This window comes from Collinsella sp. OM08-14AT (assembly GCF_003438115.1).
GTDB lineage: Bacteria > Actinomycetota > Coriobacteriia > Coriobacteriales > Coriobacteriaceae > Collinsella.
Map to the genome: position 1 here is coordinate 1 of NZ_QSTE01000005.1, position 115,343 is coordinate 115,343.

General features: G+C 61.0%; 113 protein-coding genes, 2 pseudogenes and 1 riboswitch (1 of these 116 running past the window's edge). Of the genes and pseudogenes, 21 read left to right on the forward strand and 94 right to left on the reverse strand.

Annotation, left to right across the window (positions count from 1 at the left end):
* Positions 1-353: 353 nt before the first annotated feature.
* Positions 354-1,565, reverse strand: coding sequence for a tyrosine--tRNA ligase (gene tyrS / locus DXC18_RS04005; RefSeq protein WP_199412194.1), 1,212 nt, complete (start codon positions 1,563-1,565; stop codon positions 354-356).
* A gap of 97 nt (positions 1,566-1,662) precedes the next feature.
* Positions 1,663-3,621: a U32 family peptidase gene (locus DXC18_RS04010; protein ID WP_158551960.1), complete on the reverse strand. Its 1,959-nt coding sequence runs from the start codon at positions 3,619-3,621 to the stop codon at positions 1,663-1,665.
* 162 nt (positions 3,622-3,783) lie between these two features.
* On the opposite strand from DXC18_RS04010, the gene DXC18_RS04015 reads away from it, so the two are divergent.
* The gene (locus tag DXC18_RS04015; protein ID WP_117716412.1) at positions 3,784-6,000 is read left to right on the forward strand and encodes a transglycosylase domain-containing protein; all 2,217 of its coding nucleotides are present in this window, start codon (positions 3,784-3,786) and stop codon (positions 5,998-6,000) included.
* Positions 6,001-6,184: 184 nt separating this feature from the next.
* Here the strand turns inward: DXC18_RS04015 and DXC18_RS04020 are convergent, their stop codons facing one another.
* The 23 genes from DXC18_RS04020 to yqeB all read right to left on the reverse strand — a co-directional run bounded on the left by DXC18_RS04020 (position 6,185) and on the right by yqeB (position 20,771).
* A complete protein-coding gene (locus tag DXC18_RS04020) occupies positions 6,185-6,622 on the reverse strand; it encodes an arginine repressor (RefSeq protein WP_006235280.1) in 438 nt (145 codons plus the stop codon).
* Between the two features lie 132 nt (positions 6,623-6,754).
* Entirely contained in the window at positions 6,755-7,753 is a 999-nt protein-coding gene (locus DXC18_RS04025; RefSeq protein ID WP_158549267.1) for a glycosyltransferase, read from the reverse strand.
* A 203-nt stretch (positions 7,754-7,956) separates the two neighbouring features.
* Positions 7,957-8,781: a tRNA pseudouridine(38-40) synthase TruA gene (gene truA / locus DXC18_RS04030; RefSeq protein ID WP_117629206.1), complete on the reverse strand. Its 825-nt coding sequence runs from the start codon at positions 8,779-8,781 to the stop codon at positions 7,957-7,959.
* A 92-nt stretch (positions 8,782-8,873) separates the two neighbouring features.
* Positions 8,874-9,341, reverse strand: a complete 468-nt coding sequence (rplQ, locus tag DXC18_RS04035; protein WP_006235277.1) for a 50S ribosomal protein L17 — start codon at positions 9,339-9,341, stop codon at positions 8,874-8,876.
* Positions 9,342-9,371: 30 nt separating this feature from the next.
* On the reverse strand, positions 9,372-10,313 hold the full coding sequence (locus DXC18_RS04040; RefSeq protein ID WP_117716413.1) for a DNA-directed RNA polymerase subunit alpha: 942 nt from the start codon (positions 10,311-10,313) through the stop codon (positions 9,372-9,374).
* A gap of 32 nt (positions 10,314-10,345) precedes the next feature.
* Positions 10,346-10,942, reverse strand: a complete 597-nt coding sequence (rpsD, locus tag DXC18_RS04045; protein WP_006235275.1) for a 30S ribosomal protein S4 — start codon at positions 10,940-10,942, stop codon at positions 10,346-10,348.
* A 19-nt stretch (positions 10,943-10,961) separates the two neighbouring features.
* Positions 10,962-11,366, reverse strand: a complete 405-nt coding sequence (gene rpsK, locus DXC18_RS04050) for a 30S ribosomal protein S11 (RefSeq protein WP_006235274.1) — start codon at positions 11,364-11,366, stop codon at positions 10,962-10,964.
* Between the two features lie 14 nt (positions 11,367-11,380).
* Entirely contained in the window at positions 11,381-11,755 is a 375-nt protein-coding gene (gene rpsM / locus DXC18_RS04055; protein WP_022094275.1) for a 30S ribosomal protein S13, read from the reverse strand.
* A gap of 14 nt (positions 11,756-11,769) precedes the next feature.
* A complete protein-coding gene (rpmJ, locus tag DXC18_RS04060; protein ID WP_006363204.1) occupies positions 11,770-11,883 on the reverse strand; it encodes a 50S ribosomal protein L36 in 114 nt (37 codons plus the stop codon).
* A gap of 150 nt (positions 11,884-12,033) precedes the next feature.
* Complete coding sequence (gene infA / locus DXC18_RS04065) at positions 12,034-12,252, reverse strand: translation initiation factor IF-1 (protein ID WP_035137443.1); 219 nt, start codon at positions 12,250-12,252, stop codon at positions 12,034-12,036.
* 104 nt (positions 12,253-12,356) lie between these two features.
* Complete coding sequence (gene map, locus DXC18_RS04070; RefSeq protein ID WP_117716414.1) at positions 12,357-13,145, reverse strand: type I methionyl aminopeptidase; 789 nt, start codon at positions 13,143-13,145, stop codon at positions 12,357-12,359.
* Complete coding sequence (locus DXC18_RS04075) at positions 13,142-13,768, reverse strand: adenylate kinase (protein WP_006235269.1); 627 nt, start codon at positions 13,766-13,768, stop codon at positions 13,142-13,144. The genes map and DXC18_RS04075 overlap by 4 nt, the downstream gene beginning before the upstream one ends.
* Before the next feature lie 18 nt (positions 13,769-13,786).
* The gene (gene secY / locus DXC18_RS04080) at positions 13,787-15,073 is read right to left on the reverse strand and encodes a preprotein translocase subunit SecY (RefSeq protein WP_035137447.1); all 1,287 of its coding nucleotides are present in this window, start codon (positions 15,071-15,073) and stop codon (positions 13,787-13,789) included.
* The gene (gene rplO / locus DXC18_RS04085) at positions 15,067-15,516 is read right to left on the reverse strand and encodes a 50S ribosomal protein L15 (RefSeq protein ID WP_117716415.1); all 450 of its coding nucleotides are present in this window, start codon (positions 15,514-15,516) and stop codon (positions 15,067-15,069) included. The genes secY and rplO overlap by 7 nt, the downstream gene beginning before the upstream one ends.
* Positions 15,517-15,519: 3 nt before the next feature.
* Positions 15,520-15,702, reverse strand: a complete 183-nt coding sequence (rpmD, locus tag DXC18_RS04090) for a 50S ribosomal protein L30 (protein ID WP_006235266.1) — start codon at positions 15,700-15,702, stop codon at positions 15,520-15,522.
* A 2-nt stretch (positions 15,703-15,704) separates the two neighbouring features.
* Positions 15,705-16,229 carry a 30S ribosomal protein S5 gene (gene rpsE, locus DXC18_RS04095; RefSeq protein ID WP_055252236.1) on the reverse strand — a complete coding sequence of 175 codons (525 nt, stop codon included), beginning with the start codon at positions 16,227-16,229 and terminating at the stop codon, positions 15,705-15,707.
* Between the two features lie 14 nt (positions 16,230-16,243).
* A complete protein-coding gene (gene rplR / locus DXC18_RS04100; protein ID WP_006235264.1) occupies positions 16,244-16,612 on the reverse strand; it encodes a 50S ribosomal protein L18 in 369 nt (122 codons plus the stop codon).
* A 75-nt stretch (positions 16,613-16,687) separates the two neighbouring features.
* Positions 16,688-17,224, reverse strand: coding sequence for a 50S ribosomal protein L6 (gene rplF / locus DXC18_RS04105; protein ID WP_006235263.1), 537 nt, complete (start codon positions 17,222-17,224; stop codon positions 16,688-16,690).
* 33 nt (positions 17,225-17,257) lie between these two features.
* A complete protein-coding gene (gene rpsH / locus DXC18_RS04110) occupies positions 17,258-17,656 on the reverse strand; it encodes a 30S ribosomal protein S8 (protein ID WP_006235262.1) in 399 nt (132 codons plus the stop codon).
* A 119-nt stretch (positions 17,657-17,775) separates the two neighbouring features.
* Positions 17,776-17,961, reverse strand: coding sequence for a type Z 30S ribosomal protein S14 (locus DXC18_RS04115; RefSeq protein ID WP_022094280.1), 186 nt, complete (start codon positions 17,959-17,961; stop codon positions 17,776-17,778).
* A 79-nt stretch (positions 17,962-18,040) separates the two neighbouring features.
* Complete coding sequence (gene rplE / locus DXC18_RS04120; protein ID WP_006235260.1) at positions 18,041-18,598, reverse strand: 50S ribosomal protein L5; 558 nt, start codon at positions 18,596-18,598, stop codon at positions 18,041-18,043.
* Positions 18,599-18,923: 325 nt separating this feature from the next.
* The gene (locus DXC18_RS04125; RefSeq protein WP_117716416.1) at positions 18,924-19,967 is read right to left on the reverse strand and encodes an XdhC family protein; all 1,044 of its coding nucleotides are present in this window, start codon (positions 19,965-19,967) and stop codon (positions 18,924-18,926) included.
* A gap of 9 nt (positions 19,968-19,976) precedes the next feature.
* On the reverse strand, positions 19,977-20,771 hold the full coding sequence (gene yqeB, locus DXC18_RS04130; RefSeq protein ID WP_117716417.1) for a selenium-dependent molybdenum cofactor biosynthesis protein YqeB: 795 nt from the start codon (positions 20,769-20,771) through the stop codon (positions 19,977-19,979).
* A 102-nt stretch (positions 20,772-20,873) separates the two neighbouring features.
* Between yqeB and yqeC the strand changes: the two genes are divergently transcribed.
* The gene (gene yqeC, locus DXC18_RS04135; RefSeq protein ID WP_117716418.1) at positions 20,874-21,608 is read left to right on the forward strand and encodes a selenium cofactor biosynthesis protein YqeC; all 735 of its coding nucleotides are present in this window, start codon (positions 20,874-20,876) and stop codon (positions 21,606-21,608) included.
* A gap of 110 nt (positions 21,609-21,718) precedes the next feature.
* On the opposite strand, the gene hydA is transcribed toward yqeC, so the two are convergent.
* The 5 genes from hydA to dpaL form a co-directional block, all read right to left on the reverse strand.
* Entirely contained in the window at positions 21,719-23,086 is a 1,368-nt protein-coding gene (gene hydA / locus DXC18_RS04140; protein WP_117716419.1) for a dihydropyrimidinase, read from the reverse strand.
* 9 nt (positions 23,087-23,095) lie between these two features.
* Positions 23,096-23,710 carry a nucleotidyltransferase family protein gene (locus DXC18_RS04145; RefSeq protein WP_158549265.1) on the reverse strand — a complete coding sequence of 205 codons (615 nt, stop codon included), beginning with the start codon at positions 23,708-23,710 and terminating at the stop codon, positions 23,096-23,098.
* Between the two features lie 152 nt (positions 23,711-23,862).
* On the reverse strand, positions 23,863-25,065 hold the full coding sequence (gene ygeW / locus DXC18_RS04150) for a knotted carbamoyltransferase YgeW (protein ID WP_055252229.1): 1,203 nt from the start codon (positions 25,063-25,065) through the stop codon (positions 23,863-23,865).
* Positions 25,066-25,266: 201 nt separating this feature from the next.
* Positions 25,267-26,652, reverse strand: a complete 1,386-nt coding sequence (locus tag DXC18_RS04155) for a YgeY family selenium metabolism-linked hydrolase (RefSeq protein ID WP_117564174.1) — start codon at positions 26,650-26,652, stop codon at positions 25,267-25,269.
* Between the two features lie 237 nt (positions 26,653-26,889).
* Positions 26,890-28,104: a diaminopropionate ammonia-lyase gene (gene dpaL / locus DXC18_RS04160; protein WP_117583046.1), complete on the reverse strand. Its 1,215-nt coding sequence runs from the start codon at positions 28,102-28,104 to the stop codon at positions 26,890-26,892.
* 277 nt (positions 28,105-28,381) lie between these two features.
* On the opposite strand from dpaL, the gene DXC18_RS04165 reads away from it, so the two are divergent.
* The 4 genes from DXC18_RS04165 to DXC18_RS04180 all read left to right on the forward strand — a co-directional run bounded on the left by DXC18_RS04165 (position 28,382) and on the right by DXC18_RS04180 (position 30,876).
* The gene (locus DXC18_RS04165) at positions 28,382-29,035 is read left to right on the forward strand and encodes a transcriptional regulator (RefSeq protein WP_117583047.1); all 654 of its coding nucleotides are present in this window, start codon (positions 28,382-28,384) and stop codon (positions 29,033-29,035) included.
* A gap of 123 nt (positions 29,036-29,158) precedes the next feature.
* Complete coding sequence (locus DXC18_RS10420) at positions 29,159-30,145, forward strand: hypothetical protein (RefSeq protein ID WP_158551962.1); 987 nt, start codon at positions 29,159-29,161, stop codon at positions 30,143-30,145.
* Positions 30,146-30,411: 266 nt separating this feature from the next.
* A riboswitch (SAM riboswitch) is annotated at positions 30,412-30,502 on the forward strand.
* Between the two features lie 8 nt (positions 30,503-30,510).
* Positions 30,511-30,666, forward strand: coding sequence for a hypothetical protein (locus DXC18_RS10425; RefSeq protein ID WP_158549261.1), 156 nt, complete (start codon positions 30,511-30,513; stop codon positions 30,664-30,666).
* Positions 30,667-30,696: 30 nt separating this feature from the next.
* Positions 30,697-30,876, forward strand: a complete 180-nt coding sequence (locus tag DXC18_RS04180) for a hypothetical protein (protein ID WP_117639623.1) — start codon at positions 30,697-30,699, stop codon at positions 30,874-30,876.
* Positions 30,877-30,954: 78 nt separating this feature from the next.
* Here the strand turns inward: DXC18_RS04180 and DXC18_RS04185 are convergent, their stop codons facing one another.
* Complete coding sequence (locus tag DXC18_RS04185) at positions 30,955-31,776, reverse strand: 3'-5' exonuclease (protein WP_158549259.1); 822 nt, start codon at positions 31,774-31,776, stop codon at positions 30,955-30,957.
* Between the two features lie 258 nt (positions 31,777-32,034).
* Between DXC18_RS04185 and DXC18_RS10775 the strand changes: the two genes are divergently transcribed.
* A complete protein-coding gene (locus DXC18_RS10775; protein ID WP_255413174.1) occupies positions 32,035-32,160 on the forward strand; it encodes a hypothetical protein in 126 nt (41 codons plus the stop codon).
* A 139-nt stretch (positions 32,161-32,299) separates the two neighbouring features.
* Here the strand turns inward: DXC18_RS10775 and DXC18_RS10780 are convergent, their stop codons facing one another.
* The 3 genes from DXC18_RS10780 to DXC18_RS10555 form a co-directional block, all read right to left on the reverse strand.
* Entirely contained in the window at positions 32,300-32,428 is a 129-nt protein-coding gene (locus DXC18_RS10780) for a hypothetical protein (protein WP_255413455.1), read from the reverse strand.
* Between the two features lie 75 nt (positions 32,429-32,503).
* Positions 32,504-32,911, reverse strand: coding sequence for a DUF4143 domain-containing protein (locus DXC18_RS10665; RefSeq protein ID WP_233508999.1), 408 nt, complete (start codon positions 32,909-32,911; stop codon positions 32,504-32,506).
* A gap of 79 nt (positions 32,912-32,990) precedes the next feature.
* A complete protein-coding gene (locus DXC18_RS10555) occupies positions 32,991-33,167 on the reverse strand; it encodes a hypothetical protein (protein ID WP_199412195.1) in 177 nt (58 codons plus the stop codon).
* Between the two features lie 562 nt (positions 33,168-33,729).
* Between DXC18_RS10555 and DXC18_RS04195 the strand changes: the two genes are divergently transcribed.
* A complete protein-coding gene (locus DXC18_RS04195; protein ID WP_117639617.1) occupies positions 33,730-34,728 on the forward strand; it encodes a hypothetical protein in 999 nt (332 codons plus the stop codon).
* Positions 34,729-35,338: 610 nt separating this feature from the next.
* Here DXC18_RS04195 and xdh read toward each other — a convergent pair.
* The 5 genes from xdh to DXC18_RS04220 all read right to left on the reverse strand — a co-directional run bounded on the left by xdh (position 35,339) and on the right by DXC18_RS04220 (position 44,714).
* Positions 35,339-38,116: a selenium-dependent xanthine dehydrogenase gene (gene xdh, locus DXC18_RS04200; RefSeq protein ID WP_117716421.1), complete on the reverse strand. Its 2,778-nt coding sequence runs from the start codon at positions 38,114-38,116 to the stop codon at positions 35,339-35,341.
* Positions 38,117-38,128: 12 nt separating this feature from the next.
* Positions 38,129-38,608 (reverse strand): 4Fe-4S binding protein, encoded by a 480-nt coding sequence (locus DXC18_RS04205; RefSeq protein ID WP_117716422.1) that lies wholly within the window; start codon positions 38,606-38,608, stop codon positions 38,129-38,131.
* Between the two features lie 11 nt (positions 38,609-38,619).
* A complete protein-coding gene (gene ygfK / locus DXC18_RS04210; RefSeq protein WP_117716423.1) occupies positions 38,620-41,619 on the reverse strand; it encodes a putative selenate reductase subunit YgfK in 3,000 nt (999 codons plus the stop codon).
* A 149-nt stretch (positions 41,620-41,768) separates the two neighbouring features.
* A complete protein-coding gene (gene ssnA, locus DXC18_RS04215; RefSeq protein ID WP_117716424.1) occupies positions 41,769-43,124 on the reverse strand; it encodes a putative aminohydrolase SsnA in 1,356 nt (451 codons plus the stop codon).
* Between the two features lie 195 nt (positions 43,125-43,319).
* Complete coding sequence (locus tag DXC18_RS04220; protein ID WP_055285183.1) at positions 43,320-44,714, reverse strand: uracil-xanthine permease family protein; 1,395 nt, start codon at positions 44,712-44,714, stop codon at positions 43,320-43,322.
* 352 nt (positions 44,715-45,066) lie between these two features.
* On the opposite strand from DXC18_RS04220, the gene DXC18_RS04225 reads away from it, so the two are divergent.
* On the forward strand, positions 45,067-45,723 hold the full coding sequence (locus DXC18_RS04225) for a transcriptional regulator (RefSeq protein WP_233509000.1): 657 nt from the start codon (positions 45,067-45,069) through the stop codon (positions 45,721-45,723).
* A gap of 122 nt (positions 45,724-45,845) precedes the next feature.
* Here the strand turns inward: DXC18_RS04225 and DXC18_RS04230 are convergent, their stop codons facing one another.
* Positions 45,846-46,223: a RidA family protein gene (locus tag DXC18_RS04230; protein ID WP_089572469.1), complete on the reverse strand. Its 378-nt coding sequence runs from the start codon at positions 46,221-46,223 to the stop codon at positions 45,846-45,848.
* A 298-nt stretch (positions 46,224-46,521) separates the two neighbouring features.
* Here DXC18_RS04230 and DXC18_RS04235 point away from each other — a divergent pair, with 298 nt between their 5' ends.
* Positions 46,522-49,017 (forward strand): U32 family peptidase, encoded by a 2,496-nt coding sequence (locus tag DXC18_RS04235; RefSeq protein ID WP_117716425.1) that lies wholly within the window; start codon positions 46,522-46,524, stop codon positions 49,015-49,017.
* A gap of 15 nt (positions 49,018-49,032) precedes the next feature.
* Positions 49,033-49,692, forward strand: coding sequence for an RluA family pseudouridine synthase (locus DXC18_RS04240; protein WP_233509001.1), 660 nt, complete (start codon positions 49,033-49,035; stop codon positions 49,690-49,692).
* Positions 49,693-50,123: 431 nt separating this feature from the next.
* Here DXC18_RS04240 and DXC18_RS04245 read toward each other — a convergent pair whose 3' ends face one another.
* On the reverse strand, positions 50,124-50,870 hold the full coding sequence (locus DXC18_RS04245; RefSeq protein WP_117639605.1) for a DeoR/GlpR family DNA-binding transcription regulator: 747 nt from the start codon (positions 50,868-50,870) through the stop codon (positions 50,124-50,126).
* 3 nt (positions 50,871-50,873) lie between these two features.
* Positions 50,874-51,953, reverse strand: a complete 1,080-nt coding sequence (locus DXC18_RS04250) for a Gfo/Idh/MocA family protein (RefSeq protein ID WP_117716426.1) — start codon at positions 51,951-51,953, stop codon at positions 50,874-50,876.
* Positions 51,954-52,602: 649 nt separating this feature from the next.
* Here DXC18_RS04250 and DXC18_RS04255 point away from each other — a divergent pair.
* Positions 52,603-52,845 carry a hypothetical protein gene (locus DXC18_RS04255; RefSeq protein ID WP_117639601.1) on the forward strand — a complete coding sequence of 81 codons (243 nt, stop codon included), beginning with the start codon at positions 52,603-52,605 and terminating at the stop codon, positions 52,843-52,845.
* A 116-nt stretch (positions 52,846-52,961) separates the two neighbouring features.
* Here the strand turns inward: DXC18_RS04255 and DXC18_RS04260 are convergent, their stop codons facing one another.
* The 8 genes from DXC18_RS04260 to DXC18_RS04295 all read right to left on the reverse strand — a co-directional run bounded on the left by DXC18_RS04260 (position 52,962) and on the right by DXC18_RS04295 (position 61,000).
* Positions 52,962-53,846 carry an ROK family protein gene (locus DXC18_RS04260; protein WP_199412196.1) on the reverse strand — a complete coding sequence of 295 codons (885 nt, stop codon included), beginning with the start codon at positions 53,844-53,846 and terminating at the stop codon, positions 52,962-52,964.
* A 79-nt stretch (positions 53,847-53,925) separates the two neighbouring features.
* Positions 53,926-55,050, reverse strand: a complete 1,125-nt coding sequence (locus DXC18_RS04265; protein WP_172676343.1) for a glycoside hydrolase family 172 protein — start codon at positions 55,048-55,050, stop codon at positions 53,926-53,928.
* Positions 55,051-55,062: 12 nt separating this feature from the next.
* Positions 55,063-55,461: a PTS sugar transporter subunit IIA gene (locus DXC18_RS04270; protein WP_117716427.1), complete on the reverse strand. Its 399-nt coding sequence runs from the start codon at positions 55,459-55,461 to the stop codon at positions 55,063-55,065.
* A 26-nt stretch (positions 55,462-55,487) separates the two neighbouring features.
* The gene (locus tag DXC18_RS04275) at positions 55,488-56,321 is read right to left on the reverse strand and encodes a PTS system mannose/fructose/sorbose family transporter subunit IID (RefSeq protein ID WP_089572476.1); all 834 of its coding nucleotides are present in this window, start codon (positions 56,319-56,321) and stop codon (positions 55,488-55,490) included.
* A gap of 2 nt (positions 56,322-56,323) precedes the next feature.
* Positions 56,324-57,109 carry a PTS sugar transporter subunit IIC gene (locus tag DXC18_RS04280; protein WP_089572477.1) on the reverse strand — a complete coding sequence of 262 codons (786 nt, stop codon included), beginning with the start codon at positions 57,107-57,109 and terminating at the stop codon, positions 56,324-56,326.
* A gap of 9 nt (positions 57,110-57,118) precedes the next feature.
* Positions 57,119-57,592, reverse strand: a complete 474-nt coding sequence (locus DXC18_RS04285) for a PTS sugar transporter subunit IIB (RefSeq protein WP_117716428.1) — start codon at positions 57,590-57,592, stop codon at positions 57,119-57,121.
* A 123-nt stretch (positions 57,593-57,715) separates the two neighbouring features.
* On the reverse strand, positions 57,716-60,457 hold the full coding sequence (locus DXC18_RS04290; RefSeq protein WP_117716429.1) for a PRD domain-containing protein: 2,742 nt from the start codon (positions 60,455-60,457) through the stop codon (positions 57,716-57,718).
* Positions 60,458-60,598: 141 nt separating this feature from the next.
* Positions 60,599-61,000, reverse strand: a complete 402-nt coding sequence (locus DXC18_RS04295) for a hypothetical protein (protein WP_199412197.1) — start codon at positions 60,998-61,000, stop codon at positions 60,599-60,601.
* Between DXC18_RS04295 and DXC18_RS10670 the strand changes: the two are divergent.
* Positions 60,957-61,064 (forward strand): annotated as a pseudogene (locus DXC18_RS10670) (hypothetical protein); the annotation flags it as partial. The gene DXC18_RS04295 and the pseudogene DXC18_RS10670 sit on opposite strands and share 44 nt — an antisense overlap.
* Before the next feature lie 292 nt (positions 61,065-61,356).
* A complete protein-coding gene (locus DXC18_RS10675) occupies positions 61,357-61,458 on the forward strand; it encodes an IS3 family transposase (RefSeq protein ID WP_231501554.1) in 102 nt (33 codons plus the stop codon).
* 767 nt (positions 61,459-62,225) lie between these two features.
* Here DXC18_RS10675 and rplX read toward each other — a convergent pair.
* The 25 genes and pseudogenes from rplX to DXC18_RS04425 form a co-directional block, all read right to left on the reverse strand.
* Positions 62,226-62,531, reverse strand: a complete 306-nt coding sequence (rplX, locus tag DXC18_RS04305) for a 50S ribosomal protein L24 (RefSeq protein ID WP_006235043.1) — start codon at positions 62,529-62,531, stop codon at positions 62,226-62,228.
* Between the two features lie 13 nt (positions 62,532-62,544).
* Complete coding sequence (gene rplN / locus DXC18_RS04310; protein WP_006235041.1) at positions 62,545-62,913, reverse strand: 50S ribosomal protein L14; 369 nt, start codon at positions 62,911-62,913, stop codon at positions 62,545-62,547.
* Positions 62,914-63,031: 118 nt separating this feature from the next.
* Complete coding sequence (gene rpsQ, locus DXC18_RS04315; RefSeq protein ID WP_006235040.1) at positions 63,032-63,292, reverse strand: 30S ribosomal protein S17; 261 nt, start codon at positions 63,290-63,292, stop codon at positions 63,032-63,034.
* Positions 63,293-63,308: 16 nt separating this feature from the next.
* Positions 63,309-63,524 (reverse strand): 50S ribosomal protein L29, encoded by a 216-nt coding sequence (rpmC, locus tag DXC18_RS04320; RefSeq protein WP_006235039.1) that lies wholly within the window; start codon positions 63,522-63,524, stop codon positions 63,309-63,311.
* A gap of 107 nt (positions 63,525-63,631) precedes the next feature.
* Positions 63,632-64,027 (reverse strand): annotated as a pseudogene (gene rplP, locus DXC18_RS04325) (50S ribosomal protein L16); the annotation flags it as partial.
* Positions 64,027-64,737, reverse strand: coding sequence for a 30S ribosomal protein S3 (rpsC, locus tag DXC18_RS04330; protein WP_006235037.1), 711 nt, complete (start codon positions 64,735-64,737; stop codon positions 64,027-64,029). The gene rpsC and the pseudogene rplP, both read right to left, overlap by 1 nt.
* Before the next feature lie 6 nt (positions 64,738-64,743).
* Positions 64,744-65,115, reverse strand: a complete 372-nt coding sequence (gene rplV, locus DXC18_RS04335; RefSeq protein WP_006235036.1) for a 50S ribosomal protein L22 — start codon at positions 65,113-65,115, stop codon at positions 64,744-64,746.
* A 14-nt stretch (positions 65,116-65,129) separates the two neighbouring features.
* Positions 65,130-65,390 carry a 30S ribosomal protein S19 gene (rpsS, locus tag DXC18_RS04340; protein WP_006235035.1) on the reverse strand — a complete coding sequence of 87 codons (261 nt, stop codon included), beginning with the start codon at positions 65,388-65,390 and terminating at the stop codon, positions 65,130-65,132.
* Between the two features lie 32 nt (positions 65,391-65,422).
* Positions 65,423-66,253 (reverse strand): 50S ribosomal protein L2, encoded by an 831-nt coding sequence (gene rplB, locus DXC18_RS04345; RefSeq protein WP_055250219.1) that lies wholly within the window; start codon positions 66,251-66,253, stop codon positions 65,423-65,425.
* Between the two features lie 179 nt (positions 66,254-66,432).
* Positions 66,433-66,720, reverse strand: coding sequence for a 50S ribosomal protein L23 (gene rplW, locus DXC18_RS04350; RefSeq protein WP_022094197.1), 288 nt, complete (start codon positions 66,718-66,720; stop codon positions 66,433-66,435).
* Positions 66,721-67,347 carry a 50S ribosomal protein L4 gene (gene rplD, locus DXC18_RS04355; protein ID WP_006235032.1) on the reverse strand — a complete coding sequence of 209 codons (627 nt, stop codon included), beginning with the start codon at positions 67,345-67,347 and terminating at the stop codon, positions 66,721-66,723. It lies immediately after the preceding gene.
* Between the two features lie 46 nt (positions 67,348-67,393).
* Positions 67,394-68,014, reverse strand: coding sequence for a 50S ribosomal protein L3 (gene rplC / locus DXC18_RS04360; protein ID WP_035137484.1), 621 nt, complete (start codon positions 68,012-68,014; stop codon positions 67,394-67,396).
* Between the two features lie 450 nt (positions 68,015-68,464).
* Entirely contained in the window at positions 68,465-69,091 is a 627-nt protein-coding gene (locus tag DXC18_RS04365) for a histidine phosphatase family protein (RefSeq protein WP_117716430.1), read from the reverse strand.
* A gap of 39 nt (positions 69,092-69,130) precedes the next feature.
* Positions 69,131-70,285, reverse strand: coding sequence for a cation diffusion facilitator family transporter (locus DXC18_RS04370; protein ID WP_233505655.1), 1,155 nt, complete (start codon positions 70,283-70,285; stop codon positions 69,131-69,133).
* Positions 70,286-70,435: 150 nt separating this feature from the next.
* Positions 70,436-71,650: a PTS transporter subunit EIIC gene (locus DXC18_RS04375; protein WP_117716431.1), complete on the reverse strand. Its 1,215-nt coding sequence runs from the start codon at positions 71,648-71,650 to the stop codon at positions 70,436-70,438.
* 40 nt (positions 71,651-71,690) lie between these two features.
* Positions 71,691-73,409: an acetyl-CoA carboxylase, carboxyltransferase subunit beta gene (accD, locus tag DXC18_RS04380; protein WP_233509002.1), complete on the reverse strand. Its 1,719-nt coding sequence runs from the start codon at positions 73,407-73,409 to the stop codon at positions 71,691-71,693.
* Positions 73,402-74,745 (reverse strand): acetyl/propionyl/methylcrotonyl-CoA carboxylase subunit alpha, encoded by a 1,344-nt coding sequence (locus DXC18_RS04385; RefSeq protein WP_117716433.1) that lies wholly within the window; start codon positions 74,743-74,745, stop codon positions 73,402-73,404. The genes accD and DXC18_RS04385 overlap by 8 nt, the downstream gene beginning before the upstream one ends.
* 9 nt (positions 74,746-74,754) lie before the next feature.
* On the reverse strand, positions 74,755-75,177 hold the full coding sequence (gene fabZ / locus DXC18_RS04390; protein WP_117716456.1) for a 3-hydroxyacyl-ACP dehydratase FabZ: 423 nt from the start codon (positions 75,175-75,177) through the stop codon (positions 74,755-74,757).
* Between the two features lie 9 nt (positions 75,178-75,186).
* Positions 75,187-75,663, reverse strand: coding sequence for an acetyl-CoA carboxylase biotin carboxyl carrier protein (gene accB, locus DXC18_RS04395; protein ID WP_117716434.1), 477 nt, complete (start codon positions 75,661-75,663; stop codon positions 75,187-75,189).
* A gap of 3 nt (positions 75,664-75,666) precedes the next feature.
* The gene (gene fabF, locus DXC18_RS04400; RefSeq protein ID WP_117716435.1) at positions 75,667-76,914 is read right to left on the reverse strand and encodes a beta-ketoacyl-ACP synthase II; all 1,248 of its coding nucleotides are present in this window, start codon (positions 76,912-76,914) and stop codon (positions 75,667-75,669) included.
* A 39-nt stretch (positions 76,915-76,953) separates the two neighbouring features.
* Entirely contained in the window at positions 76,954-77,727 is a 774-nt protein-coding gene (gene fabG / locus DXC18_RS04405; RefSeq protein ID WP_117716436.1) for a 3-oxoacyl-[acyl-carrier-protein] reductase, read from the reverse strand.
* A gap of 30 nt (positions 77,728-77,757) precedes the next feature.
* Positions 77,758-78,684 (reverse strand): ACP S-malonyltransferase, encoded by a 927-nt coding sequence (locus DXC18_RS04410; protein WP_117716437.1) that lies wholly within the window; start codon positions 78,682-78,684, stop codon positions 77,758-77,760.
* Positions 78,672-79,616, reverse strand: coding sequence for an enoyl-[acyl-carrier-protein] reductase FabK (fabK, locus tag DXC18_RS04415; RefSeq protein WP_117716438.1), 945 nt, complete (start codon positions 79,614-79,616; stop codon positions 78,672-78,674). Before fabK ends, DXC18_RS04410 begins: the two co-directional genes overlap by 13 nt.
* 2 nt (positions 79,617-79,618) lie before the next feature.
* A complete protein-coding gene (locus DXC18_RS04420; protein ID WP_006235019.1) occupies positions 79,619-79,855 on the reverse strand; it encodes an acyl carrier protein in 237 nt (78 codons plus the stop codon).
* A 52-nt stretch (positions 79,856-79,907) separates the two neighbouring features.
* On the reverse strand, positions 79,908-80,867 hold the full coding sequence (locus tag DXC18_RS04425; protein WP_117646091.1) for a 3-oxoacyl-ACP synthase III family protein: 960 nt from the start codon (positions 80,865-80,867) through the stop codon (positions 79,908-79,910).
* A gap of 174 nt (positions 80,868-81,041) precedes the next feature.
* On the opposite strand from DXC18_RS04425, the gene DXC18_RS04430 reads away from it, so the two are divergent.
* Positions 81,042-81,818 (forward strand): biotin--[acetyl-CoA-carboxylase] ligase, encoded by a 777-nt coding sequence (locus DXC18_RS04430; protein WP_117716439.1) that lies wholly within the window; start codon positions 81,042-81,044, stop codon positions 81,816-81,818.
* Between the two features lie 116 nt (positions 81,819-81,934).
* Here DXC18_RS04430 and rpsJ read toward each other — a convergent pair whose 3' ends face one another.
* From rpsJ to DXC18_RS04460, 6 genes are all read right to left on the reverse strand, one after another.
* Positions 81,935-82,243, reverse strand: a complete 309-nt coding sequence (gene rpsJ, locus DXC18_RS04435) for a 30S ribosomal protein S10 (RefSeq protein ID WP_022094184.1) — start codon at positions 82,241-82,243, stop codon at positions 81,935-81,937.
* A gap of 60 nt (positions 82,244-82,303) precedes the next feature.
* Entirely contained in the window at positions 82,304-84,403 is a 2,100-nt protein-coding gene (gene fusA, locus DXC18_RS04440; protein WP_022094183.1) for an elongation factor G, read from the reverse strand.
* Between the two features lie 19 nt (positions 84,404-84,422).
* Entirely contained in the window at positions 84,423-84,896 is a 474-nt protein-coding gene (gene rpsG / locus DXC18_RS04445; protein ID WP_006235013.1) for a 30S ribosomal protein S7, read from the reverse strand.
* Between the two features lie 73 nt (positions 84,897-84,969).
* On the reverse strand, positions 84,970-85,347 hold the full coding sequence (gene rpsL, locus DXC18_RS04450; RefSeq protein ID WP_006235012.1) for a 30S ribosomal protein S12: 378 nt from the start codon (positions 85,345-85,347) through the stop codon (positions 84,970-84,972).
* 682 nt (positions 85,348-86,029) lie between these two features.
* On the reverse strand, positions 86,030-87,106 hold the full coding sequence (locus tag DXC18_RS04455; protein ID WP_117716440.1) for a DUF4179 domain-containing protein: 1,077 nt from the start codon (positions 87,104-87,106) through the stop codon (positions 86,030-86,032).
* Positions 87,057-87,575: an RNA polymerase sigma factor gene (locus tag DXC18_RS04460; protein ID WP_187364957.1), complete on the reverse strand. Its 519-nt coding sequence runs from the start codon at positions 87,573-87,575 to the stop codon at positions 87,057-87,059. Before DXC18_RS04460 ends, DXC18_RS04455 begins: the two co-directional genes overlap by 50 nt.
* Here DXC18_RS04460 and DXC18_RS10560 point away from each other — a divergent pair.
* Positions 87,468-87,803: a hypothetical protein gene (locus DXC18_RS10560; protein WP_199412201.1), complete on the forward strand. Its 336-nt coding sequence runs from the start codon at positions 87,468-87,470 to the stop codon at positions 87,801-87,803. The genes DXC18_RS04460 and DXC18_RS10560 overlap by 108 nt on opposite strands.
* Positions 87,804-87,961: 158 nt before the next feature.
* Here DXC18_RS10560 and DXC18_RS04465 read toward each other — a convergent pair whose 3' ends face one another.
* The 6 genes from DXC18_RS04465 to DXC18_RS04490 form a co-directional block, all read right to left on the reverse strand.
* Entirely contained in the window at positions 87,962-92,437 is a 4,476-nt protein-coding gene (locus DXC18_RS04465) for a DNA-directed RNA polymerase subunit beta' (protein WP_199412198.1), read from the reverse strand.
* 6 nt (positions 92,438-92,443) lie between these two features.
* Positions 92,444-95,872, reverse strand: coding sequence for a DNA-directed RNA polymerase subunit beta (locus tag DXC18_RS04470; RefSeq protein ID WP_006235007.1), 3,429 nt, complete (start codon positions 95,870-95,872; stop codon positions 92,444-92,446).
* Positions 95,873-96,443: 571 nt separating this feature from the next.
* Positions 96,444-97,352 (reverse strand): UTP--glucose-1-phosphate uridylyltransferase, encoded by a 909-nt coding sequence (locus DXC18_RS04475; protein WP_117716442.1) that lies wholly within the window; start codon positions 97,350-97,352, stop codon positions 96,444-96,446.
* Positions 97,353-97,665: 313 nt separating this feature from the next.
* Positions 97,666-98,043, reverse strand: a complete 378-nt coding sequence (rplL, locus tag DXC18_RS04480) for a 50S ribosomal protein L7/L12 (protein WP_006235005.1) — start codon at positions 98,041-98,043, stop codon at positions 97,666-97,668.
* A 102-nt stretch (positions 98,044-98,145) separates the two neighbouring features.
* On the reverse strand, positions 98,146-98,667 hold the full coding sequence (rplJ, locus tag DXC18_RS04485) for a 50S ribosomal protein L10 (protein ID WP_089572500.1): 522 nt from the start codon (positions 98,665-98,667) through the stop codon (positions 98,146-98,148).
* A 504-nt stretch (positions 98,668-99,171) separates the two neighbouring features.
* Positions 99,172-100,296 (reverse strand): pyridoxal phosphate-dependent aminotransferase, encoded by a 1,125-nt coding sequence (locus tag DXC18_RS04490; protein ID WP_233509003.1) that lies wholly within the window; start codon positions 100,294-100,296, stop codon positions 99,172-99,174.
* Between the two features lie 105 nt (positions 100,297-100,401).
* Between DXC18_RS04490 and DXC18_RS04495 the strand changes: the two genes are divergently transcribed.
* Positions 100,402-101,061, forward strand: a complete 660-nt coding sequence (locus DXC18_RS04495) for a hypothetical protein (protein WP_117716444.1) — start codon at positions 100,402-100,404, stop codon at positions 101,059-101,061.
* Position 101,062: 1 nt separating this feature from the next.
* Here the strand turns inward: DXC18_RS04495 and DXC18_RS04500 are convergent, their stop codons facing one another.
* The 6 genes from DXC18_RS04500 to DXC18_RS04525 all read right to left on the reverse strand — a co-directional run bounded on the left by DXC18_RS04500 (position 101,063) and on the right by DXC18_RS04525 (position 110,021).
* Positions 101,063-101,626, reverse strand: coding sequence for a DNA-deoxyinosine glycosylase (locus DXC18_RS04500; protein WP_117716445.1), 564 nt, complete (start codon positions 101,624-101,626; stop codon positions 101,063-101,065).
* 3 nt (positions 101,627-101,629) lie between these two features.
* Entirely contained in the window at positions 101,630-103,006 is a 1,377-nt protein-coding gene (locus tag DXC18_RS04505) for an alpha-amylase family glycosyl hydrolase (protein WP_117716446.1), read from the reverse strand.
* Between the two features lie 347 nt (positions 103,007-103,353).
* On the reverse strand, positions 103,354-104,574 hold the full coding sequence (locus DXC18_RS04510; protein ID WP_233509004.1) for an MFS transporter: 1,221 nt from the start codon (positions 104,572-104,574) through the stop codon (positions 103,354-103,356).
* A gap of 99 nt (positions 104,575-104,673) precedes the next feature.
* Positions 104,674-107,085 (reverse strand): ferrous iron transport protein B, encoded by a 2,412-nt coding sequence (gene feoB, locus DXC18_RS04515; RefSeq protein ID WP_117716448.1) that lies wholly within the window; start codon positions 107,083-107,085, stop codon positions 104,674-104,676.
* A gap of 586 nt (positions 107,086-107,671) precedes the next feature.
* On the reverse strand, positions 107,672-109,135 hold the full coding sequence (locus tag DXC18_RS04520) for a basic amino acid/polyamine antiporter (RefSeq protein ID WP_117583088.1): 1,464 nt from the start codon (positions 109,133-109,135) through the stop codon (positions 107,672-107,674).
* A 109-nt stretch (positions 109,136-109,244) separates the two neighbouring features.
* Entirely contained in the window at positions 109,245-110,021 is a 777-nt protein-coding gene (locus DXC18_RS04525; protein ID WP_117583089.1) for a dimethylarginine dimethylaminohydrolase family protein, read from the reverse strand.
* 255 nt (positions 110,022-110,276) lie between these two features.
* Between DXC18_RS04525 and DXC18_RS04530 the strand changes: the two genes are divergently transcribed.
* Positions 110,277-110,927, forward strand: a complete 651-nt coding sequence (locus tag DXC18_RS04530) for a GntR family transcriptional regulator (protein ID WP_117583090.1) — start codon at positions 110,277-110,279, stop codon at positions 110,925-110,927.
* Positions 110,928-111,040: 113 nt separating this feature from the next.
* Here DXC18_RS04530 and DXC18_RS04535 read toward each other — a convergent pair whose 3' ends face one another.
* Positions 111,041-111,943, reverse strand: a complete 903-nt coding sequence (locus DXC18_RS04535) for an alpha/beta hydrolase (RefSeq protein ID WP_117716449.1) — start codon at positions 111,941-111,943, stop codon at positions 111,041-111,043.
* Between the two features lie 217 nt (positions 111,944-112,160).
* On the opposite strand from DXC18_RS04535, the gene DXC18_RS04540 reads away from it, so the two are divergent.
* The 3 genes from DXC18_RS04540 to DXC18_RS04550 all read left to right on the forward strand — a co-directional run.
* Complete coding sequence (locus DXC18_RS04540; protein ID WP_117716450.1) at positions 112,161-112,751, forward strand: PTS glucose transporter subunit IIA; 591 nt, start codon at positions 112,161-112,163, stop codon at positions 112,749-112,751.
* Positions 112,752-112,932: 181 nt separating this feature from the next.
* Positions 112,933-114,336, forward strand: coding sequence for an asparagine--tRNA ligase (gene asnS / locus DXC18_RS04545; protein ID WP_117716457.1), 1,404 nt, complete (start codon positions 112,933-112,935; stop codon positions 114,334-114,336).
* 257 nt (positions 114,337-114,593) lie between these two features.
* On the forward strand, positions 114,594-115,343 hold the 5' portion of the coding sequence (locus DXC18_RS04550; RefSeq protein ID WP_118372631.1) for a hypothetical protein. It continues 36 nt past the right edge of the window; only the first 750 of its 786 coding nucleotides appear in the window; its start codon is at positions 114,594-114,596; the stop codon falls past the right edge of the window.

Sequence of the window (115,343 nt, forward strand, 5' to 3'; positions counted from 1 at the left end):
TCTTGACAATGTCCTGCTCATATTAAAAGGAACGTCCCCAAGTGCCGCAAAATGATGAGAGTGGATAATCTCCCACTTTGAACCCCCAAGCAGGCCAAAAACGGAAGATTATCCACTCTCATTCTGTGGGCACTCATTTAAGTCTGTCCCCAATGAGTGCACCTAACTGCCACCTACAACAACGGAAGCGCCGATGTCTTGGCAACGACAGCGAAAACCCGCCAGAGCGAGCAAGGTGCCTTGAAACAAGGCGGCATTGACCTTCTGGTCATGCCGACGAAGTTGAAAGGCAGATTGCCGCGCTGGCGGGTTTGCAGCGTCGACCGGTTACGCGGTTTGGTAAAACCGCGTAACTAAATAAGCTTGAAGCCCTTGCGCTTGCCTACGGAAAGGGTGTCGCCCAGCTTGAGGGCACTCGGGTCGATGTTGTAGCTCTTGGGAGCCACGGCCTTGCCGTTGATCTTGACACCGCCGCCGTCGATATCGCGACGAGCCTGGCCGGCGCTCGCCGAAAGACCCAAGTCCTTGAGCAGGCCGGCGAGGTAGATCTGGCCCTCGTCGTTAACAGTCAGCTCAACGTGCTTCTCGGGGAAGTCGGCGAGCTGGCCTTCCTTGAACACGCGGTCGAACTCGGCCTGAGCCTCGTCGCCGGCACCGGCGCCGTGGTAGGTGTCGCACAGGTCGCGGCCCAGAGCGCGCTTGAGATCGTAGGGGTCGGCAGAACCATCGGCCAGGGCGGCGTCGATCTTGTCGACCTCGGCCGGGGTGAGCGAGCTGGCCAGACGATAGTACTTGCCGATCATCTCGTCGGGGATGGACATGGTCTTGCCGAACATATCCTTGGGGGCGTCGGTCAGGCCGATGTAGTTGCCATAGGACTTGGACATCTTACGAACGCCATCGGTGCCCTCGAGCAGCGGCATGGTGAGCGCGATCTGGGGCTCCATGCCCATCTTCTCCATAAGCTCGCGGCCGGCGAGCAGGTTGAAGAGCTGATCGGTACCGCCCATCTCCACGTCGGCCTTGATCTGCACAGAGTCGAAGGCCTGCATCACGGGATACAGGAACTCATGCAGGGCGATCGGCGTCTGAGACTGGTAGCGCTTGGTAAAGTCGTCGCGCTCAAGGATGCGGGCAACGGTGAACTTGGAGCACACCTGCAGCAGGCCGGCCAGATCCATCGAAAGGATCCAATCGCCGTTGTGCACGATGGTGGTCTTCTCGGGGTCCAGGATCTTCATGGCCTGGCTCACGTAGGTCTCGGCGTTGGCCTCGATCTGCTCCTGCGAAAGCTGCGGACGCGTGGAGTTCTTGCCCGAGGGATCGCCGATCAGCGCGGTGCCGTTGCCGATGATAAGGGTGACGTTGTGGCCCAAGTCCTGGAACTGGCGCATCTTGCGCAGCGGCACGGCATGGCCCAGGTGCAGGTCGGGGCTAGTGGGGTCGACGCCGAGCTTGATGTTGAGGGGCTCGCCCTTCTCAAGCTTCTTGCGAAGGTCGGTCTCGGGGACGATCTTCGCGGCGCCCGAGGTGATGATACGCATTTGCTCGTCAACAGACAGCATTGGGTATCCTCCTTTTGCCATAGCACCCTCACCGGATACGGCGGTGCTGGAAGTTCATAAACTCTCTTATGATAACCAAAACGGCGCGGCCGAACACCTACGACAGGAAAATCCTCGTCCTGCCGCACGCATCAACGGCGACCGGCAGGCGCATGCCGTCGCGCTCGACCAAATATCGTGTTTGCTGACGGCGCGAGCAGTCACGGCAACGAACCTGCCCTGTTGCATCCTTGGCGCAGGCACCCTCGGCGGTCAGCAGGCAGTGCTCGCACACCATAAGCTCGGGACGGTCGGCGTCGACCAGACCCAAGACGCCGGGTTCAGCAGCCAGTTCGGCAATACGCTCCGCATCATTGCCGAGCAACTCGGCCGGCAAGCACACCCGCCCCGCACCGAGTCCGCGCAGCCAGGTAAGCGTGGCCCGATTCGCGCAGAACACCGGCGCCGCCACGTCAAACGCCACACCCAGCTCGCGAGCGATCACCACCTGTCCTAGGTTGCGGCAGACGACGCGCCCGGCACGCTGCATCAGTGAGCGGGTCCGGTCAGCGTCACCCGTGCGGCACACCTCGTCCAGCACCACAACGGCGTCGGACAAATCGAGCTCTCCGCGCGGGTCGGCATCCATCAGCTGCCAAGCAAAAACCATGCGAGCGGAAACCGCGCACTCCACCAACTCCGTCGACGCACCGCCATCCACCACAACATCCTCAAAGGGCAGTACCTCAACGGCACGTGCAACGGGCGCAATCGCATCCGTCTCGGCCCGCATGCGCTCCAACACCGCCGCCGTCTGATCCAGCACGCCGGCGCTGCGAATCAGGTATACCTCACAGCCCGTGTCCACCTTACGCTTGCAATGCACGACGACGCGCTTCCCCGCTGCGGCATCCACCGGGCAGGGCACCTGCGGCCAGCGCTTGGGCACATCGGGACGCGCGTCGACACCCGGATAAAACCGGATCTCGAGCGTGTCACCCGCCGCCACGGCGGCGTCGAGCTCAACGGTCGCCTCTTCGTGGCCCACAGCGACCAAGCGTCCCACGCGCACGCCCTGGTTAATTGCGCGCTCAAAGCTCATCAGCTCGGCACCCGAACGCCCTCGCAGATACGCATCGGTAAACCCACGGTTAAACGACCTTCCCAGCTCGCGTTCAAGCTCTTCCACGGCACCGGGGTCCCACGCGCCGTCGCGCAGCATATCGAGCGCCCGGCGCCACACCCGCACCACATTGAATACGTAATCGGGGTTCTTCATGCGCCCCTCGATCTTGAGCGACGCCACGCCGGCATCTACAAACTCGGTCAGATGCGCAATACCCAGATGGTCGCGCGGGCACAGCAGGCGATCTCCCTCGACGGCGACAACGCTCTGTCCCGCCTCGTCCACTAGGTCGTACGCCAGACGGCACGGCTGCGTGCAGTCGCCGCGCATCGCCGAGCGCCCACGCCGCAGGGCCGAGAACTCGCACGCCCCCGAATAGCCGATGCAAATCGCACCGTGGCAGAATACCTCGATGGGCACGCCCGTGGCACAGAGCGCCGCAATCTCGTCGACCGTCAGCTCGCGTGCCGTCGTCACGCGCTCGACCCCCAGCTCATCGGCGGCAAGCCGCACGGCGCCTTCGCTATGAACGCCCGCCTGCGTAGACAGGTGAATCTCGACCCCGGGAATCGCCGCGCTCAGCGCGCGGGCCAACCCGGCATCGGCCACAATCAGAGCATCGGCGCCCAGCTCCAGTGCATGAGCTCCCAACGCCACCGCGTCGGACAACTCATCGTCAAACACGAACACGTTGAGCGTTACGTACACACGCACGCCATGGGCATGCGCCACGGCGCAGCCGCGCGCAAACTCGTTATCCGTAAAGCCATGGGCGCTCACACGGGCGTTAAAGCCGCCCAACCCCGCATAGATGGCATCGGCACCCGCGGCGATGGCCGCAAGCATCTGGTCGAGTCCGCCCGCCGGCGCCAGCAGCTCGGGCAGCGCCGCACCGGCAGCATCCAATCCAGTCTCGTATTGTCCGCTCGGCCCCATCGTCCGAATCGCCATCGACAAACTCCTTACCAAGGTATGCATTCACTCTGAAAAATGCCGTCTTCCAGCATACACGAGGCCTCGCGCGCCCCGTTTGGTTTATCGTGTAATAACTTATGTCCATCCTGCCCCGACGGCACATCCACCGTCCGGCACGACATACCTGGAGGTCAATATATGGGTCCTCGCCAACGACAGGGACGCAGCCGTTCAAAGACGCATGCTCTGCCCATAATCCTGCTCTCGTTTTTGGGCTTTCTGCTGATTGCGGGCGTGGCATTTGGCATCGGCATGGTCGGCAACGTCAACCGCTGGCTGTCCGATCTGCCCGACTACACCGACGCCAACGCGTATCTGGTGAGCGAGCCCACCGAGATCGTCGACTGCAACGGCAACAAGATCGCGAGCTTCTACACGCAAAACCGCAAGTCCATCACCAAGGACGAGGTCTCCCCCTACGTGCTGCAGGGCACCGTTGACGTCGAGGACGAGCGCTTCTACGAGCACGGCGGTATCGACCTGTGGGGTATCGCGCGTGCTGCGGTGGCAACCCTCGGCGGCGGGCACGAAGGCGCCTCGACGATCACCCAGCAGCTTGTGCGCAACACCATCCTGCAGGAGGAGCAGTTCGACTCGACCATTGAGCGTAAGGTGCGCGAGGCCTACATCGCCATCAAGATGGAGGACATGTACTCCAAAGACGAGATCCTCATGATGTACCTCAACACCATCTATTACGGCCACGGCGCCTACGGCATCGAGGCCGCAGCCGAGACCTATCTGTCCAAGAGCGCCGCCGACCTCACCCTGAGCGAGGCCGCGCTGCTCATCGGCCTTCCCAACTCGCCCTCGCAGTACGACCCCACGGTCAACCCCGACCTGGCGCTGTCCCGCCGCAACAAGGTTCTCGACAACATGCTGCGCCTGGGCCACATCACCCAGGAGGAGCACGATGCCGCACAGGCCGAGCCCATCACCCTCAACGTGACCGAAATCTCGGGCAGCGGCGTCGACGTATACTCGCAGCCCTACTTTGTCTCCTACGTCAAGCAGCTACTGGAGCAGGAGTTCTCGACCGACGTGCTCTTTAAGGGCGGCCTGACCGTCAAGACCACCATCGACCCCACGATGCAGCAGGTGGCAGAGAATGCCGTCCGCGAGCAGCTCGACACGCTCTCGCTTGACGGCCTGGACATGGGCATGGTCGTCGTCGACCCCAAGACCGGCTACATCAAGTGCATGGTGGGCGGCTACGACTACAACGCCGACGAGAACCACGTAAACCATGCCACGGCCAAGCGTCCCGTCGGCTCCACCTTTAAGGCCTTTACGCTGGCAACTGCCATCCAAAACGGCATGAACCCCAACGTCACCCTCAACTGCAACTCGCCGCTCAAGGCCAAGGGCACCACAACCGAGGTACAAAACTACGCCAACCAGAGCTATGGCAACATCACGCTTAAGCAGGCGACGGCATACTCCTCCAACACCGGCTACATCCAGGTGGCGGAAGCCGTCGGCAACAGCAAGATCATCTCGCTCGTCAAAAAGCTCGGCATCGACCCCGCCAAGGACAACATCGAGGACGTTCCCGTCATGACCCTCGGCACCGGCTCGATCTCGCCGCTCGAGATGGCCGCCGCCTACGCGACGTTTGCCAACGGCGGCTACTATCGCCAGCCGATCGCCATCACCGAGATTGATTCTCGTACCGGTTCGGTGCTGTACCAGCACACCGACAATCCCTCACAGGTGCTTACCGAGGGCGAGGCCGCCGCGGTCACCGATGTTCTGTCCGGCGTCATGAAGGGCAGCGGTACGGGTGCTGCCGGCGCCCTGAGTGTCAACCAGCCCTATGCCGGCAAGACGGGCACCACCGACAACACCACCAACCTGTGGTTCTGCGGCTATACCCCGCAGCTGGCATGCGCCCTGTGGACCGGCTATTCCGCGGGTGAGATTCCCATCCAAAAATACGGCACGGACCTGCTGGGCGACAGCACCAACCTACCTGTCTTTAAGCGGTTTATGAACACCGTTCTGACCGGTACCGAGCGCGAGGAGTTTGCGACCGGAACGGCGCCCACCTACAAGAACAACAGCGTCTGGAAGTTCTACGGCACCAACAACACCAAGAAGTCGGAGAACGACGACAAGGACGAGGACGAAGAGGAAGAGGAAACCACCACAACAACTACCACGACGACCACGACCACCGAGACCACGGGCGGCGACACCACCGGCGGCACCGGTACGACCGGTGGCTCGACGGGCGGCTCCACTGGTGGCTCGACGGGCGGCTCCACTGGTGGCTCGACCGGCGGCGATGGCGGCACGCCTACGCCTACGCCCACTCCCGACCCCTCGCCCACGCCTGACGATACGGTCGGCTAAGAAGTACGCGACTAAAGCCAACAAGGCCCCGAGCAGCTTATTGAACTGCTCGGGGCCTTTTAGTTTGAAGCGACCTGGTGGGCGGTCTTTATACCGGCAAACAAAAAGGGGTACCGACCAACGTCGATGCCCCTTACAAGCCACTATGTCAGCGCACGCAATGCCGAGCGCGCGGCCCGCACACCTACTTGCGAGAATTGCTCAGCTTATTGATCAGCGCCTCGAGGCGCTCGCCGTCCTCGGCCGTCTGGGCAATAACCAAAATCGTATCGTTGCCGGCAAGCGAGCCAAGCACATCGGGCAACTCTGCCGCATCAACGGCGGCGGCGATGCCGGAAGCCGTGCCAGGCTGAGCCTTGATCATAACCAGATTATCGGTACGCAGAACGCCCGTTACGAGCTCGGAAACCATACGCTGCAGGTGCAGGTCCTCTGCCAGAACATAGATGCCCTCAGGGAGCTTACGCAGCCCCATATCGGCAATATCGCGAGAGACAGTCGCCTGCGTGCAATCAAAGCCCATAGCACGGAGCTCATCGACCAGCACGCGCTGCGTGCGGACATCCTTATTGCGCACAATATCTCTAATGGCATCCTGGCGCCCATTGCGTTTTTTAGCCATACAAACCCTCTCTCCAAAAGATGGCGGAGACAATCAATCAGTGATTGAATAGTTTAACGCTATTTGAAGGCTTTTGTGTATAAGAACGCATTTCGAAACAATTCTATGCAAGTTTGTTTCGTAATGAGCCGTTTAGGCGGTTTTTGCGCCCGTCCGGTTAAGAAAAGCTGCCAGATGCGTACACATCACGCAGCGCGCGGGCTTGGCGCTGGCGATCGGCCCAAACAACAGACCGAGTCCCCGATGGTTATCCTTGAGCGCGGCGACCATCTGACGGGTTCGAGGCGCCTCGAGCATATCACGCATGCGGGCGGAACGCTCGATTGACGACACTCCATGCGGGCTCAGACACAAATTCTCGATGCAGGCGACCAGTCCGGCAAAGTAGAACTTTTGGCTTGCCAGCTTGAGCCGACCACCGCTATCTGCTTCCGAGAGTGAGTCCGCAAGCTCGTCGAGCGCCCGGGCGTCATCGGATACCTTGGCATACATGGTGGGATCAAAGGCATCTGTAAGCTTAGGCGCCGCCGCGTGGAAACAAGCGTCGCCGCATCCGGAGACGCGCTGTGCCTGCGAGAGCGCGCACGCCATAAACCCAACCGTGCGAAACGTCTTATCGCACAAAAGACATGCCTCAAACAGTGGACGGCTGTACATCACGCCAGAGACTTGAGCAACCAAGCCGCCTAAAATCAACTGGGGCAGCCCAGTCACCATAGAAGACTCGTCTTCTATGGCAATAGAGGCAGCATCCAAGACGCGCGAATGACGCTCGCGATGCGCATCGTATCGATCGAGCGACACCGAGGGGAGCACAATGTCTGCCGCAGTATCGCACGCGATATCGACCATCTTGGAAAGGGCCTGCGGAGCAAACCACTCATCGGCGTTCATGGCGATGATTTGAGAGCCGCGCGAGGCATCAAAACCGGCACGAAGACAAGCGCCGCGCTTCGCGTCCTCGACGTCAATCAAATCAATATGGATGTCCCTGTCGGCAGCAACTTGAAGCGAATGGCGCACACCGGGCACAGCATCGCGGCAGACAACGACAATCTGCAAATCATAGAGGTCTTGGTTCTGGATACTCTCGAGCGCACGCATCGCATAGCTGGGCGAACCTTCTACCACAAGGATCACCGAAAGTCGCGGATGCGAACAACGTCGAACCAAGTTTTCCATCCTCTCGATAGCACCAAATCAAACTGTCGTTCATGGTACACCCGAGCTATAAAAGCAACGAGCCGCCTAACATGTTGCACGCCAAGAACAGATGTTGCACACGCGCAGCTCACACATAGTATGTGCAAGGCACAGACGCGCCGAGCACTCCCCTAGTCGAGAACGACAAGCTCGTCGGGGCCGTAATCCACACCCATAAACGTAAGGCCGCAGGCAGGCGCCGTGGGACCCGCAGCGGTTCGGTCACGGGCGTCAATAACCTCGCGCATCCACTGGGGATCGCGACGATGCATGCCAATCTCCACGAGCGTTCCTACAATGGTACGCACCATCGAGTGCAAAAACGCATTGCCCTCGATAGTGAAGGTCAGGATATCCTCGCCAAAAGCGACCTCGTGGCCAAACTCCGCACGCATCACGCAGCGGTGCGTGGGCTTGCCCACAGCAGAGGCAACCTTGCAAAAGCTCTTAAAGTCCTGCTCGCCCAAAAGCGCAGGGCAGGCGGCCGCCATCGCATCGACGTCGAGGGGATAGCGATGCCACCACACCGCACCGCGCGAGAGCACGGGGCGCGCATCGCGATCGGCAATACGGTACGTATACGTACGGGACCGCGCGTCAAAGCGGGCAGAAAAGCCCCTACGGGCCTTGTAGACCTCGTTTATGGCGATATCTTTGGGCAGGAGGGCATCCATAGCCCTCAGCCACCTACGGCGCGTCAGAGCAAGCTCAGCGTCCGTTACGGGCACGCTAATGTACTGGGCCACCGCATGCACGCCGGCATCGGTACGACCCGCACACGTCAGATCGATCGGGCGGCGCAGCAGCGTCTCGATAGCGCGGCGCAACTCGCCCGCAACGGTCGTCTGGCCCGGCTGCTCGGCAAATCCGCTATAGGACGAGCCATCATAGGCAACACAGAATACAAGCGTGGCATCGAGCTCAGGAATCGAATTGAAATCAGACGGCGCGGTCATGGGCGCTCCCAACAAACAATCAACGGTATCGCGACAAAAAAAGAGGGGTACGCGAACGTACCCCTCGAATATAGCCTATGCAGACGGATTGTCTACTCAGCGGTCTCCTCAGCAGGAGCCTCCTCGACGGCCTCGACCTTCTTGGGAGCAGCGGCCTTCTTGGGGGCCGGAGCAGCCTTCTTGGCCTTAGGCGTGCAAGGCTCGGTGACGAGCTCCATGATAACGATAGGAGCGTTGTCGCCCTTACGGTTGCCGAGCTTCATGATGCGGGTATAACCGCCGTTGCGGTCCTGCCACATGCCCTGGGCAGCCTTGTCGAAGATCTCGGCAACGAGCTGCTTATCGCCGAGCTTGGCGATAGCCAGACGACGAGAGTGCAGGTCGCCCTTCTTGGCCCAAGTGATGATCGGATCGACGACCGAACGCAGCGCCTTAGCGCGGGTCTCGGTGGTCTTGATGCGGTCGTTCTCGAAGAGGGCCTTAGCAAGGCTCTTCTTCATGGCCTTGGTGTGGCTCGCATCGGTGCCGAGCTTCAGGCCCTTCTTAACGTTGTGACGCATGGTCTAGTTTCTCCTCAAATATGCGAAGCATTAAGCCTTCAGGCTCAGGCCCATGGACTCAAGCTTGTCCTTCACTTCCTCGATCGACTTAACACCGAAGTTACGGATGTTGAGCAGATCGTTCTCCGAGAACTCAACGAGTTGACGGACCGAGTGAATGCTGGCGCGCTTAAGGCAGTTGTAAGAACGGACGGAAAGGTCCAGATCCTCGATCTGCTTGTCCAGCTCGGCGTTGTCGTTGGTGACATCGGGAGCGAAGATCGAAGCCTCCTCCTCAACCTCGGGGGTCTCGGCAAGGTTCATAAAGGCGGCCATATGCTGATTGATGATATTGGCAGCCTGGACCACGGCGTCGCGCGGGGCGATGGAGCCGTTGGTCTCGATCTCGAGGACAAGGCGGTCGTAGTCGGTGTGCTGACCGACACGGCAAGCCTCAACGAGCTTGGCGCAACGGGAAACCGGCGAGTACAGCGAGTCGACGTGGATCACACCGATGGGATCGTTGTCGCGCTTGTTGGCCTCGCCAGAGACATAGCCGCGGCCATAGCCGATGCGCATGCTCATGGTGAGATGGCCACCCTCGGTGAGCGTAGCGATGTGCTGCTCGGGGTTGACCAGCTCAAACTCGGACGGAATAAAGAAGTCCGCACCGGTGACCTCGCAGGGGCCGTCAACCGAGATGGTGGCGGTCGCCTCGTCGGTCGTGCCGAGAGCCCTGAAGACAAGACCCTTGACATTCAGGACGATGTCGGTGACATCCTCGACCATGTTAGGGATGGTCATGAACTCGTGCTGCGCACCATCGATCTGAATAGCCTCGACGGCGGCACCCTCGAGCGAGGACAGAAGAACGCGACGAAGGGAGTTACCCAGCGTATCGCCGTAACCACGCTCGAGCGGCTCGACGGAGACACGAGCAGACGTCTCGTTGATCTCTTCGACCTGAACCTGAGGCCTAATGAATTCTGACATGTATTACCTCCAGCCTCAGCAGCCCGGATGGACTACTTAGAGTAGAGCTCGACGATGAGCTGCTCGTTGATATCACCGCTGATCTGCTCACGCGTCGGCAGAGCGAGCACGTTACCAGACAGCTTCTCGATATCGACCTCGAGCCAGCCAGGGACCTCAAAGCGCTCGGAGGAAATCAGGGCCTCCTTGATGGGGAGGAGGTCACGGAACTTCTCGCCGACAGCGACGACGTCGCCGGCCTTGACGCGGTAGGACGGGATGTCCACACGCTTGCCGTTCACGGTGAAGTGACCGTGACGGACGGACTGACGAGCCTCTTTGCGGGTGCGGGCGAAGCCAAGACGGAAGACGACGTTGTCGAGGCGAGACTCAAGGATGATCATGAGGTTCTCACCGGTGACGCCGTTCATCTTGCGGGCCTTGTTGAAGTAGCCGTGGAACTGCTTCTCCAGAACGCCATAGATGAACTTGACCTTCTGCTTCTCGCGCAGCTGCATGCCGTACTCAGATTCCTTGCGACGGCGCTTGGGCTGACGGATAGATTCCTTCTTGCTGCTGTAACCGAGCTCAGCGGGATCGATCCCGAGCTGACGGCAGCGCTTAAGAACAGGAGTCCTGTCGATTGCCATATTGATACGATCCTTTCAGTTACACGCGGCGACGCTTCTTGGGGCGGCAGCCGTTGTGCGGAATGGGGGTCTTGTCCTGGATGCTCGAGACCTCGAGGCCAGCAGCCTGGAGGGAGCGGATGGCGGTCTCACGACCGGAGCCGGGGCCCTTGACGAAGACGGAAACCTTCTTCATACCGTGCTCCATGGCCTGCTTGGCAGCAGCCTCGGCAGCCATCTGGGCAGCGAACGGCGTGGACTTACGGGAGCCCTTGAAGCCCACCTGGCCAGCCGACTTCCAGGAAATGACGTTGCCCTGGGGATCGGTGATCGAAACGATCGTGTTGTTGAACGTAGAACGAATGTGAGCCTGGCCCACGGAAATGTTCTTACGGTCCGCGCGCTTCAGACGGGCAGCGCGAACGTTCTTCTTAGCAGTAGCCATCTATCTAGCGCTCCTTATTTCTTCTTCTTAGCACCGATCTGACGCTTCGGGCCCTTGCGGGTACGAGCGTTAGTGTGGGTGCGCTGGCCGCGGACCGGGAGGCCCTTGCGGTGACGAAGGCCGCGGTTGCAGCCGATGTCCATAAGGCGCTTGACGTTCTGGTTGCGCTCACGGCGGAGGTCGCCCTCAACCATGATCTGGTTCTTATCGATATAATCGCGGATGGCGTTAACCTCATCCTCGGTGAGGTCCTTAACGCGCGTATCCACGTTAACGTTGCACTCGACGCAGATCTTCGTCGCAGTGGTGCGGCCGATGCCGTAAATGTAGGTCAGACCGATCTCAACGCGCTTCTCACGCGGGAGGTCGACACCATTAATACGGGCCAACGTAGTCTCCTCTCTTAACCCTGACGCTGCTTATGACGGGGGTTCTCGCAAATGACGAGGACCTTGCCATGGCGCCTAATGATTTTGCACTTATCGCACATCTTCTTGACCGAAGGACGTACCTTCATCGTTCTTCCTTTCGGTAGCGCTCAAACTACTTCCCTACTATCTACTCGCCCAGCCGCAGGCGTTTAAAACTATGGCTGGTCTTCACACACAATCCGACCGTAGGTTGAGCTAAGCCTGCAGTCGGAAATGGAGTGCGTGTATGCGTGCCGCTATTTGTAGCGATAGGTGATGCGGCCGCGGGTCAGGTCGTACGGGGAAAGCTCCACGACAACCCTGTCACCGGGGAGAATACGGATGTAATTCATTCGGATCTTGCCAGAAATGTTGCACAGAACCGAATGACCGTTCTCGAGCTCAACCTTAAACATGGCATTGGGCAACGGTTCCTTTACCGTACCCTCGAGCTCAATTGCGTCTTCCTTCTTCACAAGCAATCATCTTTCTCTAGAAAACGACAGCGATTGAGTATTCTACAACACGTATGCACGCATCGTAATAACTTCGTAATGGCTCCACAACTAAGCGGAACTTGTTACATTTCTCCGCCTTGGAGCGAACACCAAGCACCTTGCGCGTCGGTGGTGAGGATCACCGGACCGTCATTGGTAATGGCGACGGTGTTCTCATAGTGCGCGGCGGGCAGGTGGTCGTTGGTCGTAACAATCCAACCGTCGGAGCCCGTGCTCACATGGTTGGAACCCATCGTAACCATCGGCTCGATGGCAATGACCATGCCGGCCTGGAGGCGAACGCCCCTCCCCTTCTTTCCATAGTTAGGAACGTTGGGGTCCTCATGCATCACGCGGCCAATGCCATGACCCACATAATCACGAAGCACGCCGTAACCGTGAGACTCGGCGAGGGACTGAACGGCATAACCGACGTCCCCGATATGGTTACCGGGAACAGTCTGCTCGATGGCAGCCTTAAGGCAATCGCGCGTGACCTCGCACAAAGCCTTGGCTTCGGGCGTGGGGGTGCCGACGAAAAACGTCCATGCGTTATCGCCGACCCAACCGTCGACAACGGCTCCCGTATCGATGGAGATGATATCGCCATCGCGCAGGATCATGTCGGGGTTGGGAATACCGTGGACCACGGCATCGTTGATCGATGCGCAAATGGTTCCCGGGAACCCGCCGTAACCCTTAAAGGCAGGGGTGCCGCCATGCATGCGGATAATCTGCTCCGCGAGCTGATCGAGCTCAAAAGTCGAAACGCCGGGGCGCACCATGGCTCCAACGTGGCGGAGCGCCATCTTAGATAGCGCTCCTGCCTTCTTCATCTGCTCGATTTGCGTTGCAGACTTAATCTTGATCATAGACCGAGAGCCTCTTTGACATCCCCGTACACGGTCTCGCGAGCCTGGTCACCGTTGACCGACTTGAGCAGACCCTGGCCACGATAGTAGTCGACGAGCGGGCTCGTGGACTTCTCGTAGACGTCGAGACGGTTCTTGATGGTCTCGGGCTTGTCGTCGTCGCGCTGATACATCTCGCCACCGCACTTGGGGCAGGTGGCATCGGCAGCAGTGCCGGTGTAACCGCAGGCGCGGCAGGTGCGACGCGAAGACAGACGATCGATAATGACCTCAGGGGCCACATCGACCAGAAGGGCGCAATCGATCTCGCGACCCATGGCGGAGAGCTCGGAATCGAGCGTCACAGCCTGGGCGGTGTTGCGCGGGAAGCCATCGAGAATGAAGCCCTGCTGGGCGTCATCGGCGGCAAGGCGCTCCTTGACAAGGTCGATCACGAGCTGGTCGGGAACGAGCTCGCCAGCGTCCATGTACTTCTTAGCCTGAATACCAAGCTCGGTGCCGCCCTTGACGGCAGCACGCAGCAGGTCGCCCGTGGAAATGTGGGCGACGCCAAACTCGGCGACGAGCTCCTGTGCGACGGTACCCTTACCGGCACCCGGAGCTCCGAGCAATACGAGGTTCATGAGCAATCCTCCTCTAGCCTATTTAAAGAATCCATCGTAATCATACATCTTGATCTGGCCTTCGAGCTTATCGACCGTGTCGAGCACGACGCCGACCATGATGAGGATGGACGTGCCACCAAATGCCTGAATCAGATGGTTACCCGTGAAGGAGAAGATGATCGAAGGCACGATGGCGATGAGCGCCAAAAAGACAGCGCTGGGAAGCGTAATCTTGTTGAGCGCGTTCTTGATGTAGGCCGCGGTAGCCCTACCCGGACGAACGCCCGGAATAAAGCCGCCCTGCTTCTTAAGGTTGTCGGCGGTGTCATCGGGGTTGAACACCATGGAGGTGTAGAAGTACGCGAAGAACACGATGAGGACAACATTAAGCACCCAGTTGAGCCAACCGGTCGAAAGCGCGGAGGCAACTGCCTGAATCCAGCCGATGCCGGGGAAGAACACGGCAATCTGAGCCGGGAAGTACAGCAACGCCGAAGCGAAGATGATCGGCACGACACCCGCGGTGTTGACCTTGATGGGCAGGTAGGTGGTCTGGCCACCCATCATGCGACGGCCAACGACGCGTTTGGCGTAGGAGACCGGGATGCGGCGCTGGCCGCGCTCAAGGAAAACAATCAGCGGGATAACCAGCAGGATGATGGCGCAGATGATCACCATGGTGATGATGCCACCGGCATTGCCCTCGGTGCTGGAGAAGATCGCCTGCGGCAGACCGGCCATGATGTTCGCAAAGATGATCAGCGACATGCCATTGCCGATACCGCGCTGGGTGATGAGCTCACCAATCCACATGATCAACATGGCGCCCGCGGTGAGCGTGCCGACGATCATGAGGTCGAAGATGATCTCGGGAGCGCCGGCGCCGTTAAAGCTGATGCCGAAGCTCTTAAAGAGGAAGAGGTAACCCACGGAGTTGAGGATTGCCAGAGCCAGGGTGAGGTAACGCGAATACTGCGTAATCTTGGTCTGACCGACCTCGCCCTCGCGGGCAAGCTCATGCAGGGAAGGCACAACGGCCTGGAGCATCTGGAGGATGATCGAGCTGGTGATGTAAGGCATGATGCCCAGCGAAAACACCGAAACATAGCTCAACGCGCCGCCAGAGAAAAGATTCAGGAGGGCCATAGCACCTGCGGCGACCGAATTGTTATCGGTCGAGAAAAGGCCCAGCATCCCCTGGAAGGGAATGCCGGGCACAGGAACGTGCGCACCAATGCGGTACACGACGAGCATAGCTATGGTAAAAAGAATCTTTTCGCGCAATTCTTTGATGCGGAAAGCATTCTTAAGACCATTTAGCACGGCAGCTCGACCTTTCCGCCGGCGGCCTCGATCTTGGCCTGCGCAGAAGCGCTGACCTTGTCGACCTTGACCGTGAACTTCTTGGTGAGCTCACCATTGCCGAGCACCTTGACGGGCTCGAACTCGCTCTTGGTGATGCGAGCGGCCTTAAGAGCGGCACCGTCGATCACAGCGCCATCCTCGAACTTACGCTCGAGACGCTCAACGTTAACAGCGGTGTACTCGATACGACGGGGGTTGCGGAAGCCCGGAAGCTTGGGCAGGCGCATAGCCAGCGGAGTCTGGCCACCCTCGAAGCCGGCACCCTTGGTGCCGCCAGAGCGGGAACCCTGGCCCTTCTGACCGCGGCCAGAAGTGGTGCCGTGACCCGAAGAATTGCCACGGCCGACGCGCTTGGGGTTCTTGGTGGAACCGGGCGCGGGAGTAAGATCGTGAAGCTGCATTTGCTACTCCTCTACAATCTCGACAAGGTGCTTGACCTTGAAGATCATGCCGCGGACGGACTCGTTGTCAGCAATCTCGCGAACCTCGCGGATCCTGTGGAGACCGAGGGCACGGACAGTACGGACCTGGTCCTGCTTGCAACCGTTGGTGCTGCGGACCTGCTTGATCTTGATGGTGTCAGCCATGCTTAGTTCTCCTTACCGACGAACATCTCGGAGACCGTCAGGCCACGGCGAGCCGCGACGTCCTCAGGGCTGGAGAGCTCCTTGAGGCCCTCGACGGCAGCCTTGATGATGTTGAGGCCGTTGTCGGTACCGAGGGACTTGGACAGGACGTTCTTGATGCCAGCAAGCTCAAAGAGGGGACGCACAGCGCCGCCGGCGATAACGCCGGTACCCTCGACAGCGGGCTTGATGATGATGCGGCCGGCACCAAAGTGGCCGAGAACCTCGTGCGGGATGGTGCCCTGCTCGGTCACCGGCACGTGGAACATGTTCTTCTTGGCATCGAGAGACGCCTTGGAGATGGCCAGGGGCACCTCAGCGGACTTGCCCATGCCAACGCCGACGTTACCCTTGCCGTCGCCAACGACGACGAGAGCGACGAGGCTCATGCGACGACCACCCTTGACGGTCTTCGACACGCGGTTGATGTAAACGACGCGCTCCTCGAACTCGGAGGCCTCGCGCTGCTGCTTCTGATTACGAGCCATGTGCTACATACCTCCTAGAACTCGAGACCGGCGGCACGAGCACCGTCGGCGAGGGCCTTGACGCGGCCATGGTAGATACGGCCACCGCGATCGAAGGCGACCTTGGTGATGCCGGCCTCGATGGCGCGCTTGCCAACGAGCTGACCGACCTTCTCCGCAGCCTCCTTGTTCGAGGTGTGGGTGCCCTTGAACTCGGCCTCGAGGGTCGAGGCAGAGACGAGCGTCAGGCTGGAGCCCTTGCTGTCGTCGATGATCTGGGCATAGATGTTGGCGTTAGTACGGGTCACGCGAAGACGCGGACGCTCGGAGGTACCCGAGACCTTGCCGCGAACACGACGCTGACGACGCTTGAGGCCTTCCAGCTTCGCCTTATGCTTGTTCATACGTAAACTCCTAAAAAGGTTGATCTTGCCAGCACCTGACGGGGTGCTGGTCTTATGCGAGTGAGTCGGTTACGACTACTTGGCGGCCTTACCCAGCTTGCGGCGGATGTGCTCGCCAACGTAGTGGATACCCTTGCCCTTGTAAGGCTCGGGAGGACGATGGCCGCGGATCTCAGCGGCGATCTGACCGACCTGCTGCTTGTTGATACCCTTGACGTTCACGTGGGTGTTGTCGGGAACCTCGAAGGTGATGCCCTCGGGAGCCTCGACGATCACGGGGTGCGAGAAGCCCAGGGAGAACTCGAGGTTCTTGCCCTTCTGCTGCACGCGGTAACCGACGCCGGCGAGCTCGAGCTTCTTCTCGAAGCCCTCGGAAACGCCAACAACCATGTTGTGGATGAGGGCGCGGGTGAGGCCGTGGCGGGCACGGGTCTCACGCTCGTCGTCGGGACGGGAAACGGTGAGGACGTTGTCCTCGACGTTGATAGCGAGCTTCTCAAAGACATCGAGCTCGAGCTGGCCCTTGGGGCCCTTGACGACAACGTTGTTGCCGTTGACTGCCACTTCGACTCCGGCGGGAATCTGGACAGGCTTATTACCGATACGAGACACGGTGATCTCCTTTCCTTCTACCTACCGAGCGAATTACCAGACGTAAGCGATGATCTCGCCGCCGACGTTGTGCTTGCGAGCATCGCGGTCGGTCATGACGCCATGGCTGGTGGAAATGATGGCGGTACCAAGGCCACCGCGGACGCGGGGCATGTCGGCAACGCCGGTGTACTTACGCAGGCCCGGCTTGGAAATGCGGCGGATGCCGTTGATGACCTTAGCCTTCTTGGGACCATACTTAAGCGTGATGTGCAGAGTCTTCTGGGGAACGGTGTCCTCGACATCGTAGCCCTCGATGTAGCCCTCCTCGTGCAGAACACGAGCGATCTCGACGAGCTTCTTGCTGCTCGGCATGGAGACCGTGGCCTTGTTCACAGAGTTAGCGTTACGGATGCGCGTAAGCATATCTGCGATCGGGTCTGTAAGGTTCATACAGATTCTCCTTCGTTCTTGATGAACACGTGCTCTTGGTTCTTCGCCGCCCTTAACGGCAAAGCCTTTTTAGCGCGTTTTCCCTGTTCCAAACTGATGCTTGAAACGCTGGTAGTGACTTACCAGCTGGCCTTCTTAACGCCGGGAAGCTCGCCCTTGAGTGCAAGCTCGCGGAAGCAGACACGGCACAGGCCGAACTTGCGGTACACAGAGTGCGGACGGCCGCAGCGCTGGCAGCGCGTGTACTCACGAGTAGAGAACTTCTGCTTGCGATTGCACTTGACGATCATCGATGTCTTAGCCACTTATATCCTCCTCACATAGAGTATTGTTCGCCCCAAGCGCCGCCCCCTTCTGGGAACGGCGCTCATAGGGCAGGTGAACCTATTTCTTGAACGGGAAACCGAAGGCGTCCAGAAGGGCCTTGGCCTCCTCATCGGTGTTGGCGGTGGTCACGAAAGTGATGTCCATACCACGCTGGTGATCGACGGAGTCGAAGTCGATCTCGGGGAAGATGAGCTGCTCGGTGACGCCCATGGAGAAGTTACCACGGCCGTCGAAGCTCTTGGCGGAGATGCCGCGGAAGTCGCGGATACGGGGGATCGCGACGGAGGTCAGACGATCGAAGAACTCCCACATACGGTCGCCACGCAGGGTAACCTTGCAGCCGATCGGCATACCAGCGCGCAGGCGGAAGGTAGCGATGGACTTGCGGGCACGGGTGATCATCGGCTGCTGGCCGGTGATGGCGCGCAGGTCGCGCACGGCACCGTCGATGGCCTTGGAATCGGTAGCGGCCTCGCCGACACCCATGTTTACGACGATCTTCTCAAACTTGGGGATCATCATGACGTTCTCGTACTGGAACTTGTCCTGAAGCTGCTGCTTAACCTCGTTGTTGTACTTGGTCTTCAGACGCGGCACATACTTCTCTTCTGCCATTGTTCACTCCTTCTTGGGGTTTTAAGCACGGGGCGTGGCCACGATGGGTTGTCCTCGTGCCTCCTGACTGCATCCGCGCCGCTCATGGCATTTCGCGGTTTGGACTCGACGCAGCAGGAGCCGACAAAACAATCGGTACTATACGCGCATCGGGACCGTATTTCCAGAAAAACCTCGTCTGCCTGCACAACTCCACAACTCCCCCGCACAAATTGATCCCTAGGGCACGGAGGAAAACAGCAGTTGCGGTGAGATAGGGACTGTTTGATGGCTTAAAAGGCTTAAACAGTCCCTATTCCACCGCAACTCATATATGGGGATGCGATTAGCGCTTGCGGGGGACGAGCTTGGTGCGGCGCAGGTGGATCATCTCGGCAGCGATGGAGATGGCAATCTCCTCGGGATCCTCCGCCTCGATGGCAACGCCGATCGGCAGGTGCAGCCCGTCGATCTGGTCCTGCGTAAAGCCCTCCTGCTCCAGGCGGGCGCGCACAAAGGCCGTCTTACGGCGCGAACCCAAGCAGCCCAGATAGGCGGGCTTGGCACGCATGGCCTGAATCACCACGTCGATATCGGACTTGTGACCCGCCGTGGCGACGACCACTAGGTCGCGCGGGCCGATGGGGCACTGCTTGCTCAGGTTCTTGTAGTCGACCAGACGACGGTCGTAGACACCGGGCACCCATTCGGGCGTCAACGTGCCGGGGCGGTCGTCGCAAGCCACGACGGCAAAGCCCGCCGCCGTGAGCACCCGCGCCGTCGCAGCGCCCACGTGTCCGCAGCCAAAGATATAGGTCAGGCCCTCGGGGCAGAGCGTCTCGATGTGCGCCGGGGGAATCTCGGAGGCGGCGTTGGTGTAGGTGACCTTACTCCCCTCCTCCACCAGCGAAAGCTCGGGGCAGCCGGCAATGGTATGGCGCGATGTCTCGCCATGGTACTCAACCACATCGCCCTCGAGCGCGCTTGCGATAAACGGCTCAAAGTCGATGACGAAGTCGCCGATGCGCCGATAGGCCAAGACGTCGGCAACCGACTGGAACAACGGTGCCTGGGTCGCATCCAGATGCAGGTAGCACAGGCAGATGGCTCCGCCGCAGATCATGCCGGTATCGGAGTTCTCGCCGCCCATGGTGTAGCGGACCAGACGCGACTGTCCCGCGCCCAGGAGCTCGCGCGCCTCATCCAGTGCAAAGAGCTCAATCTTGCCGCCGCCGATAGTGCCCGCCTGGCTGCCATCGGCAAAGACGGCCATCCAGGCGCCCACACCGCGCGGGGACGAACCCGCCGTACCGGCCACGACCACCAGCTCGCACGTCTCGCCAGCACGCAGGGCGGCAAGCGCCGCATTCACAACATCGAGCTTTTCCATTGCCGCCTTCTATCCTCTAAAGATATCGGTGAGCATAGCGAGTGCCTCGAGCACGCCGCCGCCGACCGACGTCGCCTTGTCCGAAATGTAGTTGATATAGCTGGCATCGCCGCGCGGATCGACATCGGCGCATTTAAAGCCCTCAGTCACCTGCACGCCGTTCGCCAAAAGCCCGCGAAGGCAGCCATCGATCTGCGTGTACATGGGCGTATCGCCCGCGTAGCCAATCACGTCTCCGGCGCTCACGATGTCGCCGATTGCGCGGTCGGACCGAAACACGCCGGCGGCGGGGCTGTGGATAACACGCTCCTTGCCGTATCCGCCGATCATGCCCGGCACACCCGTGTTGGGCTGGGGTGAGCCCTGGGTAATGACGCGACCCAAAAAATGCCCGCGCATGGTCTCGACCACGGCGTCGCAGTCAACCGGCGCGGTAAAGCCCGGCCCCACAGCGATGACGGCAGGCGCCATGTCGCGCGTGGTGCCCAGATTGCGCTTGGCCAGAATCGCGTCGACCACAGCCGCAGGTTTCAGCTCGTCGAGCATCTTGGCCTGAGGGTCCACCACGACGGCAACGTCTCCAGCATCGGTAATCGCAAGCGCCTCAGCCGGCGTCTGTGCCAAGCGAGCGCGAATGCCTTCGACCTCGACCTCGCCCAGGCGAATGGCCTCGCAAAAACAGATTGTGCGGCGGATGCACGTGGGAACCGCGATATCGGCCATAACGACCGACACGCCGGCGCGCACCAAGCGAGCGGCGACGCCCGTGGCGATATCGCCGGCGCCGCGAACATAAACGAGCATTCCCGGGGCACCTCCCTGTGCTACGGTTTGAGCAGAGCAAAAGCGGTTCGACCGCTACTCTGATGATTATTTATTATCACAGTATTATACGGCGGTGAACAGATGGAAACGGTTAGCGGCAATCTTGCCTCGGCGCTCAGGATCGAGCCGGGCATTACCGCGATTATCGGCAGCGGTGGCAAGTCGACCTTGCTAAAGACGCTGGGTCTTGAGCTCATGCGCGCTGGCGACCGCGTGCTTCTCTGCACCACCACACATATGTTTCCCGTTGCCGGCGTGCCATGGGACGGGTCGAATCGTCGCCTGGACGCCGCGCCTTGGAAGCCGGGCGCCTCGCATGTCCCCGGTTGCACCTGCGAGGCCTGCGCTGGCCTTACGCGCGGGAGCATCTGCCAGGCAGGCGTCTTGGACCCGGAGACGGGCAAGCTCTCCTCCCCTGCCGAGCCGCTCGACCAGCTGGCGCAGCGCTTTGACTACGTCCTGGCCGAGGCGGACGGCAGCAAGCGGCTCCCGCTCAAGGCGCATGCCGCCTGGGAGCCGGTAATTCCCGCCGCCACGGCAAACGTCATCTGGCTCGTCGGCGCCTCGGGACTCAGCAAGCCCATCAACGAAGCCGTCCACCGCCCCGAGCTCTTTTGCGAGCGTTGCGGCTGCGAGCTCACCGACATCGCCACGCCCGAGCGCGTCGCCCAGGTGCTCAATGCCGAGATGCAGGCGCTGAAACTCAGCACCGCACGCGTCATGCTCAACCAAGTTGACACGCTCAGCGACCCCACGATGGCCGACCGCTTCGAGGCAGCCCTCGGCCGCCCCGTCGTCGCCACCAACCTCAAGTAGCCAGCCCCAGTCTCCGCAGTTGCGGTGAAATACGGACTGTTTGGCCACCTAATGGCCGCAAACAGTCCGTATTTCACCGCAACTGCGGAGGGAACACGACATCTTTGCCGCTAGCGGGGCACGTAGCGGCCGGGTTGGGCTCCGGTGGGCTCGCCGTCGCGTGCCGCCAGCACGCCGTTCACAAACACGGCCTTGGCGCGGCCATGTGCCTCAAAGCCCTCGAGCGGCGTGTAGTCCACGGCCTGATGCTGCGTCGCGGCGCTGATCGTCCAACGCGCGCACGGATCCCACACGCATACGTCGGCATCGGCGCCCTCGGCAAGACAGCCCTTGCGCGGATACATGCCAAAAACGCGCGCCGGATTCTCGCTCATCAAGCGGCACAGATCCTCGGGACCCAGCTGTCCCTCAAAGCTCGTGGCAATCGCAACGGGACGATGCTCCACGCCGGGCCCGCCGTTGGGAATCGCGCGGAAATCATCGCGTCCTCGGTCCTTTTGCCCGTGCAGGTTAAAGCTGCAATGATCGGTCGCAATAGTATCGATCTCGCCAGCCACAAGCGCCTCGCGCAGCGCGGCACGGTCACCGGCATGGCGCAGCGGCGGGCTCATCACGTACTTGGCGCCCGCAAAGCCGTCCTCGCCCTGCTCCAGATAGCAGGTGTCGTCGAGCATCAGATACTGAGGGCAGGTCTCGACATAGATATTCTTCTGCCCGCGTGCTTTGGCAGCGCGGATGGCCTCGAGTCCCAGCTTGGTCGAAAGATGCACCACATTGACCGGAGCGTCCCCGGCCAAGTGCGCCAGATACAGCAGGCGGCTCACGGCCTCGGCCTCACACACGTCCGGACGGCTGAGCGCATGCCCCTCGGGCCCATGAACCCCCTGCTCGTACACGCGCTTCTGCAGTTCATTCACCAACGTGCCGTTCTCGCAATGCACGCACAGGATACTGCCCACGCGCTTGAGCTCCTCCAGCACCTCGAGCGTCTCGGCATCGTCCAAGCGCAGGTGGTCATAGGCAAAATAGGTCTTAAACGACGACACGCCCGCCTCGCGCATGGCCGAAAGATCGGCGCGGTTGCGCTCATTCCACTCGGCGAGTGCCATATGAAAAGCGTAGTTTGCCGTGCAGGTGCCGTCAGCGCGATGATGCCACTCGGCAAGGGCATCGGGCATGGTCACGCCGCGATCGGCCGTCGCGTAGTCCACGATGGTCGTCGTACCGCCGCAGGCAGCCGCACGCGTACCGGTCTCAAAGCTATCGGCCGTCCAATCCATGCCGGTCCAGCACTGCATGTGCGTGTGGCCGTCGATAAAGCCGGGGAACACCCAACAGTCCGTGGCGTCCTGGACGGTATCGCCCTCGGCCGGCTCAATCGCTGCGGCGATCCGCACAATCTTGTCGCCCTCCATGGCAAGATCGGCGCGGCGAAGCCCCTGGGGCGTCACGAGCGCGCCGTTTTTGATGATGATCATAATTGCTCCTTATTGATTGATGCAGTTGGCCACGCGATCAAAATACGAGCAGGCGGCGATATGCTCCGTTATGCGTCGCTGTCCCTTGGCGGTATCGACGTCCCACAGCTCGTAGGCACGCGCCTCGACTAACGCAACGTCGGTGCGGCCCTTGATAATCGACCCACCACCGTCCTTGCCCTCGAGAAGCACGAGCGAAGGGAACAGTCGCCTTGGGAAGAGCACCGGGCTCGAAGGCTCACCGTTGCACGCAAGACGCACCGGATGCTTGCGGCCACGCTCGTCAAATGCACGAACCATAGCCTCAAAAGAATCCAAACTCACGAGCGGCTGGTCGCCCGGCAAAAAGAGGCAACCTTTCCAGTTGCGTTCGACTCCCCACGAAAGGCCCGCACGGACGCTTTCGCTGCGCAACTCGCCATCGTGCAGCACGCACGGGCAATGCTTGTCCTCGCAAATCTGAGCGACCTCGGGCCAACGCGTCGAAACCACAACATCAAAGCCCCCGGGGACCGAATCGATGGTCCGGGCAATCAGCGGCTCGCCATAGATATCGGCGAGCATCTTGTTAGAGCCAAACCGCTTGCCCTCGCCCGAGGCCATAATGACGCAACCAAGTTTCATGGCGATACCTCCCCTGAAACCATCGTACCCATAACTCGCGCCGTGGGGCATCTGCATCGAAAGCGCTTATCCCGCACGCCCACGATGCAAAAAAGGGGGCACCCCGCCGGTTGGCAGAGTGCCCCTTTTACATGGCTTACCTCAACCCGGCTTTAGGCCTGGAACCAACGGGCGGTGTTGCGCTCGTCGAGGGCCTTGAGGGTAGCGGCGGGATCGGCAACCTTCTGCAGGAACATCATGGCTGCGATAGCGTACGGCTTGTAGCTGGCCTCCTTGTACATGCCCACACGGTGCATGTCGAAGACGTCGGCGTTGACCTCGCCGTGCTCGCAAGAGACACCGGAGATGTCGGCGGGCAGCGGGTGCATAAAGATGGTGTCCTGGCCGTTGGCAGTCTTCTCCATGAGCTCGGTCGTGGAGCACCAATCCTGATGCGTAGCGTTCTGAGCGAGCAGCTCCTTCTCGAGCGCAGCGATGCCGGCGTCGTCGCCCTCGGCGTACAGGTTGGTACGCTTCTCCATGGCGGCAAACGGAGCCCAGCTCTTGGGGATCACGATGTCGGCGCCCTCGAAGGCCTCGGCCATGGTGTTGACCTGCTTAAAGGTGGTGCCGGACTCGGCGGCGTAGCCCTTAGCGCGCTCGACGACCTCGGGCATGAGGTCGTAGCCCTCGGGGTGGGCCAGGGTGACGTCCATGCCAAAGCGGGGCAGCAGGCTGATCAGCGACTGCGGGCAGGACAGCGGCTTGCCGTAAGAGGGCGAGTAGGCCCAGGTGACAGCAACCTTCTTGCCCTTGAGGTTCTCGAGGCCGCCAAACTCGTTGATGAGGTAGAGCATGTCGGCAGAGGACTGCGTGGGGTGATCGGAGTCGGACTGCAGGGAGATGAGCGTGGGACGGTGATCCAGAACGCCGTCCTCGTAGGCCTGCTGCACGGACTCGGAGACCTCGGCCATGTAGGCGTCGCCCTTGCCGATGTACATGTCGTCGCGGATGCCAATGACGTCGGCCATGAAGGAGATCATGGTAGCGGTCTCGCGGACGGTCTCGCCGTGAGCGATCTGGGACTTCTTCTCGTCCAGGTCCTGCAGCTCAAGGCCGAGCAGGTTGGCTGCCTTAGAGAAGGAGAAGCGCGTACGGGTGGAGTTGTCACGGAACAGCGAGACGGCCAGACCCGAATCGAAGATCTTGGACGAAACGTTGTTCTCGCGCAGCTCGCGCAGGGCGTCGGCGACGATGTAGAGCGCCTTGAGCTCATCGGTGGTCTTGTCCCAGGTGTGCAGGAAGTCGCTGCCGTACATGCCCTTAAAATCGAGGCCGTTCAGCTGCTCGACGAGCTCGGTAAACTTAGCGTCCATGTAAATGTCCTTTCTAAAGGTGAAACGATCGCAATGAGTGGATGTGCCCCGGCATGCGCGTGTGGCTAGAACATGCAGAGCACTATGACGAGGACCCGCTACCGTTGAGGAAGCATGGGAGATAACGACCGCGGGCCCCAAGTCAACAGGGGGTGCCGGGGACACAGGCTGTCCCCGGCTCAACAAGATCAAGGAATGGGACTAGTCGATCTTGTTGTTGGTCAGACCAGCGCGGAACACGGTAGCGTCGCCATCGGCCTGGCTCGGATCGTAGAGGTTCAGGGCAGCCACGTACATGGCAGCAGCGGTGACCAGGTCGTCCTTGTAGGTGACCTCGTTGGGAGCGTGAGCCTGAGACTCGGCACCCGGGCCAAAGCCAACGCAGGGGATGCCATAGCGGCCCTGGATGGAAACGCAGTTCGTGGAGAAGGTCCACTTGTCGCACAGCGGACGACCGGTGCGCTTGTCCATGCTGGGCTCGCAGCCGATGCGCTCGTCACCGAACATGGCCTTGTGGGCGTCGACGAGGGCCTTGACGTGCGGAGCGGTCTCCTTGTTGATCCACGTGGGGAAGTAAGCCTCGGTCTCGTAAACCTCGCCGGTCCAGGACGGACGGTCGTACATGTACATGGAGACCTTCACGTCGTCGCCGTACTTCTTGGCGGCCGGCAGGTTGCGGATCTCGTCCAGGCAGGACTCCCAGGTCTCGCCGGCGGTCATGCGACGGTCGATGGAGATGGCGCAGGAGTCAGCGACAGCGCAGCGGCTGGGGCTGGTGTAGAAGATCTGGCTGACGGTGCAGGTGCCGCGGCCCAGGAAGCGGGCGTCCTCGAAGTGCTCGGGGTTGTACTTGGGGTCGAGCATCTTGACGAGGCCCTTGATGTCGGTCGACTCGTCGCAGCCGTTGTTGTTGAGGGCGCGGACGTCGGCGATGATGTCGGCCATTTTGTAAATGGCGTTGTCGCCGCGGTCGGGAGCGGAGCCGTGGCAGGAGGTGCCGTGAACGTCGACGCGGATCTCCATGCGGCCGCGGTGACCGCGATAGATGCCGCCGTCGGTAGGCTCGGTGGAAATGACGAACTCGGGCTTAATGCCGTCCTTGTTGTAGATGTACTGCCAGCACATGCCGTCGCAGTCCTCTTCCTGGACGGTGCCGACGACCATGATCTTGTAGCCCTCGGGGATGAGGCCCATGTCCTTCATCATCTTGGCAGCGTAGGTAGCAGAAGCCATACCGCCCTCCTGGTCAGAGCCGCCGCGGCCGTAGATGATCTCGTCGGTCTCGTAGCCCTCATAGGGATCGGCATCCCAGTTCTCGATGTTGCCGATGCCGACGGTGTCGATGTGGGAGTCGATGGCGATGATCTTGTCGCCCTCGCCCATAAAGCCCATGACGTTACCCAAGCCATCGACCTTGACCTCGTCATAGCCAAGGCTCTCCATCTCGGCCTTGATGCAAGCGACAACCTCGCCCTCCTCGCAGGACTCAGAGGGGTGCGAGATCATGGCGCGCAGGAAGCGGGTCATGTCAGCGCGGTGAGACTCAGCAGCGTTTTTAATTGCCTCGAAATCGAGTTCCTTAGTCATAACAGTCAACCTTTCTACAAGGGTTTACCTACAGGTAGATATTTCAGATAGATCACTTGTGCCAAGCAGCGTGAGGTCGAGCACCCGGCAAGCAAGCAACCATAGGAGGCGGACGGAGGACTTTGCTCCGTCGCGAGTTCCGCACGAGCCGGAGAGCACTTAATGTGCTCTCCGTGCGAGCAGGACTGTCCGAGCAGGGAGTAAAGTCCTCCGGCTGCCTCCGGACAGGTCAGCCTGCTAGCAAGTCGGGTACTCGCCCTCCCAGACGATGCGACGGTACTGATCCGGATCGGTGTCGCCCTCGGTGGAGAAGCAGAGCACGGAGCTCGTCTTGTCCAGGCCGATGAGCTCCTTGAGCTCGGCGTACTCGGGGTCGAGCATGAGGGTCTCGACCAGACCGGTGGTCACTGCGCCGGACTCGCCGGAGATGACGCGCGGGTCGCCCTTCTCGGGAGCGCCCAGGGTGCGCATGCCGCGAGCGGTGACCCAGTCGGGGCAGGACACGAAGGCGGTGGTGTGGTTGCGCAGGATATCCCAGCCCAAGATGTTGGGCTCGCCGCAGCACAGGCCGGCCATGATGGAGGGCATGTCACCGTCCACGATGCGCGGATCTCCGTCGCCGGCGGCAGCGCCCTTGTACAGGCAGGCGGCCGGTGCGCACTCAACCACGACGAAGGTGGGCGGGTTATCGGGATACAGGTTGGTGAAGTAGCCCACCACGGCGCCGGCGAGCGAGCCTACGCCAGCCTGGACAAAGACGTGCGTCGGGCGGTTGATAGCCATCTCGCGCAGCTGCTCGGCAGCCTCGGAAGCCATGGTGCCGTAACCCTCCATGATCCAGGACGGGATCTTCTCGTAGCCCTCCCAGGCGGTGTCCTGAACGATGACGCCGCGCTCGCAGGCGTCGGCCTCGGCGGCGGCCATGCGCACGCACTCGTCGTAGTTGACCTCTTCGATGGTCACCGTGGCGCCCTCGGCGGCAATGTTATCGAAGCGGGGCTTGGTGGAACCCTTGGGCATGTGCACGACGGCCTTCTGGCCCAGCTTGTTGGCAGCCCATGCCACGCCGCGGCCATGGTTGCCGTCGGTGGCGGTAAAGAAGGTAGCCTGGCCAAAGTCCTCGGCCAGCTGATCGGAGGTCAGGTAATCGAAGGTGCAGTCGGCAACGTCCTTGCCGGTCTCGTCGGCAATATAGTTGGCCATGGCAAACGAGCCGCCCAGGACCTTAAAGGCGTTGAGGCCAAAGCGATAGCTCTCGTCCTTAACGCACAGGTTGGACAGGCCCAGGCGCGCGGCCTGGCCGTCCAGGCGGGCAAGCGGAGTAACGGTGTACTGAGGGAACGACTGGTGGAAGGCGCGGGCCTTCTTCACGTGGTCGAGGCTCATGATTCCCAAGTGCTTGTCATCGCTCTTGGGCATCGTGTTGCCCGCCCACTGGATCTTATCGGCCATACGGTGAACTCCTTAAGTCCTCTCTTGCCGGCCCCCGCATACGCGTTTCAGCCCGATCCCATTCACACGGCTGAACTTTTATGTGGATGCCAAACAAAAAGTTTGTTAGCAATGTTCTATCACACTTTTTGATTGGATAACCTAACAAATTGTTTGTTGCCGCAATCGGTACCTTTTCGCCGCCAAACGGTCACATAACGCAGCAACGCTTTCGTTATTTGCGAACAAGTGTGGTTTATGGCAAAGTGTGCCCAAACAAATTTTTAGGAAGGCACCCATGACCCCCGCACAGATTGAGTTTTACAAGCGCCTTGCACACGGTCTGGCGCTCCAATTTGGCCCCAACTGCGAAGTCGTCGTCCACGATCTGGAGACCGAGGACGTGGACCACTCCATCGTAGTGATCGAAAATGGCCACGTCAGCGGGCGCAAACTGGGTGACGGCCCCAGCCATATCGTGTTTGAGTCCATGCACGAGGGCACCACCGACGTACACGACCGCGAGCCGTACCTCACTAAAACCACCGATGGCAAGCTGCTCAAGTCCTCGACCATCTTTATCCGCAACGACGAAGGCAAGCCCGTCGGCATTTTGGGCATCAACTTTGACATTACGCTTATGAAGGCTTTTGAGCGTTCGCTCGACGCCTTTACCGGCACCGGCGGCACGGGCTACACCGAGCCAGAGCCAATTACCAAGAACATCGGCGACCTGCTCGAGGACCTGCTGCACGAGTGCGAGCAGTTTGTGGGCAAGCCCGCGGCGCTCATGACCAAAGATGAGCGCATTCGCGCCATTGGCTACCTCGACCGTCGCGGCGCCTTCCTCATTTCCAAGTCGAGCGAGCGCGCCTGCGAGTTCTTTGGCATCTCCAAGTACAGCTTCTATAGCTACCTCAATGAGGCCAAGGCGGCGGCCGACGACAAGTAGGCACTCGCCTGGATTGTCCCTCCCCTTTTGGGCGCGAGTTCTGGAAAGCATGAATCCAAGACCGAGCCGCTTGGGAAGTTCCATATAATCGATGTCATTAGTATTTCGAAAGGGTGGAACAGAATGGCGTTGAGCAAGGCATCATGCACCGGTCGCGGATTGATTCCGGCAATTGGTGGACATGTGCACCGCATGTTCGATGAGGGTGAAGACGACCTGTTTTCGCTGAGCCTTGACGACGTGATGGATGATCGCCCGTGGACCGCCGACGAACTCATGGGCGGCGGGGCTCGCCCGTCAAGCCCCAATCCCGCACTTGCGCCTAAGCCCGCATCTGCGCCGACTCCTGCGCAGCCGCCTGTTTCGACGCCCGCGTCTACGCCCGCACCCATTTCGGCGCCCACACCCGCTCCCCGCCCCGCAAGCGACCCGTCCGAGACGGCGGCATTTCTCGCTGCGGCGACGCGGAGCAAATCGGCCGACAGCACCGTTATGTACAGCGCCCAGCAGTTGCCCGTTCCTGCGGCACGCAAGTCTCCGGTCACAAGGCTCGATGAGCCCGTTGCCCATCAGGTTGCCTACGATTCCTGGGCTGCAGCCGATCTGGATGAGACCTCTACCGGCATGCCGGCGCTCGACGTTCCAGTTAACCCGCTTTTTGCCGCCAACACGAGCGCCGCGGACTATGAGGGCGGTGCGGCATATTCCGATTATTCCGATGGCTATGCTGGCACCGATCGCATCGAGACCGAGGATTATGGCACCGCATCGAGCGATTATCTCAACGATCCGTACGCTGCCACGCCTGCACCGGAATATGACCCGGAGGCCGCGTCCGCGCCGGCGTATACCAAAAGCACGGGCGACGAGCGCTTCGCCGATTATTACGCCGAGGAAAAGGCGCTGCGTTTTTCGGAATTTCCGCAGGCAGTCAAGGTTGCCTTTATCGCCATTGTCATTGCCCTGCTCGGCGTCATTGCGTTTGAGGGATTCCGGCTGTTCTCCGGCCCCACCCAAGCGGAGTCGGAGACCCAGCAAAAAGAGAACGATGACGAGTACCTGGACATCAACACCCTCAAGGGCGACCCCAACGACGGAGACGATGAGTAGCGAGAGCTGAAGGCGGCCGCAGGATCCCGCATCCAGCACCGGCTTCTAAGTGCTGTTTTGTCATCCAGCTACACTTTTCCGAAGTTTTAAGGTGCCTATTTCGACACTTTTCCGTACTTTTACACGGCTGATTTCGACACTTTTCCGGATGAAAGCCGAATAATCACTTGGGAAACCAACGCCGTTCACGCGTCATTTCGCAGGCGGCGCTTGATTTCTGTCCGTACACGTTGATAGACTTCCTCTTGCCCGCAAGGAGCGGGCGCATTTTATCCAGAGTCGGGGTAGAGAGTTGGCTCCACGATCCCGACGCCAACCGGCCAAGAGGCACGGTGGCCCTGCCAACATCGATGAAAGGAGTCCGTATGGACAATTTCTCCGTGCGCAGCGAGCGTAACTTCCACAACCTGATCGTCAAACCGAATCACATGCATCTTCTGGATAAGCCAAATGGCTACGCCTCGGCCATGATCAAGAGCAGCCTCTCCCACCAGATGCGCTTTACGGTGCAGGTGCTCTAGGAAGAACTCTGCGCCGCCGGCAGCCCGCACGTGCTGCAGATCAAGCTGCTTGGAGACGACTCTCGCGAGCCGTCTAGCTGGAAGCTCTTTGCTGACGGCATATGCGTTGCGGACGGATCCGGCGCCTTTGCCCGAGAGTGCTTCTGCGAGGGAGCCGAGGCATTCCTGGACCTGTGCCGCGACGCCGTACGCACGGCCGAGCTGTACTAGTGGAGCCAGAGGGAGTATGAGCTGTTGAGTGCGGCCCGCGGGATTGCGGGGGCGTAGGCAGACAGGCCAGACAGCTCGTCATACTGGTTGACGCTTCGATTCAAACAGCAGGGCGGGCTCGCGCTTACAGCCCCGCCATGCCAAACCGAATGGCGTTCTCAAAAGGCCTACCCCCTCCGCCTTCAGCTTTAGCAGCAGGTCGCCCAGCTCGGAGCACTTGCTGGAAAGGCGCGTCTGAGCTCGCTCGCCCATCCCCCACCGTTGACGGACCTCCTGGGCGCGCGGGCTCACGCGGTAGTCCCCGTCCATCATCTGCTTGAGCAGCTTGGCGGTCACGCGCGCATCGGCCAGAGCGCTGTGGGCGTGACCCGTCGACTCGTCGAACTCGATGCCAAACCACGTCGCTGCGTCACTCAAAGAGACGCACCCGTGGCTGCTCATGTCCATGATCGAGGTGTAAAACGCCTGCAGGTCGGCCCAGTCCGTAGGAAATGCGGAAAGATCGATGTGCTTTGCTTGGCACTCGATCAAAAGCTGTCGACGATCCGCCCCGCTCCAACAGACCACCTGGGCGGAGTAGCGCCCGATCCAATCGCTGAGCCTTTTGATCACCATGTAGAGCGGATCGGCCATCGCGGTGCCCACGGCCGATATCCCTGTGAGCTCGCGAACGGGGAACGCAACGCCTTCGGTAAATTCCGTCTGTACAAACTGCGAGAACTCGCCCATAACGTTGCCGTGGTAATCGAGCTTGACGGTGCCGGCCTCGATAATCTCATTGCACAGTCCACGGCGCTGACGCTGCTTTGGCACCGGCGCAAACTCAAAGTCCAGCACAATCTGGCGCGCAAAGTTCGTCGTATCGATAGCCGAGACACCCGGCATCTTTTCAGCTGACACGGTTAGGGCCTCTCTCCGTTGCTTGCCGCTCGTTTCTCGAACGGTCATATCACAGCAAGTGTAGCTGCCCGTGCGGACATGAAATCGCACAGTGCAGCTTTCCGGCATCCTTGCGTAAAGCTGCGCTTTGAGATGGTCACGTCGCTGTTATTATCGAACATATATTCGTATTTATGGCTGCAGTTTGATAGACTGGTTATTGTTGACGGCAGTTCCATGTGCCGGGCAGCGCCCTCCATGCGACGGGAGGTGATGCCCATGACCGATCTGACTGATTTTGTGAAGCTCCTGACCGCTTTGGTCTCGCTCCTCACGGCGCTTATCGGACTTACCGAGGCACTCAAGCAGCATACGAAGCATAAAAAGAGGGGTCGACGCCGCTAAGGCGATGACCCCTTAATCCAAGCAACGGCGCTGCCCAGCTCTTCACTACTTGGGCTGCCGTCGACCTTATTTTACCCACGGGCACCGGGTTTACCAAATGGATTTTCGGTAAAGGAAGCACGGCACGCCCGCAAAAACACTACGCCCCAAGTGCCGCCACGGGGATCACCGCCACGCCGTCGTCGCGTGTGTAGGCAATGCTCCCCTTTCCAACCACGACCGGCAAAAACGCCGGCGCGGCATTCTGGGCGGCAGGATTGGAGAGCACTTTCCTCTCCAGCGCCTTGAGATTTCTCGCTCCATCGTCTACTTTCGCATCGCTCAGCTTGACCTCGATGGCTCCTCAGCGCCCGTCGTGCTCAACGATCAGATCGACCTCAAGGCCCTTCTCATCTCGGAAATAATGGACACTGTTGTCGACACCGCCGTAGGTGGAAAGGAACACGCGCACGTCGCGCAGAACGAGGTTCTCAAAGAGCATCCCAAACGTTTGCATATCGCCAAGCAGCCGCTCAGGGGTAGCCCCCAGCAACGTCGCCGCAAGTAACGGGTCGCAGAAGTAGCGCTTGGGGCGCACGCGAACGCGGGCCTTCGAGCGCATGGGCGGCTCCCATCCGCACAGGTCCTCGGTCAGCTTGAGCCTGTTGAAGAGGTCCAGGTACGCAGCGATGGTCCTCTCGTCGGGACCCGCCTCGCCGTACGAGGCATCCTTCATGAGCGTCTTGTACGTGACAGCCTGGCTCTCGTTCATGGCAAGAGCTCGCAAAAGGCCGTGTGCAAGCTCGGGCGATCATGCGATATGCGAAATTACGCCATTCTCAATGCGGATTTTACGCTACTTTCAATGTAGTTTTTACGCCATTCTCATTGAAGGTTTTATGCTTGGCATCCTTAGCGCGACGCTCGCTCAACCCCTGACCACCGGATTGCCCGAATTCCGGGATGCTGCCTCCGCTCCAAACAAAAGGCCCCGACTCGCGATGAGCTGCCTCCCATTTCTTGAACATTAGAAATGGGAGGCTTTCCACCCCATGCCTCTATCGGAAACGGCATCCCGTCCTGAGCGTCGAATCCGGGACGTAGTTTCCGCATGCGGCCTCGTTAGGAAAGCATGTCCCACTCTGAGCGCTCATTCCGGGGCGCAATTTCCGCCAGAAACGCCGCCGGGAAAGCGCATCCCGGTTTGGAGCCGAAATCTGGGATGCGGTTTCCGGTTGAGGGCTGTCCTGAAAGCGCGTCCCATTCCGAGTGGCAATTCCGGGTCACAGTTTCCGCAGATACAAGGCGACAGTCCGCCGGCCTTATCACATGCCTTCAAATATGCGATCCAGAAACACAAAACAGCAGATAGAATGCTCTTTTTCAAAAAGTACACGTCCCGAAACTTACCAAGACTTCATATCCAGCTACCGTTCACGGTCGCCGATTACCGCCCACCGATTCAAACAAGAAATATGTCGCCAAAAGCAGGCCATCTACCTGCATGGTTAGATTTTGGTCAGCTTTTGGTCAGCTGAGCGGCAAGTTCCAGCTGATACGTTTTTGCTACCCAAAAGGAGGCGGTAGCTCATGACCCATTGCAATGACCAGCTCATCGACCAACTGCTCACTCAAGCCGAACAAGAGGGGCGCTGTCTGATTCCCCCGAGCACGGCGATCCGAAAAGCGCTCCTTCGGCGCACCGGCGGCACGGTTGTCTCGCCCATGCCGGGGTTGTTTGCGCGAAAAACGCGCTGGGATGAACTCAACCGAGCGCAACGCCATTGCGAAATCCTCCGCGCCCTTGCGATCATCCACCCCGATTGGACGTTCTGCTCGTTTTCGGCCGCCTGCCTGCTGGGGCTCGAGGTCTCGTGGCGACATCTGAACGTTGTGCATGTCTGTAGCTCGACAAAGCCGTCGGCTCGCCCGGGCGCGCATATTCAGCGGCATCAGATCGAGCCGGCCGGAGCAATCCGTCTATCCGGCACATCAGTAACGCCGCCCATCCAAACGGCTACAGATTGCCTGCTGCAAACTGGCTTTGCAGACGGCATGCCCATTGCCGATTCGGCGATCTCAAAGCTCGGCCTTACGCGAGAGCAGTTGATGGAGGCCGTCGAACAACGAGCGACCGCCCGCAATGGTCGCGCGATTCGCACTGCCCTCACGACACTTCGATATGCCGACGCCCGCGCCGAGAGCGGTGGAGAATCGGTCGCCCGAGCCGTCATGATCGAGACGGGCTTTGCGCCCGACTGGCTTCAATACGAGCTGACGGACCCCTTCGATTCGGCCAAGCCCATACGAACGGACTTTGCCTGGGAGCGCCAGACGCGGGAACTCACGCTGGGCGAGCTCGACGGGCTCATCAAATATACCGACCAGACCATGCTGGCCGGACGCACCACCGCCGAGGCGCTCGTTGCCGAACGACAGCGCGAGGCGCACCTATCGCTCTACGGTCACCCTCTGCTGCGCTTTACCATGAACGAGGTCCGCTCGGCAGGAATGCTCGCCAAAAAGCTGCAGACGGCAGGCATCCGGCAGACCGCGCTACCGACATGGCTCAACGACGTGGAGCTGTAGGAGCCGCTAGGCCGCGCATCGCCGAATCGCATCCCCCTATCTGGGCCGCGTTTTCCCAACGGCCACGCCAACGGAAAGCGCGTCCCAGTCTGGACGCTCAAAACGAGACACGCTTTCCGGATGGCGGGCCAGCGGAAAGCGTGTCCCGGAATCAAGCCTCAGAACGGGACGCAGCTTCCGCTTGAGAGCTGTTCCGGAAAACGTGTCCCACTCTGGAGCCGAATTCCGGGATGCAGTTTCCGTCAGAGGCTCAGGAGGAAAATACATCCCATTCTGAGCAGCGATTCCGGGACGCAGTTTCCGCTTGAAGGCCGATCCGGAAAGTACGTCCCACTCTGGGGCTCGATTCTGGGGCACAGCTTCCGCTTGAGGCCTCCGCCGGAAAGCGTGTCCCGTTCTGAGGCCTGATTCCGGGATGCAATTTCCGCTTGAGAGCCGTTCCGGAAAGTACGTCCCATTCTGGAGCCGAAATCTGGGACGCAGCTTCCGCATGCGGAGGCGCTCCAAACAAAAGGCCCCGGCTCGCGATGGAGCTGGGGCCAAGGGCACAGCATATGCAGTTGGTGTTGAGCGCGAACAGCCCGTCAGCAATGACCGTCCGCGCTCTACCCTACCCGCGGTGACGGGCGCGGCTGTACGGCGTATCCACCATGGGCAGATCGGGGCGTAGCTTGCCGTCAAACGCGCGGTAGGCGTTCTGCACGGCGGGCGCCGTGGGGATCGTTGCGATCTCGCCGATGCCCTTGCCGCCGTATGCGACGGGCAGCAGTTCGTCCTTCTCCACGTAGATGGCGTGGATATCCGGAATCTCGGGCGCACGGAACAGCCCGAGCGTGCCGTATCTTGCCTGGGGCACGCAGTCCTTGAGCGGCCAGTCCTCGGTAAGCGCATAGCCCATACCCATGAGCACGCCGCCTTCGATCTGACCCTGGATGGAGATGGGGTTGACCACCTTGCCGGAATCGTGCGCGGCATAGACCTCGCTCACGCGGCCGTCATCGTCCAGAATGACCACATGTGTGGCAAAGCCGTAGCAGATGTGGCTCTTGGGGTTGGGAACATCCGCGCCCAGTTTGTCGGTCGGCTCCAGGTACACGTAGCCAAACTCGCATCCCTCGAGCGCCTTGATGGCGGTCGCAGGATCCTGAGGATGCATACCCTGACCGGCGACGAGCTCCTGCGTGCGCAACTGATAGGCGCGACCGTCGTCGTACTCGATCTTGACGCCGTCGCCATGCGCGCTCACGGGAGTATCGGGTGCGGGCTTACCGGCCTCGATGCCAACCATGGCATCGCGCAGCAGGAAGGCGGCGCCGCGCACGGCCTCGCCGGTCACGACCGTCTGGCGCGAGCCAGACGTGGTGCCGGAGTCGGGAGCGTTCTCGGTGGAGCACTCGCCGTTGGCAATGCAGCTCAGCGGCAGACCGCATGCCTCGGCAACGTCCTGCAAAAAGACCGTGTTGCAGCCCTGGCCGATGTCGGACGTAGCGGCGTAGACCACGGCCACGCCGTTCTCGATGCGGATCTTGCAGCGGCCGGCATCGGGCAGGCCCACGCCCACGCCGGCGTTCTTCATGGCGCAGGCGATACCGGCGTGTCCGGGATGCGCGTAATAGGCATCCTTGACCTCGAGCAGCGTCTCCTTAAGCGCCGTGGAGCAATCGGCGATCTGGCCGTTGGGCAAAACCTCGCCCGGCTCGATGGCGTTACGGTAGCGAATCTCCCACGGATCCAGGCCGACCTTCTCGGCCAGTAGGTCGATCAGACTCTCGAGTGCAAACTCGGACTGGCAAACGCCAAAGCCACGGTACGCGCCGGCAGGCGGGTTGTTGGTGTAGTAGCCAAAACCGCGAATGTCGGTGTTCTGGTACTTGTAGGGGCCGACCGCATGCGTGCAGGCGCGCTCGAGCACCGGGCCGCACAGCGACGCGTAGGCGCCGGTGTCAAAGTTGATCTCGCAGTCCAGGCCGGTAAAGTTGCCCTCGGCGTCGCAGCCCAGTGTAAAGGTGCCATCCATGGCATGGCGCTTGGGATGGAAGGCGAGCGACTCAGCGCGCGTGAGCTTGCACTTCACAGGACGCTGGAGCTTATAGGCAGCAAGCGCGGCCAGGTGCTGGATCGAAACGTCCTCCTTACCGCCAAAGCCGCCACCCACGAGCATGGTCTCGACGACCACACGCTCGGGCTCGTTGTCCCAGCCAAACATGTGGGCACACTCTTTGCGCGTGTCGTAGGCGCCCTGGTCGGTCGACTGCACCTTGACGCCGTTCTTGTACGGGAAAGCGACGGCGCACTCAGGCTCCAAGAAGGCATGCTCGGTAAAGGGCGTGGTAAAGCGCTGCGTCACGGTGAACGCGCTCTCTGCCAGCGCCTTGGCGGCGTCGCCGCGCGTCACATGGCGGCTCTGGCACACGTTGTCCTTAAGCTCCACCGTGTTGCCAAAGGCAAAGAAGCTGTCATGCAGGCGTGGGGCGTCGGCGGCCTTGGCCTCGACAATGTTGCGCACGGGCTCCAGCGGCTCGTAATCGATCTTTACGAGCTTCTTGGCCTTCTCGAGCGTCGCCTCGTCCTCGGCAACCACCAGCACGATGGCATCGCCCACGCAGCTGGTGATATCGCCCTGGGCGATCATGACGTCCCAGTCCTGGATAAGGTGGCCGACCTGGTTGACCGGCACGTCCTCGGCGCGCAGGATGCCCACCACACCGGGCAGGGCCTCGGCCTTGGAGGTGTCGATGGAGAGCACGCGGGCGCGCGGATACTTGGAGCGCACGGCGCTGGCATAGATCAGGCCCGGCTGATCGAGCTCGTCGATGTCGTCGGGATACTTGCCCTCGCCGAGCACCTTCTTGCGCACGTCGATACGGAAGGCGCGCTTGCCCACGCCGTAGTCATCGCCGCGCTCCAGATCCTCGTCGATCTGCTTTTCGCCGCGGAGCACCGCAGCGGCCAGCGAAATGCCCTCGATAATCTTCTTGTAGCCGGTGCAGCGGCAGACGTTGCCGCGGATGGCGTACTTGATCTGCTCCTCGGTGGGCTCGGGGTCCTCGGCGATGAGCGCCGCGCCCGCCATGACCATGCCGGGGATGCAAAAGCCGCACTGCACGGCGCCCACGGCGCCAAAGGCGTACACAAACGCCTCGCGCACGTCCTCGGGCAGGCCCTCGACGGTCACGATGTTGCGGCCGGCGGCAAGGGCGGTGGTCAGCACGCAGGCCTTGACGGCCGCGCCGTCCACATGGATGGTGCAGGTACCGCAGGCGCCCTCGGAGCAGCCGTCCTTGGCGGAATGGATATGCAGGTCGTCGCGCAGGTAGCGCAGCAGCGGTTTGTTTTGGGTCGTTGTGCGCTCCACGCCGTTAACGGTAAAAGTGAATTCCTGTGCCATGGTGATTCCCTTCTACACGCCGGCGGCGATGCCGGTGCGGTCGTGAATGGCGCCATGCGGGCAGATGACGGCGCACATGCCGCACGACAGGCAGTCCGCGCCGTCGATATGGGCGCAGTTGTCCTCGATGCGGATAGCGCCGGCAGGGCACTTTTTGGCGCACATACCGCAACCGATGCAGCTCGTGTCGCAGATCTTGCGCGCAATGGCGCCCTTATCGGTGTTGTTGCAGCGCACCAGAATGTTCTGGTAGCCGGGAACGAAGGCAATCACGCGCTGCGGGCACGCCATGCCGCACAGGCCACAGCCCGTGCACTTGGAGCGATCAACGCGGGCGATGCCATCGACCAGCGCAATGGCGCCGTGGGGGCAGGCCGTGACGCAGGCGCCACAGCCAATGCAGCCTTCGCTGCAGCGGGCGTCGCCGCCTGCGGAGGCACAGCCGCTTCCGCAGGCAACGTAGGCCACGTTATGTTGAATGGATTTGGCCATAAGAGACTCGCCTATTTCTTAAGGAGATACGGATAGCTGTCGCGCACGGCCTTGATGGTCAGGCGGACGGCCTCGGGCAGACCGGTGTTGACGGCATCGACCGAGACGGTGCGAACCGTGCCGGCGATGCGAACCTTAAAGTGGTCCTCGTCCACGGCCAGGAAGCCCTCGTTCTCGGAGTTCTCCATGTCCTGATCGCTCCAGAACAGGGTGAGCTTGTCCTTGTAGGGACGACCCTCCTGGTAGGGGCAGAACACGGCGCAGTTGCCGCACTCGTTGCACATGCCGTCGACATGGACGACCTGATGCTTGGCCAGGCCCGGCACCTTAATTGCCACGTTGGCGCGGTTGGGGCACACGTCGCAGCAGACCTCGCACACCGAGCCGCAGCCCAGGCAGCGGGTCTTGGTGCAGTTGCGCTTGTCACGGCACAGCGACCCCTTGCGCTCGTAGCAGGTGTCCTCGCGGCCGGCCTGCTCGTTGCAGTCGACGTACTTGTTAAAGTCCACGCCGGCGATGGCACGGGCGACCTCGGCGGCGTCGGCGATAGCCTCGACCACGGTGGCCGGACCGCGACGGCAGTCACCGGCAGCCCAAACGCCCTCGACGCCGGTGGAGGTGGCGGCAAGGCGGCCGCGACGGTCGTGCTCGACGCCCGCGGCATCGTACAGGCTGGCATCGATGCCCTCGCCCACGGCGCAGATCACCGTGGTGGCGGAAAGCTCGACGGTCTCGCCCGTGGCGACGGGGCTGCGACGGCCGCTTGCATCCGGCTCGCCAAGCTCCATAACGTCGCAGGTCAGCACGGCGCCGTTAAGCGCCTTGGGGGCCAGCAGCTCGCAGAACTCAACACCGTCGGCAAGAGCAAGATCGAGCTCTTCCTCGTCAGCGGGCATCTGCTTCTTGGTGCGGCGATACACCAGGCGCACGTTCTTCACGCCGGCCAGGCGCTTGGCCACGCGAGCCGCGTCCATGGCGGTGTTGCCGGCGCCGATGACCACGACATCCTCGCCCAGCTCAAGTTTCTCGCCCTTCTTGGCGGCCTCGAGGAACTCCAGCACGTCGAGCTCGGCGCCCTCGCCCAGGCCCGCAGAGCCGGGCATCCAGGCACCGGTGGCCACGACCACGTCGGTAAAGCCCTGGGCCTTGAGCTCGTCGATGGATTCCACGCGGGCGTTGAGCTGCACCTTGGCACCAAAGGCCAGGCAGAGCTCGGCATCGTGGGAGATATCGTCGCTGGCGATACGGAACTCGGGGATGACGTGACGGACCACGCCGCCGAGCGAATCGCGGGCCTCAAAGATGGTGACGGGCACGCCGGCACGTGTCAGGAAGAACGCCGTCGCCAGGCCGGCCGGGCCGCCGCCGATAACGGCAACGTTGCGCTCGCCGTCGTTGGCGATGGCCTGGGCGCGCAGCTTGGGCAGCACGGCGGCCATGGCCTCGCGGGCGGCCTTGAGCTTGCTGGCGCGAATCTGGGCGCCCTCGGGCTCGTAAAACGCACGCTCGCAGGCACGGCCGCAGGGATGCGGGCAGATGGTGCCGGTAATGAACGGCAGGGCGTTGCGCTCGATGATGATGTTGAGCGCGTCCTCGAAGCGACCTTCGTCAACAGCCGCCAGGTAGGCGGGAATATCCTGCTGGATGGGGCAGCTCGTACGGCACGGCGTGGTAAAGCAGTCGGAAAGCGGGCTCTTGCCGGCGACCTTGCGATCGGGCAGCGGGCGCAGCGGCTTCTTGTAGAGCGGGTTGGTGAGCGAGTCGGTCTGGATCGCGGTCACGGCCTCGAGCGAGACGCCCTCAAACGGCTTGCCGTCCAGGTCGGTAAACTCGCCGGCCATCTGGCTAAAGCGCTCGTAACCACCGGGCTTGAGCACGTCAGTCGCCAGGGTGACGGGCCAAATGCCGGCGTCATACAGGGCACGGATGTTGTAGACCGTGGCACCGCCGGAGTAGCTGATGCGCAGCTTGCCATCGAACTGCTCGGTAATGCGGCGGGCGGCCTCGATGGTCAGCGAGAACAGCGAACGGCCGGACATGTACATCTCGGTGGAAGGCAGCTCGTTCCTGGTCACGTCGACGGGAAACGTGTTGGTCAGCTTGACGCCGAACTCCAGACCGCGCTCGGCGCACAGGACAATCAGGCGCTCGAACATGGGCACGGCATCGGCCCACTGCAGATCCTCGCGGAAGTGCGTGTCATCAAAGACGATATAGTCAAAGCCCAGCTCGTTGAGGCGCTGACGTGCAAACTCATAGCCCAGCAGCGTGGGGTTGCACTTGATGTAGGTGTTGAGGCCCTTCTCGGTGATGAGGTAGGTCGCGATGCGCTCGATCTCCGCCGGCGGGCAGCCGTGCATGGTAGACTCGGTGATGGAGTTGGAGACGCGCGCCGGGATGGACTCGACAAACGCAGCGTCGACATGCTCAAACTTGTCCAGGTTGGCAAGCGCCCAGGCACGGCACTCGTTCCAGACGTCGGAGCCGCTGGCATCCTTCATGCCCTCGATGTAGGCGTCGACCTTGGGGCTCTTAATGCCCTCCAGGTCATAGCCCACCGACATGTTGAAGACAAAGCCGTCCGGGCTGCCCAGACCGTACTCGCGAGCGATCAGGTGGCAGGCAAACCATGCCTTCACATACTCGGCAAAGGCCTGCGGAACCTCGAGCTCGGTCGACCATTCGCAGTTGTAGCACTCGTCCTGAGCCACGATGCAGGGCTTGTTGACGCACTTGGAGAGCTCCTCGCCGTCCATAACCTGGACGGTCTTGAGCTCAAAGAAGCGAGAACCGGCCACATAAGAGGCCACGATGTTCTGGGCCAGCTGCGTATTGGGACCGGCAGCCGGGCCAAACGGAGTCTCGATGCGCTCGTCAAAAATGGGAAGCGCACCCTCCTGGTTGGTCGTGACCATCTTACGCACGCCAAAGATGGCGTCCTGGGTCTTGTGCTCCTCGATGATCCAGTTCATCAGCTGCGAAAACGGGATCGGCCTCATGATGTCGCTCATAGTGAGCTCCTCTCTGTAACGCCCGGCGAGACCGCGCGGCGGGCGCAAATACGGTGTAGCGCTAGCACAGCGCCGGCGACCCCGCGGAGGCCGCCTATGCGCGCGTCGGATGCGGCGAAACATCCGACGCGCGCGAATCTACTTGTGAATTAGTAGGTTCGATCGTTGAGCGTGCTCCAGAGCTTCTTGGACTCGGCCATGGTCCACGCGTTGATCTTGTCCTCATCAATGCCAACGAACTCGCGATCCTTGTACAGGACGCGGCCGTTGATGATGGTGGTGCGGCAGTTTTTGCCCATCATGCCAAAGAGCATGTGGCCGTCGATATTCTCCTCGCTCAGCGGCGTAAAGGGCTTGTAGTCCATGACGATGACATCGGCGGCAGCGCCGGCCTCGAGCACGCCGAGCTTGCGATCGAAGTACTTGCTCGCCATCTTGGCGTTGTTCTCGAACAGCATGGTCATGGCCTCGCACCAGCCCACGTTGGGCATGGCGGCGTTGTGTCGCTGAATGATCAGGAAGACCTTAAGGCTCTCGAGCATATCGTGGGTGTAGGCGTCGGTGCCCATGCACACGGGGATGCCGCGGCGGAAGAACTCGAGCACGGGGGCGCAGCCCACGGCGTTGCCCATATTGGATTCGGGGTTGTTGACGAGCCAGGTACCGGACTCCTTGACGATATCCATCTCGGCGGGCGTCACGTGGATGCAGTGGCCGAGCATGGTGTCGGGACCCAGCAGATTGTGCTGCAGCAGGCGCTCGACGGGGCTGATGCCACCGCGGTTGAGGCGGGAGTCCCACACGTCATTCATGCCCTCGCACACATGGATGTGGAAGCCGGTCAGGCCGTTGTTGGCCTCGGCCATCTTATCCATGGTCTCGTCCGACAGCGTAAAGGTGGCGTGACCGCCAAACATGGCGGCAATCATGTGGTTGTCGTTATCGCGACGCTCCTTGGCGGCCCACTGGGCAAACTCGGCGTTCTCGGCAATTGCCTGGTCGCATTTTTCCTGACCGCGGCGGTCGGAGACCTCGTAGCACAGGCACGAACGCATGCCCAGCTCCTGAGCTGCATCCTTAATGGTAAAGAGGCTTCCCGGGATCTCGCAGAAGCTCGCATGGTGATCGAAGATCGTGGTGACGCCATCGCGGATGGAGTCCAAAATCGTGGCATAGGCGCTGGCCTTGGTGCCGTCGAGCGTCAGGTTGTCATCGATCTTCCACCACTGCTGCTCAAGATTCTCCAGGAAGTTGGTGGGGTTGCAGCCCTTAATGGCAAGGCCGCGGGCCAGACCCGAGTAGATGTGGGTGTGGCAGTTGATGAGTCCGGGCATGATGAGGTTGCCCTGGGCGTCGACGTACTCGGCATCCGGGTACTTGGCCTTGAGCTCGCACTCGGGGCCCACTTCGACGATCGTATCTCCGTCAATGGCGACCGCAACGTTTGGAATAAACGGGGTCTGAGCGTTGCGGGTAAAAACGGAACCGTTAGCGACCAGAAGCATGGATGCTCCCTTCAACATCAGAGGCGGGGTTTGACACCTCTGACATGGCGGAGTGCGAAGCGCCGGCCTACACCGGAAACGGGCCCTCTCCCGTCAACGCTTCACCAAAGGGACAAACCCTTTGAAGTGCGGCTTGGCGCCGCATGGCGTCGGCGGACGAGGCGATGCGCCCGCCGACGAATAGCACCGAATTGGTTACTTCTTGCTCTCGGGCAAGACCAGATCCACGGCAGCGTCCTTGGCAGCATCGATGTGTTGAGCCACGACCGGCGTCTGCGGAAGGATCAGGTTAAGGACAATGGCCATGATGGCGGTGGGGGTTACGGCATTGGAACCGATGACGGTGGACACCCAGGCGGGCATACCCTCGCCGGCAAGGCAACCGCTGGCCATCCAGATACCCAGGCCAAAGACGACGGAGGTGCCGACGATGGTGGTAGTGCGCTGCGTGAGGCCCTCGCGGGTGAACATGCGCACGCCGTTCATGGTGATGGTGCCAAAGACGCCGACGGTCGCGCCGCCGATAACGGGCTGCGGGATAGCGGAAAGGACGGCAGAGAGCTGCGGGAACAGACCGGCGATGGCAAAGACGGCCGCGATGATCACAAAGACCCACTTGTTGACGACCTTGTTGGAGCAGATGATGCCCACGTTCTGGCCAAGGGCGCTGGTGGGAAGACCGCCCAGCAGGCCGCCGACCATAGAGGTGAGGCCCTGGGACACGATAGCGCCGGAGAGCTCGCGCTCGGTAGGCATACGGTCGATGGAGCCCAGGCAAGCGGCGGAGACGTCACCGATAACCTGGATGGCGACCATGGGGAACACGACGGCGAGGGTAATGCAGACTTCGGGATCAAACTCGAGCGCGTAGGGCATGAGCTTGGGAAGGGCGAAGACCTGAGCGGTGGCGACGCTGGAGAAGTCGATCATGCCAAAGGGGATCGAAACGATCATGCCAACGATCATGCCAAAGAACACGGATCCCAGCTTGAGCGTGCCCTTGCCAAAGTTGGCGAGCGCAAAGACCACGGCGAAGGTGATAAGAGCGACGCACCAGGCCTGCGGAGTGCCCCACAGCGGCGTACCCATACCGCCGGCCATATACTTGACGGCCGTGGGATACAGCGAAACGCCGATGGAGAAGATGACCGTACCGGTCACGACGGGCGGGAACAGCCACTTGATCTTGCTGTAGGCCAGACCAAAGAGGACCGCGACGGCGCCGCCGACGATCTCGCCGCCCAGCAGCGCACCAAAGCTAAAGCCCGAGGCACCCATGGCCTGCAGGGCCGGCAGGAACGCGAACGAAACGCCCATGACGATGGGCAGGCCGCCGCCGATGCGACGGAAGGGAGCGAAGGCCTGAAGGGCCGTATCGATCGCCGAAAGAATGAGCGCGACCTGGATGATGTCGGTGCTCTGCTGGCTATTAAAGCCGTAGACGCCGGCCATGATGACCGCCGGGGTAATGATGCCGGCAAACGATGCCAGTACGTGCTGAAGGGCACACGGGATCATTTCCTTAACGGGAGGCATGCCTTCGCGAGTGAACAGGGCTTCAGTGCCGTTCGTAACCGTCTCCTGGGTCATTTGACCACCAATCCTCGAAATAGTTGTTTTCGCATCTAACGCTCTATTGTGACGCAGTGCGGGGTTGAGGTTGTGCCTTCGTTGCATATCGTATTAAAGATGATTCTCATTCTCAATAATAATTTTTTGTTATCAGACTATTCTTCAGCTGAGATAATGCATTTCCGCAGGTCAGGAAAGTGTCTGGTCAAAATAGCATCTAACTTTTCTTTTGGTCAACCGTTTACCGCCAAATACCTACCGTTCGTCTGTATTACGCAATGTACCTGCGGATATACGAGATGATGGGCAGCGTGTTACCATGAGAAAAAATTGTTATGAACATTTCCGATTTCACCCAAAGGAGTTGCCCGTGAACGAGACCGTACGTCGCTTTTTGCCGATGGTCGATTTTCTGGAGCAGATACTCGGCAAAAACAGCGAAATCGTGCTGCACGATTTCTCGGATCCCGACCACGCCATCGTCGATATTCGCAACGGCATCGTGAGCGGCCGCAAGGTCGGCGGTCCCGCCACCGATCTGGCGCTCAAGATCATGCACGACGCCAAGTATCGCGACCTGCCGTTTATTACGGGCTACGAGGGGCGCGGTGCCGGCGGCAAGACGTTGGAGTCAGCGACGTACTTTATCCGCGAGAATGACGAGATCGTCGGTATGCTCTGCGTCAACACCGACCTCTCGACCGTACGCTCCATCAACGCCATGGCGCAGCAGCTCATGGCGTGCTTCGACGCAGCGCCGACGCGCACGGAGCCCGCCCCTATCGAGGTCGAAAGCCTTTCGGAGTCCACCCAGGAGCTCATCGACCGCAGCATTGCCGAGTTGCTGAGCGCGCGCGGGCTGGATGTAGCGTCGCTTGGTCAGAGCGACCGCGTGGACGTCATTCGCCACCTCAACGGCAACGGGGTGTTCATGCTCAAGGGCGCCGTGGCCTGCGCTGCCACCGCGTTGGGCATCTCGGAGCCCAGCGTGTACCGCTACCTGCAAAAAGTCCGCAAGGAGGGCTAAACGTGATCCCTTGGGGACGAAGGGAAACGGATCATTTTTGTCGCATCGCTTGACAAAAGACCCTGCAGCTCGCACGCGCTGCAGGGTCTTTTTGCATGTCATGTTTAGTTGTTACCAACACCTTAGAGAGCGGCGACAACCTCGATCTCGACCAGACCGCCAGCCGGAAGGGCGGCAACCTGGAAAGCGCTGCGCGCGGGGAACGGAGCCTCGAACTTGGAGGCGTAAATCTCGTTCACGGCGGCAAAGTCGGCGATGTCGGCCAGGTAGACCGTGGTCTTGACGACATCGGCAAACGTGGCGCCGGCAGCGGTCAGCAGAGCCTCGACGTTGGCGAGGGACTGCTTGGCCTGGGCCTCGACACCCTCGGGCAGCTTGCCGGTCGCGGGATCGATGCCCAGCTGGCCGGACAGAAACACCATGTTGCCAGTCTGGATACCGGGGGAATACGGGCCGATGGCTGCGGGTGCGTTATCGGAAGACACGACGGTCTTGCTCATGTTTTTCTCCTTACAAGTAAAAGGGAACGGGAGCGCGGCGTTCACACCGGGAGGCACAGTTCGGTCTGAACACCGCGCTTGATTGGGATAGTACTCAAGGTTTCCGCGCGATGCAAGATTATTATCACGTTGCGAGAATATTTTATCGCCCAACGGTTTCCCCGGACCGCTGAACGGTTCTCATGTGGAGCAGCCAGTCCAAGCTGCTGAAGACTTTATCCCGCTTAGAGCACGGGCATCGCCTGCCGCGACGGCACCACTATACTTTTGAGTATCTGAGCATTTTGAAAGGCAGGATATGACCGCAACCGCCAGTCGAACCACCAACCGCAGACCCGAGCTTTTGGCGCCCGCCGGAGGGCCCGAGCCCTTTGCCGCCGCACTCGCCGCCGGGGCAGACGCCATCTACTGCGGCATGGGCAGCTTCAACGCACGCCGCAAGGCCACCAACTTTACCGACGAGGCCTTTGAGCAGGCCTGCCGCGCCGCGCATCTGGCCGGCTCGCGCGTCTACGTCACGGTCAACATCATCATCAAGGAATCCGAGATGAGCGATGTGCTGCAGCTCATCCATCGCTGCTCCACGCTGGGCGCCGACGCCTTCATCATCCAGGACTGGGGCCTGTTCTTTGAGGTCAAGCGCACCATGCCCGGCATCGAGACGCATATCTCGACCCAGGCGAACATCCACGACGACCGCGGAACCCTTTGGTGCCGCGAGCAAGGCGCCGACCGCGTGACCCTCTCGCGCGAGCTTTCCATCGACGAGATTGCCGCCATTCACGATGCCGCGCCCGATGTGGACCTTGAGGTCTTTAGCCATGGCGCCATCTGCTTTTGCTACTCTGGCCTGTGTCTGCTTTCGAGCTTTGCCATGGCGGGCCGCTCGGCCAACCGCGGCATGTGCGCTCAACCCTGTCGCCTGCCCTACGAGCTGATCGACGAGAACGGCCGCTCGCTCTCCCCTGCCGGTCGCGAGCGCGCGCTGTGCCCGCGTGACACCAACACTTCACAACTTGTTCGCCGCCTGTATGACGCCGGCGCCGCGTCGCTCAAGCTCGAGGGCCGCATGAAGGCGCCCGATTACGTGTATTCCATCGTCGACGTGTATCGTCATCAGATTGATGACATGCTGGCCGGAACCACCGTTGCCAAGGACGAGAAAGCCGCCCGCCAGCGCCAGCTCAAGCGCTGCTTTAACCGCGACTTTACGCACGCCTATCAGGACGGCACCTCGGGCGACGAGATGATGAGCTATGAGCGTTCCAACAACCGCGGCCAGATCGTGGGCACGGTGCTGGGCAGCCGCCCGGCCAACCGAGATGTGCGCGGCCTCAAGCCCGACGACCGCCGTCGCCGCGCCGCCATCGCCCGCATTGAGCTGTTTGAGCCCGTGGAAAAGGGCGACCTGCTGGAGCTTCGCCACGATGATGAGTTCGATCAGTTCCTAACCACTATCGCTGCCGATGATGCCGCCGTCGGTGACATCATCGAGTGCCGCGTGCCCCGCAGCATGCCCGAGGGCTGCCGCGTGCGCGTCATCCGCAGCCAGCGCGCCATCGACGCCGCCGGCGCCGCGCTCAAGCGCGACGTGCTTCGCCGCCGCGCCGTTGATGTAACCGTTGTGGCGCATCTGGGCGAACCGTTTACCGTGACGCTCACCTGCTGCGACGCCCCATCGCTTACGGCCACGGCCACGGGCTTTACCGTCGAGGCCGCCAAGACCCGCGCGGTCGAGGCGTCCGATTTGGTAGAGCACGTCGGCCGCATGGGCTCCTCGCCCTTTGAGGCAGCGAGCTTTGACGTTTCGCTCGACGCCGGCTGCGGTATGGGCTTCTCCGCCGTGCACAAGGTGCGCGCCGCCGCCTGCAAGGCATTGGAGGAGGCCATTCTGGCGCCGTACGAGGAGCGCGCGAAAACGCTCGAGTTGCCGGTGATTGTAACCAGTGGTTCCCGCCCCGCGCCCGCGCACTACCGCGACGAGCCGCAGATCTGCGCCACCGTCACCACGCTCGAGGCTGCCGAGGCAGCCCGCGCGGAGGGCGCAACGCGCATCTACATGACCACCAACGCGCTCGATGCGGCCAAGCTCTCCCCCGCCGATACGTTTGAGCAGGGCATCGTACCCGTGCTCGATGAGGTCTGCCGCGCCGTTGACCACGTCCGCGTTGACCCGTGGGTTGTTGCCGGTGCCACGGTCGCTATTGGCAACATCTCTGAGCTTGCCCTGGCCGCCCAGGTTGGCGCCACGGCCGAGATTCGCTCTTGCCTGCCGGTTCATAACACGCCCTGCATGGAAGCGCTTGCCGAGCGCGGAGCCGGTGCGTTTTGGCTCTCGCCCGAGATCACGCTCGACGAGATTGTCTCGCTCGGCGCCGCCGCGCCCGCGGCGCTGGGCATCACCGTCTTTGGCCGCCCGCGCGTCATGACAAGCGAGCATTGCATTCTGCAGGTTGCCAACGGCTGCATCCACGATTGCGCCAACTGCCGCCTGCGTGCCCGCAAGCTCTCGCTCAAGAATATCGACGGCAAGGTCATGCCCGTGCGCACCGACATCCATGGCCGCTCTCGCTTGTACGACGCCTACCCCATCGACCTTACGCCGCAGGTACCACAGCTGCTCGACGCCGGCGTGCGCCGTCTTATGGTGGACGGCACGCTGCTCGAGACGGATGAGGTGGGCCGCGCCGTCGCACGCGTCCGTCGCGCTGTCGAGGCGGCTCAAGCCGGCCGCAAGCCGGCCGCCCGCCTGCGCGGCGCCACCTCGGGCTGCATGTTTGTGGGAATTAGCTAACCGAAAGGCTTACACGTGAACGAAGAACCTCAAGTCCTCTATTGCGACGCCTGGCTCATGGTCATCGACAAGCCCGCCGGCATGATCGTCCACGGCGACGGCACCGGCGAGCGCACGCTCACCGACTACGCCAGCGACCTGCTGCTGGCGATGGGCGACGGCTTTGCCGCGACCGATATGCAGCCGCTCAACCGCTTGGACCGTGACACCACCGGCGTGGTGCTGTTCTCACTCGACAAGCAGACGCAGCCCGCCTTTGACCAGATGATCATCGACCACGCGTTCGAAAAGCACTACCTGGCGCTCGCCGAGGGCAAGATCGACTGGAACGAAAAGCTCATCGACAAGCCCATCGCCCGCGACCGTCACGACAGCCGCAAGATGCGCGTCGGCGCCAGCGGCAAGCCGTCTCAAACGCGCGTGAAGGTGCTCAAACGTCTTAAGAGCCGTCGTGGCCTGCCCACGCGCTCGTATATCGATGTCGAGTTGCTCACCGGCCGCAAGCACCAGATCCGCGTACATCTGGCCAGCGAGCGCCATCCCCTGGTGGGCGATGACCTGTACGGAACGCCGCGTCCCTACGGCCTGATGCTCCATGCCCACAGCGTGTCCTTTACGCATCCCGTAACCGGCGAGCACATCCACATCGAAGCCCCCTGCCCCTGGGAGCCCTAAACCACCACAAAGGGGACAGGCACCTTTGTGGTGGTTTTGTGCCGCGATGGCTCTGCCGGATTCCCAAACATCTCGATCTGTAACAGCTAAAGCCCATTTTGCGGTCCATCTGTTACAGATCGAGACATTCGAATCCCCTCAAGGGAATAATCTCAATCTGTAACAGTAACTCGGCAAAATCAGTCCCAGATGTTACAGATTGAGACAAAGGGACGGCGCGGTTCGTAAGTATCTCGATCTGTAACACCTAGCCCACTTTTTACGGTCCAGTTGTTACAGACTTAGACAAACCGGCAGGCAACGAAAGCGGCGACGCCCGTGATGGACGTTGCCGCTTTTCTATTGAGAAAACTACTCGGTTTTCGTTACTAACCACCACAATGGGGACAGGCACCTTTGTGGTGGTTTTGGCCTTAGCCCGTCCCCTGCTGTTAGACCGTGATGACGTTGTCCATTGCCCGGTACTTGGCGGGGACCTCGCCTGCGGTAATAATCGTTGCGTCGCGGAAGTCCGCAAACTTGACGGGCGCCACCATGCCAAATTTGCTGGCGTCCGAGATTACGAAGCGTTTGGCCGTATGACGCATCGAGATGCGCTTTACTTGGGCCTCCTCGATATCGGGCGCCGTGAAGCCCTGCTCGGCGGCGATGCCATTAGAGCCCCAAAAGCCACAGTTGAAGTTGTAGCGATCTAAGGTTGCCAAGGCATCGGGGCCAACGAGCGCCTCGGTCTCGGGTTTGAGCTCGCCGCCCAGCACCACGGTACGCATGCCGCGCAAAGCGAGATGCTGAGCATGGAGCACGGAATCAGTCACATAGGTGACCCCTTCGAGATGCGGAAGATGCTCGATGAGCCTGAGCGTCGTCGAACCCGAATCGATGTACACAAAGCTCTCGGGCTCTACCAGCGCCGCCGCACGGGCGCAGATACGTTCCTTGTCGTCGTTATGGAGATCGCTGCGCTCATTAAGCGTTAGGTCGCGCGTCACGTGCGCGCGCTCAAGGCTTGTCGCGCCGCCGTGCACCTTGGCGATGCGGTGCGCTCGGTCAAGTGTCTGCAGGTCGCGTCGAATGGTAGAAGCCGTCACACCCAGGGCATCGGCAAGCTCTGGCACCGTTACTGAGCCAGCCTGTTGCACCATCGAGACGATCGCATTGAGTCTATCTTCCGCGAGCATCGCTTACTCCTCCTCGGGGTAGACGACTCCCCAATCGGCACGGAGCTTGGTCATCAGCTCCATAACATCAGAAGCATAGTCCAGAAGCTCACGCTTGGAATCATCGCCGGCGACGGCCTTCTCGAGGTCAGCCATCTCGTAGCATAGTGCGTAAGCCTCGGTGCCCGCGACGACCTCCTCGCGATGACCGTCCGCAGTCCACACGATGGTCGCATGGTCGGCGCGCGGATACTCGTTGACCTCGATATAGCACTTATCGAAGCTGATGACCGAGCGCTTGGGCTGCTTGGAGTGGAGCGTAAGGCTCACGACGCCCAGCTGCTGCTCGGCGTTACGGCAGACAATGCCGCCCGCAACATCGACACCAGTCTCGCAGGTGTTGCCGAGCGAAACAACTTCGGTTGGCTGGCTGGCCATAAACAGGCGCATGACAGAAAGGGCATAGACGCCGATGTCGAGCATGGCGCCGCCGGCGAGGTTGCGGTTGTAGAAGCGATTGGTCAAGTCGCCGTACTCCTTATAGCTGCCAAAGTTGAGCTGGGCGAGATTCATACGGCCAAAGTCGCCTACATCCATGCGACGGCGCAGCTCCTGATACAGCGGCATGTGAAGCACTGTGGTGGCGTCCATAAGGACCACGTTGTGATCGTCGGCGATGGCGCGGGCCTCGTCGAGCTCGGCGGAGTTGAGGGTAATGGCCTTCTCGCAGAGCACGTGCTTGCCGGCGGCCAGCGCGGCACGCAGATAGGTAATATGCGTGTTGTGCGGCGTGGTGATATAGACGGCGTCGATGTCCGGATCGGCGTAGAGGTCCTCGACCGTTTCATAGACCTTCTCGATGCCATACTGCTCAGCAAAAGCTTGAGCCTTGGACAGCGTGCGGTTGGCGACACCCGCAAGCTTGCGGCCGGCAAGAGCGAGAGATTGGGCCATCTGGTTGGCAATAACGCCGCAACCGATCACAGCCCAACGGAGCTCGGGAGCCGTAAAGATGTCCTCGGGGAACGGCTTGTCCTGGACCGAAGCGAATGCTGCTTTGGCGGCTACCGCGGCGTCGAGTGGAACCTGCTTGGGATCTACCATATGTGCCTCCTGGGTCATGGAGCGTCTAACATTTCTGCCGTCTCTATATTCGCACAAATTAGCGCGTATGTGCGTACTTTTGCGTATATAACCGCCAAATGGTCAAAATACAGCCGCAGACGACGCTTATACACGCATAGCCACGCAATCCTACGCACACAAATACGCACAAATGCGCACTAATCATTACTCAGAGACGGGGAATTCTGCTTAGAACTCGAAAGACAGGATGATCCGCTTCGCCTCGTCGCTCATGGCGCGCTGCAGCTCTAAGGACCGTCCCAAACTGCCGACAGAAAAGGAACGTCCCAAACTGCAGACAGAAAAAGAACGTCCCAAGGCGCCGGCATTTCAAGAGCACTCATTTAAGTCTGTCCCCAATGAGTGCAATCACTCATGTAAGTCTGTCCCCAATGAGTGGGAGCAATCAGAGACTCTTTGCGAGGGAGGCCGGACGTGGCCTTCCTCGTTTTTATTCATGGACTTTAGTCCGTGCCGCGCGGCATAGAAAGCCACCCGCTCAGCGGGTGGAGGCCAATTTCCGCTACGCGACAAAAACCTTCCCCCTAGCATGAGGATTGTTCAGGTCATCATACTAGGGGGAGGTGATTGCTGTGGCCCAGAAAGCCAACAGCCTCGCGTACACGAAATGGCTGTGCAAGCACCGCATCGCACCGAGGTCAAGCTCATCGCCGCCATCGTCGAGAAGCACCCCAAGGTGCGCTTTGCCGCGAGCCGTACCTCGGCCCACGCTGACCTCTACGACCGCATGGAGCAGGCCCTGTGCGAGCGCGTGGCCAACGCGGTGGAGGTCGTCCGCTCCGACATCAGCCCCGCGCTTCTTGTCCACACCGGTCCAAACCTCGTGGGTGTGGCGGTCCAGGGACTCTAGCGGAGGCGGGGCGTCCTGCCCCAAAAACAAATGCAAAAGACGAGCACTTCTTGCCGCTCAATTGGCAAGAAGCGCTCGTCTTTTCTTAACGCGTTGTATGGCGGAGAGAGCGCAAGTTACGCGAGCGCCCTTCTTGCCAGCTCGGCCGCGCCGAGGATTCCTTGGTCGCCGCCGCAGCCCGGGGCGCAGATGTAGCTCTCCATGTCCTTAAGCTCGGCGGTCTGGATGTAGCCACCCAGATATTCGAGGGTCTTCTTGCGGACGATGCCGTAGAGCTGCTCCTGGTGCATCACGCCGCCGCCGAGGACGATGCGGCGAGGCGAGTACATGAGCACGAGGTTCGCACACATCTGCCCCAGATAATCCCCCTCGAGCGCCCACACCTCATCGTTGTCCGCGAGCTCGGCCGCGGGCTTTCCCCAGCGCGCGGCGATGGCGGGGCCGGAGGCGAGCCCCTCGAGACAGCTCGCGTGGCTCGGGCAGACGCAGCGTCCCTCCTCGGTGGGACGGGTCCTTACCAGCATGTGACCGGCCTCGGGGTGCAGCATGCCGTGAAGGAGTCTGCCCGCGCACATGACGCCCGCGCCCACGCCGGTGCCGATGGTCACGTAGACGGCGTCCTCGAGCCCCTTGCAGCAGCCGAAGACCACTTCGCCGAGGCAGGCAACGTTAACGTCCGTGTCGTAGGCCACCGGAATCCCGAGGGCGCCGGCGAACGCGGCGCGAAGACCATGGCCTCGCCACGCGAGCTTGGGCGTCTGGAGGATGGAGCCGTAGCGCTCGTCGTTGGGGTTGACGCAGGTCGGGCCGAAGGCGCCGATGCCCAACGCGTCCACATCGCGGGCGGTGAACCACTCGATCATCTGCGGGACGGTCTCGGCGGGCGTAAGCGTCGGGGTCTCCATACGGTCGAGGACCTCGCCGTCGCCGGACACCACGGCACAGACCATCTTGGTCCCGCCGGCTTCGAGGGCGCCGAGCCTCATTTGCTTTTCGCTCATGTGATCCTCCTTACAAAGGGACGCCCGCAGTCATGGTCAACCGCGGGCGCCCATAACGTTGGCTTGTTTCGAGGCGACCCTACCTGGGCACGCGGTCCTGCCTTGCGGCAAACGGGGCGAGCACGGCGTGCGGCTCGCTTTGGTACCAGTAGGCGACGGTGGAGATGTCGTCCTCGCGCTCGTAGAGCTTGATGTCGTCGTTGCCGAGGTCCTGGAACGTCACGCGCAGGTCCTCCTTGAACGAGATCGGGTCGGGAAGGTGCCACCTGTAGAGGCCGTGCCTGGGCAGCGCGTCGTCGTTAGTCGCGAGCATCGGATTCGGGTTCGGCTTGCCCGCGCTGAAGCGGTCGCGCGTGGCGTCGCGCGTCGAGCGGTACGGGTAGCCGGCGAACAGCGTGTTGAAGCACTGCGCCTCGGGCAGCGCGTGGGGCGGCCTGTCGAGGAAGGCCCAGGCACCGCCGAAGTAGTCCTCGGCTCCCGTCGAGGTGACCGTGGGGAACTCCTCGTCGCCGTCGAGGAAGAACTTCATCTCGCCCTCGCCCCACCAATAGCGCTCCAGGGCGCACAGGGCCATGTAGGTGCCGACGTAGTAGCCCTTGCCGCGCACGCCGTCGAGCACGGTGTAGTCGACGCCCCTGCGGGTGCTGCGCTCGCGGTTAAAGCGGGCGTGGAAGTACATGGCGTCGTCCGGCACGTCGGTGAGCGCGTAGTTGAACGTGTAGAAGATGTACTTAATGAACCCGGGGTGCTCGCTCGTAAGCGTGACCTTGGCGTGCTTCCTGAAGGGCATCTCGAAGTAGCAGTTCATGCCGCCCGTCGGGTTCACGCAGATGGGCATCGAGTTGACGATGGCGCGCTCACCGAAGCCGTTGCAGAAGAAGTCGCCGACAGGGCACTCGACCGAGGGGGTCTCCTCGTCGTCCCAGTAGAAGCGCAGCACGAGGTCACGCATGACGAAGCTGCCGGCGGCGGTCTTGTCGGGGACGGTCATCCAGATGTGGCGGATGATGCCGGGGCCCTCGATGTCCGCGAGCGTGATGGTCTCGCCGGACTCAAGGGGCACGCAGCACGAGCCCTTGCGGCCGACGCCGAGGTGGCTGGCCGACATGGCGGCGCGGCCCTTCTCGCCCGTGATGTTCTCGGGGGTGATGGCGCGGCTTTCCTCACCGCCGTGCATCCACACGTCCTTAAGGAACTCTCTCATCGTCGACCTCCTCTATTCGTCGTCGTCGCACTCGGCGGAACTGGCACCGTTCACGTAGATGATCTGCTGGCGCGCCTCGTTGACGATGGCGTCGAAGTCGAGTTTCTCGTCGGGGCGCGCGAGCGCGACCGTCATGGCGAGCGGGAGGTTGACACCCGCGATCACGTGGATCCGGTCGGAGGCGAAGCGGGAAAAGCGCTGGTTCACGCTGCCGCCGTACGCGTCGGTGAGGACGACGACCTCGTCAGTGCCCGAAAGAGCCGCCTCGACCGCCGCGTCGAGCCCCTCGCCGTTGTCGTTCACGTAGGCGCACACGGCGTTGACGGCGTCGCCCTTACCCGTAAGGAACTCGAGGGTGTCCTTGAAGCCCTGGGCGAGAAGGGAATGGCTCGCCACAACTATCTTTCTCATTGATTCACCAATCTCTTGGGTCGAAGCTAGGCGAGGATGCCGGCGGCGGAGGCGACCATCGCGAGGACGATCACCACAAGGATGAGGGCCGTCATGCTCGCGTTCTTCTTGGTAAGAAGGTAATACGCGCTTCCCGTGATGGCGGCGGGGATCATGGCAGGCAGGATCTTGTCGAGCAGCGGCTGAATCTCCATCGCGACGTCACCGAAGCTGAAGCTAATCGGGCAGGTGACGCCGATGACCGAGGCGATGAGGCAGCCGACCACGGTGAGGCCGAGCACGGAGGCGGCGGCAGTGAGGTTGGGAAGCTTCTCGCTGAAGTCGGTGACGAGCTTCACGCCCTGCTTGTAGCCGAACTCGAGGGCGTGCATGCGGACCCAGAAGATGGCCAGGATGAGCGCGAACCAGATGCCGGCTCCCACGGGGTTGCCCTCGATGGCCATGTAGGCGGCGATGGAGCCCATGATGGTCGGGATCATGGTCATGAGCAGGGAGTCGCCGACGCCGGCGAGCGGTCCCATGGTGCCGATCTTCAGGTCTTGGACGGCGTCCGCCGCCGCTAGGCCGTCGCGCTCCTCCATGGCCACGCAGGCGCCAAGGATGATGGCGGCGAGCCAAGGCTGGGTGTTGTAGTAGCGGAAGTGGTTGTTGAGCGCTTGCTTATAGTCCTCGTCGTTCGTGTAGATCTTCCTCAGGACCGGCGAGAGGGCGTAGGCGACTGAGGCGCCCTGCTGGGTCTGGTAGTTGAAGGTGCACACGCTCATGAGCCAGCGCCAGTTCGCGTTGCGCAGGTCCTTCTTGGTGACCTTGTAGCCGGAGGGCTTGCCCTCAGCGACGGCGGTGATGTTCTCGTTTTCCATGGTTACTCATCCTCTCCGATGAAGGCGTCTGCGGAAGCGTGGGCGGCGAGCTCGGTGTCCCTCTCGGCACGCTGGTAGAACGCAATCGCGAGGGCAACGCCGACGATGGCGGCGCCGATGATGGGCACGTTCAGGAAGGCCGAGAGGAAGAAGCCGGCGAGCAGGTACTGGAAGTACTTGGCGGTTGGCATGTAGCGGAGCAGCATGGCGATACCGACGGCCGGGAGCATCTTGCCGGCGAGGGTGAGGCCGGAGAGGAACCACTGGGGCATGACCTCGAGGAGCCAGTTGACGGCGGGCTGGCCGAGCGTCACGGAGACAAAGACGGGCAGGGCGGCGCACAGGCCGAAGAGCGCGGGGCAGACCCACAGGATGGCGTTCATCTGATTGAACTTACCCTCGTTGCAGAACTTCTGGGACTTCTCGACGACAAAGCCGTTGAGGATCTTGGCGACGACGTCGAGCTGGATGCCGAGCATGCCGACCGGCAGGCCGATGGCGAGGCCCGTGTCGGAGCCCAGGGTCACGCCGTAGGCGGTGGCGATGATGGCCATCGTGCCGTAGTCGGGAATGGAGGAGCCGCCGAAGCCCGCGACGCCGAGCTGCATGAGCTGAATGGTGCCGCCGATGACAAGGCCGGTCTTCCAGTCGCCCATGACGACTCCGGTGATGAGGCCCCAGAAAACGGCGTAATTGACGAAGATCATCGGGATGCCGTAGTAGTCCACGTGCTTGATGAAGGCCAGCAGGGTCAAAAGGACGACCTGCAGGATAGTGAAGTTGACCATATTTCCCCCTTAGATGAGGTCTGCGACGGAGACGGGCTTGTCGGCGGGCACGAACTGGGCCGTCACCTTGACGCCACGGGCGATGAGCGCCTTGTAGCTCTGGACGTTCTCGGCGGAGGCGTAGGCGCGCTGGGTGAGCTGGATGCCGTCCTCCTTGACGAGCGAGCCGCCGACGACCAGCGACGGGAGCTCGACGCCCGACTCGACCAGGCGAAGCATCGTCTCGGGCTCCTTGGCGATGACGAAGACCTTCTCGCGGTCGTACTTGCCCGCGGCGAAGTTCTTGAGCGCGGTCTGCTCGGAGATGATCGAAACGGCCATGCCCGCGGGGCGCGCCATCCTCATGGTGGACTTCAGGACCTCGTCGCCGGCGACATTGTCGTCGATGACCATGACTCGGGTCGCGCCCGACACCGGGGCCCACTGCGTCACGATGATGCCGTGAAGCAGGCGATTGTCGATTCGTGCCATAACAACACTCATGTTTGCTCCTATCAAATGAAGTTTTGCGTTCGGTACTGCCTCGGCGCTATCCGGATTCGCGCCGGGCAAGGGGTTATCGGATTATTGAGGACGCGCGGTCAGCTTGCGGCGGCGCGGGGAAGGTCACTCGTCGAGCAGGAGGTCCGAGGAGCCGAGGCGCTCTTCTCGCGCCGGGGCGGCGCTCACGCTTATGTAGTCGAAGACATATGCGATCTCGCTTACGGGAACCTCTACGCGATAACGCGTCGAGATGCTCGAGAAGCTCTGCCTGAAGGACTCGATGAAATCGGCGCGTTCCTCCTCGAAGCGGTCCTGGCCAACGTAGGTCTCAATGGGGTTTCTGGTAACAAGGCGCTCGACGAGACAGCATAGGTGAACGTAGAGCCCAATGATGGCGTTGCTGCCGATCTTCTCGCCTGTCCTGCGCTGAAGCTCGTGCACGGCGCTCTCGATCTCATGGAATAGCCGCTCCGGGTCGAGGATGGTGATGGAGCGGATGACGTTCTGCAGCGTCATGTTCGAGAGCAGCTTCTCGTGGAAAGAAGAGAGCTCGGAAGCGTCAAGCCACCTGCCGAACACGGCATCAACCTTAGAGGCGGACGCCGTCGACATGATGTCCTCGAGGGCGACGAAGGGGACGGAGGCGACCCCGGGGTCTCCCGTGCCGATGACGGCGCAGACGCGGTGCTCGGAGAAAACGGCGTCGTTCGACCCGTTCGCGACGAGCTGCTTGAAGGGCCTCGTGAGCAGGCGCGCGCCTATGGTGCGCGGGAGGCTCTGCGAGACGAGCTGGCGTATCCTCTCCGCGGCGTCGACCCCGGACTCGGAGCAGAAGACGATGGCGTCCTCACGGTTGACGCGCTCGATCACCTTGCAGTGCGTCACGCACGCGGCGGTCGCATCGCCAAGAACCTCGGCGATGGACTTGCCGCCGAGCAGCCCGACCCCGATCTCGAGCGCAAGACCGGTAGAGACGTTGTTCACCACGCCGATAGTGGAGTCGGTAACGTTCTCGAGGGCCTTATAGGCCTCCTCCAAGGAGCCCATGTCGACGAGGAACACGACCCCGGTGCAGTAGGAATGGCGGTCGACGAGGCGCTGGAGCGGACCGACGATGTCCTTCAGCTGCTGGTCGTAGGGCATGTCGACAGCCTCGTACACATGCATGCCGAGCATACGGTTCGCCGCGTCGGCGATGCTCGTCGCCGTTGAGTAGCCGTGGGACAAGATGACGCAGAGCGTCCGAAGGGCCTTCGCATCGCGAGACTCCGATGCGACGCACAGCGTCAGAAGCGTCTTCGTGAAGTGATCGAGCGAGATTCCCAGCGCCCCTTCCACGTCTGCGGCGACCTGATCGGAGACACTCGAGGCAAACGGCAATTCGGAGGTCACGGCACCGAGGAGATGGGAGATTTGCTCCGCACAGGCAGACTTTCGCTTAGCCAGGCCGATACCCGGCCACAACTGCAGGCAAATCTCCTGGGCCAGTAGAAAAGCGACCTTCCTCGAAAGCTCGATGCTATAAGAAGAGCCTGCGTCGGCAAGGACCGCGCCCACGACGCGCTCGAAGGCGCGCGACCTCGAGGAGGCGACGCCGTGGTCGAAGATCAAGTGATCCTCAACGCCGCGCACAGCGGAGACAGCTTGCGAGACAAGCTCGGAGACAGAGAGCTCCCCGGCGCAGAATCGCTCATCGAGGGAGCACAGGGCATCGAGCGCCTGCTCGACCGGCCCTGTGCTCTCGGCGGCATCCAGAGACGCGTCGATCAGAACGCCATCGTCGGGCTGTTGATCGATCTGCGCGGAGGAGAGGAGCCCGCTGGGAAGAAGATACGGGCGAACGACGACGTAGTCGCCCTCGCGATTGAGGAACGCTTTGGCGCAGCAGTTCGTCACGCAGGCGCGCAAGCCGGCGATGTTATCGGAAAAGTCCGCGTTCACGAGGCAACGGTATGCGCCGCGGCTGATCTTCACATCAGAACCGATTCGGCACCCCTCGCTGCGCAGGAAGCTCAAGATGAGATCCTCGCGCTCCTCGGGGGTCCGCTCCTTGAGTGAGGGGACGCGGGCACAGATGGGCATTTTGCTGTAGGCCGAGGAAACCTTCAGGTCATCGGCGGAAAGCGTCGTCGAAAGAACGAGGCGAGCGCGCGGCGCATCCTGGGAGGCATCGAGCCCGAGGGCCGTCGCAAGGCAGTGCTCCATCGCAGAGGGAGAGAGTGCCTCGATGCCGTTGACAAAGACCACACCCCCGCGCGCTTTCGCGATCGACTCGTCAAGAAGCCCGTTGAACGAGGCGGCGTCCGGGACCCCGGCGCAGTCGATGCGCACATAGGAGGAGTCGCGGGACAGCAAGCCCTGGTTCTTGCCGTACTCGTACACAAGGCGAGAAAGGAAAGACTTACCGACACCCACGCCGCCGCTCAAGAGGATGGGCAGGCCAAACGGAGGGTACTGAACCGCAGCCTTGCACTGCTCGACAACGGAGCTGAGGCTCATGTCGAAGCCCACGGCACGCGCGAAGTCGCGGTGATCGGCGATTCCCGTCGCCTGGATGAGGTCGGCGAGCGAGGCGTACTCGCTTGCAGAGAGCTTTACCTGAAAACGCTTCTGGAACGCGCGGCGATGAAAATAACGGACAGGCCTGCCCGCCACCTTAACCACAAGACCGGCGCGAACAAGGTCGTTGAGGTACTGGCTCGCCAGGCTCCTGGAGATGATGAGCGTCTCGGCGATGTCGGAGGTGGACAGACGGGCAAGGTCGTCGAGCGAGACGGCAGAGGTGAGGGCCTCGAGATGCTCGAGAATCCTGTCCCTCATGTCGACGGGTTTCTTTGCCAAGCTGTCCTGTGTGGTCTTGTCCATGACTTCTTACCTCCTCGTACAAGGAGTATAAGGGGAGAACAGAGAACGGAAGGGGGCGCGTGGGGGAATCAACAGCTCCGAGGAAAAGTCCACCACTTGAGGGGCAGAAAACAACGGCCATTGAACATTCAGGGCCGACGCTCAACACTTCCGCTCGACACTTCGCTTTGGAAAGGGCCCGGCGCGCCGGGGTCCCAACATAAAGAAGGGCCCCGGCGCGCAGGGCCTAAAGCTTAACCATGCGCGCGGCGATGCGGGCGCAGTCGCAGGCGGCCTTCTTCTCGAAAGTGTTGTAGTCACGACCCGGCCCTCGGCGCAGGGCTTGTCGCTGATGGCGCGCACGACGACGAGGGGCACGCCGTTGAGATAAGCGGCCTGCGCGATGGTGCAGCCCTCCATCTCGCAGCACAGGTCGCCGAAGGTCGCGAGGATTCGCTCCTTCTGTTCCGCGGGCGAGACGAACTGGTCGCCGGAGACGACGCGGCCCTTGAGGACCTTAATGTCGGGGGCGACGGCGGCCGCGGCGGCGCACGCCGCCAGCAAGGGCCGGAACGGATCGCGCAAGATCAAGGCGTCGCCCGGGAGGTCGGGCGTTACCGTCAGCCGGCGCCGCGTCTGCCGCATCATGAGGGAGAACGGCCTGGCCGGCGCATACGGCGGGAAGAGGTTCAAGGTGCACCCCGGGGCGGTCAACGAGGCCGACGTGTCGAACGTCGTCGCGCGCGGCTTCGGCGGCAGGGCGCCGTGCACCCATATATGCAGCGACTTGGTCTGCGTGCGCGTCGGGGCGTCGTGGAACTACGTCTGCCTGCTCGTCGACCTCTGCAACGGGGAGATCGTCGGCCACTCCGAAGGACCGAGGAGGGACGCGCGAGCTCCGAGCCAAGCTCTTGGATTACGTGCACTGGTACAACAACTTCAGGATCCACTCGACGCTGGGCTACATGTCGCCGGTCGAGTTCAGGGAGGCGGGGCCGTCCCTCCCGGAATCGTCCAAATAAGTGTTGCCAATCCATAGCCAATCCAGCCATCATCTTCGCGAAGGCGGACGTCAGGAAAAGCTCGGCTTGAGCTCGGTAGGACGCGGTCTGTGGGGCATCATTCAGGCTCAGGGGGTCTCCTTGTCTTCTTCGGTCGCAACCTGAATGATAGGGACGGCCCCTTCTCTCTTTCCCCTTCGTTTTCGACGCGTCAACCTCTCGGCGGGCTTAAGGCCCGCGCTCGCGGGTGCAGGGGCTACGCCCAAACCCCAAAAACGTAACGCCGTGCTCGAAGCGTTTCCGGACGTCAGCGTAAGCTCAAATCCCGTTCGTCAACTCATGGGCAAGCCACCTGAGACTACTCATTTCTCCTACTGGCAATGAAGACCTGCGACCTGCAGTTTTGCAAACTGCTTGAAAGCCACCTGCGTTGATTCACTTCCTATTGCAGCTGGCGGCTTGCACGCGAAAAGGCATTTAAGTTTCAAAACGGGCGTTTTCGGCGCTATCGAGCCTCCAAAGGCATCCCGCCGCGCCCTTTGGGACAAAAACAAAAACTCAAAGCCCTGAGTTCGAAAATAGTTTTTGGAGTTGTCCCGACTTTTGTCCCCGAAGCCGACGAAACGCGACAGGGTGTCACCTGGCGGCACTCGATTCGAGACGGCACCGAAAACTGGATGCAACCGGAATGACAGGACGGCAGAACCGAAGCCATCGAGTGGGGATAGAAAAAGGCCCGGGTGCCGTGGCATCCGGGCCTTTGCTAGCAACTTGATGTTGCGGGCAGCTTAGAACTTGTGGCCGCACTTCTTGCAGACGCGCAGCTTGTTCTTGCCGTCCTTCTCGTGACCGACGCGGGTAACCTTACCGCACTCGGGGCAAACGAGATTGACGTTGGAGGCGTCGATGGGAGCCTCCTGCGAAACGATGCCGCCCTGCTGGTTGGCAGCGTTGGGCTTGACGGCCTTCTTGACGACCGAAACGCCCTCGACAACGACCTTGTTCTCGGCGGGGAGAGCACGCAGGACAACGCCCTGCTTGCCGCGATCCTTACCAGAGAGAACCTGGACCTTATCGCCCTTCTTGATATACATATATCTCCCCTAACTACAGGGTCTCGGGAGCGAGCGAGACGATCTTCATGTACTTCTTGTCACGAAGCTCGCGAGCGACGGGCCCGAAGATACGGGTGCCGACGGGCGAACCATCGTTGTTGATGACAACGCAGGCGTTCTCATCAAAGCGAATGTAGGAGCCATCCTTGCGGCGGATCTCCTTAACGGTGCGAACGACGACGCAACGGACAACGTCCTTCTTCTTGACGTTGGCGCCAGGGGTAGCCTCCTGGACAGCACCGATGAACACATCGCCGATGCCTGCATAACGACGCTTGGAACCGCCAAGCACCTTGATGCAGCGAATCTTGCGAGCGCCGGAGTTGTCGGCGACGTTCAGCATGGTTTGCATCTGAATCATGGTAGATGTTCCTCCGAACTAAGAACCGAAGAGAGGTGCGCAGCCTTTATACGGCCCGTGGTATGCAAGCCAGGCATACGCACATCTTCGGAAACGTACAAGTCGTAAGAGCGACTGCTTATTTAGCGCGCTCGACGACCTCGATGAGGCGCCAACGCTTCATCTTGGACATAGGACGGGTCTCCATAACGCGGACGGTGTCGCCCACGCCAGCCGTGCACTCCTCGTCGTGAGCGTGCAGCTTCTTGGAGCTGGTCATCATCTTGCCGTACTTGGGGTGACGCTTGCGCTCGGTGATGGTGACAACAATGGTCTTGGCACCGGAGACGGAGGTAACGACACCCGTACGGACCTTACGCGAGTTACGCGAATCAGTCATGTTCTCTCCTTAGGTCCTACTCGGCGACAGCGGACTTCTCCGCTGCGATCTCGCGGGCGCGCTGCTCCGTGAGGACGCGAGCGATGTCCTTCTTCACGGTGTTGACGCGAGCGGTGTTGTCCAGCTGGCTGGTGGCCATCTGGAAACGAAGGTTAAAGAGCTCGGCGCGCATTTCCTTCAGCTTCTCAACGAGCTGAGCGTCCGAGAGCTCACGAATCTCTGCGGGCTTCATTAGTTCTCCTCCTTGGCGGCGGCGGCGTCCTCAGCAGCCCACTTGGCCTCGAGAGCGGCCTCCTCAGCCATCTCCTTCTCGATGCGCTGCTCAGCGTTCTTGGCAGCAACAATCTTGGTCTTGATGGGAAGCTTGTGCTGTGCAAGACGCAGAGCCTCGCGAGCGACCTCCTCGGGCACGCCCTTGACCTCGAACATGATGCGGCCGGGCTTGACGACGGCCACCCACTCCTCGGGGTTACCCTTACCAGAACCCATGCGAGTCTCGGCAGGCTTCTTGGTGATGGGCTTATCGGGGAAGATCGTGATGTAGACACGACCGCCACGCTTCATGTAGCGGGTCATGGCAATACGAGCGGCCTCGATCTGACGGTTGGTGATCCAATGGGCCTCGAGAGCCTGGATACCAAACTCGCCGAAATGCAGCTCGGTATTACCCTTGGCCTGGCCCTTCATGGAGCCACGCTGCACCTTGCGGTGAAGAATACGCTTAGGGGCAAGCACTACTGACCCCTCCTCTCGGAGTTACGACGACGAGGACGGGAAGAGCCCTCGAGTGCAGGGTTGGGAACAGGCTGGCCCGGGAGCTTCTCGCCCAGGTAGATCCAGACCTTCACGCCGCAAGCGCCCATGGTGGTGCTGGCGACAGCCGTGCCGTAGTCGATCTTGGCACGGAGGGTATGCAGAGGCACGCGACCCTCGCGGTACCACTCACGACGGCCCATCTCGGCACCGCCGAGACGACCGGAGCACTGGATACGGATGCCCTTAGCGCCGGCCTTGCGGGCAGACTGGACAGCCTTGCGCATAGCGCGACGGAAGGCAACGCGGCCCTCGAGCTGCTCGGCGATAGACTGAGCAACGAGGTTGGCGTCGAGCTCGGGGCGCTTAATCTCGACAACGTCGACGGAGAGCTGGCCCTTGGAGACGCCAGCGACCTTCTCGAGCTCGGTGCGGAGGGTATCGATCTCGGCACCCTTCTTACCGATGACAACGCCGGGGCGAGCGGTGAGGATGATGACCTTCACCTTGTCGCCAGCGCGCTCGATCTCGACGCGGGAGACAGCTGCGCGGGAAAGACGCTTCTCGAGGTACTTGCGGATCTCGAGATCGTTACCGAGGGTCTTAGCGTAATCCTTCTCTGCGAACCAGCGGGAGCGCCAGTTCTCGGTGATGCCAAGACGGAAGCCGGTGGGGTAGACTTTCTGACCCATACAGCTTTACGCCTCCTTTCGAGGAGCAACGACGACGGTGATGTGGGAAGTACGCTTCAGAATGCGAGAAGCGGAACCCTTGGCGCGGGGACGGATGCGCTTAAGCGTCGGACCCTCGTCAACATAGGCAGCGGCGACAACCAGGTTGTCGGCACGCAGACCGTTGTTGTTCTCGGCGTTCGCAACGGCGGAACGGAGAACCTTCTCGACATCCACGGCGACGGCGCGGTCGCAGAAGTGGAGGATGTCGAAGGCCTGAGCGACAGGCTTGCGGCGGATCAGATCGACCACCAGGCGGGCCTTGCTGGGGGAAACACGCACGTACTTAGCGACGGCGCGAACCTCGGTGGCCTCAGTTTCAATAGACTTAGTTGCCATTTACGGTTAACCCCCTATTTGGCCTTGTGGCCACGGAACGTACGAGTCGGCGCGAACTCGCCGAGCTTGTGACCAACCATGGACTCGGTAACATACACGGGCACATGCTTGCGGCCGTCGTGGACGGCGATGGTGTGACCAACCATCTCGGGGAAGATGGTGGACGCGCGGGACCAGGTCTTCACGACGTCCTTCTTGCCAGCCTCGTTCATCGCGGTGATACGCGAGAGAAGGCGAGTCTCCACGAACGGGCCCTTTTTGAGACTTCTGCTCATAAGTGCTTTCTCCTAAAACTCGGTATCCGAAATTACTTCTTACGGCGACGAATGATGTGCTGGTTCGAGACCTTCTTCTTCTTGCGCGTACGAAGGCCCTTCGTCGGCTTACCCCAGGGGGTAACAGAGGGACGACCAGAGGTGTGGTTCTTGCCCTCGCCACCGCCGTGCGGGTGGTCGACAGGGTTCATGACGGTACCGCGGACGGTCGGGCGCACGTTCATGTGACGCTTACGGCCGGCCTTGCCGATGACGATGTTGGCGTGATCGGCGTTGCCGACCTCACCGACGGTGGCGCGGCAGGTAACGAGGATGCGGCGCATCTCGGAGGAAGGCATACGGACGATAGCGTACTTGCCCTCCTTACCCATCAGCTGGCAGGAGTTACCGGCGGAACGGGCGATAGCAGCGCCCTTGCCCGGCTGGAACTCGACGGCGTGGATGAGCGTACCGACGGGGATGTCGGCGAGGGGCAGAGCGTTGCCCGGCTTGATGTCGGCGTCAGAACCGGACATGATGGTCTGACCGACCTCGAGGCCCTTGGGGGCCAGGATGTAGCGCTTCTCACCGTCAGCGTAGTGCAGCAGAGCGATGCGAGCGGAACGGTTCGGATCGTACTCGATCGTGGCAACCTTGGCGGGCACGCCGTCCTTGTTGCGCTTGAAGTCGATCACGCGGTAACGACGCTTCACGCCGCCGCCCTGGTGGCGGGTGGTGATGCGGCCGTTGTTGTTACGACCGGCCTTCTTGGGCAGGGGCTCGAGAAGAGACTTCTCGGGCTTGGTGCAGGTGATCTCGGAGAAGTCGGAGATCGTCTGCCAACGCCTACCAGCGGAGGTCGGCTTAAGGTGCTTTACAGCCATTACAATCCCTTTCAATAGGAATCCGTTAGCCATCGCAGACAGGGATTCGAGGTTCTGCCTCGGGTGCGATGACACCGGACGTATACACGGTTCCGGGCGTGTCCATTTTATACGCCCAAAACCTTGAGCTCCCGCCTCCCCTATTTGGGAGGCATGAGCTCACTCAACAGCAGCGAGTCTTAGGCCTGGTTGCCAAAGACCTCGATGGTGTCGCCCTCGGCCAGCGTGACGATGGCCTTCTTCCAAGAACGGGTCTTGCCGGCGACATAGCGCACGCGCTTGGTCTTGGGCTTGACCGTCAGGGTGTTCACGCGAACGACCTTGACGCCGAAGATCTCCTCGACAGCGTCCTTGATCTGATACTTGTTAGCATCCTTGGCGACCTCGAACGTGTACTTGTTCAGCTCCATGCCGGAGAAGGAACGCTCGGACACGATCGGACGGATGATGATCTCGTGGGCGGTCATTTATGCAAGCACCTCCCCGAAGTGAGCGGCGATGTCGGCGGGCATCAGCACAGCGTTGTTGTTGACGAGATCGTAGGTGTTGGCCTCGTCAGCGGTGATGATGAACGTCTTGGGAATGTTGCGGAACGACAGGTAGGCGTTGACGTCCTCATCGCGAACGATGATGGTCAGACGCTTGCCCTCAAGGCCGAGAGCCTTGAGCATGGCGACGGCAGCCTTGGTGGAAGGCTTCTCGAAGCCGTAGTCGTCGACGAGCACGAGCTCGCCATCGGCCAGCTTGGCGGACAGCGCGGAGCGCATAGCCAGCTTGACCTCCTTGTTGTTCATACGCTTAGCGTAGGAACGGGGCTTGGGGGCGAAGACAACGCCACCGTGACGCCACTGGGCAGCACGGATGGAACCCTGGCGGGCACGACCGGTGCCCTTCTGACGCCAAGGCTTCTTGCCGCCACCGGAAACCTCAGAGCGGCCCTTAGCAGACTGGGTGCCCTGACGCCAAGAGGCCATCTGGCACTTGACGATGTGGTGCATAACGTGGATGTTCGGCTCAATGCCGTACACCTCAGCGGCGAGCTCGGCCTCGGCGACCTTCTTGCCCTCGCTGTTCTTTACTTCAAACTTTGCCATTTAAGTGTTCTCCTTGGTATGACGCTGGGCTAAATGGGCTGGGCCCTTAGGCCATACGGATGGCGACGAGACCATTCTTGGCACCCGGGACAGCGCCCTTGACCAAGATGAGGTTCTGCTCGGCATCGATGCGGACAACGGAAAGGTTCTTGACGGTAACGCGCTCGTTACCCATGTGACCGGCCATCTTGACGCCCTTGAGGACGCGCGCAGGATAGGCGCACTGACCGATAGAACCGGGGTGACGCTGGAAGTGAGAACCATGCGTCATAGGACCGCGGCGCTGACCCCAGCGCTTGATGCGACCCTGGAAGCCCTTACCCTTGGAGGTACCGATGACGTCGACCTTCTCGACATCAGCGAAATCAGCGACGGTGACGACCTCGCCGACCTTGTGCTCCTCGCCGTTCTCGACGCGGACCTCACGAAGGAAGCGGACAGGCTCGACGCCGGCCTTGGCGAAGTGACCAGCCATGGGCTTGTTCACGTTCTTGGCCTTGATGTCGCCGAAACCGATCTGGACGGCGTCATAGCCGTCGGTTGCCTGAGTTTTAACCTGCGAGACAGCGCAGGGGCCAGCCTGGATGACCGTGACGGGAACGACGTTGTCGTCCTCGTCCCAAACCTGGGTCATGCCAATCTTGCGGCCGAGAATCATGCTGATCAAGATATGATCCCAACTCTCGCGTGGTCTTGGGACAATGCGTACGCCACCGAGCGTACGCCCCTAGAGGACCACTACTTACACGACGTGCTCCCCAGTCTTGTATTGCGTCCGGACTACCTGACAACCCTATTAAGCAGGCATTTTGTCCAGCCAGAATACTCCCCTGGTTACACACAGCTGTTTAGTATACACGGCTGCGGGCGTATCCATCGAGATTCATATTTCACTCACATTGTTTACGCAGGTAAAGTGCGTGGATGGCTCCCGAGCACGGCGGAGGGCCGGAGAAATATATTAAGGTCCCTGCTCTACAGTCCTGCGCAAGACGGAGAGCACATTAAGTGCTCTCCTTTGCGTGCGGAACTCGCGATGACCTTAATATATTTCTCCGGCCCTCCGCCGTGCTCGGGAGACGACACGTTGATGTCTGCTTAACTCTGCTCGCTCAGGCTAATGACTTTGTTGGGGATCGATGATTTGCTGCAAGATAAACTTGGATTGGGGCGCGTTGCCTTCTTCTCCCGACTTTTCCTCTTCGAAATCGAAAATCATGATGGCGCAGTTGGGGAGTTTTGTTGGGAACTCGAAGCCCCCTGGGGCTACAGCCTTGATAAATTGGCGGCTGGCGCTGCCGTGGCTTACTGCTAGGAGGGTTTCGATGCCCTTGGCGCCCATGAGATTGGTGAGGGTGGCTACCATGCGTTCTTGCAACGCTTTGCTTCCTTCTCCTCCGAAGGGGACCAAATCCTCGCCCGGATCCCAGACGTCGGTGGGCAGGGCGTCGTGGGGGCCTTCTTCGAAGGTGCCGTAGCAGCGCTCGATGATGCCTTCGCAGGGCTCGGCTGCTGCGTCCGGGCCAAGGAGTTCGGTTGCGACGAGCTGAGCTGTGTCCATGGCTCGGCCTAAGGGTGATGAGACCACTTTGTCGGGGACGACGCCGTGGGCTTTGAGCCATGCGGCTGCCATCCCGGCTTGCTGACGGCCTAAATCGGTGAGCGGTGAATCACAGCGACCCTGGACGAGCTTTTTGACGTTGAATTCCGTCTGACCATGGCGGAGTAGATATAGACGCTTCATGCTCTCCCATTCTGCATCATTTGCTTTATCGGCTCGGCCCTACTCGTGGGTATGCCCTACGTAGTCTTCGTCGATCGTAATCTTGGCAATCGACTTGGGATATTCCGATTCGACCCGTTGTGCCAGCGCGTGCTTTAAGTCATCGGCACTCATCTGCAGATCCGAGGGACGCACGCAGTCAAAGATCACGTTGGTGTGCGTAGGACCCGGCACACAGCGTAGGTCATGAATCGAGAGGCGGCTATCGATCTGTTGAGCCATGGCGTTAATGCGTAAACGCATGCTCGCCACCTTGGGGTCATCGGTCACGATGGGATCGTAGTGAAGCGTGACGATCATGCCGTCTTCGACCCTAAACGACTGCTCGATGTTATCGAGTGTGTCGTGACTTTCCAGCGGGCTGGTCTCGGCCGCCATCTCGGCGTGCGCACTTGCAAACTTCCTGCCCGGACCATAATCGTGAACCATAAGGTCGTGGACGCCCAAAACGCCGGGATAGCTCATGATCTTGTCTCGAATGTGCTTGACCAGCCTGGGATCGGGCGTCTGGCCCAAAAGCGGGCTCACCGTATCCTGGATGAGTTCAAAACCGCTCCAGCCAATATAGGCGCCAACGGCAAGGCCGACCCATGCGTCAAGATTGATGTGCGTCACCTGCGAAACAATTGCGCACGCCAGCACGGCGCCCGTAGCAAGAACATCGTTCTTGGAATCCTGCGCGGTCGCATGCAGCGTCTCGGACTCAATGCGGTCACCGAGCTTTTGGTTGAGGGCCGCCATCCACAGCTTTACAACCATCGAAAGTGCCAGGACTGCCACCAGGGCAAGCGAGAACTCGACAGGTTCGGGGTGGATGACGCGCTCGACCGAGGACTTGATAAGCTCAAGGCCGATCAGCAGTACGAGTGCCGCCACGACCAGACCCGAGAGATACTCGTAGCGACCGTGGCCGTAAGGATGCTCGGGGTCGGCCGGCTTGCTCGCCAGCTTAAAGCCCAGCACGCTCACGATATTCGAGCTGGCATCGGACAGGTTGTTCATGGCATCCGCCACGATCGAAACCGATCCCGAAACCACACCAATTACGCCCTTCGCAGCACATAGTGCCACATTGGCGAGAATACACACCACGCCCGTCAACGTGCCCACGCGCGCACGGTCGCCCTGCGCACGCTTAACAATCCACTCGACCATCTGCATCCGCCCCCACGGTACTGCCTATATATCTATTGCTCAAACGGATTGTAGTGTAGCCACTTTGTCCTCCAGATACAAAAAGGCCGCAACCCGCACGGGCCACGGCCTTGGAACATGACAAAGGAATCGTCCTTGTGTCGCACAGGTTTATGCGCTCACTTCAGCAGCGCTCGCCACTGTTTCGGGTGAATCGGCTCCGTCCCCTGTCGTCTGCCCCTTCGCCGGCACCACGCCAAAGCAGTAGCTCAGCGCCGCAGACACCGCAAATGCCACACCGCCGGCAGCGCAGCACCACAGCAGGTTCGAGATGCCGCCCGTGGCAAAGCCAATGACCATGAGGACATTCGTCATGCCGATGGTATAGGCCGTAACGTGGCCCACGGCTGCAACAAGGCCTCCGACGGCGCCGCCAATGGCCATGCACGTCAGGCACCTGCCATATTTAAAGCCGCAACCGTACAGCGCCGGCTCGCTTACGCCGCCAAGAACACCCGAGATTGAATAGCCCAGCATGAGCGCCTTCTCGTCCTTATCCGCAACGCGAAGCGACGCGCCAAAGGGCATGCCCCAAACGGCGAACGTTGCCATCGTCGCGGCGATCAGGATGCACGAATCCGTTCCCACACTCATAAACTGCGCATAGGCGAGCGATAGGACAACGTTGCTGATGCCGGCGATCTTTAGGAACTCCCAGCCCGCGGCAAGCCCCATGAGCGTGAGCAGCGACACGATGCCACCGGAATTACCAAGCATAAACATAAGCTGGCCCAACAGCATGCCCAGATAGCTGCCCGCCGGCGCCGTAATACACAGCGAAACCGGAACCATAACGAGCATGGTTGCAAACGGAACGAACGAAAACGCCACGGCCTGAGGGATAACGCGCCGAAAGAAACACTCCACTCGCCATAGCACTGGCACCGAGATGAGAACAGGGATAACAGTTGTCGTGTAATCGTTGACCGGCGCGGGAAGCAGGCCATACACGGAAGTCATCGATGCCCCCGTCGTCGATGCGGCATCGACGAGCTTAAGCAGATCGGGCGCAATCAATACGCCGCCCAGCATCATGCCCAGCTGCTCCGAGCAACCGAGCTGGCGGGCAGCCGCCCAACCAAGATAAATGGGCAAAAAGTAGTAGCCGGCGTTATAGAGCCAACTGTAGAACAGGCGATAGATTTCGGAATCGGCAGACCACAGGCCCAGCATGCCTTCGCCCATAATGACGGCGACGGTACGGAACAACGCCGCGCAGACAATAAACGGCAGCGCCGACATCATGCTTTTGGACAGATAGTCCACCATGGCCATGGCGTTTGATGAGACCGTCGTTGTAAACGAGGTGTTAGAAACTTGTGACATGGAACGCCTTTCCCCATGTGACATGCGGACTGCCCCTTTGTCACATCGTGCGGTACTGACCGATTGTGCGGTACTTTTCGTAGCGGAGGTTTGTGAGGGTGGCGTCGTCGAGCTGCCCAAGCGTATCGAAGGCATCAAATGCCGAGGACATGACGGCACCGGCGATCTCCTCATGCGACAGGCCCCTATCGTCAACAATGCCGTCGATGATGCCGAGCGCCAACAGATCGGGGGCCGTGAGCTTCAGCGCCTCGGCGGCCTCATCCGCGCGCTCGGTATCCTTCCACAGGATCGACGCACAGGCCTCGGGGCTCACGACCGAATAGGCCGAGCTCGAGAGCATCAGGATGCGGTCGGCCACGGACAGCGCCAGCGCGCCACCAGAGCCGCCCTCGCCCGTCACCACCGAGACAATCGGCGTCTTAAGGCCGCTCATCTCCATGAGATTCCGGGCGATCGCCTCACCCTGGCCGCGCTCCTCGGCACCGATGCCGCAAAACGCGCCCGAGGTATCGACCAGGCACAGAACCGGTCGACCAAACTTTTCGGCCTGGCGCATAAGGCGACGCGCTTTGCGGTAGCCCTCGGGATGCGCCATGCCAAAGTTGCGGCGCATACGCTCTTTGGTCGTGGTGCCGCGCTCGATGGCGATGACCGTTACGGGGCGTCCGTCTTTCCAGCCAATGCCAGCCAACACAGCGGCGTCGTCGCCAAAGTAACGGTCGCCGTGCAGCTCCACAAATCCATCCAGGCCCAGCGAGATCATCTCACCCGCCGTGGCGCGATCTGCCGAGCGGGTCTGCTTGACAATCTCGAGCGCGGTTTTTGGTGCCGCCGAGCGCTTAAACAAGTGTCCCAGCTTTTTGCCGCGGCGACCCGTATGCACGATTTCATGCGGTGCCCCCAAGCCGGGCGCGTGCCCTTCGTGCAGCGCCAGCAACTCGCCTACCGTGAGCGCAATCTCGCCACGCGGAACAACGGCATCGCAAAAGCCGTGCTCCAGCAAAAACTCGGAGCGCTGGAATCCCTTGGGCAGGCGCTTGTGCATGTTCTGCTCGATCACGCGCGGGCCGGCAAATGCCGTCAGGGCATCGGGCTCGGCCAGGATAATGTCGCCCTCCATGGCAAAGCTCGCGGTTACGCCTCCGGTCGTGGGGTCGGTGAGCACCGTGATATACAGGCCGCCCGCCTCGCTGTGGCGCCTAACCGCCGCAGAAATCTTGGCCATCTGCATAAGCGAGGTCACGCCCTCTTGCATGCGCGCACCGCCCGAAACGGTAAAGCCGACGACTGGCAATCCCAGCTCGGTCGCACGCTCAAATGTGCGACAGATCTTTTCGCCCACCACAGAACCCATCGAGCCCATCATAAAGTTGGCGTCCATAAAGAAGAGAGCTGTATCGCAACCGCAGATTTTGCCCCTGCCGCACACAACGGCATCGCGCTCGCCCGAACGCTCGCTCACGCTCTTGAGTTTGTCGGCATAACCGGGAAACGAGAGGAAGTCCTCCGACGCCAGATTGGCATCCCATTCCTCAAACGTGCCCTCGTCGACCGTCATGCGCATGCGCGCGCGACCGCTCACGCGAAAGTGTTTGCCGCAACGGGGGCAGACCTCGAGGTTGTCGTGCAGGCGTGCCTCATCGATCACACGGCGGCAATCCGGGCACTTGATAAACACGTGGCGCGCGGGAAACTCGGCGCACGACTCGGTTATCGGCCCCTCGAGGACGTTGACCGTCTTCGCTTTTCTATTCATCAGCATAGAGATGCCCCATCAGATCGGTGTGATACATGCCCAACAAGAACTCGTCGTTTGCCAGCACGTCGAGCTGAAGCTCGCTGTTTTCGCTCACGCCCTCAATCACGAGCTCGCCCAGGGCCGAACGCATCTTGCGAATGGCGCCGTCACGCGTGGGCGCACACACGATGAGCTTGCCAAGCATGGAGTCGTAGTACGGCGGAACGTTCGCACCGGTAAACATGGCGGAATCCCAGCGCACGCGCGGACCACCCGGCACACGCAACGCGGTGACCGTTCCGCATGACGGCAGAAAGTCCGGCGTTTCGGCATTGATGCGGCACTCCATGGCGTGGTTGCGAACCGGCATGTCCTCCTGCTCAAAGGGCAGAGGCTGGCCGGCTGCCACGCGCAGCTGCCACTTGACCAAGTCGGTATCAGTCACAAACTCCGTAACCGGATGCTCCACCTGCAAGCGCGTGTTCATTTCCATGAAGTAGAAACTGCCGTCGTCCGAATACAGGAACTCGATGGTACCGGCTCCTTCGTAGCCGACGGCACGAGCCAGGTCACGCGCTGCCTTGTGCATGCGAGCACGAATGTCGTCGCGTCCGTCGAGGCACGGCGCGGGGCTCTCCTCGATCAGCTTTTGGTTGCGACGCTGAACCGAGCACTCGCGCTCGCCGAGCGAAAACACATGGCCCTGCTTATCGGCCATAATCTGCACCTCGACATGGTGCGCCGGCGCGACGAACTTCTCCATGTAGCACTCGCCGTCGCCAAAGACGGCCTCGCCCTCGGCACGCGCCTCGATGAACGCCTTTGCCGCATCTTCCACGCGCTCGACCTTGCGAATACCGCGGCCGCCACCGCCTGCGCGCGCCTTGATGAGCACGGGACAGCCGATGCGCTCGGCCTCGGCTGTTGCCTCCTCGGGACTTTTGAGCAAATCGCAGCCCGGCACGATGGGCACGCCCGCCGCGGCAGCCGTTCGACGTGCGGCGTCCTTGTCGCCCATGCTGTCGATGACCTCGGCCGAAGGACCGACAAACGTCAGGCCATACTTGTCGCAGTCGCGCACGAAGCTCGCCTTCTCGGAGAAAAAGCCATAGCCGGGATGAATTGCCTTGGCGCCCGACTTTACGGCACAGGTGAGCACGGCATCGTCGTTGAGGTAGCTCTCGGCAAGACGCGGGCCACCGATGCAATACGCCTCGTCGGCAAGCTGCACGTGCAGCGCGTCCGCATCGGCCGTGGAATAAACGGCGACGGTCTTGATGCCCATATCGCGGCACGCACGGATAACACGGACCGCGACTTCGCCGCGGTTGGCGATGAGCACTTTGTCGAACATGAGCCTTCCTTAACTTTCGTGCATGAGTGCAAAAGACATATCGGCGCGGCAGCAAACCTCACCGTTGACGCTCGCAGTACCCGTCGCAAAGCGGAACGGCCCGCGCGCACGCGTGATGTTGCACACCAGATCAACCGTGTCGCCCGGGCGCACCGGACGCTTAAAGCGCACCTTATCGAGGCTCGTATAGAACGGCGTCGCGCCGCGCGCCTCCTCGTCGCCCATCAGCAGCACGCAACAGTTTTGGGCGAGCATCTCGCACTGAATCACGCCGGGGACTACCGGGTTTCCCGGAAAATGCCCCTGCAAAAAGTACTCGTCACCCGTAATCGTGATCTTGCCGTGGGCCTCGTCGCCCACCAGCTCGGCTTCGTCGAGCAAAAGCATCGGCTCGCGATGCGGCAACAGCTTCTTGAGCTCTTCTTTGTTCATGGACATCACCTATCCGATCCTCATAAGGCAACTGCCGAACTCCACGAGGTCGCCGTCGGCCACGCAGATCTCGAGCACCTCGCCGTCTGCCTCGGCCGTCACCTCGTTGAGAACCTTCATGGCCTCGATGATGCAGAGGGTCTCACCGGCCTTGACCTTGGAGCCCACGTGCACAAACGGCTCGTCGCCCGGCGCCGGGGCAGCATAGAAAACGCCGACCATGGGAGCGGTCACCTCGGTGCCCTTGGGCTCCGGTGCGGCGGCAGGCGCCTGCGCGGCGGGCTCCGGTGCGGCGGCAGGCATGGCGACAGGAGCCACCGCCGGAGCAGTCACGGCACCCGGCATAGGCATGGGCACGGCAACCGGCTGCGCGGCGCTCGCGCGCTCGAGTTCGACCGCGGTGCCATCGGGCTCCTCAACGCGTACGCGCGTGAGGCCGCGGTCCTCCATAACATCGGCCATCTCGGCAAGTCTTTTGGAATCCATGCTCTAGCTCCTCGTATATCTACGCAGCGCGATGGCGGCATTGTGCCCGCCAAAGCCCAGGTTGGTCGAAAGCGCCCAGGTAAGGTCGACGCGAACCGCGCGATTAGGCGTGTAGTCAAGATCGCAGGCGGGATCGGGCGTGTGGTAGTTAATGGTCGGCGGCACCACGCCCTGCTCGAGCGCCATGGCGCAGGCCATGACCTCGATGGCACCCGTGGCGCCGATCATGTGGCCGGTCATCGACTTAGTCGACGAGACGTGCGCGGCGCGCGCCGCGTCCTCGCCGAGCGCACGCTTAATGCCCGCCGTCTCGGACGAATCGTTGAGCTTGGTCGATGTGCCGTGGGCATTGATGTAGAGGCCCTCGGAAGGCTTAACGTCGCCCTCGGCCACCGCCAGCGATATCGCACGGGCAATGCCGGCAGCCTCGGGATCGGGGCTCGTGATGTGATAGGCATCATCGGTGTTGCCGTAGCCCACGACCTCGGCGTAAATGTGCGCACCGCGCGCCTGCGCATGTTCTATGCTCTCGAGCACGAGCACGCAGGCGCCCTCGCCCATCACAAAGCCGTCGCGGTCTGCATCGAACGGACGGCAGGCCGTCGCGGGATCGGGGTTGGTGGTCAATGCGCGGCAGGACGTAAAGCCCGCAACGGCATCGGGGATAATTGCGGCCTCGGCGCCGCCCGCGAGGATCGCGTCGGCATAGCCGTGCTTGATGGCGCGGAACGCCTCACCCACCGCATGGGCAGAAGTCGCGCAGGCAGTCACGACGGGTAGGGTCGGGCCCTTTGCCTTATGGCGAATCGCGATGTTGCCCGAAGCCATGTTGGGGATCATCATCGCAATCATATAGGGTGATGCACGGCGAGGCCCTCGATCGGCAATCGTGTGGACGTTGTCGACGAGTGTCTGCATGCCGCCCACGCCTGAACCCACGTAGACGCCCAGGCGCTCGCGATCGATGGCGCCTTCGACATCAAGGCCCGCATCGTGCATGGCCTCGTCCGAAGCCGCCATCGCAAACTGAACGCAGGGGTCGAGGTGCTTGGCATCGTGCTTACCAAAGTACTCGTTGCCGTCAAAGCCCTTGACCTCGGCCGCCACCTTGACAGCAAACGCATCCGTATCGAAGTGCGTAATCGGGCCGATACCGCACGTGCCGGCGCACATAGCCGCCCAAATGGCAAGCGCCGTGTTGCCGAGCGGCGATACGGCACCTATGCCGGTGATTGCAACTCTCTGTTCCATCATGGTCTCCTCATCCAAGCCGTTCTTCGGCCCTGGTTTCTACATCGCCATTCCGCCGTCGACGCGTACAACCTCGCCCGTAATGTAGGAAGCCGCATCGCTCGCCAGAAAGCGCACCACGCCGGCCACTTCCTCGGGACGTGCCATGCGCTTAAGGGGAATCTGTTCCTCGGTTGCCGTACGCACCTTCTCCGAGAGCTTTGCCGTCATATCTGTCTCGACAAACCCGGGAGCGACCGCGTTCGCTCGTACGCCACGAGGCGCAAGCTCGCGCGCCACCGCCTTGGTAAGCCCTATCACGCCCGCCTTGGAAGCAGCGTAGTTGGCTTGTCCGGCATTGCCCATCAGGCCCACGACCGAGCTCATGTTGACGACGCAACCGCCGCGCTGGCGCATAAAGGTCTTGGTGAGCGCGCGCGTCATATTGAATGTTCCCTTGAGATTGACATCGAGCACGCGATCGAATGCGTCATCGCCCATGCGCATGAGCAGGCCATCGCGGGTGATGCCGGCGTTGTTGACGAGCGCCCAAATGGAACCAAAGTCGTTGAGGACCGCTTCCACGCACGCGTTGACAGCAGCGGGATCGGCCACGTCGCATTGATATGCGCGTGCCGTGGCGCCAACCGCCTCACAGGCTTCGCACGTCTTGCGCGCCGCATCGACGCTGCCGGCATAGACGACGGCGATATCAAAGCCGTCCTCCGCCAGACCGACAGCGCAGGCGCGGCCGATACCCCGCGAGCCGCCCGTGACCAGTGCCACACGACGTGAGTCGTTGCGCTCGAGCGCGCCGTTGTTCAAGTTGCCCATGTCATTCCTTTCGGGTTACAGCCCTGTGGACTATGCGAGCTCGTCGGCAATAGCTGCGACCTGCTCGGCCGTTTCGCACGAATACACGCGAACGTCGCTCAGCGTACGCTTGGCCAGGCCCGACAGCGTTTTGCCAGGGCCGACCTCAATAAACGTGTCGATGCCCTGATTCTGCAGAGCATGCAGCGTGTCGACCCAACGAACGGCATGACTCACCTGATTGGCCAAGACATCCGATGCCGCTCGCGGGTCCGCCGGATAGGGCGCCGCCGTCATGTTTGCCATGACCGGAATCAGCAGCGGTGACGGCGCGTGGCCGGCTTGGATATACGTCGCCAGCCCCTCAGTCGCCTCGGCCATATAGGGGCTATGAAATGCGCCCGACACCGCGACTTTCATAGCGCGGCCGCCAGCCTCTTTTACTAGGACGTCGAGCTCCTGCAGCGCCTCGGGCGCTCCGGCAACAACCGTCTGCTGCGGACTGTTGTAGTTGACCGGCCAGCAGTCCTCGCCGGCCTGTTTTGCCAGGTTCTCGACTTGCGCCGCATCGAGCTTGATGACGGCGCGCATGCCGCCCGGATGGCGCTCGGCAGCCGCGGCCATCAGCGCCGCGCGCTCGCACACGAGCTCAAAGCCCGCTCGCGTATCGAACGCCCCCGCAAAGGTGAGCGCGGCGACCTCGCCAAGCGAAAAACCCGCACAGGCGGCAGGTACCACGCCGCGCTCACGCAGGGCGACAGCCGCTGCCAGATCGTGAACGAACACGCACGGCTGCGTGTTCTCGGTCTGCGAGAGTTCCTCCTTGGAGGCGCTTCGGCACTGCTCACTGGTCCCCGGGCGCACCTCGTCGACAATGGCGAACACCTCGGCGGCCGCCGGCGATGCCTCGATCAGGTCGACGCCCATCGCGTGGTGCTGGGCGCCCTGGCCGGCAAACAGAAACGCTACGCCACCCATGCGCACGCACCCTTCAGGACGTGCTCGGCGCCATCGACCAGGTCGTCAACGATTTCACGTGCACTTTGGCGCTCGTTGACCATGCCGGCAATCTGTCCACACAAAAACGAGCCCTCTTCGTAATTGCCGTCCTTGGCGGCCTTGCGAAGGGCGCCCGTGCCCATGGCCCCGAGCTCCTCGACGCTTACGCCCGCCGCCTCGCTCTTGGCGTAGGCGTTAGTGAAGGGGCTCTTGAGGGCACGCACCGGGTGTCCCGTCGAGCGGCCGGTCGCACGCGTCGAGGTGTCGTTGGCCTTCAGGACCATCTCCTTGTACTGCTCCGATACGGTGCACTCATCTGCGATCAGAAAGCGCGTACCCACCTGCACGCCGGCGGCGCCCAGCATAAAGGCGGCCGCCACGCCGCGGCCATCGGCGATACCGCCAGCCGCAACCACGGGAATATCGACCGCATCGACAACCTGTGGCACCAGTGCCATCGTCGAGGTCTCGCCAATATGGCCGCCTGATTCGGTACCCTCGGCAACCACGGCAGTGGCTCCACGACGCGCCACGAGACGCGCCAGCGCCACCGAGGCAACGACCGGGATGACCTTGATGCCCGCCTCGTTCCACGCCTTCATGTACTTGGTGGGATTGCCGGCACCCGTCACGACGACCGGCACCCGTTCGTCAATCACGACCCGCGCGACCTCGTCGGCAAACGGGCTCATGAGCATGACGTTGACGCCAAAGGGCTTATCCGTCCTGGCGCGCAGCTCATGAATCTGGTCGCGCAGCCAGTTGGCGTCGGCGTTCATGGCCGCGATAATCCCTAAGCCGCCCGCCTCGGACACTGCGGACGCCAGCGAGGCGTCGGCGATCCAGGCCATACCGCCCTGGAACACGGGCTTTTCGATGCCGATCAGATCGCAGAGAGGAGTCTTGAGCATCTCTACTTCTCCAATGCCGCCTCGACCGTATCGGCGAACTCGCCGACCGTCTTGGGGTTCTCCTCGGTATCGAGCTGGATGCCAAACTCGTCCTCAACGGCGACGAGGATCTCGACGGTGCCCAGACTGTCGAGACCAATCTCCTCGAGCGTGGACTCGGGCTTCATCTCGACGTCGTCAAGACCGGCGGTCTCGCGGATAACATCGCAAACGCGCTCGAAGGTCTTCTGATCTGCCATGGTAGTTCTCCTTTGTTTGTGCCCTAGGGGCGTTTTTATTTCCTATGTGCGACTACTTCCAACGAAGTAGATAGCCACCTATATCCAGACCGGCGCCAAATCCAACGAGGGCGATGGTGTCGCCCGTGTGAAGTGCACCGGCGTTTGCCAGCCGGTCGAGGGCAAGCGGAATGCATGCGCTCGAAATGTTGCCGGTCTCGCGCAGCGTTCGAACCACGCGCTTGTCTGGCACACCGAGGCGCTTGACCGCCTGACTCAGGATTCGTTCGTTAGCCTGATGGAATACAAAATGGTCGATGTCCTCGACCGAAATGCCCGCATCGCTCGCAAGCTTATGGACCGTGTCGCAAATCGCGTTGACGCCGAACTTGAACACGCGGCGGCCATTCATGGACAGCACGCTCTCGCTATCTGCGGAGGCCTTAAACGGCGAGGTGCCGACCAGACCGGGAACGCACAACGTCTCGACGTCGGGCGCCGTCGAAAGCTCAACGGCAAGGGGGCTGTCTCCCCCAGCCTCAATCACCGCGGCGCCTGCCCCATCGCCAAAGAGCACACAGGTGGCGCGGTCGGTCCAGTCGAGCGCGCGCGTCATCTGCTCGGCGGCAACGACAAGCACATGCTTGGCTCGTCCTCGGGCGATATAGCCCTCGGCAACATCGAGCGCAAATACGAAGCCGGCGCAGGCAGCCGAGACATCGAAGGCAGGGCACGTCGCGCCCAGTCGCTCAGCAACGGCACACGCCTCGGCGGGAACAAGGTGGTCACCCGTCGTCGTCGAGCAGACGATCAGATCCAACTGGCTCGCGTCGATTCCGGACACCTGAAGTGCCCGCTCGCTCGCCGCTACGGCAAGGTCGTCAAGTGACTCGGTGGTGCAGACGTGGCGACTCTTAATACCTGTGCGGGTAAAAATCCACTCATCCGAGGTATCGAGGAACTCGGACAGCTCGTCATTGGAAACACTGCGCTTAGGAAGCGCCGAGCCTGTTCCAAGAATCGTGAAACCCATCACTAACCTCCTTTGAGTTGTTGACGTGTTTACATCGACCAAGAGAGGATAGCGCATTTCAGTCGTTGTTAACGTGTTAACATTAAATTGTCCAAATGCGACAAAGGCTTCACATTGTGTCTCTCTCGACACCATTGCGTTATTCACTTATTCATTAAGGAGGTAGCAGCCGTTATGGATGCCAAATTAACGATAGTCGACGTAACCGGATCGACCAACGATGACCTGCTCGAAGCAGGAAAACAGGGAGCGCCGCACGGCACAGGACTTGCCGCCCGGGCTCAGACAGCAGGACGCGGCCGGCGCGGCCACAAGTGGGATTCAACCGCCGGCAACCTATTGCTTTCGATTGTCCTGCGTCCATGCGTTAATCCTGCGAAGTACTCTGGTCTTGCTGCCGTCAGCGGCCTAGCGGTGCTCGAGGCGCTCGAAAAACAGGGTCTTGCAAACGAGATTGGCCTCAAATGGCCCAACGACCTGGTCGCGCGTGGACGCAAACTCGGCGGCATTCTGGTCGAGGCCGCACGCGATAACGAAGGCAAACCTTTCGCCGTCTGTGGCATTGGTGTCAATGTGAACTATGCGCCCCAAGAGGTGCCCGATGGCGGCCTGCCGGCAATCGGTCTCTCGAACCTTAACGAGAACGTTCCAGCTGTCGACATGCTCCTCGATGAGGTCTATCACGCAGTTATAGACGCTATAGATGCCTGGGCAGAACGCCTCAACGCCATGGAAGAAAACACCGGACCGCTCGCGCCCGTCCACGGCGAATATGTCGCTCACCTCAATTGGATTGGAAAGCACGTTATCGCCCGCTCCCCTGCCGGTGACGAGCTGGCGCGAGGCATCTTTAAAACGGTCGATGGCTTTGGTCGTGCGTGCATCGAAACGGAGGACGGCGTGCGATCCTTCCATTTTGAGGAAGCGTCATTGCGCCCCTTGAGTGAGTAGGTCGCCACAGCCAGCCGCTCGGCAGCCTTACCCGGCGATCCAAACCCATCATGCAAAACAAAAGGGCCCCGCTACCGTAACGGCAGCGGGGCCCTTTAAGCTATGAGCGATATCGCTTAGAGCTTGATGTCGATGTCGACGCCAGCGGGGAGGTCGAGACGCATAAGCGAATCAACGGTGCCCGAGGTGGGGTCGAGGATGTCGATGAGGCGCTTGTGGGTGCGCATCTCGAACTGCTCACGGGAGTCCTTGTTCACGTGCGGCGAGCGGATAACCGTGTACAGGTTGCGCTCGGTGGGCAGGGGGACAGGACCGGAAACGCGAGCGCCGGTCTTCTGAGCGGTCTCGACGATGAGCTTCGCGGACTGATCGACGACCTCGTGATCATAGCCCTTGAGGCGAATGCGGATCTTCTGGGTAGCCAACTTAAACCTCCAAAGAGTGCGAGAGATGCTCTCGCGGATTACGTAACAGGGAGCTCGAACTTAGGCGTTCTTGCTCATGACCTCGTCCACGATGGACTTGGGCGCGGGCTCATAAGAGTCGAACTGCATCGTGTAGGATGCACGGCCCTGGGTCTGGGAGCGAAGGTCGGTAGCGTAACCGAACATCTCGCCCAGCGGCACCTTGGCACGGATGAGCTTGCTGTTCTTGCGATCCTCCATGCCCTCGATCTTGCCGCGGCGACCGGAGAGGTTGCCCATAACGTCGCCCATGTACTGCTCGGGGGTCTCGACCTCGACAGCCATGATCGGCTCGAGCAGCTGCGGGTCGGACTTCTTGAGGGCGTCCTTGATAGCCATGGAACCGGCGATCTTAAAGGCGGCCTCGGAGGAGTCGACCTCGTGGTAAGAACCGTCGAACAGGGTGACCTTAACGTCGAGGACCGGGAAGCCGGCGATAACACCGGTGTTCAGGGCCTCCTGGATGCCCTTGTCGATGGACGGGATGTACTCCTTGGGCACGACGCCGCCGACGATAGCGTTGACGAACTCGTAGCCGAAGCCCTCCTCCATCTTCTCGAGCTTGATGACGGCGTGGCCGTACTGACCGCGACCACCGGACTGACGGACGAACTTGCCCTCAGCCTTCTCGACGTCGTGACCAGCGGTCTCGCGGTAGGCAACCTGGGGCTTACCAACGTTAGCGTCAACCTTGAACTCGCGGAGCAGACGGTCGACGATGATCTCGAGGTGCAGCTCGCCCATGCCGGCGATGATGGTCTGGCCGGTCTCGTGGTTGGTGGACACCTGGAAGGTCGGGTCCTCCTCGGCGAGCTTGGTCAGAGCCAGGGACATCTTGTCCTGCTCGGCCTTGGTCTTGGGCTCGATGGCAACGTCGATAACGGGCTTAGCGAACTCGATCTTCTCGAGGACGATCTCCTTGCCCTCGGCGCACAGGGTGTCACCGGTGGTGGAGTTCTTGAATCCGACGCAAGCGACGATGTCGCCGGCGGCAGCGTCGTCACGGTCGATACGCTCGGCGGCGTTCATCTCGAGGATTCGGCCGAGGCGCTCGCGCTGACCGTTGGAAGCGTTGACAACGTAGGAGCCGGACTCGGCGCGGCCGGAGTAAACGCGGACGTAGGTGAGCTTACCGACGAACGGGTCGGTCATGATCTTGAAGACCAGGCCGGAGAAGGGCTCGTCGAAGGAAGGATGACGCTGGATCTCCTCGCCGGTGTCCGGATCGGTACCGGTGACGGCCTCAACGTCGAGCGGGCTGGGCAGGTAGTCGACGACAGCGTCGAGCAGCTCCTGGACGCCCTTGTTCTTGTAGGCGGAGCCCACGAAGACGAGGTTGAGCTCGTTGGCCAGAACGCCCTTACGCAGAGCAGCCTTGAGCTCCTCGACGGTGAAGTCCTCCTCCATAAGGATCTTCTCCATGAGCTCGTCGTCAAAGCTGGCAGCAGCGTCGAGGAGCTCCTCGCGCTTGGTGGCAGCGATGTCGGCGAACTCAGCCGGGATCTCGTCCATCGGCTCGGGGTAGGTCATGCCCTTCTCGTCGGCCTTGAAGTCCCATGCAGTCATGGTGACCAGGTCGATGACGCCCCAGAAGTTGTCCTCGGCGCCCATCGGGACCTGAGCGGCCACGGCGTTAGCGTCGAGACGATCCTTCATGGTCTCGATAGCGTTGAAGAAGTCAGCGCCCACGCGGTCATACTTGTTGATGAAGGCGATGCGGGGAACGTTGAAGGTAGAAGCCTGACGCCAAACGGTCTCAGACTGGGGCTGAACGCCGGCAACGGCGTCGAAGACGGCGACAGCGCCATCGAGGACGCGCAGGCAGCGCTCGACCTCGGCGGTGAAGTCAACGTGGCCCGGGGTGTCGATGATCTGGATGCGGTAGTCCTTGCCGTCCTTGTTCCAGAAGCAGGTGGTAGCAGCGGAGGTAATGGTTACGCCGCGCTCCTGCTCCTGAACCATCCAGTCCATGGTGGCAGCGCCCTCATGGACCTCACCGATCTTGTGGGTCTTACCGGTGTAGTAAAGAATACGCTCGGTCGTGGTGGTCTTACCGGCATCGATGTGGGCCATGATGCCGATGTTACGGGTATCGGAAAGCTTGTACTTAGGCTTAGCCATGTTAGTTCCTTACCTTAACTTACCAACGATAGTGAGAGAACGCGCGGTTGGCCTCGGCCATCTTGAAGACGTCCTCACGCTTCTTGACGGAAGCGCCCAGGCCGTTGGAGGCGTCGAGGATCTCGTTGGCGAGACGCTCGGCCATGGTCTTCTCCTTGCGAGCGCGGGAGAAGTTGACGATCCAGCGGATACCCAGAGCGGTGGAACGACGGGAGTTGACCTCCATCGGGACCTGATAGGTAGCGCCGCCGACACGCTTGGGCTTAACCTCGAGCGTGGGCTTGACGTTGTCCATAGCCTTCTTGAAGGTAGCGAGAGCGTCGCCACCCTCAGACTTCTCGGCAACGATCTCGAAAGCGGTGTAAACGATGCGCTCAGCGGTGGCCTTCTTGCCGTCAAGAAGGACCTTGTTGATGAGCTGAGTCACCAGGCGGTTGTTGTAAACGGCGTCAGGCTGAACCTCACGACGATTAGCTGCTGCACGACGCGGCATGTGAAATCTCCTTAAGTGTCTACCGTGCGGCGCTTAGGCGGCACACGGCGAAAGTATCAAAACGTTATCTGGCTTATTTAGCCTTGGGGCGCTTAGCACCGTACTTGGAACGGGCCTGCATACGGTTCTGGACCGGAGCAGCGTCGTAGGCGCCACGGATGACGTGATAACGGACACCAGGGAGGTCACGGACACGACCGCCGCGGACGAGCACGATGGAGTGCTCCTGCAGGTTGTGGCCCTCACCCGGGATGTAAGCAGTAACTTCGATGCCGTTGACGAGGCGAACACGGGCAACCTTACGAAGAGCCGAGTTCGGCTTCTTGGGGCTCGTGGTGAAGACGCGGGTGCACACGCCGCGCTTCTGGGAGTTGTGCTGCAGAGCAGCGTTCTTGGACTTCTTGGGCACGGAACGACGGCCCTGGCGAACCAGCTGGTTAATAGTAGGCAAAGCGTACTCCTTCTCGAATGATTCCAGCTTTCTGTAAAGTGCAACGGCTTGAATCGAGGGGTCAGCATCCCCCTACGAAACACGCAGTTCGATAGGATACGTGCCGTTAGCTGTGCCGTCAACAGACCACGCCGCCGGGCGTATCCCAAAATTGGCACATTTCCGCAAAGCCTACACAAAAGGAATCCCCTCCTGTGCGCGGGGGCGGATCCCCGGGCCGGGCGGCACAGGGGTTAAGTTTGCTGCTCTACAGTCCTGGCTCGCACGGAGGCCACATTAAGTGGCCTCCGGCTCGTGCGGAACTCGCGACAAACTTAACCCCTGTGCCGCCCGGGCCGGGGATCCGACGTGCTCGTCGGGGCAACGTTACCTGCCAAAAAGGGACAGGTTTATTTTGGTCGGTTTTATCTGGGGAAACGTCGCGCTCCAACGGTGATCTGCTCTCACCTGTCGCATGGAAATCGGCGGCGCTTTCGGAAGTATGCGGCAAATTCTGGACCCGCCGAGCGCACCGGGGTTTTGCGATAATAAACCCGCAGGTAGAGCGCTTGAGCATATACGGTGTGGTCGACCCATCAAGATTTTGCCGCATACTTCAGGAATGCAGGCGAATATCGTGCGGTCTAACCGCCCATTTACCGCAAAGAAGGCCGCTTCCCCTAGTAGAAAGCGGCCCCAAATCTTACGAATAGACGATGGTAAAGGGTTCCGACGTTTCGGCGCCCCCTGTTGAAGTGCAGCGTGTGCCTTCGAGCGTTACTGAAACCACTTGGTCGACATCAATCAACTTCGTTGGCACCCAAATGTTCTCTCCGCTATTGCGTCCCATCGAAACATAGAAATTGTACGCCCCTGCGTCGTCATCTTCGATAATCTGCTCTGACCCATCCTTGTAGGTGACGGTCAGTTTATGATCAACTGCTTCATAGCCCAGATCATCGATGTGCGTCTGGATGGAAAACGGACTGATCTCGAGAGGCGAGTCATCGGAGCGGAGTTCTTTTGTATCGACGTGCGCTCCGACGTTAAACTCTGGCGTCGATACCTCGATCACCTTCGCATCCTCACCTTTGCCCTCCGTCCAACTGATATTCCAGGTGACCGCATGTCGTAAATCTCGATCGCGATTCCAAGATGCAAAGTACATCGTGCCGTTAATGACCGCGTCGCTTGATGTGTCTTTATCAATGGTGCAGCGTGTATCAGCCCATTCCTCGCCGAAGTTCATGCTGGGTGTACTGACGCCCCCTTCTTCTTCACCATAGAGAACAAGTTCGCCAAGCTCTGCCGCCGGCTTGTAGTAGTTAACGCCATTCGGATTGGACAATGTAAACGTCACAGCACCGCAACCGTTCTCGTCGATTGCCATCTCATGAATGTCGAGCGTATAGCCGTTGCCATCGACGGACAGATTGACCTTCTGGACTGCACCCTCCAGGCTTTGGGGCGCGATACCATCACCAAACTCTCTGGTGTAGGTATATTTCGTCCCCGACGAGCCGCCATTTGTCCAGGTAACGGACTCTCCGTTGCCATGGTTTCCCCAGGCAGAGGCAAAATAACTGGAATTGACAACAGCGTAGGCGACCCCTCCGGTCGCCAGCACTCCGGCAAGACATCCGATTACGGCAACATACAGAGGCTTCGCGTGACCCTTTCGGCGAAGCGGCTCGCCAGCAGCGGCATAAAGAACACGGTCAGCAAGATCGCTATCGGCTTGGACGGACTCGAAGGCCTGCTTGATCTGGTTGGATTTCACGGTCGCCCTCCTCTAGGATGAACTTGAGCTTCGATCTGCCGCGAGCTAAACGCGTTCGAACGGTCGCGGCTGGCACATGCAGTAACTCGGCAATTTCTGAAGTCGAGAAGCCCAGATAGTAATAGAGCACGATAGGAATACGGAATCGCTCCGGAAGTCGCATAACGTCTGACAGGACCGCCTTGGTCTCCTCCTGCGCCGTCGAAAGCGAATCGGCCAGATTCTCAATATCCTCCACGCGCCTCCACGGCTTTCGAAAGAGAGATTTACATTCATTGATCGTGACCCGGATAAGCCATCGACGAAGATGCTCCCAGTTTTCAAATTGCGCGTCGCTTTTGAGCAACTTAAGAAAGACGTCTTGAGCGACATCGTCGGCGTCAGCGCGATCACGCAGATACGTCAAGGCGATTCGGAACACGACATCTCGGTGATCCTCGACCGCCTGTCTAAAAGCTTGTTCTTCCATAATCACCTCCCGGTGACGCTGATGGTTCTTGATGAGGTCCTCACCATAGATACGCTTTGGCCGAACGAAATGTTTCAAATCCAAGCAGGAAAAACCTACCAAAATAAACCTGTCCCTTTTTGGCAAAAGGAATCCCCTTCTGTGCGCGGGGGGCAGATTCCCGGAACGGGCCGCCCGCTGTTTAAGTTTGCTGCTCTACAGTCCTGCGCAAGACGGAAAGCACATTAAGTGCTTTCCTTTGCGTGCGGAACTCGCGACAAACTTAAACAGCGGGCGGCCCGTTCCGGGAATCCGACGTACTCGTCGGGGCAACGTTCCTCATCAAAAAAGACCCGCTCCCCTGTTGGGAAGCGGGTCTTTGGAAGGGCGGTTAACGTACTAGGAAATTACTCCTCGTCGTTGTCCTTGGCCTCTTCGGCGTCGTCGGTGTCCACGAGCTGGTTGAGCAGCTCGTCGAGGGAAGCCATGTCCTCGTTGATCGCGCCGTTGGCGGGAGCCTTCTTGTCGTCGATCGGGGCGCCCAGGAGCTCCTCGTCGGCGTCGGCGTGATGCGTCGGAGCGGAGGTACCCAGCAGGATATCGTCCGGACCGTCGGGGCTAAAGACCATCTGCAGCAGCTGCGAGAGGTCTTCCTCGTCGGCAACGTCGTCGTTGTTCTCGAGGATGTAGAGCAGATCGTGGGCCTCCAGGCCGTCACGGAGCTCCTCGATCGCCTTGACGCCGATGCCATCGATGCGCAGCAGATCCTCCTCGGACTTGCCAACCAGGTCGCCGACCGTCTCGATGCCAACCTCGCTGAACTTGTTGGTCCAGCGCTGCGACACGCCCAGATCGTCGAACAGGTACAGACGAGCCTTCTCGGCGGAGATGGTGTGGCCGTTGCGGGTGAACGAACCGTCAGCACCACCGAACTCGTCGTAGCCGGCCCAGTCGAGCTGCTGCGGGAGCTGCTCGTCCAGGTCCTTGAGCTCCACAGGAGCCCACTCGGGCAGCGACTTGGCGTTGGGCGAAGCCGGGCCGTCGATGTCCACGTAGCCGTCGGCCGTGCGATACGTCAGCTTGGCGTTGGCGTACGGCTTGAGGCCGGTACCAGCCGGGATCTTCTTACCGACGATGACGTTGGACTTAAGGTCGAGCAGGTGGTCGACCTTGCCCTCGATGGCAGCCTCGGTAAGGACACCAGCGGTACGGATGAACGAAGCGCTCGACAGCCAGGAGTCGATGTTGGACGCGACCTTGAGCGTACCCAGGATGACGGGCTCGGCCACGGGAGCCTGACCGCCCAGACGGGCAACGCGCTCGACCTCGTCGGCGAACTCGTAGCGGTCGACGTACTGACCAAGCAGGTACTTGGAGTCACCGGGGTTGGTGATCTGAACGCGACGCAGCATCTGACGTGCGAGCACCTCGATGTGCTTGTCGTTCAGGTCGACGCCCTGGCTGGTGTAGACGTCCTTGACGCTCTCGACGAAGGTGTGCATCGTCGACTCGATGTCGGTCAGCTTGCGCAGGTTGCGGAAGTTGACGAAGCCCTTGGTGATCTGGTCGCCGGCGCGAACCTCGCAGCCGTCCTCGATCTCGGGCATGAAGCGCACCGAAGCGGGAACGCGGCGCTCATCGAGGACACGGGTGTGATCCTCGGAGTCGGTGAGCGTCAGCACGTACTCGGACTTCTCGGGCTTAATCGAGAGGTGACCGGAGTACGGAGCCAGCTCGGCCTCGCGACCCAGAATCTTCTCGTTGACGTTGCCGACGATATCGAACATACGGCTGACCGTAGGCAGACCCTGCGTAATATCGTCGACGCCAGCGACGCCGCCGGAGTGAATGGTACGCATCGTAAGCTGCGTACCGGGCTCGCCGATGGACTGGGCGGCAATAATGCCGACGGCAGTACCGATGGCGACCGGACGACGGGTGGAAAGATCCCAGCCGTAGCACTTCTGGCACACGCCGTACTTGGAGCGGCAGGTGAGCAGCGCGCGAAGCTTGACCTTCTTAAGGCCGGCATCGACCATCTTCTGGATGTCAGCGACCTTCTCGATGTAGCCGTCCTGCTCAAAGAGCACGGTGCCATCGGGAGCCACGACGTCCTCAATGAAGCAACGGCCGACGAGGTCGGTGTTGAGGTCGGTGGTGCCGGGGATGATGAGGTTGTAGGTGACGCCCTCGTGCGTACCGCAGTCCTCCTCGCGGACGATGACGTCCTGGGCCACGTCGACCAGACGGCGGGTCAGGTAACCAGAGTCCGAGGTGTGGGATGCGGTATCGACCAGGCCCTTACGGGCGCCGTAGGTCGAAATGAAGTACTCGAGCGGCAGCAGGCCCTCGCGGAAGTTCGCCTTAATGGGAAGGTCGATCGTCTCGCCGGACATGTCCGCCATCAGGCCACGCATGCCGCCGAGCTGACGCAGCTGGGTCTTAGAACCACGGGCGCCGGAGTCGGCCATCATGTACAGCGGGTTCTCCTCGTCGAACATGTCGAGCATGAGCGCTGCGACCTTATCGGTACAAGCGGTCCACTCGTTAACGACTTCGATGTGGCGCTCCGTCTCGTTGATGAAGCCCTCCTCGAAGTACTCGTTGATCTGGTCGACGTTGGCCTGAGCGCGATCGAGCAGCTCCTGCTTCTCGGCAGGGATGAGAGCGTCCCACACCGAGATGGTGAGGCCGGCGCGGGTAGCGTAGTGGAAGCCGGAGTACTTGATGGCGTCGAGGATCGGGCCGACCTTGGCCTCGGGATAGCGATCGCAGCAGTCCGCAACCAGCTTGGCCACGTCGCCCTTGACCATCTTGTAGTTCATGAACTCGTAGTCTTCGGGCAGGCACTGGCGGTTGAAGATGATGCGGCCGATAGAGGTCTCGAAGCGCGCGGTCTTGTTACCGGTGACGTCGTAGTCGACAAACTCGTTCTTGCCGTTTTTGACGCGGAAGATACGGGTGCCGTCCTCGTTGATGACATTGGCGTCGGCAGCGGACACGCGGACCTGAATCTTGGCCTGCATGTCGACCTCGGAGCGGCAGTCATAGGCGTGCAGCGCGTCGTCGAAGCTGGCGAACACGTGGTTCTCGCCCGGCAGACCGTCGCGGACCTGGGTCAGGTAGTACACGCCGATGATCATGTCCTGCGAGGGGATGTTGACCGGCTTGCCGGATGCCGGCGAGCGCAGGTTGTTCGCAGAGAGCATGAGCACGCGAGCCTCGGCCTGAGCCTGGCTGGACAGCGGCACGTGGACAGACATCTGGTCGCCGTCGAAGTCGGCGTTGAAGGGCGAGCAGACCAGCGGGTGCAGGTGGATAGCCTTGCCCTCGACCAGCACCGGCTCAAAGGCCTGGATGGACAGACGGTGCAGAGTCGGTGCACGGTTGAGCAGCACGACGCGGCCGTCGATGACCTCTTCGAGGATGTCCCACACAAAGGTGGCACCACGGTCGATAGCGCGCTTGGCGCCCTTGATGTTCTCGACCTTGCCAAGCTCGACCAGGCGCTTCATGACGAAGGGCTTGAAGAGCTCCAGCGCCATGGTCTTGGGCAGACCGCACTGGTGCAGCAGCAGCTTGGGGTCGGTAACGATAACCGAACGGCCGGAGTAGTCGACACGCTTACCCAGCAGGTTCTGACGGAAACGACCCTGCTTGCCCTTGAGGGCCTCGGCGAGCGACTTGAGCGGGCGACCGCCACGGCCAGAGACCGGGCGACCACGACGGCCGTTGTCGAACAGGGCGTCCACGGACTCCTGGAGCATGCGCTTCTCGTTGTTCACGATGATCGCAGGGGCGTCCAGGTCGAGCAGACGCTTGAGTCGGTTGTTACGGTTGATCACGCGACGGTACAGGTCGTTGAGGTCAGACGCAGCGAAGCGGCCGCCGTCGAGCTGGACCATCGGGCGCAGATCGGGCGGAATGACCGGGATGACGTCCAGGATCATGTTCGCGGGGCTGTTGCCACCCTTCAGGAAGGCGTCAACGACCTCGAGGCGCTTGACGGCCTTCTCGCGCTTCTGCTTCTGGGAGTCCTCGTCGGCGATGATGGCCTTGAGCTTCTCGGCCTCGGAAGGAAGGTCGATGGCAGCGAGCAGGTCGCGGACGGCCTCGGCACCCATGCCACCCTTGAAGTACATGGAGTAGTAGCGGGTCATCTCGCGGAACAGCGGCTCATCGGAGATGAGGTCGCGCTCGGTGAGCTTCATGAAGGCGTTGAAGGCGTCCGTGCGGAGCTGCTTCTCGTCCTTGCACTCTTCCTCAATGTCGACGATGCCAGAGGCGATCTCCTCGGGGGTCAGCGGCTCCTCGTCGGAGAACTCGTCAAAGTTCTCGGGGTCGCCCTGCTCCTTGAGGGACTCGATCTGGCGGGCGCACTCGGCATCAATCTCTTCCAGATCGGCGGCGAGCTCCTCGCGCAGGTCGTCGGCGTCGGCCTCGCGGGCCTCATAGTCAACCTCGGTGATGATGTAGCTGGCAAAGTACAGAACCTTCTCGAGGTCCTTGGACTTGATGTCGAGCATACGGCTCATCGGGAAGCTCGTGGGGCTCTTGAAGTACCAGATGTGGGACACGGGAGCGGCGAGCTCGATGTGGCCCATGCGGTCGCGACGCACCTTGGCCGAGGTGACCTCGACGCCGCAGCGCTCGCAGACGATGCCCTTAAAGCGGATGCCCTTGTACTTGCCGCAGGAGCACTCCCAGTCCTTGGCGGGACCGAAGATCTTCTCGCAGAACAGGCCGTCCTTCTCGGGCTTGAGGGTACGGTAGTTGATGGTCTCCGGCTTCTTGACCTCGCCGTGCGACCAGGAACGGATCTGGTCGGCGGAGGCAAGGGAGATCTTTACCGAGTCAAAATCAGTAGCTTCGAAATCTGCCACAGTCAACTACTCCTTATCAGTGGTCGTGGCGGCGACAGCCTCGGGCGCCTCGGCGGTCTCGGCATCCTCGGCCTCGACGTCGGCGTCAACGCCGGCGAGCGCAGCCAGGTCGTCGAGAGCAGAGGTCTCCTCGGCGGTCACAGGGGCGGAGGCGTCCTCGTCGGCATCGTGCATGGGCTCGATGTCCAGTGCGAGGGAGCGGATCTCCTTGACGAGAACCTTGAAGGACTCGGGGATACCCGGGACCGGAACATTCTCGCCCTTGACGATGGACTCGTAGGTCTTGACGCGGCCCACGGTATCGTCGGACTTGACGGTCAGGATCTCCTGCAGGACGTTGGAAGCACCGTATGCGTACAGTGCCCAAACTTCCATCTCGCCGAAGCGCTGGCCGCCGAACTGGGCCTTGCCGCCCAGAGGCTGCTGGGTAACCAAGCTGTAAGGGCCAGTCGAACGAGCGTGGATCTTGTCGTCGACCATGTGGCCGAGCTTGAGGATGTAGGACGTACCCACGGTAATGGGCTCGCGGAACTCCTCGCCAGTGCGGCCGTCGAACAGACGGGTCTTGCCGCGCTCGTCAAGCTGGGTGACAAACTCGGGGCGCATGTGATCGCCAAAGGCAGCGGTGGCCTTGTTGAGCATGTTCTTGTTGGCACGACGGATGACCTCGGCGATCTCGTCCTCCTTGGCGCCGTCGAAGACGGGCGTGGCGGTAAAGAACGGACCCGGGACGTACTTGTCGGAGTCGGCCTGCTCGGTATCCCAACCACACGCAGCAGCCCAGCCAAGGTGGCACTCGAGCAGCTGGCCGACGTTCATACGCGAAGGAACGCCCAGCGGGTTGAGGATAACGTCGATCGGGGTACCGTCAGCCATGTAGGGCATGTCCTCGACCGGCAGAACGTTACAAATAACACCCTTGTTGCCGTGGCGGCCGGCGATCTTATCGCCCTGCTGGATCTTACGACGCTGGGCGACGTAGACGCGCACCTGCTCGTTGACGCCGGGAGCCAGGTCGTCGCCGTTCTCGCGGCTAAAGCGGACGACGTCGATGACGCGGCCGTAAGCGCCGTGAGGCATCTTAAGGGAGGTGTCGCGAACGTCGTGGGCCTTGGCACCGAAGATGGCGCGCAGCAGGCGCTCCTCGGCGGTCAGAGCGCTCTCGCCCTTAGGCGTGACCTTACCGACCAGGATGTCGCCAGGGCCGACCTCGGCGCCGATGCGGATGATGCCGTCCTCGTCGAGGTTGGCAAGCATGTCCTCGGAGAGGTTCGGGATCTCGCGGGTGATCTCCTCGGGGCCGAGCTTGGTGTCGCGGGCGTCGATCTCGTGACGGGTGATGTTGATGGTCGTCAGCAGGTCCTCGGCCACCAGGCGCTCGGACACGACGATACCGTCCTCGTAGTTAAAGCCTTCCCACGGCATGTAGGCCACGGTGAGGTTCTGGCCCAGTGCGAGCTCGCCGTGATCGGTCGAAGGACCGTCAGCCAGAGGCTCGCCCTGCTCAACGGTGTCACCGACGCGCACGAGCGGACGGTGGTTGATGCAGGTGGACTGGTTGGAGCGCTGGTACTTGGCCAGGTGATACTCGTCCATGCCGCCGGCATGCTTGACGATGATCTTGGCGGCGTCGGCAAAGATGACCTCGCCGGCATTCTTGGCCAGGGTGACCTCGCCGGAGTCCAGAGCGGCGCGACGCTCCATGCCGGTACCGACATAGGGAGCGGCGGGGTGAACCAGCGGCACGGCCTGACGCTGCATGTTAGCGCCCATCAGCGTACGCTTGGCGTCGTCGTGCTCAAGGAACGGGATCAGCGTGGCTGCGACGGAGAGCATCTGGCGCGGCGAGACGTCCATGTAGTCGACGTCCTCGACAGGCACGTCGGCGGGAGCGCCGAAGGAGCCGTCGAAGTCGCGGGTACGGGCGATCACGGTGTGCGGACGGACGATCTTGCCCTCGGCATCGGTCGTGATGAACTCGTTGGTCTTGGGATCGAGCGGCGTGTTGGCCGGCGCGATGACGTGCTTCTCTTCCTCGTCAGCGGTCATCCAGTCGATCTGGTCGGTGGCAACGCCGTTCTCGACGCGACGGAACGGGGCCTCGATGAAGCCGTACTCGTTGACGCGGGCGTAGAGGGCGAGCGAGCCGATCAGGCCGATGTTGGGGCCTTCGGGGGTCTCGATCGGGCACATGCGGCTGTAGTGCGAGTTGTGAACGTCGCGGACGGCCGTCGGCACGTTGGTGCGGCGGCTGGAGCCGGACTTGTGGCCGGCAAGACCACCAGGGCCGAGTGCGGACAGACGGCGCTTGTGGGTCAGACCGGTCAGGGGGTTCGCCTGGTCCATGAACTGCGAGAGCTGCGAGGAACCGAAGAACTCCTTGATGGAGGCCACGATCGGGCGGATGTTGATGAGCGACTGCGGGGTGATCTCGTCGATGTCCTGGGAGCTCATGCGCTCACGGACGACGCGCTCCATACGGCTCATGCCGATACGGAACTGGTTGGCGACGAGCTCGCCGACGGTGCGGATGCGGCGGTTGCCAAAGTGGTCGATGTCGTCGACCTTGAAGCCCTGCTCGCCAGCAGCGAGGGACAGCAGGTAGCGCAGCGTCGCGACGATATCCTCGTCGGTGAGCACCGTGACCTCTTCCTCGGTGGTGAGGTTGAGCTTCTTGTTGACCTTGTAACGACCGACGCGGGCCAGGTCGTAGCGCTGCGGGTTGAAGAGCAAACCCTCGAGCAGGCTGCGGGAAGCGTCCACGGTGGGAGGCTCGCCCGGGCGCAGACGACGGTAGATCTCGATGAGGGCGTCCTCGCGGGTAAGGGCGGTGTCGCGCTCCAGGGTGCGCTTGATCACATCGGAGTTGCCGAGCAGCTCGATGATGTCGTCGTTGGTGACGGCGATGCCAAGGGCGCGCAGGAACATCGTGGCGCTCTGCTTGCGCTTACGGTCGATGGAGACCATGAGCTGGTCGCGCTTGTCGACCTCAAACTCAAGCCAGGCACCGCGGGACGGGATGATCTGGGCCTTGTAGATTTGCTTGCCCGAATCCATCTCGGAGCTGTAGTACACGCCCGGGGAGCGGACGAGCTGCGAGACGACGATACGCTCTGTACCGTTGATGATGAAGGTGCCCTGATCGGTCATCATGGGGAAGTCGCCCATGAAGACGAGCTGCTCCTTGATCTCGCCGGTCTCCTTGTTGGTGAGACGGACGTCGGTCAGAAGCGGAGCCTGATAGGTCATATCCTTCTCGCGGCACTCCTCGACGGTGTGCGCGGGGTCGCCAAACTGATGCTCGCCGAAGGTAACCTCGAGAACATGGTTCTGGCTCTGGATGGGGCTGGATTCCTTGAACGCCTCACGAAGGCCCTCGTCCTTAAAACGCTCAAAGGATTCCCTTTGAACAGAGATAAGGTTGGGGAGCTCCATGGCCTCCGGGATTTTCCCGAAGCTGACGCGCTTGCGCTCAGTGGCAGTGTATGCGTAGGTCACCAGGTTTTTCCTCCTTCACGGAAATGCTCGGTGGGTTGGCGAGGCATGGCTTCGCCAGTTATCGCAACCTAATAGTTTATCAGGTACCGACCGTTGGGCAAGAAAAGCCTTGACGCGATTGAGTTTTTGGAGTAGCAAAGTTTTTCGACAGAAAATACGCAGGTAGATAGGTGTGCATCGAACACCTGTTCATATATTTTCTGTGAACGAGCCTGCTGGTGCTGGCCGCTGAACGGCGGAATGGCAGCGAGGGTTGGCCGGACGGAAATTACATCCCGTTTTGAGGCCCCAAACTGGGACGCAGTTTCCGGTTGAGCCCTGTTTGGGAAAGCACATCCCATTCTGAGCCTAAATTCCGGGTCGCAGTTTCCGCTAGGGGCCTCAGCTGGAAAGCGCGTCCCAGAATTCGGCCAAATTGTGGGTCGCACTTTCCGGGGCTAAGCTGTAGCTCGCATAAAAAACGGGTGCAGACCGAAGTCCGCACCCGTAAATGTCGATGCCCGAAGGCTTATTTGCGCATCAAACCGCCGCGCTCGTCGATGGCGTCCCAGAAGGCGCTGGCAAAGCGAGGGTCGCTTGCGGCCATGAGGGCGTTGGTGGCCATCCAGCCAGACGGGGTACCGGTGTCGTAGCCCGAAAGTGGATCGATGACGACAGCGTACATGGCCTCGCGGTCGAGCGAGCGGGCCATGGCGTCGGTAAGCTGGATCTCGCCGCCCTTGCCGGCCTGCTGATCGGCGAGCAGGTCCATGACCAGCGGGCTCAGCAGGTAACGACCGACGATGTACAGGTTGGACGGAGCCGCCTCGGGAGCGGGCTTCTCGACCAGACCGCCGATGCGCCAGACAGCGCCCGGCTCGGCATCGGCAACGCCCTCGGCGCCCTCGAGCGAACCGACGCGCTCGCCGGCGATAACGCCGTAGCGGCTGACTTCCTCGGGCGAGCAAGCAGCGACAGCGATAACCGAAGCGCCACCGTGCTCCTTGGAAACGGCGAGCATCTTGTCGCAGATGTCGCGGTTAGGCACAACGTAGTCGCCCAGAAGAACCAGGAAGTTCTCCCCTGCCACGGCGTCGGCAGCAGAGCGGATAGCATGGCCGAGGCCCTTGGGCTCGTACTGATAACGGAAGTCGACCGGCATACCGCCCGCATGGGCGACGGCGTCGGCATAAGCATCCTTGCCGCGCTCGCGCAGCAGGTTCTCGAGCGAACGATCGGGCTGGAAGTAGCTCAGCAACTCGGGCTTGCCGGGAGAGGTGACGATAATGGCGTCGTCGACCTCCTCGGGGTCGAGCGCCTCCTCGACGACGTACTGGATGACTGGCTTGTCGAGCACCGGCAGCATCTCTTTGGGCGTGCACTTGGTGCCAGGCAGAAAACGCGTGCCAAGACCGGCGGCGGGGATGATTGCCTTCATAGTATTCAGGGATCCTTTCGCAGGCGCAGGATGCGCCCTGTGCGTGCGGCACGGCGGCCGCAGACCAAATTGCGATACTGGTTTATCTTACCGCCGTTAATTAACGTTAATGTAGGCAAGCGCCATTCTTCAGCAGGTCAACGCAAATTATTGCTCGAATGGTGCAATTTTATCGCCCAACGGTAGCGACCCCAAAGCACCGCAAGCGGCAGCAATTTGCATGCCGAGCCAACAAAATAGAGGGATCAAAACAAAAAAGACGGGGCTCGCAATGCGAACCCCGTCTGCAAAGAAATCTGGCGAGAAAGCCTGATTACTTGAGGGTGACAGCAGCGCCAGCAGCCTCGAGCTTCTCCTTGGCAGCCTCGGCGTCCTCCTTCTTGGCACCCTCGAGAACAGCCTTGGGAGCGCCCTCGACGACCTCCTTGGCCTCCTTCAGGCCAAGGTTGGTGAGCTCACGGACGGCCTTGATGACCTGGATCTTGTTGTCGCCGAAGCCCTCGAGCACGACGTCAAACTCGGTCTTCTCCTCGGCCTCAGCAGCGCCAGCAGCGGGAGCGGCGACAACAGCGGCAGGAGCAGCGGCGGAAACGCCGAAGGTGTCCTCGATAGCCTTGACGAGCTCGGAAGCCTCGAGAAGGGTCATTTCCTTAAGAGCATCGATGATCTCATCGGTGGTAAGCTTAGCCATTTCTAAGTCCTTTCGGTTTCCGTGTCTGTGCACGGAGATCAGTTAAAACACGACGCGAATGCGTCAGGGGTGCGGCGTTGCCGCCGCGGGTGAAAACAGCGACTAGGCTGCCTTCTGCTCGGAGACCTGCTGGATCGAACGAGCGAGACCAGAGGAAACGCCGTTGACGCAGACAGCGATGTCGCGAGCGAAACCGGAGATGAGACCGGCGATCTGGCCGAGAAGCTGATCCTTGGTGGGCAGCTCGGCGATAGCCTTAACATCATCAGCGGAAACGGCCTTGCCGTCGGAGATACCGCCCTTGATCTCAAGGACGCCCTTGGACTTAGCGGAGAAGTCCTTAAGGGCCTTAGCGGCCTCGACCGGCTCGGTCTCGTAGAACACATAAGCGACGGGGCCGGCGAGGATCTCGTCGAGCTCGGGCTGCTCCTGGTTCTTGAGAGCGATCTTGACCAGGTTGTTCTTGTAGACCTTCATCTCGGCGCCGCACTCGCGAAGCTGATGACGCAGCTCCTGAGCCTGCTTAACCGTCAGACCGTTGTAGTTGACGACGAACAGACCGGCGTTCTCGGCGATACGGGACTCGATCTCTGCAACCTTGTCGATTTTGTACTGCTGGGGCATGAATTACACCTCCTCGATTTCTTTCCGGGCACGGTCCGCCACAAGGACGTGACGGGGGCATGTCCAAAAAGAAAGCCCCCGCGCTGCATGAGCGACGGGGGCGAGAAGACATATCTACTCGACCACCTCGGCTGGCGGGATGTCCCATTAAGCTCGCGGGCGATGCCCGTTTGCACCGGCTGTCTCTGGCAGCGGATTCGTGCGTGAACCGAAAGTATTATGGCGGGGACCCCGGCGTCGGTCAACGGAAAACCGGGCTGTACACAATTCCACCATCCGGCCGCACCGCCGAAGGCCAGGCGCAAGGTTTTCGCTCGGTCAAGTCCTGGCTCGCACGAAGGCCACATTAAGTGGCCTTCGGCTCGTGCGGAATCTACGAAAACCTTGCGCCTGGCCTTCGGCGGCGCGTGCCTGCGTTGACTTTGGGCAGCCCGGGCTTTCGTTGGCTGACGCCCCCACTCATAGTGCTTGGATCGGTGGGCTGATGTGTTGCGTCCCTGATGGCTACAGGGTTGAAACGAAGGTGGACAGGCGATGGAGGCCTTCGTTCAGATCTTGGTCGGAAACGCAGTAGCTTAGTCGGATGTGGCCTTCGGTTCCGAAGCAGTCTCCGGGGACTAGGGCTACGTTTGCCTCTTTGATGGCTTTGATGCAGAAGTCTTCGCTTGTTAGGCCGAACTTTTTGATGCTGGGGAAGGCATAGAAGGCTCCTGCGGGTTCTACGACGTCGAGGCCCATGGCGTTTAAGGCTGCGAGCACGCGTTTGCGGCGAGCTCGGTAGACGTTGAGCATGGGGGTGGGGTCGACGGTCAGGGCTCGAGCTGCGGCGTCCATTTCGAAGGAGACGGCGCTCGATACTAGGTATTGGTGGGCCTTGGCGATCTCGTCGATGACGGGGGCTGCGGCTGCGAGCCAACCCAAGCGCCAGCCGGTCATAGCCCATGGCTTGGAGAAGCTCTCGATGACCACCGTCTGATCGCGCAGCTCCGGGTGGCGCCGGGCAAAGCGCTCGTAGCCATCCACATAAACCAGACGGTTGTACACATCGTCGCAGACTACGTAGATGCCCGCCTGCTCCGCCACTCGCGCTACGGCATCGAGTGAGGCCGCGTTGAGAATGCAGCCCGTGGGGTTGTTGGGCGAGCAGATGACGATAGCCTTGGTTGCCGGCGTCACGCAGGCGCGAAGTGCGTCCTCGTCAATCTGAAATTGCGCAGGCTCCGTATCCAAAAAGACCGCTTTGGCGTGGTTGGCCACGACGATGCTTTCGTACAGGCCAAAGGCCGGCGTGGGAATGATGACCTCGTCGCCGGGGTTGAGCATAGCCATGAATGTTGCCGACAGGGCCTCGGTCGCGCCGTCGGTCAGGATGACCTCGTCGGCCGAAAACGCAAGGCCCGCGTCCCCCATGTAGGCAGACAGCGCCTCGCGCAGGGCGGGGCGACCGTTGTTGGGCGGATAATGCGTGTCGCCGCGGCCCAGCGCGGCGGTCACCTCGGCGCTAATCACATCTGGTGTAGGAAAATCGGGCTCGCCGAGCGCGAGCGCAATGCATCCTGGGTGCTGGGCAGCGAGCGCGTTAATCCGACGGATGCCGGAGGGCTTGAGCGTGGCAAGCGAGGTATTCATGGGCAGGCGCATGGCGTTCCTTTCGTAAGGGTTGCACTAGGATAGCGCGCCCGCGCGCCGCCAGACGGTGTAACCTAAACGGAAACCAACCGGAAAGGTGGCGGCATGGAGACGACCGCACGCGGCGATGTACCAAAAACGTTGCGAACCATTGCGTATATCAGTATTCCCAATAGCGCCGATCTTGAGTTTTTGCTCTGGGACCTGCAGGATGCCATCGCGGCGTATGCACAGCTTTCCGCCACCGCACTCCCCCGCCCGGTGGACTTGAAGACAAATGACACCGGCGTAGTCGATGGCATGGTGCTCGCTGTTGAGAATGTGCCCGACGATGAGTCAATGTCCGTCGCTCAACGAGCGCTCGATCGCTTTGGCGACACGGAGACGCGGGTCTATGTCGTCGTTCAGGCTGGCTGTGGGCATGCCGAGGAGGCGCACCTGTTTATCGAGCGCCTGCGCCAAGCTTGCGAACTTCGCAAGTTAACGTGGTGCGGCGGCGTTGTCGCCTGTGCCGGTAACGGCATCGCAGCGCTTTGCCGCTCTCCACGTATGGGACTTCTGCGACGGCCATTTTCGGAAGCGATAGATATGCTCGTAGGCGCCGTTCGCATGGGCTGCTCCGTCGAGCATGCGCAGCGACTTGGCGGCGGCCATGCCGCCAACGTCGACGCCGACGGCATGGTTTGCGCCGAGCCAGCCGTGCCCGCGCCGATCTGGCAAGGCGTTCTGAAACGTCTGGGCGCCCACGCTCAATCAAATATCTAAATTAGAGAGCGGCCCAGTCAACGGCTTCGTGCCAACGCTCAACAAGACGCTCCAAACGCCAAGCGGCATTGGCGGGACTTGTCGAGGGCAGGACGATGGCGGGTAGCCCGGTGCGTTCTTGCAGATAGCGCTTGTAGAGCCGGCCAGCTGTACCACCGTTGCATATCACTTGCTCAATGGACGCGTTGCTCGTGATAAGCTCAACGCGAGCCGGCACAACGTTTTTGATGCTGGCGTCACTCGAGCCCTTGATGTCACAACTCTCGATCACATCCCACAGGGCTACGCCACCGTTAAGCAGCATAGCCCGCTTGGCAGCAACCGAGGCGTCGAGCGTCGCGGGCTCGCCGCTCGCCAAAGAGTCTCCCTCGTTGGGCGGCACGGGCACACCGAGGCACGCGGCCATCACGCGCCAAAAGCGATTCTGAGGGTTGCCGTAATAAAAGGCATTGGCGCGCGAAAGCACCGAGGGAAACGACCCGAGCACCAAAACGCGCGAGTGTTGGTCGAACACGGGCTCAAACCCATGCTCAATATGTTGATAGCCCTCGTCAGGCACAGGCATGGCCTAGGCCCTCAACAGATAGCGCACCTCGTAGGGCGCAAGCTCAAGGGAGCCCGGCAGCTCGACCGTGGGCGCATCGTCGGCAAGCAGGTCAACGAAGGAGCCGTTGAGTTCGCCGGCTCCAAAGGTATAGGGCTCGTTCACGGCATTGACCGCCACGAGCACCGTCGCATCGTCACAGGCGCGCTCGAACAGCAGCTGCTTGTTCTGAATCACCACGTTGCGGTACGCACCGTAGTTGAGAGCGCGTGCCGCCGCATCGTCTGTCGAGCGCAGGTGCGCGAGCTGCTTGATGAAAGCCGACAGCTCGTTGGGCGCAGGCTCATCGAGCGCAGGACGCAGCGCCCAATCGCCATCGGGGCCGCCCTTTTCGCCGGCAATTCCCCACTCGCTGCCATAGTAGACGCACGGGATGCCCGGCATGCTAAAGAGCATGCCATAGGCGGGACGCAGGCACGACTTGTCGGTGAGGATACTCGCCAGGCGCGGCACATCGTGGTTGTCGACAAACGACAGCAGATGCTTGCCGCGATAAATGCACCACGGGTCACCGCCAAACTGGCGATGCAGCGAGTGGGCAATCTCGAACATGTTGACCGAGTTAAAGCTGGAGTACAGGCCCTTGTAGCACTCGTAGTTGGTGCAGGAGTCAAGCATCTCGTCATTGACGATCTGGTTGTAGTCGCCGTGAAGCGTCTCACCAATCAGCACAAAGTCGGGCTTGAGCTCACGGGTAAAGGAGTGTAGGCGGCGCATAAAGTCGCGGTCGAGCATATAGGCGACGTCCAAGCGCAGGCCGTCGATGCCAAAGACCTCGGCCCAGCGACGCACGGACTCGAGCAGGTAATCGACCACAGCAGGATTTTGCAGGTTGAGCTTCACAAGCTCAAAATGGCCTTCCCAGCCCTCGTACCAAAAGCCGTCGCCATAGCAGGAGTCGCCATCAAAACTGATGTGGAACCAGTCCTTGTAGGGCGAGTCCCACTTGCGCTCCTGCACATCGCGGAAGGCCCAAAAGCCACGGCCCACATGGTTAAAGACGGCATCGAGCACCACGCGAATGCCATGAGCGTGCAGCACCTCGCATACGGCGGCAAAATCGGCATCCCCGCCCAGGCGACGGTCGATATGGCGCAGGCTGCGCGTATCGTAGCCGTGGCTATCGGATTCGAGCAGCGGGTTGATCAGCACAGCGCCAATACCGAGTTTCTGCAGGTAGTCGGCCCATTGGGCGATTTTCATAATGGGGGCATCGGGATTGGGCGCGGTGTCGGTAGCCTGGGAGAGTTCATCCTCGGCAACGGGCGCGGCATTCTCGCGCGGAGCCCCGCAAAAGCCCAGCGGATAGATCTGATAGAACGTCGTCTCGTATGCCCACATAGCAACCTCCCGGGTAACTTTCACGCAACGCCATCCATTGTATGCCGAATGTGACAAAGGGACTGTCCCTTTGTCACATTCGATTATGCCGCGCCACGAAAGCGGCCCATCTACTACGTTTGACCCGCATGGGTCAACCACGCCCGCGTTTTTGTAAAACCGGCAAGCTTTCTACCTGCAGTTTTAATTTCGTACTTCCCGGTGTGGTCGAGGATAGACACTAAAAAGTAGTAGATAGGCCCATTTCGTGGCAAGCAGCTCAATTCAGGACATGGGGTAGTCAAAAAGCCCCATCCCAAATTAGCTACCCCCGTCCGCATTCCGCCGCAACTGATGAGGGGGTATGGCTAGGCAGCAGGCTTTGCACGGCGAATGGCCGGGAACATCACGGTGATGGCGAGAATGACACCCACGACAGCGATTGCCCCGCCCGCAAAGCCAATCCAGGCGATACCGGGGCCCGACACCACGGCGCCACCGATCGCGGTGCCCGTGCCGATACCCAGATTAAACAGCCCCGAGAAGATTGACATGGCCACGGCCGACGAATCTGCCGGCGTGTACTTGATGAGCTCGGCTTGGAACGCCACGCCAAAGGCCGTGGCGCAGCAGCCCCACAGTGCGCAGACGGCAAGCACCGCCGCGAGAGCCGAAGCCGCCGGAGCCATGAGCAGCAGAGCCGACGCCACGCCAGAGAGCGTGATTGCCAAGAACGGGAAGCGGTGACCGTCGAACAGGCGGCCGAACAGCCAGCTACCAACCAGGCCAGAACAGCCGAATGTCGTCAGCGTCATGGTGATAGCGCTTGCGTCGACGTGTGCAACCTGCGCCAGGAAGGGCTCGATATAGCTGTAGCCTGCGTAGTAACCGGTCGCCATAAAGACCGTGACCGCATAAAGCGGAATCAAAAATGGGTTCTTGAGCAGCTCAGGCAGCTGCTTGACGGTAAAGCGCTCACCCGCCGCCATGGTCGGGAACACCGCCGCCTGGTACACCACCGCGGCGGCAGAGAAGGCACCGACCACGGCAAACGTCATGCGCCAGCCCACGGCCAGGCCAATGGCGCGACCGAGGGGCAGGCCAAAGATCTGCGCGATGGACGAGCCCGTGGCGATCATACTGATGGCGAGCGCTCCGTGGCGGGTGTCGACGAGGCGCGAAGCCATGATCGAGGCGACCGACCAGAACACGGCATGCGCGCAGGCGACCACCAGGCGCGCGCAGACCAGGATGGGATATGTCGGTGCCACAGCGGACAGGAACTGACCCAGAGAAAACACGGCAAGCACGCCGAGCAGCATCCGCTTGAACTCAAAGCGCGAGGCAAACACCATGAGTGGCAGTGACAGCAGCATGACGCCCCAAGCATAGACCGAGATCATGATGCCTGCCTGGGCCTCGGTGAGCGAGAACGACGCGGCGATATCAGTCAGAAGGCCGATGGGCATAAACTCCGACGTGTTGAATACGAACGCGCAACAGGCGAGCCCGATAAGCGGGAGCCACTGCTTGAGCGAGATGCCATCTTGTCTTGCCTGGGTCATGTAGGAAACCTCTCCGATTGTCATGGGCGGTGGGCGATTATATAGCAACGGCCCCGCATCCGTCAGTACAGATGCGGGACCGCAATCAACTCAATACACAGGGGTTGCGCCGTCAATAAATAGCTAAGCCAACCCCAACAATATGCCCGCCGAATGCACGACAAACGCCACGATCCAGGCGACCGTCACCTGAAACGCGAACACGGCAACGGCATAGCGCGCACCCAGCTCGCTCTTGACGGCACCGATGGCCGCCACGCAGGGCGGGTACAGCAGCGTAAAGACCAGGAACACGTAAGCGGTAAACGGCGAAAACATGGTCGACAGTGCCGCGGGCGAGGTCGCGCCCAAAAGCACCGTGAGGGTCGAGATGACACTCTCCTTGGCGATAAGGCCGGTGACGAGCGCCGTGGATGCTCGCCAATCGCCAAACCCAAGCGGCGCCAGCGCCGGCGCGATGATGCTGCCGAGACCCGCAAGCAGGCTTTGCGACTGATCGGCGACCACATTAAAGCGGATGTCGAACGTCTGAAGGAACCAGATGACCACCGTAGCGGCAAAGATAATGGTGAAGGCCTTGGTGATGAAGTCCTTGGCCTTATCCCATGCCAGCATCACCGTCGTCTTAACGCTCGGCAGGCGGTAATTGGGGAGCTCCATGATAAACGGCACCGGGTCGCCCTTAAATGCCGTGCGGTTGAGCACCAAAGCCGCTATGCATCCGACCGCAATGCCAATCAGATAGAGCGAGACCATGGCGGGAACTGTCGCCTGCGGGAAAAACGCCCCGCACAGCAGACCGTAGACCGGCAACTTGGCCGAACAGCTCATGAACGGCGTGAGCATGACCGTCATCTTGCGGTCGTGCTCGGATGGGAGCGTACGGGTCGACATGATAGCCGGCACGGTGCAGCCAAAACCGACGAGCATGGGCACAAAGCTGCGGCCCGACAGGCCAAAGCGACGCAATACCTTATCCATGACAAAGGCCACGCGCGCCATGTAGCCCGAGTCTTCCAGAATGGAGAGGAACAAGAAGAGCACGACGATGATCGGCAGGAAGGTCAGCACGCTGCCCACGCCCGTGAGAACACCGTCGACGGCCAGCGAGCGCACCACGTCGTTGGTGCCGAACGCCTTGAGACCCGCATCGGCCGAGGCGATGATGGCAGCGATGCCGTCCTCCATAAGTCCCTGCAACGCCGCGCCGATCACGCCAAACGTCAGCCAAAAGACGAGGCCCATGATCACCAGGAACGCCGGAATGGCTGTGTAACGACCTGTCAGGATGCGGTCAATCTTGACGGAGCGCACGTGCTCGCGGCTCTCGTGCGGCTTTACGACGCAACGCCCGCACACGTCGCCGATAAAGCCGAAGCGCATGTCGGCCAGCGCAGATAGACGGTCGGTGCCGGCCTCGCCCTCCATCTGGGTAATGATGTGCTCGATGGCGTCAAGCTCGTTGCGATCCAGATGAAGTGCCTCGGTCACCAGCTCGTCGCCCTCAACCAGCTTGGTCGCCGCAAAACGCACGGGAATGTGCGCCGTCGCGGCATGGTCCTCGATCAGGTTGGCAATGCCGTGGATGCAGCGATGCAGTGCACCGCCGTCTGGACCATCGGGCGCACAGAAGTCCAGGCGACCGGGGCGCTCACGGAACCGCGCCACGTGCAAGGCATGATCCACCAGCTCGCCGATACCCTCGTTGCGGGCAGCGCTAATGGGGACAACGGGCACGCCCAACAGGCTCTCGAGCAGGTTGACGTCCACGGCGCCGCCGTTGGCCGTCACCTCGTCCATCATGTTGAGCGCGATGACCATGGGGCGATCGAGCTCCATAAGCTGCAGCGTCAGGTACAGGTTACGCTCGATGTTGGTGGCGTCGATGATGTCGATGATGGCGTCGGGGTCTTCGTCCAAGATGAATTGGCGGCTGACGATTTCTTCGCCCGTGTACGGCGACAACGAGTAAATACCGGGCAAGTCGGTAACGCTCGCCTCGGGGTGGTTACGGATAGTGCCGTCCTTGCGGTCGACCGTCACGCCGGGAAAGTTACCGACGTGCTGGTTGGAGCCCGTAAGCTGGTTGAACAGCGTGGTCTTACCGCAGTTTTGGTTGCCGGCGAGGGCAAAATGCAGCGGTGCGCCCTCGGGCACGGCCGTTTTTGCCGCACGGGGCGAATACGTCCCCTCGCCAAGTGCCGGGTGCTCCGTCATGCCGATTGCGGCGTTAGTGCGCGGACCCGTGTCTGTGTCGTGAACACCCACGAGCTCGATGCGAGCAGCATCGTCCTTGCGCAGCGTCAACTCGTAGCCACGCAGGCGAATCTCGAGCGGGTCGCCCATAGGAGCGTACTTCATCATGGTGACTTCGGTGCCCGGCGTTAGGCCCATGTCCAAAATATGCTGTCGGAGTGCCTGATCGTCCGATGCCACCGATGCGACAACGGCGTCCTTTCCAATCTCGAGTGTATCGAGCTTCACGTCCGTGTTCCTCCCCCGGCGCCCACAGGGCGTTGTATTTATGTTCACCATGGCTAACCGTTTGCCATGGCTAACCAATTTTAACCATGCATGATAGCGCGAACATGCAACGATGTTCAATCAACAGATCGGTGCAGGGGGGATTCTGGGCCATTGCTTCCCAGACGGGCCTGCTGCGGAAACCGAATCCCACTCCGGAACACCTAAACGGGATGGGCTTTCCGGTTGAGGCATCTAGCGGAAACTGCAGCCCGGAATCGGCGCTCAGACTGGGATGCAATTTCCCAATGGAGCCCTCGGGGAAACTGCGGCCCGGAATCTGCTCTCGAAACGGGACGCGGTTTCCCCGAGGACCGAAGCAGCCGCCCGCCCCTCGACAAAATGATCCGTTCCCTCCGTCGCATGCGGAACATCCAAGGAGTGTCCCAGGGTGCCGGCACAATAGGAACGTCCCCAGCTGCCGGCAGCATTTCGCCGCAACAACAAAAGCCCGCGCTGGCAACAAATGTCACCTGCGCTGGCTTGGTGGGCGCTCACAAAGGCACGTTACAGAGGCCCACGTCAGTTATGGATTACCGAACGGCACCGGCACGCGATGCCTCCGTCGGCTTACCAAGCGATGAAGCTTGCCGCAGTCTTAGACTATCGGCGCAATGCCGGCAAAGTGCAGATACAGCGAAATGATTGCCACGACAATGACCACCGCTGCGATCAGCTTGTCGTGCAGATGCGGAAGCACCGGTTTACCGCGGCCTCGCTCGCCCAGCATATAAACGGGAATGGCCGGAGCAAAAAGAATCGTCGTGATCATAACGCCCTGAAGACCCGTCGACCACACCAGGAACAATGTGTAGATGAAGCCGAGCGTACCGAAGAAGCGGGCTTTGCCGACGCTGGGCGCATGCGGCCCGTCCAGATGCTCGTTCTTCCAGCCAATCACCATGTAATAGGCAGCCGAGCAGACATACGGAACCAGAATCGTGTTGACTGCGCAGCTATAGAAGAACTGGTAGGTGCTCGCCGCCACATACGACACGATCAAGAAGAGCTGCGTAATGCCGGAGCTCACGAGAACCGTTACCACCGGGGCGTCGTGCTTGTTCGTCTTGGCAAACGCCAGCGGGAAGGATCCCTGGCGCGCCGCCTCGAACGGCGTCTCGGACGCAATGATGACATAGCCCAGCAGCGCGCCGACCAACGAAAGGATAACGCCAAGGTTTACGATGGCAGCACCAACCGGACCGATTGCGCACTCGAGAATTCCCGCCATGGAGGGCGTTGCAAGCTGTGCCATCTCCTCTCGCGGCATAATGCCGAGCGACAGCATAGAAATAATCAAATACAGGACAAAGACCGCCGCAAATCCGAGCGCCGTCGAGCGACCGACGTCACGCACGTACTTTGCGCGGCCCGAGATGACAACGGCGCCCTCGATGCCCGTGAAGACCCAGACAAGGGCAATCATGGTCGAGACAACCTGCTCGCCAAAGCCAGGACCAGCCGGCTCTCCCCAGAAGTTGTCCATAAAGATATCGACGTTGAACTTGCCCAGGAGCACAATGCTCAGCACAAAGAGTCCCAGCGGCACCAGCTTCGCCAAGGTGACAATCGTGTTAATGCCCGCAGCCTCCTTAACGCCACGAAGCACAAGGGCGGTAAGGAACCACAAAAACACGCTGGCGCAGACGATAGAAAGCAGGTTGTTGCCCGCGCCAAACGCAGGGAAGAAATAGCCCAGCGCGCTAAACAGCAAAAGTGCAAAGCTCACGTTGGAAAGGCATGCGCTGATCCAGTAGCCCCAGGCGGAGTTGAATCCAATGTAATCGCCAAAACCGGCCGCAGCGTATGCATAGATGCCACCGGTCAGGTCGGGACGGGCTTGAGACAAACCGTTGAACACCATCATCAACGCAAAGACGCCAATAAAGCAAATTCCCCACGAGACGATAACCGCACCGGTATTGGCTCCGCCTGCCGCCATATCGCCGGCAAGAGAAAAGATACCGCCGCAGATGCTCGCAGTGATGACCATCATGGTCAGACGGAAGAGATCCAGACCATTGGGGTCGATAATCTCGTCGTTAGAAGTTTTAGAGGCCATTGTATGTGCACCCCCTTCATCATGTGATCGAACGAAAGATGGCCCGGACGTCCCGAATCGGGTGCCGGGCCATCGGTCAAGCGATCATCAGACTGTTACAGCTATCGCGTTAGAAGCGCAGCGACAGGCAAGAAAGGCCGCCGTCGACCTTGCGATACTCGGAGGTGTCGACGACGAGTGTCTTGTAGCCCAGATCCTGCACGGCCTTGAGCACAGTCGGATAGCCCTCGGCAACGATGACCGTACCGTTGACCCAGATGCAGTTGGCGCCGTACGCCTCGTCCTCGGGCACGACGATCTTGTTGTACTGGGCAAAGTCAGGCTTATCGATGAACTCACCAGAGACGAGCATGTTGTTGTCCTCGATGTAGTTGACGCCCGTCTTGAGGTGCAGGACCTCCTCCAGCGGAACCTCAGAACCCTCGAGGCCCCAGCCCTCGAGAATCTCACAGAACTGGCGAATGCCCTCTTCGTTGGTACGAGCGGAGCGACCGACGTAGAAATGGTCACCGACCATCATGACGTCGCCGCCGTCAAGCGTGCCCGGAGAAACGATGTGCTTGACATGCTCGTCGTCAAAGAAGCGACGGACGGCCGGCTCAATCTCGTCCTTCTCGCCGTTGCGGCTATCGGCGCCGGGGTTGGTAATGATGGCGCCGCAGCGAGTGATAACGGCCGGATCTTCGACGAAGCAGCTGTCGGGATACTGCTCGAGTGCCGGCAGCACCGACACGTCAACGCCGCACTGCTCGAGCGCATGCTCATAATCGTAGTGCTCCTCGATGGCGCGCTCGTAGATGGGCTGGCCAAGCTCGGGGGCACTCGTGATGCCATTGCTCAGGGACTTGCCGGGGCGGCGGATGATGACGTGGCTGAACTTGGTCATGATGATCCTCCTTGGATCTCTTAGCAGAGAGCGGGACTTCTTCGCGCCCGCCTTCCTTTCGATGGCTTTATCTTAGGGCGGTTTTCCTGTTTTGTATATTGTATACAATCCTGAACGGTAGGTATTCTTCGGTAAGCGTATTCTTACGTATCGGCGCAAAGTAGCATGATTTAGCTGGTCGTTCTATAATTCAACTGAGCTATTCAAGTGAAACGTATTTGCTTTTAGAAATATACCGTTAAGGAACATAGGCTCATGGAAACGCTCAGAAAGCCCCTGAAGGACCACGTATACGACTATATTTCGAGCCGTATTGACGCCGGCGAGCTTTCGGCCGGCGACCGGCTGAGCGAGCAGGCGATCTGCGATGCCATGGGCGTGTCGCGCACGCCGGTCCGCGAAGCGCTCATCCAGCTCGCAAGCGACGGCTATCTGGACAATCTCCCCCGCCGCGGATTCCGCGTCCGTGGGTTCGATCAGCAAAACGCCGTTGAAGTCTTTGAGATTATGGGGCCGCTCGACGGGCAGGCCGCATATCTCGCCTGTCCGAATCTAACTGACGACGATATTACGCAGCTGAAATTTCTCGTCGGCTCCATGGACCTCGCGATCCAAGGCGGTCTCATCCGTAAGTATGACGACATTCAGCGAGACTTTCACCTTACGTACTTCAACCGCTGTGGCAACGACCGTCTGCGCGATATGATCTCGCAGCTCGAGCGTTGCTTTATCAAGCGCGATTACGAGACTGTTGACCAAGAGACGGCTTGCAAACTGCTCAATAAAGCCAACAACGAACATGCTCATATTCTTGAGTTGTTCGAAGCACGAGACGCGACGGGCGTGCGCGACTACGTTCGCGATGTCCATTGGAACACGGAAAACGCCCAGTTCACCGTTTGGTAGAAATACAACAAGGAAAGCTATCAGACGCCCATCTCACGAGAGTGGATAATCCCCCGTTTTTGTCGAAAAGCAGACCAAAAAATGGGAGATTATCCACTCTCGTGCTGCGCGGTCTAGAAACCGTGGCGCTCCAGGAAGCGGAAGGCCAGGCGGATCCAAGGACGGACTGCCACCTGCTTGTCCTCGTTGTCGACCGCGGTGTTGGCGTTGCCGAGCGAAAGGCCGTGACCGCCCTGGTCAAAGACGTGCATCTCGCAAGCGACGCCCTCCTCGGCCATGCGCTGCGCAAACGGATAGACCTGTGCGATCGGCGCTGTCTTGTCGTCGGACACGCCCCACACAAAGGTCGGCGGCATCTGGCGCGAAACATGCGTGGTAGGGCAAATGTCGGTCAGGTGCTCATCGGTCGCCTCGCCGCCCGTCACCATCGACAGATAGTCGTTGAGCAAATCGCGCCCTGTCTTGCCACCCGTCTTGGGCACGCGCAGGTCGATGCGCGGGTCACGCGTCTGCATATCGCGCACATAGGCAAGGTCGAGCAACGGATAGCCCAGCACCACGGCGTCGGGACGAAAGTCGTCCGGACGCGCCCCGGCAAGTGCCGCGAAGGGGCCGGTCTTCCACTGCGTTGCCAGCGAGGCGCAAATCATGCCGCCAGCAGAAAAGCCCACGACGCACACGCGCTTGGGATCGACATGCCACTCGTCGGCATTCGCACGCACCGTGGCGACCATCTTGGCAAGATCTGCCTGGGGGTGCGGAAAGCTCACGTCACCCGTAGAACTTGTGACATAGTTGAGCACAAAGGCCTGGTAACCGTGATCCAAAAACGCAAACGCCACGGGATCCTGCTCATGCGGAGCGATATGCGTAAACGCACCTCCGCCGCAGATAATCACGGCAGGGCGGCGGCCATTCGGTTTATCGGGCAGCGGTTCGGCACCCAAATACGTAAACGTCGCCGGATATTCCTCGGTCGGCTCCTCGCCCCACAGCGCATGGTTCTCGACAATCATATGTGCTCCCTTCGCGCAAATTAAGCGCCATTGTTTTTCGCCTTCAAGCGTACCCCACTTGAACCCGTGACGCAGAAACACGCCAGCAATAAGTTTCCCTTCAACTGATATATCACATAATCCCAGCTCAGAGGTATCGCTGAGCAGCGTAGAATAGGGGGTGTTGACCAAGCCGCGAAACAGATATGAAACGTTTCCGGCAAACCAAACGCGCGATATGCGCCTATTTAAGTTGGAGGCAACTATGGGTCTGCTCGATTCGCTTAAGTCCACCTTCACCTCGACCGGCGAGGCGTCCGTTCCGCCCGCAGCAAGCTTCGCCACCCGCGAAGGCGTCATCTATGCCCCCGTCAACGGCGTGCTCGTCAGCCTGGACGAGGTTCCCGACGAGACGATCGCCTCGGGCATGCTTGGCCAGGGCTATGGCATCGAGCCCATTACCGGCACCATCTATGCGCCCGCCAACGGCCGCATCGGCGCCACCACTGTCACCAACCACTCCATCGGCATGATTACCGAGGACGGTCTGCGCGTATTCATCCATGTTGGCCTGGGCACCGTGGAAATGAACGGCAAGGGTTTTGCCCGCTTTGTCGAGATGGGCGATGTGGTCAAGGCCGGCCAGCCGCTCATCAGCTTCGATCGCGAGGCCATCAAGGCCGCCGGCCACGAGGACATCGTGACCGTCATCGTCTCCGAGCTCGATCGTCTTAAGAGCATCGACCATGTCGGCGAGTCTGGAACGCTTATCGGCGGCAACCCGCTCGTCAAGCTTGGCGACCCGCTGCTGGTTGCCAAGACCAAGTAGCCAGGCCCCGCGCCACACAGCCAAAAGGCACCTCGTCAAGCGCCCGCGACCATTTGGCCGCGGGCGCTTTTCGTTTGAAAAACCATCCCGCCAATGCCTTATCTGTATAGCCCAAATGAGCCGAGCTGCTAGAATATCGAACTGTATGGATAACTATCATTCAACCGTTATGGGAGGATACGTGAACCGCACCAAAATCGCGCAGCTCTATGCCGATGCCGAGTCGCTCGGCGGCCAGACCGTCACCGTCGCCGGCTGGGTCAAGTCCATCCGCGACATGAAGAACTTTGGCTTTGTTACGCTCAACGACGGCAGCTGCTTCCGCGACCTGCAGGTCGTCATGAACCGCGAGGCGCTCGACAACTACGACGAGATCGCCCACCAAAACGTCTCGGCCGCACTCATTTGCACCGGCACCGTCAAGCTGACCCCCGATGCACCCCAGCCCTTCGAGCTTTCCGCCACCTCCATCGAGGTCGAGGGCACGAGCGCCCCGGATTACCCGCTGCAGAAGAAGCGCGCAACCGTCGAGTTCCTGCGCACCCAGCAGCACCTGCGCCCGCGCACCAACCTGTTCCGCGCCGTGTTCCGCATCCGCTCTGTCGCGGCTGCCGCTATCCACCGCTTCTTCCAGGAGCAGGGCTTTGTCTACGTCAACACCCCCATCATCACCACGAGTGACTGCGAGGGCGCCGGCGAGATGTTCCGCGTGACCACGCTCGACCCCAAAAACCCGCCCCTCACCGAGTCCGGCGAGGTCGACTGGAGCCAGGACTTCTTTGGCAAGCATGCGAGCCTCACCGTTTCCGGACAGCTCAATGCCGAGAACTTCGCCATGGCCTTTGGCGACGTGTACACCTTTGGCCCCACCTTCCGTGCCGAAAACTCCAACACCACGCGCCATGCCGCCGAGTTTTGGATGATCGAGCCCGAGATGGCCTTCGCCGACCTCAACGACTACATGGACAACGCCGAGGCCATGCTCAAGTATGTCCTCAAGGACGTCATGGCAACCTGCCCCGACGAGCTCAATATGCTCAACAAGTTTGTGGACAAGGGTCTGCTTGAGCGCCTGGACCATGTCGCCAACTCCGACTTTGCCCGCGTCACCTATACCGAGGCCGTCGAAATCCTGGAGCAGGCCGTCGCCGCCGGTCACAAGTTTGACTATCCCGTGAGCTGGGGCATCGACCTGCAAACCGAGCACGAGCGCTTCCTAACCGAGGAGCACTTTAAGCGACCGACCTTCGTAACCGACTACCCGGCCGAGATCAAGGCGTTCTACATGCGCATGAACGAGGACGGCAAGACCGTCGCCGCCGCCGACTGCCTGGTTCCCGGTATCGGCGAGATTATCGGCGGCTCCCAGCGCGAGGAGCGCCTGGATCTGCTCGAGGCCCGCATCAAGGACCTGGGTATGAATCCCGACCAGTACAAGTACTACCTTGACCTGCGCCGCTACGGTTCCTGCAAGCACGCCGGCTACGGTCTGGGCTTCGAGCGCTTGGTGATGTACCTCACCGGCGTGGGCAACATCCGCGACGTCCTGCCGCACCCGCGCACCGTGGGCAACGCCGACTTCTAATCATCGGGCACTAGCTCGCGTCGCCACACGCCAACGCTCATCGCACAAGCGCCTCTCGACATCCGCCGAGGGGCGCTTTTTCAACAGCATTCGTCAAGCTTTTGGCAAGGTTTTGGTCAGTTAGGCAGGGTTGTTGAAAACTCGACCCGCCGTTTGCCGGCAACCACCGACCGTCCAAGGCGCCACGCGTCCTTGGCCAGGCTCCGCGCCCTAGGCTCTGATCTGCCATCACCAAAAAAGGAAAGGACGTGGGCGCCATGACCGAAACCGCTGTTGATACTTACGAGACCACGACGAGGGGCGCCGCCTCGATGGCAGCCTATCGCGCCGTTCGCATCCTGCAACTATTAAGCGAAAACACCGGCGAGGACAAGGCCATGCTTTCCGATGAGTTGATCCGGCGCCTCGCCCATCCCGACGACCCCGCCCGCATGCCCATCTCGGCGGCGCGGCGCAGCATCTACACCGCCATCTCCGCACTTCGCCATGCCGGATACGAAATTGAGTACAAGCGCGGCGTGGGCTATCGACTCTTGACCCGTCCGCTCACCGACGAAGAGATCATCCGGCTCCACGGCATGGTCATGCGCAACCGCTCCACGCCCATCGCCATTCGAAAGAGCATGGCGCAGCACCTGGTCGCCATGGCGAGTGCCGACGTTCGTGGCTACCTCGATGCACCCGAGCCTGCTCCAAGCGCAGGCGACAAATCCACCAAGGCCACACGCACGCCCGTCAAGCGCATCGATGCCTGCGAGCTCATCGAGCAGGCCATCGACCACGGAACCACGGTGAGTTTTGATATTTCGAGTGTCACGGCACGCGGAGAGGTCGAAGTGGCACGGATGACACTCCGGCCCTTTGCCATCAAGCAACGAGACGGCATCTCGTATTTGCTGGGAACGGTCTATGACGCGCGAGGCGCCGACGACACGCTGCGTACCGTTGAGATCGGCCGCATGAGAAACGTCACCACACGTCTCCTTGACGGCAAGAAGCTCTTCGCC

Coding starts and splice junctions, on each gene's coding strand:
- DXC18_RS04260 (WP_199412196.1), bottom strand. CDS start 53,846: ATGAGCGAAAAGCAAATGAGGCTCGGCGCCCTCGAAGCCGGCGGGACC.
- DXC18_RS04235 (WP_117716425.1), top strand. CDS start 46,522: ATGACCGCAACCGCCAGTCGAACCACCAACCGCAGACCCGAGCTTTTG.
- rplJ (WP_089572500.1), bottom strand. CDS start 98,667: ATGCCCCAGCAGTACAAAATCGACAAGGTTGCAGAGATCGAGTCCCGT.
- rpsG (WP_006235013.1), bottom strand. CDS start 84,896: ATGCCGCGTCGTGCAGCAGCTAATCGTCGTGAGGTTCAGCCTGACGCC.
- DXC18_RS04535 (WP_117716449.1), bottom strand. CDS start 111,943: ATGATTGTCGAGAACCATGCGCTGTGGGGCGAGGAGCCGACCGAGGAA.
- DXC18_RS04375 (WP_117716431.1), bottom strand. CDS start 71,650: ATGTCACAAGTTTCTAACACCTCGTTTACAACGACGGTCTCATCAAAC.
- DXC18_RS04365 (WP_117716430.1), bottom strand. CDS start 69,091: ATGAAGCGTCTATATCTACTCCGCCATGGTCAGACGGAATTCAACGTC.
- rplD (WP_006235032.1), bottom strand. CDS start 67,347: ATGGCAAAGTTTGAAGTAAAGAACAGCGAGGGCAAGAAGGTCGCCGAG.
- feoB (WP_117716448.1), bottom strand. CDS start 107,085: ATGGTGAACATAAATACAACGCCCTGTGGGCGCCGGGGGAGGAACACG.
- DXC18_RS04430 (WP_117716439.1), top strand. CDS start 81,042: ATGGATGCCAAATTAACGATAGTCGACGTAACCGGATCGACCAACGAT.
- rplO (WP_117716415.1), bottom strand. CDS start 15,516: ATGCAGCTTCACGATCTTACTCCCGCGCCCGGTTCCACCAAGAACCCC.
- rpmD (WP_006235266.1), bottom strand. CDS start 15,702: ATGGCTGACACCATCAAGATCAAGCAGGTCCGCAGCACCAACGGTTGC.
- rplR (WP_006235264.1), bottom strand. CDS start 16,612: ATGAACAAGCATAAGGCGAAGCTGGAAGGCCTCAAGCGTCGTCAGCGT.
- DXC18_RS04510 (WP_233509004.1), bottom strand. CDS start 104,574: ATGACAATCGGAGAGGTTTCCTACATGACCCAGGCAAGACAAGATGGC.
- DXC18_RS04270 (WP_117716427.1), bottom strand. CDS start 55,461: ATGAGAAAGATAGTTGTGGCGAGCCATTCCCTTCTCGCCCAGGGCTTC.
- DXC18_RS04370 (WP_233505655.1), bottom strand. CDS start 70,285: ATGGTCGAGTGGATTGTTAAGCGTGCGCAGGGCGACCGTGCGCGCGTG.
- DXC18_RS04165 (WP_117583047.1), top strand. CDS start 28,382: ATGACCCCCGCACAGATTGAGTTTTACAAGCGCCTTGCACACGGTCTG.
- accB (WP_117716434.1), bottom strand. CDS start 75,663: ATGGATTCCAAAAGACTTGCCGAGATGGCCGATGTTATGGAGGACCGC.
- DXC18_RS04460 (WP_187364957.1), bottom strand. CDS start 87,575: ATGGAAGAACAAGCTTTTAGACAGGCGGTCGAGGATCACCGAGATGTC.
- DXC18_RS04155 (WP_117564174.1), bottom strand. CDS start 26,652: ATGACTAAGGAACTCGATTTCGAGGCAATTAAAAACGCTGCTGAGTCT.
- rplL (WP_006235005.1), bottom strand. CDS start 98,043: ATGGCTAAGCTTACCACCGATGAGATCATCGATGCTCTTAAGGAAATG.
- ygfK (WP_117716423.1), bottom strand. CDS start 41,619: ATGAGCGACATCATGAGGCCGATCCCGTTTTCGCAGCTGATGAACTGG.
- DXC18_RS04075 (WP_006235269.1), bottom strand. CDS start 13,768: ATGAACCTCGTATTGCTCGGAGCTCCGGGTGCCGGTAAGGGTACCGTC.
- fabK (WP_117716438.1), bottom strand. CDS start 79,616: ATGCTCAAGACTCCTCTCTGCGATCTGATCGGCATCGAAAAGCCCGTG.
- DXC18_RS04425 (WP_117646091.1), bottom strand. CDS start 80,867: ATGGGTTTCACGATTCTTGGAACAGGCTCGGCGCTTCCTAAGCGCAGT.
- DXC18_RS10665 (WP_233508999.1), bottom strand. CDS start 32,911: ATGAACGAGAGCCAGGCTGTCACGTACAAGACGCTCATGAAGGATGCC.
- DXC18_RS04195 (WP_117639617.1), top strand. CDS start 33,730: ATGACCCATTGCAATGACCAGCTCATCGACCAACTGCTCACTCAAGCC.
- DXC18_RS04525 (WP_117583089.1), bottom strand. CDS start 110,021: ATGACCAAGTTCAGCCACGTCATCATCCGCCGCCCCGGCAAGTCCCTG.
- tyrS (WP_199412194.1), bottom strand. CDS start 1,565: ATGCTGTCTGTTGACGAGCAAATGCGTATCATCACCTCGGGCGCCGCG.
- DXC18_RS04520 (WP_117583088.1), bottom strand. CDS start 109,135: ATGGCCTCTAAAACTTCTAACGACGAGATTATCGACCCCAATGGTCTG.
- DXC18_RS04125 (WP_117716416.1), bottom strand. CDS start 19,967: ATGGAAAAGCTCGATGTTGTGAATGCGGCGCTTGCCGCCCTGCGTGCT.
- DXC18_RS04530 (WP_117583090.1), top strand. CDS start 110,277: ATGGAAACGCTCAGAAAGCCCCTGAAGGACCACGTATACGACTATATT.
- rpsD (WP_006235275.1), bottom strand. CDS start 10,942: ATGGCAATCGACAGGACTCCTGTTCTTAAGCGCTGCCGTCAGCTCGGG.
- hydA (WP_117716419.1), bottom strand. CDS start 23,086: ATGATCATCATCAAAAACGGCGCGCTCGTGACGCCCCAGGGGCTTCGC.
- DXC18_RS04495 (WP_117716444.1), top strand. CDS start 100,402: ATGGAGACGACCGCACGCGGCGATGTACCAAAAACGTTGCGAACCATT.
- ssnA (WP_117716424.1), bottom strand. CDS start 43,124: ATGCTTCTGGTCGCTAACGGTTCCGTTTTTACCCGCAACGCTCAGACC.
- rplB (WP_055250219.1), bottom strand. CDS start 66,253: ATGGCTGTAAAGCACCTTAAGCCGACCTCCGCTGGTAGGCGTTGGCAG.
- DXC18_RS04255 (WP_117639601.1), top strand. CDS start 52,603: ATGGCTGTGCAAGCACCGCATCGCACCGAGGTCAAGCTCATCGCCGCC.
- DXC18_RS04490 (WP_233509003.1), bottom strand. CDS start 100,296: ATGAATACCTCGCTTGCCACGCTCAAGCCCTCCGGCATCCGTCGGATT.
- DXC18_RS04540 (WP_117716450.1), top strand. CDS start 112,161: ATGCGCCTATTTAAGTTGGAGGCAACTATGGGTCTGCTCGATTCGCTT.
- DXC18_RS10420 (WP_158551962.1), top strand. CDS start 29,159: ATGGCGTTGAGCAAGGCATCATGCACCGGTCGCGGATTGATTCCGGCA.
- fabF (WP_117716435.1), bottom strand. CDS start 76,914: ATGGAACAGAGAGTTGCAATCACCGGCATAGGTGCCGTATCGCCGCTC.
- rpsC (WP_006235037.1), bottom strand. CDS start 64,737: ATGGGTCAGAAAGTCTACCCCACCGGCTTCCGTCTTGGCATCACCGAG.
- rplE (WP_006235260.1), bottom strand. CDS start 18,598: ATGGCAGAAGAGAAGTATGTGCCGCGTCTGAAGACCAAGTACAACAAC.
- DXC18_RS04500 (WP_117716445.1), bottom strand. CDS start 101,626: ATGCCTGTGCCTGACGAGGGCTATCAACATATTGAGCATGGGTTTGAG.
- DXC18_RS04220 (WP_055285183.1), bottom strand. CDS start 44,714: ATGACCCAGGAGACGGTTACGAACGGCACTGAAGCCCTGTTCACTCGC.
- rpsK (WP_006235274.1), bottom strand. CDS start 11,366: ATGGCTACTGCTAAGAAGAACGTTCGCGCTGCCCGTCTGAAGCGCGCG.
- DXC18_RS10555 (WP_199412195.1), bottom strand. CDS start 33,167: ATGTTCAAGAAATGGGAGGCAGCTCATCGCGAGTCGGGGCCTTTTGTT.
- DXC18_RS04275 (WP_089572476.1), bottom strand. CDS start 56,321: ATGGAAAACGAGAACATCACCGCCGTCGCTGAGGGCAAGCCCTCCGGC.
- DXC18_RS04145 (WP_158549265.1), bottom strand. CDS start 23,710: ATGAAACTTGGTTGCGTCATTATGGCCTCGGGCGAGGGCAAGCGGTTT.
- rpsH (WP_006235262.1), bottom strand. CDS start 17,656: ATGAACCTTACAGACCCGATCGCAGATATGCTTACGCGCATCCGTAAC.
- DXC18_RS04420 (WP_006235019.1), bottom strand. CDS start 79,855: ATGGCAGATCAGAAGACCTTCGAGCGCGTTTGCGATGTTATCCGCGAG.
- DXC18_RS10425 (WP_158549261.1), top strand. CDS start 30,511: ATGGACAATTTCTCCGTGCGCAGCGAGCGTAACTTCCACAACCTGATC.
- map (WP_117716414.1), bottom strand. CDS start 13,145: ATGATCAAGATTAAGTCTGCAACGCAAATCGAGCAGATGAAGAAGGCA.
- yqeB (WP_117716417.1), bottom strand. CDS start 20,771: ATGCTCGTTTATGTTCGCGGCGCCGGCGATATCGCCACGGGCGTCGCC.
- rpsQ (WP_006235040.1), bottom strand. CDS start 63,292: ATGACTGATTCGCGTAACTCGCGTAAGGTCCGTACGGGTGTCGTTACC.
- rplX (WP_006235043.1), bottom strand. CDS start 62,531: ATGTATATCAAGAAGGGCGATAAGGTCCAGGTTCTCTCTGGTAAGGAT.
- DXC18_RS10775 (WP_255413174.1), top strand. CDS start 32,035: ATGACCGATCTGACTGATTTTGTGAAGCTCCTGACCGCTTTGGTCTCG.
- DXC18_RS04475 (WP_117716442.1), bottom strand. CDS start 97,352: ATGAAGGCAATCATCCCCGCCGCCGGTCTTGGCACGCGTTTTCTGCCT.
- rplW (WP_022094197.1), bottom strand. CDS start 66,720: ATGACCGCCCACGAGATCATCATCCGTCCGATCGTGTCCGAGCGTTCC.
- DXC18_RS04385 (WP_117716433.1), bottom strand. CDS start 74,745: ATGTTCGACAAAGTGCTCATCGCCAACCGCGGCGAAGTCGCGGTCCGT.
- rpmC (WP_006235039.1), bottom strand. CDS start 63,524: ATGAAGCCCGCAGAGATTCGTGAGCTCTCGGACGCTCAGCTCGTTGAG.
- DXC18_RS04040 (WP_117716413.1), bottom strand. CDS start 10,313: ATGTCAGAATTCATTAGGCCTCAGGTTCAGGTCGAAGAGATCAACGAG.
- DXC18_RS04230 (WP_089572469.1), bottom strand. CDS start 46,223: ATGAGCAAGACCGTCGTGTCTTCCGATAACGCACCCGCAGCCATCGGC.
- DXC18_RS04280 (WP_089572477.1), bottom strand. CDS start 57,109: ATGGTCAACTTCACTATCCTGCAGGTCGTCCTTTTGACCCTGCTGGCC.
- dpaL (WP_117583046.1), bottom strand. CDS start 28,104: ATGGCCGATAAGATCCAGTGGGCGGGCAACACGATGCCCAAGAGCGAT.
- xdh (WP_117716421.1), bottom strand. CDS start 38,116: ATGGCACAGGAATTCACTTTTACCGTTAACGGCGTGGAGCGCACAACG.
- DXC18_RS04010 (WP_158551960.1), bottom strand. CDS start 3,621: ATGGCGATTCGGACGATGGGGCCGAGCGGACAATACGAGACTGGATTG.
- fabG (WP_117716436.1), bottom strand. CDS start 77,727: ATGGGCAACTTGAACAACGGCGCGCTCGAGCGCAACGACTCACGTCGT.
- truA (WP_117629206.1), bottom strand. CDS start 8,781: ATGACCGCGCCGTCTGATTTCAATTCGATTCCTGAGCTCGATGCCACG.
- DXC18_RS04020 (WP_006235280.1), bottom strand. CDS start 6,622: ATGGCTAAAAAACGCAATGGGCGCCAGGATGCCATTAGAGATATTGTG.
- ygeW (WP_055252229.1), bottom strand. CDS start 25,065: ATGGACGCTAAGTTTACCGAGCTCGTCGAGCAGCTGAACGGCCTCGAT.
- DXC18_RS04470 (WP_006235007.1), bottom strand. CDS start 95,872: ATGGAGCTCCCCAACCTTATCTCTGTTCAAAGGGAATCCTTTGAGCGT.
- rplN (WP_006235041.1), bottom strand. CDS start 62,913: ATGATTCAGATGCAAACCATGCTGAACGTCGCCGACAACTCCGGCGCT.
- yqeC (WP_117716418.1), top strand. CDS start 20,874: ATGGAAACGGTTAGCGGCAATCTTGCCTCGGCGCTCAGGATCGAGCCG.
- rpsS (WP_006235035.1), bottom strand. CDS start 65,390: ATGAGCAGAAGTCTCAAAAAGGGCCCGTTCGTGGAGACTCGCCTTCTC.
- fabZ (WP_117716456.1), bottom strand. CDS start 75,177: ATGAACAAAGAAGAGCTCAAGAAGCTGTTGCCGCATCGCGAGCCGATG.
- DXC18_RS04505 (WP_117716446.1), bottom strand. CDS start 103,006: ATGTGGGCATACGAGACGACGTTCTATCAGATCTATCCGCTGGGCTTT.
- DXC18_RS04410 (WP_117716437.1), bottom strand. CDS start 78,684: ATGGGTGGCGTAGCGTTTCTGTTTGCCGGCCAGGGCGCCCAGCACCAC.
- DXC18_RS04205 (WP_117716422.1), bottom strand. CDS start 38,608: ATGGCCAAATCCATTCAACATAACGTGGCCTACGTTGCCTGCGGAAGC.
- rplQ (WP_006235277.1), bottom strand. CDS start 9,341: ATGCGTCACAACGTTAAGAAGGGCCTGAAGCTCGGCACCGATGCGAGC.
- rpsE (WP_055252236.1), bottom strand. CDS start 16,229: ATGGCTCGTAATCAGAAGCAGCAGCGCGAGGCCTCCGAGTTCGAGGAG.
- DXC18_RS04250 (WP_117716426.1), bottom strand. CDS start 51,953: ATGGTAGATCCCAAGCAGGTTCCACTCGACGCCGCGGTAGCCGCCAAA.
- DXC18_RS04015 (WP_117716412.1), top strand. CDS start 3,784: ATGGGTCCTCGCCAACGACAGGGACGCAGCCGTTCAAAGACGCATGCT.
- fusA (WP_022094183.1), bottom strand. CDS start 84,403: ATGGCTAAGCCTAAGTACAAGCTTTCCGATACCCGTAACATCGGCATC.
- rpmJ (WP_006363204.1), bottom strand. CDS start 11,883: ATGAAGGTACGTCCTTCGGTCAAGAAGATGTGCGATAAGTGCAAAATC.
- DXC18_RS04245 (WP_117639605.1), bottom strand. CDS start 50,870: ATGCTCGCGGAAGATAGACTCAATGCGATCGTCTCGATGGTGCAACAG.
- accD (WP_233509002.1), bottom strand. CDS start 73,409: ATGAATAGAAAAGCGAAGACGGTCAACGTCCTCGAGGGGCCGATAACC.
- rplV (WP_006235036.1), bottom strand. CDS start 65,115: ATGGCAACTAAGTCTATTGAAACTGAGGCCACCGAGGTTCGCGCCGTC.
- DXC18_RS04265 (WP_172676343.1), bottom strand. CDS start 55,050: ATGAGAGAGTTCCTTAAGGACGTGTGGATGCACGGCGGTGAGGAAAGC.
- DXC18_RS04285 (WP_117716428.1), bottom strand. CDS start 57,592: ATGAGTGTTGTTATGGCACGAATCGACAATCGCCTGCTTCACGGCATC.
- DXC18_RS04290 (WP_117716429.1), bottom strand. CDS start 60,457: ATGGACAAGACCACACAGGACAGCTTGGCAAAGAAACCCGTCGACATG.